Annotated in this window: 81 protein-coding genes, 3 tRNA genes, 4 rRNA genes and 1 pseudogene (2 of these 89 running past the window's edge); 28 read left to right on the top strand and 61 right to left on the bottom strand. The window is 63.5% G+C overall.

Features of this window, described 5'->3' with window-relative positions:
* The 8 genes from gabD to C4K38_RS00970 form a co-directional block, all read right to left on the bottom strand.
* Positions 1-103 carry the 5' end (the start) of an NADP-dependent succinate-semialdehyde dehydrogenase gene (gene gabD, locus C4K38_RS01005; RefSeq protein WP_053276932.1) on the bottom strand. The gene continues 1,340 nt to the left of window position 1, outside the view, so only the first 103 of its 1,443 coding nucleotides appear in the window; it begins with the start codon at positions 101-103; the stop codon falls past the left edge of the window.
* Between the two features lie 463 nt (positions 104-566).
* Positions 567-878 (bottom strand): RebB family R body protein, encoded by a 312-nt coding sequence (locus C4K38_RS01000; RefSeq protein WP_025808521.1) that lies wholly within the window; start codon positions 876-878, stop codon positions 567-569.
* A 50-nt stretch (positions 879-928) separates the two neighbouring features.
* Positions 929-1,243, bottom strand: a complete 315-nt coding sequence (locus C4K38_RS00995) for a RebB family R body protein (RefSeq protein WP_009041621.1) — start codon at positions 1,241-1,243, stop codon at positions 929-931.
* A gap of 85 nt (positions 1,244-1,328) precedes the next feature.
* Positions 1,329-1,793, bottom strand: coding sequence for a hypothetical protein (locus C4K38_RS00990; protein WP_053276950.1), 465 nt, complete (start codon positions 1,791-1,793; stop codon positions 1,329-1,331).
* 93 nt (positions 1,794-1,886) lie between these two features.
* Positions 1,887-2,594, bottom strand: a complete 708-nt coding sequence (locus tag C4K38_RS00985) for a hypothetical protein (RefSeq protein WP_053276931.1) — start codon at positions 2,592-2,594, stop codon at positions 1,887-1,889.
* An 18-nt stretch (positions 2,595-2,612) separates the two neighbouring features.
* A complete protein-coding gene (locus tag C4K38_RS00980) occupies positions 2,613-2,840 on the bottom strand; it encodes a RebB family R body protein (RefSeq protein ID WP_023969933.1) in 228 nt (75 codons plus the stop codon).
* Positions 2,841-2,959: 119 nt separating this feature from the next.
* Positions 2,960-3,490, bottom strand: coding sequence for an RNA polymerase sigma factor (locus C4K38_RS00975; protein ID WP_172833162.1), 531 nt, complete (start codon positions 3,488-3,490; stop codon positions 2,960-2,962).
* A gap of 89 nt (positions 3,491-3,579) precedes the next feature.
* Positions 3,580-4,293, bottom strand: a complete 714-nt coding sequence (locus C4K38_RS00970) for a Crp/Fnr family transcriptional regulator (RefSeq protein ID WP_053276929.1) — start codon at positions 4,291-4,293, stop codon at positions 3,580-3,582.
* Between the two features lie 234 nt (positions 4,294-4,527).
* On the opposite strand from C4K38_RS00970, the gene C4K38_RS00965 reads away from it, so the two are divergent.
* The 3 genes from C4K38_RS00965 to C4K38_RS00955 all read left to right on the top strand — a co-directional run bounded on the left by C4K38_RS00965 (position 4,528) and on the right by C4K38_RS00955 (position 6,035).
* Positions 4,528-4,604, top strand: a tRNA-Arg gene (locus C4K38_RS00965).
* 119 nt (positions 4,605-4,723) lie between these two features.
* Entirely contained in the window at positions 4,724-5,587 is an 864-nt protein-coding gene (locus C4K38_RS00960) for a hypothetical protein (protein ID WP_053276928.1), read from the top strand.
* Positions 5,571-6,035: a hypothetical protein gene (locus C4K38_RS00955; RefSeq protein ID WP_053276927.1), complete on the top strand. Its 465-nt coding sequence runs from the start codon at positions 5,571-5,573 to the stop codon at positions 6,033-6,035. The genes C4K38_RS00960 and C4K38_RS00955 overlap by 17 nt, the downstream gene beginning before the upstream one ends.
* Positions 6,036-6,136: 101 nt before the next feature.
* Here the strand turns inward: C4K38_RS00955 and C4K38_RS00950 are convergent, their stop codons facing one another.
* A complete protein-coding gene (locus C4K38_RS00950) occupies positions 6,137-6,394 on the bottom strand; it encodes a hypothetical protein (RefSeq protein ID WP_053276926.1) in 258 nt (85 codons plus the stop codon).
* A gap of 335 nt (positions 6,395-6,729) precedes the next feature.
* Here C4K38_RS00950 and C4K38_RS00945 point away from each other — a divergent pair, with 335 nt between their 5' ends.
* Positions 6,730-7,281 carry a hypothetical protein gene (locus tag C4K38_RS00945; RefSeq protein ID WP_053276925.1) on the top strand — a complete coding sequence of 184 codons (552 nt, stop codon included), beginning with the start codon at positions 6,730-6,732 and terminating at the stop codon, positions 7,279-7,281.
* A 12-nt stretch (positions 7,282-7,293) separates the two neighbouring features.
* On the opposite strand, the gene C4K38_RS00940 is transcribed toward C4K38_RS00945, so the two are convergent.
* The 16 genes from C4K38_RS00940 to C4K38_RS00865 all read right to left on the bottom strand — a co-directional run bounded on the left by C4K38_RS00940 (position 7,294) and on the right by C4K38_RS00865 (position 25,807).
* On the bottom strand, positions 7,294-7,485 hold the full coding sequence (locus C4K38_RS00940; protein ID WP_053276924.1) for a hypothetical protein: 192 nt from the start codon (positions 7,483-7,485) through the stop codon (positions 7,294-7,296).
* 82 nt (positions 7,486-7,567) lie between these two features.
* Complete coding sequence (locus C4K38_RS00935) at positions 7,568-8,287, bottom strand: hypothetical protein (RefSeq protein ID WP_053276923.1); 720 nt, start codon at positions 8,285-8,287, stop codon at positions 7,568-7,570.
* On the bottom strand, positions 8,284-8,865 hold the full coding sequence (locus tag C4K38_RS00930) for an RNA polymerase sigma factor (RefSeq protein ID WP_053276949.1): 582 nt from the start codon (positions 8,863-8,865) through the stop codon (positions 8,284-8,286). The genes C4K38_RS00935 and C4K38_RS00930 overlap by 4 nt, the downstream gene beginning before the upstream one ends.
* A 37-nt stretch (positions 8,866-8,902) precedes the next feature.
* On the bottom strand, positions 8,903-10,654 hold the full coding sequence (locus C4K38_RS00925; RefSeq protein ID WP_053276922.1) for a vWA domain-containing protein: 1,752 nt from the start codon (positions 10,652-10,654) through the stop codon (positions 8,903-8,905).
* A 90-nt stretch (positions 10,655-10,744) separates the two neighbouring features.
* Positions 10,745-11,305: a YbhB/YbcL family Raf kinase inhibitor-like protein gene (locus C4K38_RS00920; protein WP_053276921.1), complete on the bottom strand. Its 561-nt coding sequence runs from the start codon at positions 11,303-11,305 to the stop codon at positions 10,745-10,747.
* A 231-nt stretch (positions 11,306-11,536) separates the two neighbouring features.
* Positions 11,537-12,013 carry a poly-beta-1,6-N-acetyl-D-glucosamine biosynthesis protein PgaD gene (pgaD, locus tag C4K38_RS00915; RefSeq protein WP_053276920.1) on the bottom strand — a complete coding sequence of 159 codons (477 nt, stop codon included), beginning with the start codon at positions 12,011-12,013 and terminating at the stop codon, positions 11,537-11,539.
* Entirely contained in the window at positions 12,013-13,362 is a 1,350-nt protein-coding gene (gene pgaC, locus C4K38_RS00910; protein ID WP_053276919.1) for a poly-beta-1,6-N-acetyl-D-glucosamine synthase, read from the bottom strand. The genes pgaD and pgaC overlap by 1 nt, the downstream gene beginning before the upstream one ends.
* A gap of 3 nt (positions 13,363-13,365) precedes the next feature.
* A complete protein-coding gene (pgaB, locus tag C4K38_RS00905; protein ID WP_053276918.1) occupies positions 13,366-15,363 on the bottom strand; it encodes a poly-beta-1,6-N-acetyl-D-glucosamine N-deacetylase PgaB in 1,998 nt (665 codons plus the stop codon).
* A 12-nt stretch (positions 15,364-15,375) separates the two neighbouring features.
* Positions 15,376-17,853, bottom strand: a complete 2,478-nt coding sequence (pgaA, locus tag C4K38_RS00900) for a poly-beta-1,6 N-acetyl-D-glucosamine export porin PgaA (protein ID WP_053276917.1) — start codon at positions 17,851-17,853, stop codon at positions 15,376-15,378.
* 312 nt (positions 17,854-18,165) lie between these two features.
* Positions 18,166-19,674, bottom strand: coding sequence for a YdgA family protein (locus C4K38_RS00895; protein ID WP_053276916.1), 1,509 nt, complete (start codon positions 19,672-19,674; stop codon positions 18,166-18,168).
* A 345-nt stretch (positions 19,675-20,019) separates the two neighbouring features.
* The gene (locus C4K38_RS00890) at positions 20,020-20,661 is read right to left on the bottom strand and encodes a hypothetical protein (protein WP_016705008.1); all 642 of its coding nucleotides are present in this window, start codon (positions 20,659-20,661) and stop codon (positions 20,020-20,022) included.
* Between the two features lie 92 nt (positions 20,662-20,753).
* Positions 20,754-22,202: an efflux transporter outer membrane subunit gene (locus C4K38_RS00885; protein ID WP_053276915.1), complete on the bottom strand. Its 1,449-nt coding sequence runs from the start codon at positions 22,200-22,202 to the stop codon at positions 20,754-20,756.
* The gene (locus tag C4K38_RS00880; RefSeq protein WP_053276914.1) at positions 22,199-23,095 is read right to left on the bottom strand and encodes an efflux RND transporter periplasmic adaptor subunit; all 897 of its coding nucleotides are present in this window, start codon (positions 23,093-23,095) and stop codon (positions 22,199-22,201) included. The genes C4K38_RS00885 and C4K38_RS00880 overlap by 4 nt, the downstream gene beginning before the upstream one ends.
* Entirely contained in the window at positions 23,092-23,301 is a 210-nt protein-coding gene (locus C4K38_RS00875; RefSeq protein WP_025808541.1) for a DUF1656 domain-containing protein, read from the bottom strand. The genes C4K38_RS00880 and C4K38_RS00875 overlap by 4 nt, the downstream gene beginning before the upstream one ends.
* Entirely contained in the window at positions 23,298-25,382 is a 2,085-nt protein-coding gene (locus tag C4K38_RS00870) for an FUSC family protein (RefSeq protein WP_053276913.1), read from the bottom strand. The genes C4K38_RS00875 and C4K38_RS00870 overlap by 4 nt, the downstream gene beginning before the upstream one ends.
* Positions 25,379-25,807: a MarR family winged helix-turn-helix transcriptional regulator gene (locus C4K38_RS00865; protein WP_053276912.1), complete on the bottom strand. Its 429-nt coding sequence runs from the start codon at positions 25,805-25,807 to the stop codon at positions 25,379-25,381. The genes C4K38_RS00870 and C4K38_RS00865 overlap by 4 nt, the downstream gene beginning before the upstream one ends.
* 190 nt (positions 25,808-25,997) lie before the next feature.
* On the opposite strand from C4K38_RS00865, the gene C4K38_RS00860 reads away from it, so the two are divergent.
* Together C4K38_RS00860 and C4K38_RS00855 are read left to right on the top strand one after the other, a co-directional pair.
* A complete protein-coding gene (locus tag C4K38_RS00860; RefSeq protein WP_053276911.1) occupies positions 25,998-26,276 on the top strand; it encodes a hypothetical protein in 279 nt (92 codons plus the stop codon).
* Positions 26,273-26,557, top strand: a complete 285-nt coding sequence (locus tag C4K38_RS00855; RefSeq protein ID WP_053276910.1) for a type II toxin-antitoxin system RelE/ParE family toxin — start codon at positions 26,273-26,275, stop codon at positions 26,555-26,557. The genes C4K38_RS00860 and C4K38_RS00855 overlap by 4 nt, the downstream gene beginning before the upstream one ends.
* A gap of 4 nt (positions 26,558-26,561) precedes the next feature.
* On the opposite strand, the gene C4K38_RS00850 is transcribed toward C4K38_RS00855, so the two are convergent.
* Positions 26,562-26,807, bottom strand: coding sequence for a DUF2789 domain-containing protein (locus C4K38_RS00850; protein ID WP_025808545.1), 246 nt, complete (start codon positions 26,805-26,807; stop codon positions 26,562-26,564).
* Positions 26,808-26,936: 129 nt separating this feature from the next.
* Positions 26,937-27,398: an aminoacyl-tRNA deacylase gene (locus C4K38_RS00845; protein ID WP_053276909.1), complete on the bottom strand. Its 462-nt coding sequence runs from the start codon at positions 27,396-27,398 to the stop codon at positions 26,937-26,939.
* Positions 27,399-27,621: 223 nt separating this feature from the next.
* On the opposite strand from C4K38_RS00845, the gene C4K38_RS00840 reads away from it, so the two are divergent.
* Positions 27,622-29,007 carry an NfeD family protein gene (locus C4K38_RS00840; RefSeq protein ID WP_053276908.1) on the top strand — a complete coding sequence of 462 codons (1,386 nt, stop codon included), beginning with the start codon at positions 27,622-27,624 and terminating at the stop codon, positions 29,005-29,007.
* Position 29,008: 1 nt separating this feature from the next.
* Positions 29,009-29,767 carry a slipin family protein gene (locus tag C4K38_RS00835; RefSeq protein WP_053276907.1) on the top strand — a complete coding sequence of 253 codons (759 nt, stop codon included), beginning with the start codon at positions 29,009-29,011 and terminating at the stop codon, positions 29,765-29,767.
* Here C4K38_RS00835 and C4K38_RS00830 read toward each other — a convergent pair.
* The 7 genes from C4K38_RS00830 to C4K38_RS00800 all read right to left on the bottom strand — a co-directional run bounded on the left by C4K38_RS00830 (position 29,733) and on the right by C4K38_RS00800 (position 44,024).
* Positions 29,733-30,728, bottom strand: a complete 996-nt coding sequence (locus C4K38_RS00830; protein ID WP_053276906.1) for an aspartyl beta-hydroxylase — start codon at positions 30,726-30,728, stop codon at positions 29,733-29,735. The two genes, C4K38_RS00835 and C4K38_RS00830, sit on opposite strands and share 35 nt — an antisense overlap.
* Positions 30,716-31,507 (bottom strand): aspartyl/asparaginyl beta-hydroxylase domain-containing protein, encoded by a 792-nt coding sequence (locus C4K38_RS00825; RefSeq protein ID WP_053276905.1) that lies wholly within the window; start codon positions 31,505-31,507, stop codon positions 30,716-30,718. The genes C4K38_RS00830 and C4K38_RS00825 overlap by 13 nt, the downstream gene beginning before the upstream one ends.
* The gene (gene cysC / locus C4K38_RS00820; protein ID WP_053276904.1) at positions 31,504-32,106 is read right to left on the bottom strand and encodes an adenylyl-sulfate kinase; all 603 of its coding nucleotides are present in this window, start codon (positions 32,104-32,106) and stop codon (positions 31,504-31,506) included. The genes C4K38_RS00825 and cysC overlap by 4 nt, the downstream gene beginning before the upstream one ends.
* On the bottom strand, positions 32,090-33,604 hold the full coding sequence (locus C4K38_RS00815; protein WP_053276903.1) for a TolC family protein: 1,515 nt from the start codon (positions 33,602-33,604) through the stop codon (positions 32,090-32,092). Before C4K38_RS00815 ends, cysC begins: the two co-directional genes overlap by 17 nt.
* 43 nt (positions 33,605-33,647) lie before the next feature.
* Complete coding sequence (locus tag C4K38_RS00810; RefSeq protein ID WP_081001407.1) at positions 33,648-41,255, bottom strand: Ig-like domain-containing protein; 7,608 nt, start codon at positions 41,253-41,255, stop codon at positions 33,648-33,650.
* A 50-nt stretch (positions 41,256-41,305) separates the two neighbouring features.
* Positions 41,306-42,151 carry a sulfotransferase family protein gene (locus C4K38_RS00805; protein ID WP_053276902.1) on the bottom strand — a complete coding sequence of 282 codons (846 nt, stop codon included), beginning with the start codon at positions 42,149-42,151 and terminating at the stop codon, positions 41,306-41,308.
* A gap of 229 nt (positions 42,152-42,380) precedes the next feature.
* Positions 42,381-44,024: a glycosyltransferase family 39 protein gene (locus tag C4K38_RS00800; RefSeq protein ID WP_053276901.1), complete on the bottom strand. Its 1,644-nt coding sequence runs from the start codon at positions 44,022-44,024 to the stop codon at positions 42,381-42,383.
* 221 nt (positions 44,025-44,245) lie between these two features.
* Between C4K38_RS00800 and C4K38_RS00795 the strand changes: the two genes are divergently transcribed.
* Positions 44,246-44,833: a phage tail protein gene (locus C4K38_RS00795; RefSeq protein ID WP_025808556.1), complete on the top strand. Its 588-nt coding sequence runs from the start codon at positions 44,246-44,248 to the stop codon at positions 44,831-44,833.
* A gap of 53 nt (positions 44,834-44,886) precedes the next feature.
* Complete coding sequence (locus C4K38_RS00790) at positions 44,887-45,198, top strand: DUF6916 family protein (protein WP_053276900.1); 312 nt, start codon at positions 44,887-44,889, stop codon at positions 45,196-45,198.
* Between the two features lie 60 nt (positions 45,199-45,258).
* On the opposite strand, the gene C4K38_RS00785 is transcribed toward C4K38_RS00790, so the two are convergent.
* Genes C4K38_RS00785 through C4K38_RS00770 form a run of 4 tightly spaced genes read right to left on the bottom strand, consistent with a single transcriptional unit; the run spans position 45,259 to position 49,984 of the window.
* On the bottom strand, positions 45,259-45,762 hold the full coding sequence (locus C4K38_RS00785) for a GNAT family N-acetyltransferase (RefSeq protein ID WP_053276899.1): 504 nt from the start codon (positions 45,760-45,762) through the stop codon (positions 45,259-45,261).
* Positions 45,763-45,789: 27 nt separating this feature from the next.
* Positions 45,790-47,886 carry a site-2 protease family protein gene (locus tag C4K38_RS00780; protein WP_053276898.1) on the bottom strand — a complete coding sequence of 699 codons (2,097 nt, stop codon included), beginning with the start codon at positions 47,884-47,886 and terminating at the stop codon, positions 45,790-45,792.
* Positions 47,886-49,205, bottom strand: coding sequence for an efflux RND transporter periplasmic adaptor subunit (locus tag C4K38_RS00775; RefSeq protein ID WP_053276897.1), 1,320 nt, complete (start codon positions 49,203-49,205; stop codon positions 47,886-47,888). The genes C4K38_RS00780 and C4K38_RS00775 overlap by 1 nt, the downstream gene beginning before the upstream one ends.
* Positions 49,202-49,984 carry an efflux RND transporter periplasmic adaptor subunit gene (locus C4K38_RS00770; RefSeq protein ID WP_053276896.1) on the bottom strand — a complete coding sequence of 261 codons (783 nt, stop codon included), beginning with the start codon at positions 49,982-49,984 and terminating at the stop codon, positions 49,202-49,204. The genes C4K38_RS00775 and C4K38_RS00770 overlap by 4 nt, the downstream gene beginning before the upstream one ends.
* Positions 49,985-50,225: 241 nt before the next feature.
* On the opposite strand from C4K38_RS00770, the gene C4K38_RS00765 reads away from it, so the two are divergent.
* Positions 50,226-52,388 (top strand): PA5441 family protein, encoded by a 2,163-nt coding sequence (locus tag C4K38_RS00765; protein WP_053276895.1) that lies wholly within the window; start codon positions 50,226-50,228, stop codon positions 52,386-52,388.
* Between the two features lie 2 nt (positions 52,389-52,390).
* A complete protein-coding gene (locus tag C4K38_RS00760; protein ID WP_053276894.1) occupies positions 52,391-53,110 on the top strand; it encodes a DUF3142 domain-containing protein in 720 nt (239 codons plus the stop codon).
* Here the strand turns inward: C4K38_RS00760 and C4K38_RS00755 are convergent.
* From C4K38_RS00755 to C4K38_RS00705, 11 genes are all read right to left on the bottom strand, one after another.
* On the bottom strand, positions 53,073-54,542 hold the full coding sequence (locus tag C4K38_RS00755) for an efflux transporter outer membrane subunit (protein WP_053276893.1): 1,470 nt from the start codon (positions 54,540-54,542) through the stop codon (positions 53,073-53,075). The genes C4K38_RS00760 and C4K38_RS00755 overlap by 38 nt on opposite strands.
* Complete coding sequence (locus C4K38_RS00750) at positions 54,539-55,597, bottom strand: HlyD family secretion protein (protein WP_053276892.1); 1,059 nt, start codon at positions 55,595-55,597, stop codon at positions 54,539-54,541. Before C4K38_RS00750 ends, C4K38_RS00755 begins: the two co-directional genes overlap by 4 nt.
* Positions 55,598-55,622: 25 nt before the next feature.
* Positions 55,623-57,167, bottom strand: a complete 1,545-nt coding sequence (locus tag C4K38_RS00745; protein ID WP_053276891.1) for an MFS transporter — start codon at positions 57,165-57,167, stop codon at positions 55,623-55,625.
* Positions 57,168-57,582: 415 nt separating this feature from the next.
* Positions 57,583-58,500, bottom strand: a complete 918-nt coding sequence (locus C4K38_RS00740) for a LysR family transcriptional regulator (RefSeq protein WP_025808567.1) — start codon at positions 58,498-58,500, stop codon at positions 57,583-57,585.
* Positions 58,501-58,735: 235 nt separating this feature from the next.
* On the bottom strand, positions 58,736-59,602 hold the full coding sequence (locus C4K38_RS00735) for an ABC transporter permease (protein ID WP_053276890.1): 867 nt from the start codon (positions 59,600-59,602) through the stop codon (positions 58,736-58,738).
* 20 nt (positions 59,603-59,622) lie between these two features.
* Positions 59,623-60,483 (bottom strand): ABC transporter ATP-binding protein, encoded by an 861-nt coding sequence (locus tag C4K38_RS00730; protein ID WP_053276889.1) that lies wholly within the window; start codon positions 60,481-60,483, stop codon positions 59,623-59,625.
* 5 nt (positions 60,484-60,488) lie between these two features.
* The gene (locus C4K38_RS00725; protein ID WP_053276888.1) at positions 60,489-61,526 is read right to left on the bottom strand and encodes an ABC transporter substrate-binding protein; all 1,038 of its coding nucleotides are present in this window, start codon (positions 61,524-61,526) and stop codon (positions 60,489-60,491) included.
* Between the two features lie 27 nt (positions 61,527-61,553).
* Complete coding sequence (locus C4K38_RS00720) at positions 61,554-62,444, bottom strand: TauD/TfdA dioxygenase family protein (RefSeq protein WP_053276887.1); 891 nt, start codon at positions 62,442-62,444, stop codon at positions 61,554-61,556.
* Positions 62,445-62,792: 348 nt separating this feature from the next.
* Positions 62,793-64,160, bottom strand: a complete 1,368-nt coding sequence (locus C4K38_RS00715; protein WP_053276886.1) for an HlyD family type I secretion periplasmic adaptor subunit — start codon at positions 64,158-64,160, stop codon at positions 62,793-62,795.
* Positions 64,150-66,306, bottom strand: coding sequence for a type I secretion system permease/ATPase (locus tag C4K38_RS00710; RefSeq protein ID WP_025808572.1), 2,157 nt, complete (start codon positions 66,304-66,306; stop codon positions 64,150-64,152). Before C4K38_RS00710 ends, C4K38_RS00715 begins: the two co-directional genes overlap by 11 nt.
* Before the next feature lie 38 nt (positions 66,307-66,344).
* On the bottom strand, positions 66,345-67,694 hold the full coding sequence (locus tag C4K38_RS00705; protein ID WP_053276885.1) for a TolC family outer membrane protein: 1,350 nt from the start codon (positions 67,692-67,694) through the stop codon (positions 66,345-66,347).
* A gap of 357 nt (positions 67,695-68,051) precedes the next feature.
* Here C4K38_RS00705 and C4K38_RS00700 point away from each other — a divergent pair, with 357 nt between their 5' ends.
* Together C4K38_RS00700 and C4K38_RS00695 are read left to right on the top strand one after the other, a co-directional pair.
* Positions 68,052-83,993 (top strand): LapA family giant adhesin, encoded by a 15,942-nt coding sequence (locus C4K38_RS00700; protein ID WP_081364180.1) that lies wholly within the window; start codon positions 68,052-68,054, stop codon positions 83,991-83,993.
* A gap of 147 nt (positions 83,994-84,140) precedes the next feature.
* On the top strand, positions 84,141-84,479 hold the full coding sequence (locus C4K38_RS00695) for a hypothetical protein (protein WP_025808575.1): 339 nt from the start codon (positions 84,141-84,143) through the stop codon (positions 84,477-84,479).
* Positions 84,480-84,547: 68 nt separating this feature from the next.
* Here C4K38_RS00695 and lapD read toward each other — a convergent pair whose 3' ends face one another.
* Both lapD and lapG read right to left on the bottom strand, forming a co-directional pair.
* Entirely contained in the window at positions 84,548-86,494 is a 1,947-nt protein-coding gene (gene lapD, locus C4K38_RS00690; protein ID WP_053276884.1) for a cyclic di-GMP receptor LapD, read from the bottom strand.
* A 14-nt stretch (positions 86,495-86,508) separates the two neighbouring features.
* Positions 86,509-87,198, bottom strand: a complete 690-nt coding sequence (gene lapG, locus C4K38_RS00685) for a cysteine protease LapG (RefSeq protein WP_053276883.1) — start codon at positions 87,196-87,198, stop codon at positions 86,509-86,511.
* A 277-nt stretch (positions 87,199-87,475) separates the two neighbouring features.
* On the opposite strand from lapG, the gene C4K38_RS00680 reads away from it, so the two are divergent.
* The 6 genes from C4K38_RS00680 (at position 87,476) to C4K38_RS00655 (ending at position 95,325) form a co-directional block, all read left to right on the top strand.
* Complete coding sequence (locus C4K38_RS00680) at positions 87,476-88,168, top strand: GntR family transcriptional regulator (RefSeq protein ID WP_053276882.1); 693 nt, start codon at positions 87,476-87,478, stop codon at positions 88,166-88,168.
* A gap of 72 nt (positions 88,169-88,240) precedes the next feature.
* The gene (locus C4K38_RS00675) at positions 88,241-88,996 is read left to right on the top strand and encodes a thioesterase II family protein (protein ID WP_053276881.1); all 756 of its coding nucleotides are present in this window, start codon (positions 88,241-88,243) and stop codon (positions 88,994-88,996) included.
* A gap of 688 nt (positions 88,997-89,684) precedes the next feature.
* A complete protein-coding gene (locus C4K38_RS00670; protein WP_053276880.1) occupies positions 89,685-90,461 on the top strand; it encodes a DUF3050 domain-containing protein in 777 nt (258 codons plus the stop codon).
* On the top strand, positions 90,458-91,387 hold the full coding sequence (locus tag C4K38_RS00665) for a diiron oxygenase (RefSeq protein WP_053276879.1): 930 nt from the start codon (positions 90,458-90,460) through the stop codon (positions 91,385-91,387). The genes C4K38_RS00670 and C4K38_RS00665 overlap by 4 nt, the downstream gene beginning before the upstream one ends.
* A 15-nt stretch (positions 91,388-91,402) precedes the next feature.
* Positions 91,403-94,837, top strand: coding sequence for a non-ribosomal peptide synthetase (locus C4K38_RS00660; RefSeq protein WP_053276878.1), 3,435 nt, complete (start codon positions 91,403-91,405; stop codon positions 94,835-94,837).
* A 23-nt stretch (positions 94,838-94,860) separates the two neighbouring features.
* On the top strand, positions 94,861-95,325 hold the full coding sequence (locus tag C4K38_RS00655) for an SRPBCC family protein (RefSeq protein WP_053276877.1): 465 nt from the start codon (positions 94,861-94,863) through the stop codon (positions 95,323-95,325).
* Between the two features lie 62 nt (positions 95,326-95,387).
* On the opposite strand, the gene C4K38_RS32785 is transcribed toward C4K38_RS00655, so the two are convergent.
* A complete protein-coding gene (locus C4K38_RS32785) occupies positions 95,388-96,173 on the bottom strand; it encodes a methyl-accepting chemotaxis protein (protein ID WP_370686837.1) in 786 nt (261 codons plus the stop codon).
* A gap of 117 nt (positions 96,174-96,290) precedes the next feature.
* Positions 96,291-97,268 (bottom strand): annotated as a pseudogene (locus C4K38_RS32780) (cache domain-containing protein); the annotation flags it as partial.
* 313 nt (positions 97,269-97,581) lie between these two features.
* On the opposite strand from C4K38_RS32780, the gene C4K38_RS00645 reads away from it, so the two are divergent.
* The 4 genes from C4K38_RS00645 (at position 97,582) to C4K38_RS00630 (ending at position 102,936) form a co-directional block, all read left to right on the top strand.
* Positions 97,582-98,082 (top strand): sigma-70 family RNA polymerase sigma factor, encoded by a 501-nt coding sequence (locus tag C4K38_RS00645; RefSeq protein ID WP_016705108.1) that lies wholly within the window; start codon positions 97,582-97,584, stop codon positions 98,080-98,082.
* A 5-nt stretch (positions 98,083-98,087) separates the two neighbouring features.
* Positions 98,088-99,098, top strand: coding sequence for a FecR domain-containing protein (locus C4K38_RS00640; RefSeq protein WP_053276876.1), 1,011 nt, complete (start codon positions 98,088-98,090; stop codon positions 99,096-99,098).
* A 103-nt stretch (positions 99,099-99,201) separates the two neighbouring features.
* The gene (locus C4K38_RS00635; RefSeq protein WP_053276875.1) at positions 99,202-101,697 is read left to right on the top strand and encodes a TonB-dependent siderophore receptor; all 2,496 of its coding nucleotides are present in this window, start codon (positions 99,202-99,204) and stop codon (positions 101,695-101,697) included.
* Between the two features lie 63 nt (positions 101,698-101,760).
* Entirely contained in the window at positions 101,761-102,936 is a 1,176-nt protein-coding gene (locus C4K38_RS00630; RefSeq protein ID WP_053276874.1) for a PepSY-associated TM helix domain-containing protein, read from the top strand.
* A 165-nt stretch (positions 102,937-103,101) separates the two neighbouring features.
* Here C4K38_RS00630 and rrf (C4K38_RS00625) read toward each other — a convergent pair.
* From rrf (C4K38_RS00625) to C4K38_RS00585, 8 genes are all read right to left on the bottom strand, one after another.
* A 5S ribosomal RNA gene (rrf, locus tag C4K38_RS00625) occupies positions 103,102-103,217 on the bottom strand.
* 110 nt (positions 103,218-103,327) lie between these two features.
* Positions 103,328-103,443 (bottom strand): 5S ribosomal RNA (gene rrf, locus C4K38_RS00620).
* A gap of 136 nt (positions 103,444-103,579) precedes the next feature.
* A 23S ribosomal RNA gene (locus tag C4K38_RS00615) occupies positions 103,580-106,471 on the bottom strand.
* Positions 106,472-106,711: 240 nt separating this feature from the next.
* Positions 106,712-106,787, bottom strand: a tRNA-Ala gene (locus C4K38_RS00610).
* Positions 106,788-106,813: 26 nt separating this feature from the next.
* A tRNA-Ile gene (locus C4K38_RS00605) sits at positions 106,814-106,890 on the bottom strand.
* Between the two features lie 65 nt (positions 106,891-106,955).
* A 16S ribosomal RNA gene (locus C4K38_RS00600) occupies positions 106,956-108,492 on the bottom strand.
* Together the 16S, 23S and 5S rRNA genes with 2 tRNA genes alongside form the textbook arrangement of a ribosomal RNA operon.
* A gap of 643 nt (positions 108,493-109,135) precedes the next feature.
* Positions 109,136-110,356 carry a CaiB/BaiF CoA transferase family protein gene (locus C4K38_RS00590; RefSeq protein WP_053276863.1) on the bottom strand — a complete coding sequence of 407 codons (1,221 nt, stop codon included), beginning with the start codon at positions 110,354-110,356 and terminating at the stop codon, positions 109,136-109,138.
* 13 nt (positions 110,357-110,369) lie between these two features.
* Entirely contained in the window at positions 110,370-111,551 is a 1,182-nt protein-coding gene (locus C4K38_RS00585) for an acyl-CoA dehydrogenase (protein ID WP_025806792.1), read from the bottom strand.
* A 157-nt stretch (positions 111,552-111,708) separates the two neighbouring features.
* Here C4K38_RS00585 and C4K38_RS00580 point away from each other — a divergent pair, with 157 nt between their 5' ends.
* From C4K38_RS00580 to C4K38_RS00565, 4 genes are all read left to right on the top strand, one after another.
* Positions 111,709-112,608, top strand: coding sequence for a LysR family transcriptional regulator (locus tag C4K38_RS00580; protein ID WP_009046306.1), 900 nt, complete (start codon positions 111,709-111,711; stop codon positions 112,606-112,608).
* Between the two features lie 451 nt (positions 112,609-113,059).
* Positions 113,060-114,181, top strand: coding sequence for a Re/Si-specific NAD(P)(+) transhydrogenase subunit alpha (locus C4K38_RS00575; protein ID WP_016703895.1), 1,122 nt, complete (start codon positions 113,060-113,062; stop codon positions 114,179-114,181).
* 15 nt (positions 114,182-114,196) lie between these two features.
* Positions 114,197-114,520 carry an NAD(P) transhydrogenase subunit alpha part 2 gene (locus C4K38_RS00570; RefSeq protein ID WP_003187010.1) on the top strand — a complete coding sequence of 108 codons (324 nt, stop codon included), beginning with the start codon at positions 114,197-114,199 and terminating at the stop codon, positions 114,518-114,520.
* Positions 114,520-115,343, top strand: partial view of an NAD(P)(+) transhydrogenase (Re/Si-specific) subunit beta gene (locus tag C4K38_RS00565; RefSeq protein ID WP_053276862.1) — the 5' portion only. 613 nt of this gene lie beyond the right edge of the window; the window shows 824 of its 1,437 coding nt (coding positions 1-824); the start codon lies at positions 114,520-114,522; the stop codon falls past the right edge of the window. Before C4K38_RS00570 ends, C4K38_RS00565 begins: the two co-directional genes overlap by 1 nt.

Below are 115,343 nucleotides of genomic sequence, written 5' to 3'. Positions count from 1 at the left end.
TTGCCGGGTTGTTCACTTTGATGGTCTGGCCGTTATCCGCGTCGACCCAAGCCCCATCGATGAAGGCTTGCTGGCGGAACAACTGGGCGTCTTTAAGCTGCATGTCGGTTTCCTTAACAGCACCGCGCGGGGCGGAGCGAATTGTGATTGTTGAAAGGCGCCTTGACAGGCTGCCGTCAGGAAAAACTGTTACCGGGCTCAAGCACAGAAATAGCGCCTATCAGAATAGACGGGCGGGTCGGCTCTCAGACAAGAGCGTTTGAAATCTCAAACGAATCCTAGGGTCAACCGGGGGACAGGGCAATAGGCTGTTCGAAAAAAAGAACGAAAACGCCGCTTTGGCAGAGTCTTTCGGATCAACGACACCGCCCCGGCGGATGGGGGCAGACGCCCCCTGCAGGAGCGAGCTTAGCTTGCTCGCGATAAAGAACACCCTCCAATACCGATGTTGACCGTCAGGCCACCATCGCGAGTAAGCGCGCTCCTACAAAGGGGTTGGGCTTGTGTTGCCCAAACGCAAAAAACCCCGCAGCCGGAAGGCTGCGGGGTTTTCTCGGGGCCAGGCCTTAAGTGAACGACTTGAGGATCGTCAGCAGGCTGGCGAGGTTGTCGCCGACACCGCCCTGGGCCATTTTCTCGGTGGCCGCCGCGCCCGCGGTGGTGTTGACGCTGTAGATCTGCATCACGCCCTGGTTGGTCGCCGCCTGGGCCAGGGTGTTTTGCTGTTGCTGGGCCGAGACCGAGTTCTGGAACAGGATCGCTACGGATTGCCCCAGGGACTGGTAGATGGTGCCCATCGACATGGCCGGCGCTTCGGCCACCACCTTGACGTTGGTTTGGGTAACGGCGTCGGTGATTTGCGGACTGACTGTACTCATAGATGAAACTCCTTATTAAGAAAGAACAACTTCCGTTAGCGCTCGCCCGATCAAGGGTTGAACGATTTGAGGACCGTCAGCAGGCTGGTCAGGTTGTCGGCCACGCCGCCCTGAGCAACTTTTTCGGTAGCCGCCGCGCCTGCGGTGGTATCGACGCTGTAGATCTGCATCACGCCCTGGTTGGTGGCGGCCTGGGCCAGGGTATTTTGCTGCTGCTGGGCGGACACAGCGTTCTGGAACAGAATCGCCGTCGCCTGGCCCATGGACTGGTAGATGGTGCTCATCGCCATCGCTGGAGATTCGGCCACCACTTTGACGTTGGTCTGGGTGACCGCGTCGGTAATTTGCTCGTTGACTAATGGCATGGTTCAACTTCCTTTGTTTAGTACACGGCGGGTTCCGTGTTAACCAATGAACGTGGCAAAACCCAGGCTGTGAACGAGCAAATGCTCAATGGTCCTCCGGCGCGTCGCCTGCCTGGTCGATACGGGAAAGCACTGCCTCGACCTGCTGCACCAGCCCCAGCATCCGTGCTTGCACGGCTTCCTCGACGGTCTGGCGGATCAGCTGGTTCTGCGCGCTGCTGAGCATCCGCACAGGCTCCTCCTGCGCATCGATAACCGTTGCCTGTTGCTTGGCCGCCAGCCACTGGCGGATCACCGCTTCGCGCTGCTGGGGACTGCCCAGCAGGCTGCTTTCGCTGACCCTGGCCTGCTCCATCAACTCGCGGGTGCGTTGTCTCTCGTTCTCGATCAGGTGCTGGGTCTGGTTGAGCACCCGCTCCATGACACCCGTGCGCGGCTCGCTGCGCATCCAGGCCTCGAGAATCTGCTTTTCACCCGCGGACAGGCTCAGGTTGAGCGCATCGGCCAATTGATAAAGACTCGCTAGCGAGTCGGAATTTTCCTGGGGCATCTCGGCCTCCTCCTTGCTCATTAAAGAACGTGCTGCTGCCCAGTCCCGGAGGGGTTCCGGGACTGGGCGCTCATGACGCCAGGACGGCGTGAATCAGGACGGCGGCGCGCCGCGATTGGCCAGGGTGTTGCTGTACTTGGCGATGCTCTCGTCAATCTTGTCGATGGCTATGCCCGCCGCTGTCGCCTCCAGGGCGCCGGCCGCGGCGGCAACAGCGGCGGCCGCCCCCACCAGCAGGTCAGTGGCCAGGGCGCCCAAGGCGTCCTCGGCGGCTTTTTCGGGATGGTTTTCGACGATGTTTTTCGTCATCTGCTCGAGCAATACCGCCTGGGCCGCCAGCGCCAGCTTGCTGACCCCGTCGAAATAGCCCGCCGCCGATTGCGCGACCAGGCCGGCGGCCTGGCTGATCATCATGTCCGGGGCGATGGCGATCTGTGCCGGGGCATAGCTGAAGGTCTGCGCGTTGGTGAACTCCACCGCCTCGACGATCTGGCTGTTCAGCGCATCGGTGCTGCCGGTCGGCGGCGCCGCGACCTGGACCATCATGTGGTCGTTCATGCGGTCCATCACCGTGCGCGGCGACTTGGCGGGAGTGCTGGGTGGCGGGGAGGTGCCCCTTGTAGTGGGATCAGCAACCTGGGGCCCCGCAGCCGTAGGCTCGGCGGTTTCGGGAGTGCTCGGCTTGGGATTGTTTGGCTCGGTATCGCTTGGCTTGGGATCGGTCGCCTCGGGGTCGGTCGCCGGCGTGGCGTCAGTCTCCGGCTCGGCGGCGACAGCAGGTTTTTTCTTGAACCAGAACATGAGGTATCTCCCCAGGCGTCAGGCCTTCTCGCCGATCTGCATGATCAGCGACACCGCCTTGGAGATCACCGCATTGGAGATCTGATTCAACGCCTGCTGGCTGTTGACCGCATTCTGCAGGGACAGCCCCGCCGAATGACTGGCCACCTGGTACAGCGAGGCAATGGCCTGGGCCGGCGCCTCGGCCACCACCTTGACGTTGGTTTGCGTTACAGCGTCGGTAATCTGGCTGTTGACCTCTGGCATACATCTCTCCTTGATGGAAGACGCCAGCGCAGGCGCGCTGGCGGTGAACTCGTCGACGGTTTCAGGTGCTCATGAAACAAGAACGCCTGACACCCGTCGCTGTGAATGCAAAAGCGCTTTCAGCGCAGCGCCGCCCGCAGCAACTGCACGCGCTTGCGCACCAGGGGCTGGGTAATGCCCAGCTCGGCGGCGATCTGCGGGTATGGCAACTCCTCGACAAAACGCATTTCAAACAACCGCCGCTGGAGCAACGGCAACTGCTCCACGCGATTGCCCAACTGCAGCAGTCGTTCGAGCTGCTCGGTGCACTCGAACACCGATCGGCAAGGCGCGGCAAGCAAGGCCTGGTGATCGTGCTCAAGGTCGATCGAATGATCGAACAGCTGCCCTTCACGCTTGCTGCGGCGCAGGCTGTCGAGAAAGACGTGGTCCAGCACCAGAAACAGAAAGCCCTGCGGCTCTCGGATGCGTTCCGGGGAACGCCTGAAGAACAGCAGGGCTTTGACGGCCGTGTTGGACAGCCACTCCTGGGCCAGGGCCAGGTTGCCCCTGGCTCGCCGGTTGGCCTGGCGCATCAGCTCGGGGTACACCGCTCGCCAGCTTGCCTCGAACAACTGGTCGACCGCCGCCACTTCACGAAAAGATCCCATCGCCAGCACTCCCTGTGCATTCCTTGATGAGCCGACAGTCTCTGATCGCGCACCAGGCGTTCGCTGTTACCTGGGGAACAGTTGGAAAATTAATTCAGCGAGTAGGCCTTGCGCCGCAGATGCTCGACATCGTTGATCACCAGCCGACCGCTCTGGCAGCTGATCACCCCCGAACGCCGCCACAGCTGCAACTGGACATTCAGCTTCGGCCGGCTGGTGTTGAGCATCGAGGCGAGGATGCCCTGGTTGCGCGGAACCGACGCACAGGTCACCGGGACCAGCTCGAAGTCATCGATATTGGCCAGCAGAAACCGCGCCAACCGCGATTCCAGGCGGTGCAGGCAAACCAGTTCAAGCAACTCCAGAATCTTCATCAGGCGCGTCATCAGCAGCATCACGACCCGCTGCCAGAACAGCGGTTCCTCGTACAACGCCCTGAAATGCCGCTGCCCCAACAGCAGCACCCGGGTCGGTCCACAGGCGAAGGCCGAGTTTTCCCGGGCGTGCCCCTCGATCAGCGCCGACTCGCCCACCACCTGGCCGACACCGGCGCTGCCGACAATCTGCTCGCGCCCGTCGGGGCCATGAATCACCGAATACACTTGGCCCTCGACCACCAGCGCGATGAAGTCCAGCGCCTCGCTCTTGAGGTAGAGCACCTCCCGGTCACTCAAGGTGCGCTCCACCGCATGGGTGGCGACATAACGAATCAGATTATCCGGCAACCCCCTGAACAGATCGGAGCGTGCCAGCAGGGTTTGACGCAACGAGAGATCGAGCATTACCACGCCTTTTGAATGCATGCGGTCGCCTTGACTGGCAGGAAATCGCTGCGCGGGCGCGCAGCGGGTTAGAGCGCGTGAAGCCATAGAGCAAAGCAAACAAAGGGACGTCTGGTAGGGGGACTTGTGAATAGGGCGAAGGGGCTTTCGGGTATCGAAAAGGACAAGATAAACAACGAGGCGACGACCAATCATCACGCGAAAAAAAACCGCATGGACGCCCCAAGCCGACATGGGTATGATGTCGCCCGCACTGCACTCGTAGCTCAGCTGGATAGAGTACTGCCCTCCGAAGGCAGGGGTCGTGGGTTCGAATCCCGCCGAGTGCGCCAGCTAGAAACGCAAAAGCCCCAGGTCGCATGGCCTGGGGCTTTTTCGTTTCCATCCGTTGAGTCGATCGAAGAATCACCGAGGCGTGTGCCGACCCACGCCTTGCGGACAGGAGGTCCCGATGCTGCGCCATCCTTTGCTCAACCAGCCCTACCAGCCGGACCTGCGCGCCTGGATCGGTTGTTTCATCGGCTATGACATGCCCCCGGCCCTGGATGCCGAGCTGAGCCGCTACGACCCCAACGACCCCAATGATCGCGAACACCTGATCCGCCATTACTGCCTGGCGCGCTTCAACGCCAGGGAGAACTTCCGTCACCGACAGCGGTTGGTGGAGGTCCTGCAAGCGGCCCTGGACGACCCTGGCTTCGACTTCGAGGAGGTTTGGGAGCCCATTGAGGACGACTACGAATACGATCAATGGCCCGCCGGCTGGCCGGCGCAGATCGACGACAGCCGGGACTTCTTTCAACGCCTGCTCCTGGCGGCCCGGCAGCTGTGGCACGACGACCTGGTCCGCGCCCGGTTGCCGTCCCTGGCCGAATGCCGGGCGATCCCGGCGCGGGATCGCGGCTCCCGCGACTGGCTGTTCAGCGTCGATAATCCCCAAGCCTGGAAAGCCGTATTCGATGTAGCGGCCACGCCCTACGACCTGTACACCCCTGGCCCACAGTTCCAGGGCGAGCAACTGAGTTTGCAGTTGGCGGGCTCATTGCCGCGCCAGTCCCTGCCATCCACCTGGCCGGCCAGCCAGGCACTGACCCACTGCCGCCTGGACCTGAAGATCCAGGGCATCAGCGAACTGCACGTCAGCGGCACCCGTTTCGATGGGCGTATGCACACCCAGCTCACACGCTTGCAGCCTGGTTATTACCTGCGCCTGGACATCGGCTTCGACTGCGTCATCGAATGCGTGGCGCAGTCCGTCGGCATCGCCAATGTCCAAGGCTCACGAGAGGAAGAGCGGCATGATCAGCAACTTTGAACGGGCCCTGGCGCGCCAGGAAATACCGCAGTTCTTTCGTGGCCAGGGCGAGTACCTGACCCGGGACGGCGATTGGGACGAGCACCTGTTCTGCATCAACTGGCCCGGGATATTCGCCTACCTGCGCGATAACGCCGACGGCGAGCAACAGTTGAGCGCCAGCTTCGAGCTGTATGTGTACAGCATCGAGGAAAGCTTCGAGGACTGCTTCGGCCTGCGGGAAAACCTGTTCGGCTACTACTCGACCCGGACCCGCTGGGCGCCCGCCAGCGCCGACCTGCTGGCGCAGCTGCCAGCCCCTTGCCGACGACGGATAGTCCAGCGCCTGAGCTGGTATCGCTGGCAGCTGGAGAACCACGCCCGGCTGCTGCCGGAACGGGCCCGGCGCATGGCCGAAGACGGTGCTGCCGCCGAACTCATCAACCTGCCCGCTTCGCCCTATGCTTGAACGCGCCTGCCGCCGGTTGTCGATCATTCAAAGATATTTTTGCTCCCGTCAGCTGAAATTGATCGAAGGGCTGTGCAAGAAGCCCTTCGTGAAACTCAAGTTCAATTAACACCTCGTCGCGCCACCTCCAATAAATCCACCCCTTCCCTGAGCAGCAAGTATGCCGCGTGGGTCAGCCGATAAAGATCACCATCCTCGATGCCCTTGATCGTCACCGAGGTGAGGCTTTCCAAAAGGTCCGTCCCTGCCTTGATACGGGCATGGGCGCAATCAAGCACGGAGGCTACAGGGGCGTGGCTATCAATCAGCGTTACCTGGCAATCGGGGTGATTGGTATTGAAGGGGAGGTACTGGCTCATAAGTCATTCCTGTTTGGCGAACAGCGCGATCAAGTCCAAAAATCCGCTAGCTGATTCAGCTACAACGGGTCACGAACAAACACCTAACTTAAAAGCCGGATCGCCAAATCCGGTCGCTGATTTTTCAGCAACAGGGAAACTATAGGGATTGAGGCTTGGGAGGAGCAAAGCGGATTGGCTGCATTCGCTGTGAGGCATTTCGCTTCTTGCTGAAGCCTTTTCTCTCCGAAAACCCTTTAGGTGTCTCCAATCTTTTTTGCGATGATGCCTGCGCGCTGCCCGCTACCGAGCGGATACCCGCCTTTTCTCGCCAGACTCATGGAAGACCCCACACGATGAATATCTCGAACCTTTCCGGCAATACCGCGCCATCTCACCAGGCGCGTTATTACTACGGGCCCAACTACAAGAAAATGACCCTGGCGGGCCTGGTCTTCGGCGGACTTTCGTTGTTCGCGGTGTTCGGTACACCCAGCGAGAACAACAGCGTGATCCGGCTGATAGAAGCCCTGGGGCTCAATGGGCATCTGGTCATGCAACTGCTTGGCGTCGTGGGCGTGGCCATGACCATCGCAGTCGCGGGTGCGCTGATCTTCCTGCGCGGTGCCGGCAATCGTTATGTGGTGCTGACGGACAAGAAGCTGGTCGCCCCGGTCAGCAACTTCAGTTCGAAGATCCGCGAAATTCGCCTGATCAATATTTCGGACGTCGAGTTGGTGGAAGTCTTCAACCAGCGTTTCATCCGCGTCCGGCACAGCGACGGCAAGATGGAACTGGTGGAGAACATGTTCAAGAACCAGGAGCTGTTCTACGACTGCTACAAGGCGATCGCCCTGGCCATCGAGGCCAAGGGCCAGAACGTGAAACGCGCGCCCGCCCGCAAGTAAAGGCGCCGGGCGTCAGTCTGGCGTCTGCCGCTGCTGCGTCGATTCATCCTGATCCGCGGCAGGCTGGGCCTGCTGCAGGTCTTCATCTTCTTCGTCGGCCTCGAGCAGAAAGTCCTTGCGACTCTCCTTGATGGCCTGGCGGATATCCGCGCCCTTGGTCGGGCAATTCAGCAGTGCAGCGATACGGTCGATGCGTGGCGCCATGGCCAGCCTCTCACTTTCAGGAAACTGGCTCGATAGTGCGCGTTTTCCGGGTGCCAGGCCATTACTTGCGCGCGTTTTACCCTCAGGGTTGCTGCAAAGCCCGCAGCCGGGCGTCGATGTCCTCATGGGGGAAACGCTGTTTCAGGGCGCTGATGTACTGGTCGGCGACCTTGTCCTGGCCGGTCTGGCGCAGGTGCAGCACATCGCGCAGGGCGTCGTCGAGGATCGACTCCGGCGTGTCGCGCTCGACCTGCTCCTTGCCCGGAAACGACGCCAGGTGCCCCAGGGACTCATAAGGCCCGGCGGCGAAGGCTTCGGTATCCCGTGTCAGCGGCAGGCCCGCCACGGGTGCAGCGGGAGCGGGCGCCGACAAGGCACCTGTGGCATGTGGCGTGGCGGCCAGTTCGAAGCGGTTCGATTCTTCCAGGCTTGATTCGGCGCGGGCCGACTCTGCGGAGGCTGGAGCGGATTCGGCCTGGCGACGCGCCAGCTGGGGAGCAGCGGCCTTGGCCATGGGCGCCGGGGCCAGCACCTGGCGGGGCGCAGGCTCTGGAGTGCGCTGCAACACGCCCAGCAGCAGGGTCACGCCGAACAGGCCGGCGAACGCCACTTGCCAGCGCGGCTGACGGCACAGATCGAACCAGCGTTGCCACAGGGAAGGCTTGGGGGTCGGGGCTTCGCGGCGGGCCGTGGCCATGATCAGGGCGTCGAGGCTGGCCGGCGGTTCGCCGTGGCTGTGCTGGCGAATGTGCTCGAGCATGCGCTCTTCTTCGGTAGGGGGAAGCTGTCGGGCGTCAGTCATGTCAGTACCTCCTCGGCCAGGAGCCGACGCAGTTTTTTCAGCGCATAACGGAAGCGGCTTTTCACCGTTTCCAGCGGCGTATCGGTAAGGCTGGCGATCTGCGGCAACTCCAGTTCGCCGTGGGCGCGCAGCAGGAACACCTCGCGCTGGTCGGCGGGCAGATCCTGCAAGGCGGCGTCGATGCGTTGCCGTTCACGGCTCAGGCTCAGGTGTTGTTCCGGGCCGCTGGCGTCATCGGCCAGGTCGTGCAACTGCTCGTCGTAGCTGTCGTGCAGCGGGTTGCGCAGGCCGTGCTTGCGCCAGTGGTCGATCAGGCGGTTGCGGGCGATCTGGTACAGCCAGGTGCGAAAGCTGGCCCAGCCCTGTGGCGCGCTGGTGGTGCGGATCAGGCTGAGCCAGGTGTCCTGATAGACCTCGTCGGCCAGCTCGGCCTTGTCGCACAGGCTCAGTAGAAACCGGTACAACCCCTGGCGATGCCGCTGGTAGAGGACCTCGAAGGCCGCACTGTCACCCGCGCGATAACGCGCCAGCAGCGTTTCGTCGCTGCTGGCGGGTCCTGACCGGTTCACCGCGGGCATGGTCGTGCTGAACTCCTTCTGGTGGTGGGTCATGACGTTATTCACGGCGGCTCAAGGCCTCCCCGGAACGTCCCGGTTGATCCGCCGGAGCGGCAGTTTGCAGGCTCTGCGCCAGTTCCACCAGTTGCACGAACTCGCCGCGCAGGCCGAAACGGTCTTCGCCCTTGGCGCCGCGGGCCAGGGCGACGGTGTCCTTGAGGCCGAAGTCGCCGGTGTAACGACCGTCCTTGAGCTGCTGGGCGAACGCCGCCACGGCTGCGGCAAATCTTAGATCATCGCTGGCCTGAATGAGTTTGCCGTGCTGCCGCGAAGCCAGGATCGGCCGCTCGATCAGCCGGCTATTGCCGCCCTGCGGTGCCTGGTAGCGTACCCGCAGCATGGCCAGCTCGTCGTCCTTGATGTTCGATTCCGACGACGCCTGGGCCTGGCCATAACGCAGCGGCTCCAGCCAGCCCTGCTCACCCTTGGGCACGATTTCATACAGCGCGGTGACCGTATGCCCGGCCCCGATCTCGCCGGCATCGACCTTGTCGTTGTTGAAGTCCTCGCGTTTCAGCGCGCGGTTCTCATAGCCCAGCAGGCGGTATTCGCTGACCTGGGCCGGGTTGAATTCCACCTGCAGCTTCACGTCCTTGGCCACCACCGCCAGGGTCGAGCCGAGCTGGTCCACCAGGACCTTGCGCGCCTCGCGCAGGTTGTCGATGTAGGCATAGTTGCCATCGCCGGCGTCGGCCAGTTGCTCCATCAGGTGTTCGTTGTAGTTGTCCACGCCAAAGCCGAGGGTGGTCAGGGACACCCCGCTTTTACGCTGCTCGACGGCCATCTGCTTGAGGCGGTCGAAGTCGCTGATGCCGACGTTGAAGTCACCGTCGGTGGCCAGCAGGATGCGGTTGATGCCGTTCTTGATGAAGCCCTGGCGGGCCATCTGATACGCCAGTTGGATGCCCGAGGCGCCGGCGGTGGAACCGCCCGCCGTCAGTTGCTCGATGGCGTTGCGGATCTTCGCCTTGTCCCGCCCGGAAGTGGGCTCCAGCACCACCCGCGATTCACCGGCATAGACCACCAGCGACACCCGGTCCTGCTCGCGCAGTTGATCCACCAGCAGCTTGAGGGTGCTTTGCACCAGTGGCAGGCCCTCGCGGCGATCCATGGAGCCGGACACGTCCACCAGGAACACCAGGTTGGCCGGCGCCAGCTCGGCCACCGCGCGATCCGAAGCCTTGATGCCGATGCGCAGCAGGCGAGTGTGGGGGTTCCAGGGCGACGGCGCGATCTCGGTGGTCACGCCAAACGGCGAACCATCGCCGGGCAGGGCGTAATCGTAGGGGAAGTAGTTGACCAGTTCTTCCAGGCGCACCGCGCCTTGCGGCGGCAGGCTGCCCTGGTTGAGCAGGCGCCGAACGTTGGCGTAGGCACCGGTATCGACGTCGACGCTGAAGGTCGAGACCGGGGCCTGCGCCACGCTCTGGATCGGGTTGTCCGGCAGGTTCTGGTATTGCTCCCGTGGCTCGGCGCGATAGCCGGCGGGCAGCGATTCGCGCGTCATCATCGAAGTGGGCATGGACGCCGGGGCGAGCGTCTTGGCGTTGTTGTATCCGGCCAGGATCACATCGGCGCGCTGGGCCTCGCTCGGCGAGGGCACGGCGGCCTGCGGTGCTACCGTTTCCTGGACGGGCAAGGCACCGCCCCGGGTATCCGGCGCGGACGGGCCGCAACCGGCCATGGCCAACAGCAACCCGGCGGCGCAACCTTGAACGACAGGGCGAAGGTAGTACGGAGGAAGGAACATGGGGGCTGACCTCGGGAGAAATTGATCCATTCCCCCCTTCAGACGAAGCCCCTGGGCGATTCGGGTTAAGCCCCGGAAAAAATTTTTCCCTTAGCGCAGGTAGCGCCGCACCACGCTGCTGTTACGCAGCACGTGGCCGTTGATCTTTTCCAGCAGTTGGGCGCGGGTCAGGCCGGCCGGCAAGGCGTCGGGCGCCAGCTCCAGGGCATAGATCTGGATGATGTAGTGGTGCGCGCTGTCGCCCACCGGCGGGCAGGGCCCGACGTAGGTGGTGGTGCCTTTGCTGTTGGTGCCGCCCAGCCCGTCCAGGGTGCCCTTGGCCCCCACGCCGGCGGCGATCTGCCGGGTCGTGGCCTTGATCCCGTAATGCACCCAGTGATCCACGCCCTGGCCTTTGGCGCCGTCCGGGTCGTGCATCACGATGGCGTAGCTGCGGGTGCCTTCGGGGCCGGCGGTCCAGGCCAGGGCCGGCGACTGGTTATGCCCGCCGCAGCCCTTGGCATCGCTGGCGCTGGCCGGGGTGAACAGGCGGTTGTCCGAGACACCCGGCACGTTCAGGGTGAAACGCTCCTGGGCCTGGGCCGGCAACTGCAGGCACAGCAGGACGGCGCTGGCGGCCAGCCAGGTATTGAGAGAGGCAAAACGGGACATACGCGAGCACCTTCTGCGAATGGGTTCATCGGAGCTTGGAAACAGGAGCCTGGAGACTATAGCTGCGCGGCGAAGCGTCGCGCTTGAGCGATATTGCCGTTGATTGAGCTTGAGCCGCAGCCGCTTGTAAACGAAAAAACCCCGGATTTTTTCAGCTCCGGGGCTTTTTTCGACGACCGCCGGGATTTTTACCCGGCCGCCCTGACCCGCCACCTTCAATCGGCAACTGAATCACCGCTCCACGGAATCCGCCAGCAACTGCGCATGCGGCGGGCGTTCGGCGTTGAGACGGAAGAAGCCGGTAGTGACAAGGCTGATGCCGCCCTCCTCGTCGTTGTGCACCGTCATGGTTCCGGGCTGGCGCATGCGCGCAAAGTTGGCGGCGCTGAGCTTGAAGCTTTCGCTCAGGCGCCGGTCGTCCACCGCCGGCGACGGCAGGCGGCGCCGGGCAAAACCCTTGCTCTTGCGCTGCTGGTAACGCGCCCAGAGGATCAGCACGGCGGCGTTGAGCAGGGCCACCCACAGGTAGATCTGCAAGGTGCCCAGCGCCTCGAGCACGCCGACTTCGATACGCGGGCCGTCGTGGGTGTCGATCAACGGCCACAGGCCACGCGCCAGCAGGTACAGCAGGCCAATCCAGGCCAGCACGGTGAACGCCGCATCGACGAGCACCAGCACTGGGCGTTGACGGGTTCTGATGATTTTCATCAGCGAGCCTCCTCTTCATCATCTATAGGCTTGATGCCACGGTCGGGGCTGACCCAGCGCGCACGCTTCTGGTGTTGGCTGAACAGCACCTTGGGGAAACTGACAAGCGTGGTGAACAGGCTGACGAGCCAGAACACCAGGGGGTACCAGACCACCCAGAACATGGTCTTGCCCAAACCCTTTTCGTACCGGCGATCGATCAGGATGCTGACCGCGAACTGCAGCAGGCAGACCATCGCCAGCACCAGCCCGGTAAAGGCCGGCGGCATCAGGCGGTCGACGGCGATGGCTTCGGGCATGACGATGAACTTGCCGACGCCCCAGAAGATCACCGACAGCAGGAAGGTGAACGCCCAGCCGGTGGACAGGCAGTATTCGAACAGCAGCGGCCACAGGTAGCGGTGGCGCCATTGCCAGATCCCGCGGATGTTCTTGAACAGCACCTCGGCGCCGCCCTGGGCCCAGCGCAGGCGCTGCTTCCACAGGCCGTGCAGGGTTTCCGGCATGAGGATCCAGCACAGCGCCCGTGGCTCGTAGAAGATGCTCCAGTGATCGAGCTGCAGCTTCCAGCTGATGTCGATGTCTTCGGTGATCATGTCCGGGCTCCAGTAGCCGACCCGGTGCAGGGCCGAGCGGCGGAAGGCGACAATCACCCCGGAGACCGTGAAGATCCGCCCGAACACGCGCTGGGTGCGCTTGATCAGGCCGATGATCGAAGAGAACTCGCCCACCTGGACCCGGCCCACCAGGGTCGAGCGGGTGCGGATCCGCGGGTTGCCGGTCACCGCGCCCAGGCGCGAATTCTCCAGCAGCGGCGCCACCAGATAGGCCGCGGTGTTCGGCGCCAGCAGCGCGTCACCGTCGATGCACACCAGGTATTCGCTGCGCGCTGCCACGGCGCCCATGCGCAGGGCCACGGCCTTGCCCTGGTTTTGGGCCAGGTGCACCACCCGCAGCCGCGGATCTTCCAGCGCCAGGGCGTCCAGCACTTGCGCGGTGTTGTCCTTGGAGCCGTCGTTGATCGCGATGACTTCGATGTTCGGGTAGTGCTGGGCCAGCGCCGCGTGGATGGTGTCCGCGGCGTTGTCGCCCTCGTTGTAGCAAGGGATCAGGATGCTGATCAGCGGCTCGCCTGCAAGCGCCGGCGGCAAGGTGTCGTCCTTCCAGGGCCAGTGGCGTTCCCAGTGCAGCCAGAAGTACAGGCCGCCGGCGATCCACAGGCCGGACATGAACAGCGGATAGAAGAACACGAAGTCCATCAGGAACTGGCCGGTCACCAGGAAGATCAGGCCCAGCGGCACACCGAGGACAATCGCCAGAACGAGCAGGGCTAGCAGTCGATCCAACATGATTTAAGGATTCCACTTGGTGGAGAGCGCGGGACGGATGGTCTTCAGGTCCGGCGAGTTCTCGAGAAAGTTATCCGGGTAGTAGCCGAAACTGGTTGCGCCCTGGCGCTTGAGTCGGCCCATCCAGTCGGCCATCTGCACGGCGTCGATATCGCTCGCCGGTTTTTGCGCCCAGTCCCGGGCCTGCAGTTCGAAGACAGTACGGTTGAGCGCGCCGGGGCGTGCCTTGACCGTGGCCACCAATTGCTCCAGCCAGGCGCCGGAAGCCTTGCGCTGCTGGCCCTCCATCAACGGCATGGCCATCGGCGCGGTCCAGTCGTAGTTGGCGAGGAAGTCGTCGAGGTTCTGGGCGAACCAGGCTTCGCTCTGCGGGTTGAGCATCGGCTCGGCGAACAGGTTGCGCGCGGTCAGCACCTGCGGCCCGCGGATCGCCTTGACCTTGGCAGTCAGCTCATGGGTGAAGTCGATCAGGTAGCGGCTCTTGAAGCGGCTCCAGCGCTGCAGGGTCGCCGGATCGGCGCGCAAGGCGGCGATCGAACCGGGCAGGCCGTTGGCGGCGTAGGTGCGCAGCGCTGCGGGGCTGGCGTCTTCAAAATCGGAGAGCACCGCGTCGTCGTGGTAGAGGATGCCGTCCACCGAGGTCAGGCGCGCCACGTCTTCGTAGATCTCACCGATGATGCGCCGCACCTTCGGGTCGAACGGCGACAGGCGCCGGTACTGGTCAGGGTCGGCCGCGACCTGGCCGGTTTCCGGGTCCCAGCGGGTCACGCGGGGCAGGCTCGGGTCGAGGGCGAAACTCAGCACCGGCATCCAGGCGAACACCTTGACGTTGGCCCGGGTGCGCAGTTGCCAGGCGACCCGGTCGAAGATGTCGGCGCGCACCGGCAGGTGGCGGTTGGCGAAATACAGCGAGTGCACCAGGCCATCGCCCTTGGGGTCGGCGAAGGCTTGCAGGAACACGGTATTCACGCCCAGGTCGGCCATGCGCTGGACCAGCTTGCCGAGGTTGATTTCCTGCTGCTGCGGGTCCGGGTCGTAGACGTTATCCAGGTCGACATGGGCCACGCGCATGGCGTTGTTGGCTTCGACGCCGACGATGCTGTTGGAGAAGTGGATGCCGTCCGGGTCCGACGACACCAGGAACCGCGGGCTGCTCATCAGGTTGTCGAGGGTATCGAGGCCGTCGTCGAGGGTCAGGGCCATGTCGTAGCCCTGCTCGCCCACCACCCGCAGCGCGGTGCCGTCGGCGGCGCCGTATGGCCAGACCCAGACACGCGGGCTGTAGCCGGTGGCGGCGCGGATTTTTTTCGAGATCCCCGCCACGTCGCTGCGCAGGCGCGCCTCGAACTCGGCCTCGCTTTCATAGCGCCCGCTGCTGGCGTCATAACGCCGGGTGGCGGCGGCCGGTTGCAGGTTGCCCTGGGGGTTGGCCAGCACGCCTTTGTGGTTGGCGTCGGTGTGGGCGGCGATTTCCACCAGGCCGGAACGGGAGATCTCGCGGACCTGCTGCCAGGTCAGGAAGTCCGAGCGCTGGCGCGGGGTGCCGGCAAAATCCACCGGCTGGTTCAGCGGGGTGTCGACCCACGCCCCCACCGGCGCCAGCAGGGCATGCCAGTTGTAGCTGCGCAGCACCGGCAGCACGCGGGTATAGAAGCTCGCATAACCGTCGTCGAAGCTCAGCAGCACGGCCTTGGCCGGCAGCTCGGGGCCGCCTTTGCGCGCCGCCATGATCTGGTCCACGGTGACCGGCTGGTAGCCGTTCTCGCGCAGCCAGGCCAATTGCTCGATCAAGCGTTCGGTGCGCACGGCCACCACCGCCTGGTCGGGGTCGCGGTCTTCGACGTCGTGGTAGGCAATGCCCAGCACGTGGTTTTTCGGCCACGGGGTTTCGTTGGCGGGCACGGGGCGCTGCGCCGGCGGCAGGAAGTCCGCGGCGGGCTGGGCGCAGGCGCTGAGAATCAGGGCTCCCAGCAGGAGGATGCAACGGGTCATCGGAGGCATCTTCGGACTCTTCTAGAAGCGATAGGTAAGGTCGAGGAGCAGGCGCAGGTCGGTTTCCCGGTCGCCGTCGTAAGGCCGGTTGAGCACGCTCAGGGCGGCGCCGGCTTCGAACACGTCGTTCCAGGTCACGCGCTGGCCATAACTGAGCAGGCCGATCGCCCCGGTGGAGTAATCGCGCTGGCTGTAGGTACCGGCGCCCACCTGGAACTGCTGGCTCCAGGAGGTTTCGTAGCGGTGATAGAGCACGTGGTTGACGTTCACCGTGGGCAGGACCGTGAAGTCCGACTTGGGGTTGAAGTAGGGCGTGTCTTCCTTGCTGTTGCGGCTGGCGCCGAGTTCCAGGCCCAGGTCGACCTGCACGTGCGGCGTGGCGTAGACGCCCTCGCGACCGGTGAGCAGGGCCTCGAGACGGTTGTTGCCATCGCTGAAGTGCGAGGGGCTCAGGGCCAGCCGCCATTCACGGCTCTCGTTGGCCCGCCAGCGCAGGAACGCACTGCCGCCATTGGCGTAGATGTTGCTGTTGAGCGCCCGCAGCGGGGTATTGGCCGAGAGGTATTCCAGGCTGCCGCCGTACTGCCAGTGATCGTCGATGTCGCGGGCCAGGGACAGCCGCGCGCCCTGCTTGTCGTCGAAGCCGTAGGAGTGGTTGGAGACTTCCGCTTCCAGGGTCATGTCGCGGGTCCGGCGTTCCACGCCGATACGCTGCCAGCGGTGGTGCCCGGTGCCTTCCTGGAAGTCGCCGGTGGCATAGCCGAGGCCGCCGAACAGCCGCCAGTCTTCATCGATCGGCGGGCTGTAGAGCACCGTCTCGATGCCGAAATCCTTGCTGCCGGAGACCGCGCCGGCACCGTTGTTGCCGCCGCCGTAGCTCTTGCCGCCATAGGTCTCGACCCGCAGCTCGGCCATGTCGTGCACTTGGCGCTGGCGGGCCAGGCGCTGCACTTGGCGGTTGTCGGGATAACGCTGCACCACGTCGTCGGTCAGGGCATCGAGCTGACGCCATTCCTGCAGGTCCTGGGCGGTGTGGCCCTGGGCAACTTCGAGGCCGACATCGCGCGGCGCCATGCTCTCGGTTTCCTTGAGCAGGCCCTCGGCGCGACGCGGCCAGTCCCGGGCCTGGTACAGGTTGGCCTGGGCCACGCGCAGGCCGATATTGCCCGGCGCCTGGTCCACCAGGCTGGCCAGGCGCTGCTCGCTGCCCGGCAGGTCGGCGCTGTAGGTGCCGGACTGCGCGGCGAGCTGCTGGGCGTCCATCCATTCATCGTTGGGGTTGCCCACCGGCAGGCCCTTGAGCTCGACCCGCGGTTTCTGATTCTTGGCCAGGTCGTCGGCGACCTGTTGCGCTTCCTGCGGGCGATCGCTTTCCAGCAGCGCGTAATACAGCGCGGTGCTGTCTTCGACGCGGTCGCTGACATCGGCATCCGGCGCCGCCAGCACCTGGCGATAGAGGTCGCTGGCGATCTCCGGCTGGCGCTGGTCCAGGTAGGAAGCCGCCACCCAACGCCGGGCGTAGGTGGGGATGGCCACGTCTTCGGCGGTCAGCTTGTGGTATTGGTCAATCACTTGGGCGGTGCGCGCCCGGGCCTTGAGCGCGCCCATGCGGTCGATGCGCCAGCGGGTCACGTCGTCCTTGGCCGCCGGGTCCGGGGTCCAGGTGGCGAGCAACTGGTCGTAATCGGCCAGGGCGCGGTCGGCGATGACATAACGCTCTTTCTCGCTGCGGCTGGCCAGCTCGGCCAGGCGCACGCGCTCGGCGGCCAGGTCGCCTTGCAGACGACGCTCAATCACCGGATCGATCAGCCCCGGACGCTGGCGCGCCAGGCGCAAGGCCGGTTCCGGCAGGCGTGCCCGTTGCAGGGCGAATACGTATTCGCGGGCGACTTCCGGTCGGGTGCCGGCGCGGATGAACGCCTGGTCGAACTCGAACAACGCGTCATACGGCGAACCGGCGCGGGTCAAGGCATAGCCCAAGGCCAGGCGGCGGGTGGCATCGTCAGGCTTGGCCGCCACCAGTTCGCGGGCACGGCGCACGGCCTCCTCAGGCTTGCCGGCATCAGCCTGGGTCAGGGCCAGGCCCAGTTGCAGGTCGGGGCTCTGTGGGTCGCGTTCGAGGGCCAGGCGGTACACCTGGATCGCCGAGTCCCAGCGCTGCAGATTGCGGTAGGCACGGGCGGTGGCGGTCAGCGCCTGGATCGGCAGCACCCGGCCACGGGCCTGGGTTTCATAGACATTCACTACTTCGGTGTCGAGGCCGGCCCAGCTGGCGATCTGCAGGTGGTCGCTGACCAGCCCGGTGCTCAGGCGGTCGGCCGGCACCTGGCGCAAATGGGTCAGGGCTGGCGCATAGCTGCCGGCGCGGGCGTCGAGAATCAGGCGGTCGTACGCCGGGTCGGCGAGGGCCAGGGTCGGCCACAGCAATTGGCTGCATAACGCCAGGCGAAACAGCGGTCGCAAACCATAAAGGCGAACGGGGTGAACAATGGGCGGCATTTCTTCAGCGTCCTTACATGGCTAGCCGGGGTCTTGTGTCCCCCCGCCTGATACGTGCCAGGAAGCCGAATCAGATGACTCGGCCAGATTGGGGCGGAGTCTTCCACGCAAGGCTGATGCAGATGCGCAAATGCAATATTTCTTCAGATTCGTTTTTGCCAGAATCCGCGAACGACGTGGCCTGTAGCCATGTTCAAGGAGGCTCTGGGTGGGGATTCTGCCGTCGGATGCAGGCAAAAAAACGCCCGGCAGATCCGTGCTACGGAGGCCGGGCGTTTCTGGCTGAAAACCCCGCGAAGGGGTTTTCTAGGCTTACTGGATGGTGACTGGCCCCAGTTTGCTCATGACAAAACCGACGAACTGCTCAGGCGTCATTTTCTGGCCGTTGAAGTCCACTTCGTTGTTGGCATAGCGCACCTTGGAAACGATGTCGTTGCCTTCCAGCTTGGCCAACTGGGTACCCAGCGCCATGCCGCTGACCATGTCGGCGGCCATGCTGCCCTGGTCGGCGATCGCCTTGGCGTCGATCACACCATCCAGTTGCGCCTGCAACGCCGCCACGTCGGCGATCATCGGCTTGGACAGCAGCAGGTTCAGGTCCAGCTGGGTGAGCAGTTGCTTGCTCAGTTCGGCCGGCGGCAGATCCATGGATTGCGGCTTGTTCAGGTCCACCACCAGGCTCAGGCGGCTTTCGCCGTTGGCGGTCTTGAACGAGAGGTTTTCCAGGGCGATGTGCGGCTGGGCAGCCAGCAGCTTGTCCAGGTCAGCCTTGACCTGGGCCTGCTCGGCCTCGCTCAGGTTCAGCTCGGGCGCTGGCTCCCCGGCGGCTTCGGCCGCGGCGACGGCGTCTTCGTAAGGTTGCAGCTTGTTCTGGTAGACCTGCATCAGCGACATGCCGGAGGCGATGTCGAGGTTCTTCATGCTCCAGGTCATTTGCGCCGAACCGACGGCTTTGCCGTTGAGGGCGACTTCGCCGATCTTGTAGTCGGCACGGCCGGCCAGGTGGGCGCCCTTCTCGTCGGTGGCGCTCTTGATCTGCGAATTCTTGAAGCTGAGCACCGACTGTTTCTCGCCGAACGTGGCCTTGGTGCTGGTCAGCTCCAGGGTGTTGTCGCCGACGTAGAAGCCATAGTTGCTCTTGGTCAGGTTACTGGCCAGGGTCAGGCCGTTGAGCTCGACCTGCACCGGGGTCTGGTCTTCGGCGACGCTGTTGAGCTTGAGGCTGTCCATGTAGCCTTCGGCCTTGACCTTCTGCGCTTCGGTGCTGGTCGAGAGGTCCAGCTTCAGGCCGGAGAACTTGAGGGTCGATTTGTCATCCAGGGCCGTCTCCAGCGGCAGCAACTCCAGGTTGCCGGTGGCGGAACGGTCGTAACCCAGGTTGACCACGCCCTTGAGCGGGGAAACATCCTTGGTGGCGGCGAACCATTTCTCGGTCAGGGCGTTCTTTTCCAGCTCGTAGTGACTGGTGGCCATGACCGGCAGCCATTTCAGGGTCATCAGGCGCGAGAACGGCAGCGGGCCGTGTTCGATGCGATCGACGAACACCAGTTCGACGCCCTCGGCGCTGTCGCCGAACATCTCGCCCTGGCCCTTGAGGCGGTAGCGCGCGGTGCTGCTGAACAGATTGCGCTCCAGCGAGACCAGCTCCAGGCTGGCGGTACCGTTGGAACCGACCATGGCCGCCTGGAGTTCCTTGTTGGCGTCGGCAATAGAGGTTTGCAGCACCCCTTCCAGCTTGGTCCCGGTATACCAGGCGCCGCCGGCGCTGATAGCGCCCACTGCGACGACGATTCCTAACAGTACGCCTGCTGATTTATTCATTATTTGACCCGATCGATCCGTTGTTGAATGTGTGGTCGTCTTCCCTGAACCCGGCACGGGTTGTGGCTCGACTGTGCGTAAAACTGCCGAAGATTAGCACCGGCCAGGCCGGGCGGCCCAACCTTTCCATGTGAAAAGTCGTGAACAGGCGAAGGCAAAACACACCCTGTAGCCGCTGGCGCAGCCTGCGATCGATTGCGCAGCAGTCGTAGGCCAGACGACGCGTTTTTCCAGGTAGATAGCGGATTCAGGTTTTGCGATTGCTCCGTCGGAATGCCGCCCAAACCGGTCGCAGCCTCGCACGCTCGGCAGCGGCTACAGGGTTTCCGGGCCTACCTTCGGCAGCTAGGCGTGCTCGGAGTATTCGACTTCCAACGCGTCGAGCTGGTGATCGAAGCTTTTCAGGCGGGCGGTCCAGGTGTAGACCAGCACTTCGAAATCCCGGTTGATCACCGCGCCACCCGGCGTTTCCGAACGCGGGTCGCAGAAGTCCAGTTGATAGCGCTCGCGGGCCATGGCGGCGGCGACGTCAGACAGTTCGCGGGCGTTGTTCAGCCAGTGGCGACCGTCCGCGGCCTGTTTATCCAGCAGTACACACTGTTTTTTCAGGGCTTCGAGGCTTTTTTCCAGGGGGGTGCCGGTCAACTCGCCCATGACTTCCTGGAAGGTCCGCCCCGGCTGCCAGTAACTGCCCCAGAAGTAACGGTCGAACACCGTTTCGACCCGGCGCAGGGCGACTTTGGTGTCCCAGATCGCCACCAGGGTCTTGCCCTGCTCCAGCTGTTTTTTCTTGATTTTCTGGGTCTGGAACGACGTCCAGGCCACGAAGACGATGGCGCTCACCGCAATCAGCGCGCTGGCGCTGTCGAGAAAGATCATTGCCTTGTCGATCTGGTGCGCCAGCATGACACCGTAGAAATAAGTCGCAGAAAGCAGCACCAGTGCAACGATGGCGCACCAGAAGCCGAGAGCATAAGGGTTTTTCATTATTCGAATCCCCATGACCATCACGTGCCTGACCGCTGGCCGAGCACTGGACGCAAGGTGCTCACCCAACTGATCAAAGCATAGCAACGGCCTCAGGGTTTGCCGGGGTTCGAGGCTTGCGTTCGTCCGCTTTCCCAGCCACCGCCCAGGGCCAGGAACAGGTCGATCTGACTCATCGCCACCTGGGTGTTGGCCGCCGCCAGTTGGGCCCGTACGTCGGTGTAAGTGCGGGTCGCCTGCAGGTCGGCGAGGAACGACTCGCGGCCAGCCTGGAAGAAGCGGTGGGTCTGGTCGGCGGCCTGCCGCGCCGACTGCTCGGCATCGGCCAGGGCGTCGCGGCGTTGCAGTTGGGCGCTGTATTGGGCCAGGCCGGTCTGGGTTTCGCGGATGGCGTTGAGCACCACTCCGTCGAAATGCGCCAAGGCGCCCTGGCTGGCGGCTTCGGCCTCATGAATGCGTTCGCGGGCGCCGTTGGCCGGTACCGTCCAGCTGATCAACGGGCCAAAGCCCCAGCGGTTGGTGGAGGGTTTGCCGAGGTTGTCGACGATGCCCACGGTGCCGACGGTGGCACCGATGCTGATGTCGGGGTACAGGGCGCCGGTGGCCACGCCGATTTCCGCGGTGGCGGCGGCCAGCCGGCGCTCGGCCTGGCGCACATCCGGACGGCGCTTGAGCAGGGTCGCACCGTCACCCACCGGCAACAATTGCGCAATGTGGGGCAACTCGGCGCAACTGCCGGTGCCAGCGGGCAGTTGCTCCACCGGTTTGGCCAGCAGCATCGACAGGCGGAACAGCGCCGACTGGCGCGCCGCCTCGTAGCGCGGCAGTTCGGCGCGCAGGGACTTGAACTGGGTCTGGGAGCGGGTGACCTGGGTTTCGTCGCCACGCCCGGCGTCGCGCAGGCGCTGGATCAGCGCGGTGCTCTGGGCTTGCAGGCTCAGGGAGTGCTCGGCGATCTCGCGCTCTTCGTTGGCCGCGCAGATCTGCGTGTAGGCCCGCACCACATCCGCCACCAAGGTGATGCGCGCGGTGTCTGCCGCGGCCTGGGTCGCGTCGGCATTGGCCTTGGCCGCCTCGATGCCGCGTTGCAGGGTGCCGAACAGGTCGAACTGATAAGAGGTGCTGACGGACAGGTTACCGACGTTGGCCACCGGCACTTTCTCCGGCAGCAGGAAGGCTTCGCCGGATTCCTGCAAACGCTCGACCCCGGCCTTGGCCCCACCGCTCCAGCCGCCGGCCGCCTGGGCCTCGTCGACCTGGGCGCGGGCCCGCGCCAGGTTGGCCGCCGCGACCCGCAGGTCGGTGTTGGAGGCCATGGCCTGCTGCACCAGCTGGTCCAGCCGCGGGTCCTGGTACAAGCGCCACCAATCCGCCGGGACCGGCGCCGAGACCACGCTGTCGCTCGAACCGGCCAGGTCGCCCTGCAAATCGCTGCGATGCAGCGCCGCGTCTTCCGGCAGTTGGTAGTCCGGGCCGACCATCTGACAGGCCGACAGCAACAAACCAAGCCCGGCCGCGACCACACGCAGGGCGTTGTTCATTGCGCCGGCTCCGACCGGGTTGGCGCCTGATCGTCGATGATCGACACAGTGGCGGTACGCCCGGCGATCATGCGGAAGTCTTCCGGCACCTCGTCGAAGGCAATGCGCACCGGAATCCGCTGGGCCAGGCGCACCCAGCTGAAGGCCGGGTTGACGTTGGGCAGCAGGTTGGAGCCGCTGCTGCGGTCGCGATCCTCGATGCCGGCGACGATGCTTTCGACATGCCCGCGCAGCCGCGCGCGATCGCCGATCACCCGGATATCGACGCTCTGGCCGATATGAATGCCGTCGAGCTTGGTTTCTTCGAAATAACCGTCGATGTGGAAGGAATTGCTGTCCACCACCGACAACACCGGGCGCCCGGCGGTGACGAACTCCTGGGTGCGCGGCGCGCGGTCGTTGACGTAGCCATCCACCGGGCTGCGGATCACCGAACGGTCGAGGTTCAGCTGGGCGCTGTCCACCGCCACCTGGGCTTCGGCCAGGGCCGACTGGGCACGGGCCACGCGGGACTGGCTTTCTTCCAGCTGCTCGCGCGGCACCAGGTTGCCCAGGCCGAGGTTGCGCTTGGCCTCTCGTTGGGCCTGGGCCAGGGTTTCCTGGCGGTCGGCCAGGGACGCCCTGGCCTGGCGCAGGGCCAGGCTGAAACGGTCCTGGTCGATGCTGAACAGCACCTGGCCGCGCTTGACCAGCTGGTTGTCACGCACCTGCACCTGCTGGATCAGCCCGGAAACGTCCGGGGCGATCTGCACGATGTCGGCACGGATATGCCCGTCCCGGGTCCAGGGCGCGAACATGTAGTACATCACCATGCGCCAGACCACCACGACCGCGAAGCTCACCACCAGCAACGTCAGGACCACACGGCCAATGGTCAATAAAGGTTTTTTCATGTCATCAGGTATCGACTGAGTGAGTCCACGGCGCCGAGCAGCAAAGCGTACAGACCAACGTTGAACAAAGCCCGGTGCCAGACCAGACGATAAAAATGCAGGCGCGTCAGCAGCCCGTGGACCACCAGGTACAAGCCATAGGTAATGCCCATCAGCACCAGCAGCGTGGGCAGGAACACCCCGCTGATATCCAGGTCACCGATCATAAAGGCGCTCCATCGATGCCATGGGGCAGCGGTTCCTCAAGTTCGCCGCCGCCGACGAACTCCACGCCAGGCAGCAGGGCCAGGCGCAGGCCGCTGAGGGCATGCAGCAGGTGCAAACGGGTTTCGCGGTCGTCCTGGCTGTGGGCATCCAGGGTGCGGCGGGTGCGGTCCAGGGTCATCAACAGGCCGCTCGGCGCCGGCAGGCGTTCGCCGGCCTTGAGGCAGGCCTTGAAGTAGGCGCCGACCTCGGCCACCACCTGGCGCAACAGTGCCTGCGCGTTACCCTGTGCCCGCGGGGCATAGGCCAGCAGGTCCAGCAGGTTCAGGCCGACCCGCACTTCGCGCAGGGCCGCGCCGGTGTCCTGGCCGGTCATGGCCAGCCGCGGCAGGTGCTGCATCAGGCGGTCGAGCATCTGCACGCCCAGATGACGGTGTTCGGCCAGGTTGGCGGGTTCGGTCATGCCGACGATGTCCTGCCAGCTGAAACGGGTCAGGCGCTTGGCCGCCAGTTCCGAGCCGAACGGCCGCGCGACCAGGGTCCAGACAAAGGCGAACAGCAAGCCCATGGGCCCGGCCAGGTTGGAGTTGGCGAAGCTCATGAAATCGGCGTCGTAGGCACCCTGGATGCTGATGAAGGACGAGGTGTTGACGATGGTCAGCAGCATGCCCAGGTAAAAGCGCGGTTGCACCGTCAGGGTGCCGACGCAGATGAAGGGCACGGCGAAGGCCAGCACCAGCATCGGGAAATCGTGCAGGTTGGGCAGGATCAGGAACAGGTAGAGGCTGGCGAACAGCACCGACATCGCGGTCCAGAAGAAGAACCGGTAGATCTGCGGCGCCGGGTCGTCCATCGAGGCGAAGAAGCTGCAGGCCACCGCTGCGAGGATCACCGCGCTGCCGCCGTCGGTCCAGCCCAGGAGGATCCACAGCACCGAGGCGACGATGATCGCCAGGACAGTGGAAGCCACCGAATACAGCATCAACCCGCGGTCGAGGAAGGGCGTCAGGCGGCCCAAGCGCCAGTGGCGATAGACCGCGCGCCAGATGTCCTGGCTTTCGCACTGGATGGCGTGTTGCAGGCTGCGGCAGTCCTGCCACAAGTCGATCCATTCGCCGAGGCGGTACAGGGCGTTGGAAAACAGCAACTGGCGCCGGTCGTCGAGGGCTTCGGCATCGGGTTGCAGCGCTTCAAGCTGGCCACGCAGGGCCTGCCAGCGCTCGACCGACGCGCCCTGGGCGGTGCTTTCCAGCCATTCGCCCGCCTGGGCCAGCAGCGGCGCGAACCTATCCACCAGCTCTGGGGTGCGCCGCTCCAGGGCGTACAGCGCATCGTCCAGGGCGTCCACCACGGGCAGCAGGTGGATCATGCGCCCGCGCAGTTCCTTGGTATTGCGCACGGTCTGCGGGCGCGCACCTTCGTGGGGCAACTGGCCGATCATCAGCTCCAGGCTGTTGAAGGTGGCGACCATGGACGCACGCAAGGCGCTGACTTCTTCGGGCCGCACGTCGCGGCTGAGAAACCGCTGGCTGTAGGTGGACGCATCGGCGAACCATTTGCCCGCCGAATCGACGAACACCGGCGCCAGCCGCCGTGGCCAGAACATGCTGCCGATCACGGCCGCACAGACGATGCCGAGGAAGATCTCCTCGGTACGGGCCTCCGCCACGTCCCACACCCCCAGCGGGTTATCCACCACCGGCAGGGCGATCAGCGGCAGGCTGTAGCCGGCCAGCATCAGCGCATAGCTGTTGGCGGTGCGCAGGTGCAGGGAGAGGAACAGCAGGATCCCGGTCCACAGGGCGATGATCACCACCAGCAGATAAGGACTCTGCACGAACATCGGCACGAACAGCACCGCCGCCGAGGCGCCGAGCAAAGTGCCGATGGCGCGGTACAGCGCCTTGGAGCTGGTGGGCCCGACGAACGGGCTGGAGACGATGTACACCGTGGCCATCGCCCAGTACGGACGCGGCATCTGCATAAGCATGGCGATGTACAGCGCGATCATCGACGCGGCAAAGGTGCGCACGCCGTAGAACCAGTCGCGCGCGGGGGGTACGCCGGTAAAGAATCCGCTCAAGAAAGCACCGCCGGTGGCTGGGCAGCCGACTCGAAAGCGCGGATCACCTTCAGCGCGGCCTCAAGGTCCGCCGGTGTGATGCCTTCCAGCACCTCGCGGCGCAGACGCACCAGCTCGGCTTCCACCGACTGCACCAATTCGCGGCCGGTGTCGGTCAGGCTCAGGCATTTGGCCCGGCGATCGTGGGGATCTTCAGCGCGTATGGCGTAACCGGCGCTGCACAGCTGATCCAGCAGACGCACCAGGGACGGGCTTTCCATCCCCGCCGCCTGCGCCACCGTCACCTGGCGCACGCCCTCGCCCAGGCGCCCGATCATCAGCAGGGGCACGGCGCAGGCTTCGGAGATTCCATAGTTGACCAGCGTGCTCTGGCAGATCCGCCGCCAATGCCGGGCGGCGACCACCATGCCACTGCTGATATTCATCTGGAGTGATTCGAGAGAGTCGGGCAAAGGAAAGTTCGCACACAGTTAGTTGGCTAACTATTAATGCTGCACGAATTTCAGTCAAGTTTTGAAACAATTGAGCGACCGATCGTCGTCGCGGGATAACCTGGACAGGCTAAGGTACTGAAGATGTATATACTTGGTATATATGTTTTGCAGGAACTGCCCCATGCCCAAACACGCCGTTTTCACGATGAAACTCGAAGCCGACTTGCGCGATCAGTTTATGGCCGAGGCCGAGGCCAGCCATCGACCCGCATCGCAGATCGTCCGGGAAATGATGCGTCAATTCGTGCAGGAACAACGGGAAGCCCGGGAGTACGAGGCCTTTCTGCAACAGAAGGTCGACACCGCACGCACCTCCATGACAGCTGGGAAAGGCATCGCCAACGATGACCTGGAAGCCATCTTCGCGGCTCGCAGGGCACAGGTAGCGCCCCGGCAATGAATGTGATCTGGACGCCGCAAGCCGCACAGGACCGTGCAGACATATGGGACTACCTGCATGACCTGAATCCGCAGGCGGCGCTGGACATGGACATACGCTTCAGCCAATCGGCTACGCAGCTGGCGCAACATCCTCAAGCCGGGCGCCCCGGATTGATCGCCGGCACCCGCGAACTGATCCCTCATCAAAGCTACCGCTTGGTTTACCAACTCCATCAGGACGCGGTGTGGATCCTGGCGCTGGTGCACACCGCACGCCAGTGGCCTCCAACCGAAGCCTGATGCCTCAAACACCCCGCCCCTTCCTCAACAGCACATCCAGCTGATCCACCACTTCCGCCCAGTCGGCGTCGTCGAGAATCTCGTTGCGCAGGAAATCCGCCTGGCTGGGGGTCCAGAAGAAGGCATCCGCCAGGTGCAGTTCCGGCTTGAGCGGCGAATGGGTGGCGATGAAACGGTCGATGTCCACGGGGTCATCGGACAGGCCGAGTTGTTTGAACAGGGCGGGCAGGCTGTGGGATGGGGATTCCATGGGGGGCTCCTGAGTGGGTTGGGAATACCTGACGACCGCCGCGCAGTCGATCGCGTGCAGCCGCGCTCCTGCAGAAACAGTCTGCAGGAGCGCACCAACGAGCAAAGGGTGCTACAGGCACCGACGGCGCTAGTAGCTGACCTCGCACACCTCGGCATGAGGCACCATTTTCAGGTACTCGTCCATGCTCAGATGCACCAGGTTGTTGTGGTTGCCGGCTTCCAGGTAGATGTCTTTCTGCCGGGTCAGCAGCGGATCGATCACCACGTCCATCCCATAGGATTCGCCCAGGGCCGGTACCGCGCCGCGTTCGCAATCGTTGAACAGATGCGCCAGGGTGCTTTCCCGGGTGATCTGCCATTCGTTGCTGCCGCGTACCTTGCTCAGGTCCAGGTGGCGGGTGGCCGGTAGCACAGCCATCAGGTAGTGGCCGTGACTGTCGTCGAGGATCACCGACTTGGCCACGCGTTCGGCGGGAACTCCCGCTACCCGGGCGGTCTCCAGGCTGCTCGACGAATGTGGATGAGCCACCACGTCAAAATCGCAATGCGCCTGTTCCAGGCTGCGTTGCACGGTTCTTGCCATACGCATGATGCACCTCGGTGTCCTGAACGGCTTTGCAGGACTATGGGTTAACGACTGTCACTCCCTCCTCAAAGTCTAGGCCGCGCCGCCCTCGCCCACTGACGAACTTCCGAACGGCACGCAAACGTGAAACGGCTCAGAATTCGCTCAATCCCACGCTCTACTAGACTCAAGGACAAAGCCAGCGAACGGCTGGCAACCGAGGCACATGACTCTCCAGGAGGGTCGGATGAACGGGCGTGGGTGGCGGGCAACATTGAAAGGGCTGCTGCTGGGTGTGCTGATCGGCGTGCCGACCGGGCATGCCCAGGCCGTGAAGCCGGTGGTAGTGCTCACCGTCAACGATGTGATCAGCCCCGCCAGCGCCGACTACGTGGTGCGCGGCCTGGACAAGGCCGCCGACGAACAGGCCCAACTGGTGGTGCTGGGCATCGATACCCCGGGCGGCCTCGACACCTCGATGCGCTCGATCATCAAGGCGATCCTCGCCAGCCCGGTGCCGGTGGCCAGTTACGTCGCCCCCGGCGGTGCCCGCGCCGCCAGCGCCGGCACCTACATCCTGTACGCCAGCCATATCGCCGCCATGGCCCCGGGCACCAACCTCGGGGCCGCCACCCCGGTGCGGGTCGGCATGCCGGGGCAGCCCGACCCGGGCGCCAACCCGCCCGCCGCGCCACGCTCGGACAAGAACCCGGAACCGGAAACCGACACCCTCACCCACAAACAGATCAACGACGCCGCGGCCTACATCCGTGGCTTGGCGCAATTGCGCGGACGCAACGCCGAATGGGCGGAACAGGCTGTGCGCGAGGCCGTCAGCCTGCCGGCCCAGGAAGCCTTGAAGCTGAAGGTGGTCGACTATGTCGCCGATGACCTGAGCGGCCTGCTCAGGCAACTCGACGGCAGGTTCCTCATCGCCGCCGGCCAGGCGGTGCAGCTGCATACCCTGGGGGCGGCGGTGATCCATCACGACCCGGACTGGCGCACGCAGCTGCTGTCGGTCATCACCCACCCCAGCGTCGCGCTGATCCTGATGATGATCGGCATCTATGGGCTGTTCTTCGAGTTCGTCAACCCGGGCACCGCGGTGCCCGGCGTGCTCGGCGGCATCTGCCTGCTGCTCGGGTTGTATGCCTTGCAGCTGCTGCCGGTGAACTACGCCGGCGTGGCCCTGATCCTGCTAGGCATCGCCTTCATGGTCGCCGAAGCCTTTCTACCGACCTTCGGCGTCATCGGCTTCGGCGGCATCGTCTCCTTTGTGGTCGGCGCGGTGATCCTGATGGACACCGATGTCCCGGGCTATGGCATTCCCCTGCCGCTCATCGTCGGCCTGGCGGTGATCAGTGCGCTGCTCCTGGCGACACTGGCGAGCATGGCGGTGCGCGCGCGACAGCGCCAGCAGGTGGCGGGCGACGCGGGGCTGGTGGGCAGTGTCACGGCGATCACCGCGGTACAAGCGGGCAACCCTTACAACGGCTGGGTGCTGTTGCAGGGCGAACACTGGCAGGTCCTGAGCGCAACGCCGCTGCAAACCGGGCAATGGGTACGGGTGGTGGCGCGCAAGGGGCTGCTTCTGGAAGTGACGACGGCCGAGGCCACGTCGCGAGGAGGATGAAATGGGTCTGGAATTGGGTTTTGGCGCGCTGCTGGCGCTGCTGTTGGCGTTGGCGGTTTCGACGTTTCGCATTCTGCGCGAATACGAACGCGCGGTGGTGTTCCAGCTCGGACGCTTCTGGCGGGTCAAGGGGCCGGGGCTGGTCCTGCTGATACCCATCGTCCAGCAGATGGTTCGTGTCGATCTGCGTACCGTGGTGCTCGATGTGCCACCCCAGGACGTGATCACCCGCGACAACGTCTCGGTCAAGGTCAACGCCGTGCTGTACTTCCGCGTGCTGGACTCGCAGAAAGCGATCATCCAGGTCGAGGACTTTCTCATGGCTACCAGCCAACTGGCCCAGACCACCCTGCGCGCGGTGCTGGGCAAGCATGAGCTGGACGAGCTGCTGGCCGAGCGCGAGCGCCTGAACGCCGATATCCAGCAGGTGCTGGACGCCCAGACCGACGCCTGGGGCATCAAGGTGGCGAACGTCGAGATCAAGCACGTCGACCTCAACGAATCGATGATCCGCGCCATCGCCAAACAGGCCGAAGCCGAACGGGAACGCCGGGCCAAGGTGATCCACGCCGAAGGCGAATTGCAGGCCTCGGAAAAGCTTATGCAGGCCGCCGAAATGCTCGGCCGCCAGCCCGGCGCCATGCAGCTGCGTTACATGCAGACCCTGGGCGCGATTGCCGGCGATAAAAGCTCGACCATTGTTTTCCCGCTGCCCATCGAATTCCTCAAGGGCATGGCGGACTTGTCGCCGAAGAGCTGAGACGGGGCTGCGGGACCGCACAGCTGCGCCACTGTTCCAGCGCCGCGTAAGGCGCCTGCGCCCATTGCTCCAGTTGCTCCCGCAGCCGCGCTGAAGCCTGTTGCTGCTTGCCCTGGCGATCATCGACAAAGGCCTGGGCCGGCTGCTTGGCATGCTGGCCGACCCGGGCGAATGCCGCCCTGCGTTGCTCGGCGCTCAGGCCGAAAAAATCCCCCAAATACCCCTCCATCGCGGCGGGCAGTTCGCTGTAGTTCAGCGCCAGGCCATGGTGTTCGCGACAGTGCTCCAGCCCTAGTTGCAACAAGCGCCCCAGGCGCCGGGCGATCCAGCTTTCCCGGTCCAGGAAGGGCTCGCCATCGTCCAGCGCGCTAGGCCCGATCAGGCCCGGCGTCATATGCATGCCGGCACGGCGCAGATGCGACACGGCAATTTCCAGCGGTTCGCGATACAAGAACAGCCACGGGGTATCGGCGAAGCACTGGCGCAGCAACGGCAGTTCGCCAATGTTCCAGGCATCGAGCTTGATCACCAGCCGCTGCTCACTGCCACGACGCACCTGCCCATAGGCCGACAGCAAGCCCATCAGCGCGGCAGCCCGCTCCTGCGGCGCCAGCGAACTGCGTAGCAATGCATCCAACGGCGGCGGTTCGGACACCAGGATATGATCGTCCAGATGAGCCAGCATCTGGCTGACCAGGGTCGAGCCGCAGCGCGAGGCGTGAAAGATAAAGGCGCTGGGAGCCAGGCCCGGGCTAGGTTGGCGCCATTCGGTCAGGGCAGACAAAGGCGTCTGGCGCCGGAACGCCTGATTGAACGGCAGGCGCAGGGCCTCTTCGACCGCCTCGCGGAAAAACGGCTGCGACAGCGGCCTGTCGCCGAACCAGCACCAGTCGACCCGCCACTCGTCACGCGGCTGCCAGATGCGGATCGGCAACCAGCCGTGCAGGTTCAGGCCGTCCATTGTTCATTCCACAGGCGCCGCCCCTGGCGCATGGCCGAACGCAGGTCTTCGCGGGTGAACGCCAGGCCACGCTCGGTCGCCAGGGCCAGGGTGCGCTCGATGAAGGCTTCGCTGTCGGTCAGCTTCTGCAAGGCCTGGCACAACTCGAGGTCCTCTTCGAGCAACCGGCAAAACTGGGCGAAGTCCACGGCAGCGCGGCCCAGGCCAGGCGCCGGAGTGGTCGGCACGCCGTCGGCAATCGCCTGTTCCAGCCAGGAATCGGGGCGGCAATCGATCACCAGGTGAATACGTTCCTGGCTGTCGTGGTTGTCCACTCGGTGCGGGCGCGACAGGTCGAGAAACCAGCACTCCCCCGCCAGCATCGGCATGCGCTGCCCGTCGAGCAGGAAATCCACCCGTGGCGGGCTGAGCAGGGGGATATGCAGGCGCAGGTCGGCGTCCGGGCCGCCCAGGTCGTAGTCGCGGTGTTCATGAATGCGTGCCCCCGGGCCCAGTCGCAGCAGGCGCGCCGAGACAATCTGCAAGGGCAGATGGCGCAATGCCTGTTGCCAGTCCGGGTCCTGCCGCCAGGGCTCGCGCTGTACCGGCAGGCCCTTGCCCGGCGCCAGCTCGGAGGGCGCGTCCACAGCCGAGATCAAGGCCACGCCGCTCCAGTCGCCTTCGTAATAGCCGCCGTTGAAATGGCCCTGCCAGGCGCTCGGGTCGATTCGCGCCAGGGCGCGCAACAGCCGCGGCAGATCCACGCTGACCGGCAGCCGAGCGAACGCCGGACGACTCATGAAGCAGGCAGCACCTTGCGCTCGACCAACCAGCCGAGCAATTGCCGCTGGCAGTCTTCGATCGACTGAACGCCGGTATCCAGTTCCAACGCAGCCCGTGGCGGCTCGTAGGGCGCCGAGATACCGGTGAAACCGGGCAACTCGCCGCTGCGGGCACGGGCGTAATGCCCCTTGGGGTCGCGCTGTTCACAGACCGCCAGCGAGGCGCTGCACCAGACTTCCAGGTAGTCCTCGCCCAGGCGCCGGGCGAACAGCTCGCGCTGCTCGATCAGCGGGGCGATCATCGCCAGGATCACGATCTGCCCGTTGTCCACCAGCAAAGCCGCCAACTCGCTGGCGCGGCGGATGTTTTCCCGACGGTCGGCTTCGGCGAACCCCAGGTCGCGGTTCAGGCCGCCGCGCAAGGCGTCGCCGTCCAGCACCATGCTCTGCCGACCGTGCTGGAACAGCCCGGCCTGCAGCGCCTGGGCCAGGGTCGACTTGCCCGCCGCCGGCAGGCCGGTCAGCAGGATCGCCACCCCGCGATGGCCGTTGCGCGCCTCGCGCTGGGTCCGGCTGACGCTGGCCTGGGGCGCCTGCAGGTTATTGTCTTTGGGCATGGGCCACCGGTGTGCTGATGTTGCCCGCCGCCCAGTCGGCCTCGCGGCTGGCCAGCGCCGTGGCGATGGACTGCACCTGGGTCGATTGCACCTCGTTGGGCAGCGGGTCGAGCCCGGCGCTGGCGAAGATCTGCCCGTAGGCGTTGCGCAGGTCGGCATAGGCCAGGTCGCGTCGCAGGTCTGCCTGCAAGGTGTTCAGCTCGCCCTGGATCAGGTCCAGTTCGCCGATGCCGTTGGCCTGGTAGCGGTTGCGCAACTGGCCGATGATCTGCCCATCGATATCCGCCAGTTCCTGGCTGGTCTTGAACTGGCGCAACGCGTCGCGGTAGTTGGCGTTGGCCACATAGACCTGGGCCAGCACGGCGATGGACATGGCCTGCCGGCGCGCCGCGGCGACGTCTTCACCGGCCTTGGCAGTGTCGATAGCCGCCGGCGCGGATAGCACGTTGAACAGGTTCCAGGTGACCTTCACCCCGTAGTCAGCCCACTTGTCGTTGACCAGAAACGAGTTGCTGTCGTAATGCCCGCCGGCGGAGAACTCCAGGCCCGGCAGCAGGCGCAGCATGGCCTTGCGGGTTTCCGCGGCGCTGATGCGGCTCTGGTAATCCTGCTCGCGCAGTTCCGGGCGGCTGGTCAGCGCCTCGTGTTCGAGGCGGGCCATATCGACCTTGAGTTCCGGCACCGGATAGTCGTCGGTGGTCGCCAGGGTCAGATCGGTACCCATGGGCAGGTTGATCAGGGTCGACAGCTCGGTCTTGGCCAGGGACAACGCCCGGCGCTGCTCCTCCAGCTGGCGTGTGGCCTCGATCAGCGAGCGCTGGTAGGCCAGGGCCTGCACCGGGTCGCCGATGCGTTGCTCGCTCATGCTCTGGCTGTTGCTGCGGGCCTGGTCGACCCGGCCCATGAGGCTGTCGATCTGTTTGAGCAGGCGTTCGGCCGCCACCGCCCGCCAATAGGCCGAGCGCACGTCCTGGACGATGGTGTTGATCACCTTGCGCCGACGCTCCTGGACGATCAGCCGCTGGTCGCCCTGCTGCTTGGCATTGATGTAGCTGACGCCGAAGTCCAGCACGTTCCAGACCATGGTCAGGTCGGCCACTCTGCGGTCCCGGTCCTGGGAGGTCGAGGGTTCCAGGGACTGGCTACCGGTCTCCACGCTCTGGCTGCTGGAGGCGCTGACATTGTTACGCCCCACATAGCCTGCGGAGAGGGCCATGCGCGGCAGCATGTCGAAACTGGCGAGGTCCAGCTGACGCTTGGCCAGGGCCTCCTCCATGATTTTCAGCCGGCCCTCGAGGTTGTACTTCACCGCCCGGGCCATGGCCTGGTGCAGCGTCAGCGGGCCACTCAGCGGTTCCTGGTCCTTGTACATGCTCTGCAGGTCGCTCCTGGCGCGCTGCTCACTGGTACTGCGTTCAATCGGTTTACTGCTGACGGCACAACCGCTGACCATCAGCGCCAACAAGCTGACCCCGAACAACTTCTGACTTTTATTCATCCTTGTCTCGCCCCTGGGTGCCGCATCGTATTTATGTATTGTTTCAGGCCTGCATTGCGCTGATGCCGGCCTGTTCGAACGCCTTGGCCAGATCGCGGATCGGCCGTTGCTCTGTGTCTTGCATCACTTGCAATTGCTGGGTCAGCGACGGTGCCCCAAACACCCCGCGCCCGCCCTGGGAAAGATCGCCGACCTTGGGCTTGTCGCCAAAAGACTTCAGCGAGCCGCCATCCTCGGTGGAGTCCTGGCCGAACAGCAGCGACAGCGTGCTTTGGCTGAACACCCCGCCGTCGCCGCCACCGAAGCCCAGGAAGCCATGGCCATTGCCATCGCCGCCGGGATCGCTGCTGCCGAATACCTGGGCAATGAAGCTCGGCGCCAGGGCCCCGTGATTGATGAAAATATCCCCCAACGGCCGGATGCCATTGCCCAGCACCCGCTGCTCGAACAGTGGCGTGAAGGCCAGTGGCGACCCCAAGTCGCCAACGGGTGGCGTGGTGAGGGTGGGTTGCAGCGGCACATAAGGCGGCAGCGACGGAACCACCGGGTCGCTCGAACGGAACTCCGGATCGCCCACCGGCTGCTGCGTGGGTGGGTTGGCCAACGGCATGGTGTTGATCGCGTAGTTGTTGGAGTCGGTGCTGCCACTGCCGGTATTGCCGAATGAGTCGCTCACCCCGCTGTTGTTCAGGCTGATCAGGTTGCTGGTATCGCTGATATTCGCCGTTGGCGTCAGGGTCGCGGTCCAGGTCCGGCCGCCGTCGCTGCTGCCCAGGGCGCTCAGGGTGCCGTTGGCCACCGTCAGGTCCGAGTTGGTGAAGCCGCTGATCGCCTCGCTGAAGGTGATGGTCACGCTGCTGGTCTGGCCCACGCCGAGGCTGCTGTTGGCGACTACGATGGTCGCGGTCGGCCGCTGGGTATCGATCAGGTAATTGTTCGAATCCGTGCTGCCCAGCCCGGTATTGCCCGAGCCGTCCGTCACGCCACTGCCGTTGAGCGTGATCAGGTTGGTCGTATCGCTGACGTTGGTATTCGGCGTGAAAATCGCGGTCCAGGTGATGCCGCCATCGCTGCTGCTGACCGCGCTCAAGGTGCCATTGGCCACCGTCAGGTCGCTGTTATCGAAGCCACTGACCGCCTTGCTGAAGGTGATGGTCACCAGGGACGTGTCGCCCACCGCCAGCATCGGGTTGGCGACCACTATGGTTGCGGTGGGGCGCACGGTGTCGATGACGTAGTTGGCCGAGTCGGTAGTGCCACTGCCGGTGTTGCCGACGGCGTCTATCACTCCGGCATTGTTCAGCGTGATCTGATTGCTGCTGTCGCTGATGTTGATGGCCGGGGTAAAGGTGGCGGTCCAGGTAACCCCGCCATCGCTGCTGCTCAAGGCCCCCAGGGTACCGTTGGCCACTGTCAGATCCGAGTTAGTGAAGCCGCTGATCGCCTCGCTGAAGGTGATGGTCACAGTGGTGGTTTCGCCCGCCTTCAGGGCAGTGTCGGCCAGCACGATGGTGGCGGTCGGCCGCCCGGTGTCGATGATGAAATTGTTCGAGTCGGTGCTGCCGCTGCCGGCGTTGCCCGCCGCGTCACTGACCCCGCTGTTGTTGAGGGTGATCAGGTTGGTGGCATCGCTGACGTTGACGTTCGGGGTGAAGGTCGCGGTCCAGGTGATGCCGCCGTCACTGCTGCTGACCGCGCTCAGGGTGCCGTTGCTCACCGTCAGGTCGCTGTTATCGAAACCACTGACCGCCTCGCTGAAGGTGATGGTCACCAGGCTGGTTTCGCCGATCGGCAGGATCGGGTTGACCACCACTATGGTCGCCGTCGGGCGGGCCGTGTCGATGCTGTAGTTGTTGGAATCGGTGCTGCCAGTGCCAGTGTTGCCGGAGGCGTTGGTCACGCCGCTGTTGTCCAGGGTGATCAGGTTGCTGGTGTCGGTGATGCCCGTGGTCGGGGTGAAGGTGGCGGTCCAGGTGACGCCACCGTCACTGCTGCTCAGCGCGCTCAGGGTGCCGTTGGCCACCGTCAGGTCGGCGTTGGTGAAGCCGCTCACCGCCTCGCTGAAGGTGATGGTCACGAGGCTGGTTTCACCGGCCTTCAAGGCCGTGTCGGCGATCACCACGGTGGCCGTCGGCCGCACGGTTTCGACGGTGTAGTTGGCGGAGCCGGTGGTGCCCATCCCGGCGTTGCCCGCCAGGTCGCTGACCCCGGTGTTGTTCAGGGTGATCAGGTTGCTCAGGTCGGTGATGCCCGCCGTCGGGGTGAAGGTGGCAGTCCAGGTGATACCGCCGTCGCTGCTGCTCATCGCGCTCAGGGTGCCGTTGGCCACTGTCAGGTCGCTGTTGTCGAAACCGGTCACGGCTTCGCTGAACGTGATGGTCACCACCGAGGTTTCGCCGGCCTTGAGGCTCGAGTCGGAGAGCACGATGGTGGCGGTCGGACGCTGGCTGTCGACCGCGTAGTTGTTGGAGTCGGTGGTGCCGCTGCCGGTGTTGCCAGCCAGGTCGGCGATGCCGGTGTTATCCAGGGTGATGACGTTGCTAGTGTCGGTGATGCCGACGGCCGGGGTAAAAGTCGCGGTCCAGGTGATGCCGCCATCGCTGCTGCTGACCGCGCTCAAGGTGCCATTGGCGATGGTCAGGTCGGCATTGGTGAAGCCGCTCACCGCCTCACTGAAGGTGATGGTCACCAGCGAGGTCTGGCCCACGCCCAGGGCGCTGTCGGCGACCACTATGGTCGCGGTCGGCCGCACCGTATCGATGGCGTAGTTGTTGGAATCGGTGGTGCCGCTGCCGGCGTTGCCGGAAGCGTTGGTCACGCCGCTGTTATCCAGGGTGATCAGGTTGGTGGTGTCGGTAATGCCCGTCGTCGGGGTGAAAGTAGCGATCCAGGTAATGCCGCCGTCGCTGCTGCTCACCGCGCTCAGGGTGCCGTTGGCAATCGTCAGGTCGGCATTGGTGAAACCCGTCACCGCTTCGCTGAAAGTGATGGTCACCAACGAGGTTTCACCGATCTTCAAGGCGTTGTCGGCGATCACTATGGTCGCGGTCGGCAGGACAGTGTCGATGCTGTAGTTGTTGGAGTTGGTGGTGCCGCTGCCGGTGTTGCCGGCCAGGTCGGCGATGCCGGTGTTGTTCAGAGTGATCAAGTTGCTGGCGTCGTTGATACCGACGGTCGGGGTAAAGGTCGCGGTCCAGGTAATGCCGCCATCGCTGCTGCTGACCGCGGTCAGGGTGCCGTTGGCGATGCTCAGGTCGGCGTTGGTGAAACCGCTGACCGCTTCGCTGAAGGTAATGGTCACCAGCGAAGTTTCACCGGCGCTGAGGGCGCTGTCGGCGACCACGATAGTCGCGGTCGGCCGAACCGTGTCGATGGCGTAATTGTTGGAATCGGTGGTGCCAGTGCCGGCGTTGCCGGACAGGTCGGCGATGCCGGTGTTGTTCAGGGTGATCAGGTTGGTCGTATCGCTGATGCTGGCGCTCGGGGTGAAAGTCGCGGTCCAGGTGATGCCACCGTCGCTGCTGCTCACCGCGCTCAAGGTGCCGTTGGCGATGGTCAGGTCAGCGTTGGTGAAACCGCTCACCGCCTCGCTGAAGGTAATGGTCACCAGCGAGGTTTCGCCGATTCTCAGCGCGGTATCGGCGACCACTATGGTCGCGGTCGGCCGCACCGTATCGATGGCGTAGTTGTTGGAATCAGTGGTGCCGCTGCCCGCGTTGCCGGAAGCGTTGGTCACACCGCTGTTATCCAGGGTGATCAGGTTGGTGGTGTCGGTAATGCCCGTCGTCGGGGTGAAAGTAGCGATCCAGGTAATGCCGCCGTCGCTGCTGCTCACCGCGCTCAGAGTACCGTTGGCGATAGTCAGGTCGGCATTGGTGAACCCCGTCACCGCTTCGCTGAAAGTGATGGTCACCAACGAGGTTTCACCGATCTTCAAGGCGTTGTCGGCGATCACTATGGTTGCGGTCGGCAGGACAGTGTCGATGCTGTAGTTGTTGGAGTTGGTGGTGCCGCTGCCGGTGTTGCCGGCCAGGTCGGCGATGCCGGTGTTGTTCAGGGTGATCAGGTTGCTGGCGTCGTTGATACCGACGGTCGGGGTGAGGGTGGCGGTCCAGGTGATACCGCCATCGCTGCTGCTGACCGCGGTCAGGGTGCCGTTGGCGATGCTCAGGTCGGCGTTGGTGAAGCCGCTGACTGCCTCGCTGAAGGTGATGGTCACCAGGGACGTCTCGCCCGCCGTAAGGGTGCTGTCGGCGACCACTATGGTCGCGGTCGGCCGCACCGTGTCGATGGCGTAGTTATTGGAATCGGTGGTGCCGCTGCCGGCGTTGCCAGCTGTATCCGTGATGCCGGTGTTGTCCAGGGTGATCAGGTTGGTCGTATCGCTGATGCTGGCGCTCGGGGTAAAGGTCGCGGTCCAGGTGATGCCGCCGTCGCTGCTGCTCACCGCGGTCACGGTGCCGTTGGCAATGGTCAGATCGGTATTGGTGAAGCCGCTGACCGCCTCGCTGAAGGTAATGGTCACCAGCGAGGTTTCGCCGATTCTCAGCGCGCTGTCGGCGACCACTATGGTCGCGGTCGGCCGCACCGTGTCGATGGCGTAGTTGTTGGAGTTGGTGGTGCCCACGCCCAGGTTGCCCACGGCGTTCTGTACACCGGTGTTGTCCAGGGTGATCAGGTTGGTGGCATCGGTAATGCTCGAAGTCGGGGTGAAAGTCGCGGTCCAGGTGATGCCACCGTCGCTGCTGCTCACCGCGGTCAAGGTGCCGTTGGCGATGGTCAGGTCGGCATTGGTGAAACCGGTCACCGCCTCGGAGAAGGTGATGGTCACCAGCGAGGTTTCACCGATCCTCAAAGCATTGTCGGCGACCACTATGGTGGCCGTCGGGTGCGCGGTATTGATTACGTAGTTGCCCGAATCCGTGGTGCCGCTACCACTATTGCCGGCCAGGTCGCTGATCCCGGTGTTGTTCAGGGTGATCAGGTTGCTGGCGTCGCTGATGCCATCGGTCGGGGTGAAGGTGGCGGTCCAGGTGATGCCGCCATCGCTGCTGCTGACCGCAGTCAGGGTGCCGTTGGCGATGGTCAGGTCGGCGTTGGTGAAACCACTGACTGCCTCGCTGAAGGTGATGGTCACCAGGGACGTCTCGCCCGCCGTAAGGGTGCTGTCGGCGACCACTATGGTTGCGGTCGGGCGGACGGTATCGATGGCGTAGTTGTTGGAATCGGTGGTACCGCTGCCGGCGTTGCCGGCCAGGTCGGCGATGCCGGTATTGTCCAGGGTGATCAGGTTGGTCGTATCGGTGATGCTGGCGCTCGGGGTAAAGGTGCCGGTCCAGGTAATGCCGCCATCGCTGCTGCTCACTGCGGTCAGGGTGCCGTTGGCAATGGTCAGGTCGGCGTTGGTGAAGCCGGTTACCGCCTCGGAGAAGGTGATGGTCACCAGCGAGGTTTCACCGACTCGCAAGGCGTTGTCCGCGACCACTATGGTCGCGGTCGGCCGTACAGTATCGATCGCATAGTTGTTGGAGGTGGTGGTGCCGACCCCGGCGGTGCCAAGGCCATTGATCACCCCGGTGTTATCCAGGGTGATCACGTTGGTGGTATCGGTGATGCTCGAAGTCGGGGTGAAGGTGGCGGTCCAGGTGATGCCGCCGTCGCTGCTGCTCACCGCGGTCAAGGTGCCGTTGGCGATGGTCAGGTCGGCATTGGTGAAACCGGTCACCGCCTCGGAGAAGGTGATGGTCACCAGCGAGGTCTCGCCAATTTTCAGCGCGGTATCCGCCACCACTATGGTCGCGGTGGGTGGTGGCGCATAGGCGGTGTTGAGGACGCCGCCGTCGTTGTAGATGTTCGCCGACGACGTCGGCGAAGTGCCGGTGGTACCACCGCCTAGCGCTGTACCGCCGGCGCCACTGGCGGCCGCATTACCGCTCAGGGCAGCGAAGTTGGCCGCGGTCATCAGCAGCGTGCCTTTATTCCAGATCGCGCCGACACCCCGGCCGCCGATCCCGCCGTTGCTGGCGTTGCTGCCTTGGCCACCACCACCGCCACCGCCGCCGCCCGCGCCGATGTTGTTGCTGATGGTCGAGGTACCGATCACGGTGATGGTGCCGCTGGAGGCGTTGTAGATACCGCCGGCGGCGTTGCCGCCCGCGCCGCCGACCTTGTCCCAACCCGCGCCGCCACCGCCGCCACCGATGGAAATCGTGCCGTTGGTGGCCGTGGCACCGTTACCGCCGTTGCTGTAGTAGGACACCCCCACGCCGCCTGCGCCGCCGGTGCTGGTACCACCGCGACCGCCCATGTGGGTGGCGTCGTAGCCACCGCCATAACCGCCCACGCCAGCACTGCCAGCCTGGCCGCCCAGCGTGCCGGTGCCAGGGCCGGCGGAACCGCCGTGGCCGCCACCCTGGCCACCCAGCCCGCCGCCGCCACCACCGCCACCGCCGTAGAACGCACCAGTGACACCGCCGCCGCCACCGCCGCCCGAGGCCGCGTTGGAGGTCACGGTGACGTTGTTGAGGGTGAGGTTCCCGGCGTTGAAAATCCCCCCGGCCATGGCGCCGGTCGCGCCATACCCGCCATTGCCGCCGTTGCCCGAGACCAGGCCCCGGGTGATCACCAGGCCATCCAGGGTCACGGTACTGCCCGAGGCCACTTCGATGACCCGGGTCTTGTATTGGCCGTCGAGGGTCACATCCGCCACCCCGTCGTTATTCAGGTCACCATCGACGGTCACGCTCTTGTTGATCAGCAGTTCGGAGGTCAGTTGCACCGTCATGCCGCTGCTGAAGGTGACGATGTCGCCGTTCTGCGCCGACGCCAGCGCCGCCCGCAGCGAACCCACGCCGGTGTTGGCGTTGTTGGTGGCGGTCCAGGTCGCCAGCCCCCATTGATAATCCTGCATGGCCTGGGTGGACAGCACGTTGGCGCTTTCGATGGTGCCGGTGGCGATCTCCAGCTCCCAGTCGCCGCCCACGCCGGTGCGATCGTTGGAAGCGGCCACGTCGCGACCGGTCAGTTGCGCCAGCGAGTCGACGAAACTCAGGCCGCGTTCGCCCTCGGCGGTGTAGCAGCCGTAGATCAGGATATCGCCGCCGGCGTTCATGTCCTGGCCGATGTCCGCCAGCACCGCGCTGCGGGTCTGGACGTTGTCAGCCGAGAGGTAGCTGTTGCCCAGCCACAGGTCCCCGGCATTGCCGTGGGCGATGATCTGGACCGAACTGACGCCCTGATGCTGGTCCAGGTAATCGGCGATCTGCTGCAGGCCATCCCGGTTCGCCCCCAGTTGCACCACCTGGGTGCCGGGCGCCATGCCCTGGAGCAGGCTGTCGGCGTCCTTGACCCGCGAATCGACGAACACCACCGTCAGCCCCGGCACCGCGGTCGGGGTCGGGGTCGCTGCAGGCGCTGCATCGGCCTGGCCGTGGGTGTCCTTGCTGACGCTCGGCTGATCGGCGGCGGTCGGCGTCTTGGCCACGTCCGTGGTGGTGTGGCTGTCCGGCTGGACGGTATCGGCCACCGTCGCCGCCACCGCGCCGTCGAACAGCATGCGCGGTTCCAGAGGCATGATCATCGGAGAGGCCAGGGCATTCGCCCGCCCGGTGGCCCGCTGATTGACCCGCGACTTGCCTTTGCTCCACCACATGATGCTCACCCGGACTCGAACGTACTGAAAGGTGCAAATGAAAACCGCGGTCAACGGACCGCGGCGTCGGATTTCATACGAATGACATTGGCGGCGCTGGATGCCCCGTCTTTCCAGAAGGACAGCTCCGCATACTTCTCGAACAGGTCCGGCGGCAGGATGGTGCGCCGCGACTGCAGCGCCACCCGCGCCTTGACCTTGTGCAGGCCCGCGACCCCCAGCGCCTGGTCGAACTCGGGCGCGTCATAGGCCAGGCTGTTGAAATCGTGTTCGAACCAGGGTTCGCCGATAAAGTCATAGATCAGCCGCATCACCCGATCCGGCGCCTGGCTCAGCAGGTCGTAGTCGACGATCAGCATCGAATCGGCGTTTTCGCCGTAGTAGGCCTCTTTCAAGGCCGTCCAGGCATACCCCACCAGGCGGTTGTGCTGGGCCAGGGTTTCGCAGCGGCTGTAGACCGAATTGCGCTCGACCGCATCGCCGAACAGCTTGGTGTTTTCGAAGGGGTTGGCCCGGTACAGCCGTTCCAGGCTGTCCATGACCCAGGCGACATTGCGCACGCAGGCGATGGTCTTGGCCTTGGGAAACAGGTCCTTCAAGGCCGGCAGGCGCGCGCACCACTGGCGGTTGGTGTCGAAGATCACCGGTTTGTCGGCCTTGTCGGCGTAGTAGGAGTCGAACAGCCCGCGCAGCAAGCGACGGCGCATGTCGAGGTCGATGACCGCGCCGAATTCGCTGCCGGCGCTGCATTGCTCGAGGATGCCGCTGAACAGCGCACCCACCGGGCTGGTCATGCCGGCATGGAAGCGCGGGTTCTGCAGCAGAATGGCAGACAGCAGGGTCGACCCTGAGCGCGGTAAACCGGAGATAAAGTGGAACTGCGGCAATCCCTTCACCCTAGCTATAAGTCCATTTATGGAACAAAGCGTAGTGCAAGGTCAGAAAACCAACAGTGGTGTTTTGATATCAATTCGGAGCAAAACCACAAAAAATATGTGCTCAAAAAAACAGCAACCGCTCTGGGACTGAAAGTGAATCGATTAAGCCTCTGATCACCCTGAATTCTGCCTTTCGTCACCGGCCTGTTCACAAACCGATTTTTTTGCGAAAACCCGCCCAAGGCGTCTATCCAGCAGGTTTCCCTGGCTGGCTACACAGCGCTTTCACCGACGCCTGGCCCTGCGCCATACCGCACATCAGCAGCAACCGGGCCGTGACCCCGCCGGCAGTGAATTCGCCGGTTTTTCGCCAGTGCGCCGGCAGCGGGGCGAATTCATCGGGTTGGTCGGCCGTGCCGATCAGCCAGACACGGCCACTGCCCATCGGCAACGCCGACAGCCGGTCGAGGTAAATCCTGTCGGCCTGCTGATCGATCAGGGTGCCGAAGCCATAGGCATTGGGTCGGGTCGAGACCCCGGCGGGTGTAGGCGGGGTGTAGAGCAGCGGCTGGGCATCGGTGCGGTTGTAGTAGACGTAACTCAGGTACCACAGCAGATCGCTGGTGACGATCCGGTCGCCGGCCAGGTAGCGCTGGTTCACGTAGTCCACCAGCACGCTGATCTGATCGTTCACGTCCACCGTGGCGTTGTTGTTCAGGCCGACCACCTCCGCCCCGCCGAACAACAACAGGATCGCCAGCGCCAGCACACGGGTCTGCGCCAGCAGCCGGTCGATGGCAATCGCGAAAATCAGCGGCAGGCCCAGGGCATAGGCCGTCAGGTAGCGCTCGATGAACACCGGCGAAACGAAGGACACCGCAAACACCAGCAACAGCGGCAGCAGGGTGTAGATCACCAGCAACCAGTGCCAGCGCCAGGGCGAGCGGTCGCGCCAGGCGAGCACGGCAACAACGCTCAGCACCAGCAGCGGCAGGCCCGCGAACAGCAGCGGGGAGCGGGTTTCGCCATCGTCCTGGGTCAGCAGTTGCCAGACCATCGAGGGCAACGAAGAAAAATCCACCGACGGCTCCCAGCCCACGTCGCCGCTGGCTTTCAGTTGGTCGATATGCTGCAGCAGGTCCACCAGCCCCGGCAGCCAGGGGGCGAACAGCATGACGATGGCAAGGTTGGCCAGCCACCAGCCGGACTGGTTGATCGCCCGGCTCGGGGGCGTCGCTTGCAGGCGCAGCAACAACAGGTACGACCAGTGGACCAGCACGCAGAGCGCGGTGAAATAGTGGGTGTAGAACGCCGCACTCATCAGCAGCGTGTAATACACCAGGTAGCGCTGACGCCGTGGCTGCCTGACCCAGTACACCAGGGCGATAGTGGCGCCGAGCAGCCATACCCCCAACAACGCATACATGCGCACTTCCTGGCTGTAGCGCACGGCGGTGGGCAGCAGGGCCAGCAGGAACCCGGCGAGGATCGCCGCGCGACGGCTGGCGATCTGCGCCACCAGCCACACCCCCAGGCCGACACAGACGATCCCCGGCCAGGCGCTGAAACTGCGAATGGCAAAGATGCCGTCGCCAAACAGCGCGATCCAGCCGCGCAGCAGCATGAAATACAGCGGAGGATGCACGTCATGGGCGGCATGCACCCAGAGTTCGCTCAAGCCATAGCGGCTGAGCAACAGGCTGGAGCCTTCATCGCCCCAGATGGCGGCGGCGGTCAGGTCGTAGAAGCGGGTGGCCGCCGCCAACAGCAAGATCGGCAGCAGCCAATACGCCCGCAGCACCGCGATCAGGCGCTGGGCGTCGCTCGTTAGCCGATTGGCGATGCCCGGCTCGGCCGTATCCAGCAATTGCGACTCTCTGCGAAACGGCATGAATTTCCCCCGCACCCACGTTTTACCACCACAGCATCGCTGTTTATCCGACCGGACATAAGGCACCCCATCACCCCAGGCGACTGGCGGAACAGCGTCTACGCTAACCATTGCTGTCAACGAGCCCGCTTGGCGTTCTGACCCTATCGGTCAAGCTGTCAGGCCAGACACCAGGGATCGGCTCAGGGAGTTCCACTGATTAACCTGAAGGATAAAAAACTATGGAAGTGTTCATGGGCACCATTCAAGCTTTTTCCTTTAACTTCCCTCCAAACGGCTGGGCCTCGTGTTACGGCCAGACCCTGGGAATCTCACAGTACCAGGCGCTGTTTTCGCTGTTGGGCACCTACTACGGCGGCAATGGCACCACCAACTTCCAACTGCCGAACCTGCAAGGGCGCCTGCCCATCGGCCAGGGCAACGGGCTGGGCCTGACGCCCCGGGTGATCGGCGAGGTTTCCGGCACCGAAAACGTCACCCCCACCCTCAACAACCTGCCTGCCCACACCCATACCCTCGCCGGCCTGAACGCGGCCACCACACTGCAGCTGGCCAACCCCGCCAGCAATCCGGCCAGTACCCCGACGGCCACCAACTCGTTCATCGGCACCTCCGGCGGCGGGCCGGGCACCGCCACCATCTACTCCGACAAGCAAGGCACCACGCCAGTGCCGCTCCAGGGGGTCAACACCACGATCACCGGCACCATCTCGCCCGCCGGCAACGGCCTGCCGCTGCAGGTGATGAACCCGTTCCTGGTGATCAACTTCAGCGTGGCCCTGAACGGCCTGTTCCCATCGCGCAATTGAAGTTCGCGCCGGGGGATATTCCCCCGGCCCTTTTTCCGGCCAGGAGTGGCGCCATGCTGCATCTGCTGCAAAGTGAGCATTTCCAGCCTTTGCTGGGGCAAACCTGCAACCTGTTGCTACCGGACGGCAGCGTCTTGCCGGTCCATATCGAGTCCATCAAGGACACCCCCCAGGCCCGCATGCCGAACAGCGCGCGCATGCCCTTCTGCGTCGAGCTCAACAGCCTGGAGCCGACAGCGTTCGTCGACGGTCTGTGCGACCTGGAGCTGCCCGGCGTCGGTCATCTGCAAGGCATGTTCGTGTCGCGGGTGCCGGCCCTGGGCCGCGATCCGACGCTGGGTTATTTCTATATCGCCTTCAACTGAACCGGGCGTGCCTGGCGGCATCGCCCCAGGCACTGGCTCGAATCCGCGGGGTTGCGCCGCCTATCCGCGCGGGCCGGGGTACCACACCAGCCGCTCGGCCGCCGGGTTGGCTTCCTCGACCTGAAACCCCAGCGCCAGGTAATGCCGGCGCGCATGGGGGTTGCTGGCCCAGACCACAGTAGCCACCGGGCAGCGCACCTGCTCGGCGGCTTTCTGCACGCCCTGCAGCACCGTGCGTCCGTAACCGCGACCGCGGGCGGCCGGAATGAACGCCAGGTACAGCACGCGGATTTCATTGGGGCCGAAATCGGTGGTCAAGGCGCCGATGGCGCTGCCGAGCTTTTCGATCACGTAGTGCATGGCGCCGGGGAAGTTCTCCCCCGCGCCCTGCTCCTGGATCTGGAACTGCTGGGCGATCACCTGCTCGATCTGCTCCTGCTCGCCATCGATCCATTGCAGATCGCTGCGCGCCGAGCGGTAAAGGCTTTGCAGGAACGGTCCGTCGGTGGGCCGCGACGGACGTACCACCAAGCCATCGGACATGGCTGAATCCTTATGCAACATATGCGTTCTCCCTGAACATTCCTTGTTTCAGAACCCGCTTTCCCTCACGCCCAGCGCCGCCAGGCGCCGCCAGGCCGTACCCAGCAGCGACTCGCCACGCCCCTGCAACACCACCACGCCGCGCAGCGGCTGGCTCGGGGTGACGCTGGCATCGAGCACCTTGAGCCTAGCGCCGTACTGCGCCTGGACCGGTTCGGCGCGGTGGTTTTCATCGCGGCGCACGGCAATCGGCCCATGGTGATCGGAGGTCAGTGCCTCCTGGTCGATATAAGCCACGCCGTTGGTGTCGACTTCGGTCAGTTGTACCTCGAGCGCCGGGTGCATCGGGTCGTCGGCGATAAAGCGCCCCGTGGCCCCCGGCGCGACCCGCCACAGGTCGGCCTCGGCGAGAAAACCACGCAAGCGCGCCCCCGGTTCGACCACCCGGGCCAGCGGATCCTTGGGCGATACCCAGCGGCCCACCTGCAGTTGTGGCAGCAGGTCGCGCAACTGGCCGGCCTCGGGCGCCCGCAGCGACAGGCGCTCGCGTTGCGCCGACAGGCCACGGTATTCGGCCACGGCCTCGGCCAGTTGCTGCTCGACAATCCCGGCGTCGGCCGCGGTCTCGCTGCGCCCGGCGCGGCGGCGCATCTGCAATTGCTGGATCTCGATTTCCCGGCGCGCGATGGCTTGGCGTGAGGCCAGGTCCGGGGACTCAAGTTCCACCAGCACCTGGCCCTTGCTCACTGCCTGGCCGTCGCTGACCTTGACCTGCTGAACCCGCGCCGCCACCGGCGCATGCAAGGCACTGGCGCGTCCAGCTTCGAGCATCGCCGGCACCTCCACCGAGCTGCGCCAGGGCACCGCCACCAGCAGCAACACCGCCACCAGCCCCAGGCTGCTGAGCAACACTCGCGGCGCATCGGCCTGTTCGCGGCGCGTCCACCATTCGCGCCACTCGCGCACGATGGGCAGGAAGATGAACCACACCAGCTCCACCAGCATCAGGAAGATGCCCAGCAGCTTGAAAAACAGGTGGTACACCGCCAGCGCAATCCCGAAAAACAGCACCGCGCGCCACAACCACGAGCCATAACCCCACCACAGCAGACGCCGCTGCATGGCCGGCGACCAGGGCTCCGGCGCGGGCTGCCGATAGCCGAACAAAGCCTCGCGCAAGCGCCAGCGACAGAAGGCAAAGGCCCGCCCCTGGAGGTTATCCACTTCCCAGAAATCGCTGAGCAGAAAATAGCCATCGAAGCGCATGAAGGGGTTCAGGTTGATCACCAGGGTGGTGATCCAAGTGGCGCTGGCCAGCATGAAGGCCGCGGTGCGCGCCGGCCCGTCCGGCAGCAGCGACCAGGCCAGCAGGGCAATGCTGGCCAGCAGCAACTCGGCCAGTACGCCGCCGGCGCCGATCAGCAAGCGTGCGCGACGGTCATTGACCCGCCAGGCATCGCTGACGTCGGTGTAGAACATCGGCAACAGCACCATGAACGCCACCCCCATGCTCTGCACCCGGCAGCCGGCGCGCTTGGCCATGAAGGCGTGGCCGAATTCATGGCACAGCTTGGCGAAAAACAGCGCCACGCCGAACGCCAAGGCACCGCCGAGGCTGAACAGGTGGGGGAAGGTCGCCAGGAAGCGCTGCCAGTCCCGCGACACCAGGAACACTCCCAGCCCCAGGGTCAGGGGCAAGCCGTAGCGCAGCAGACCCGGTCCGAACCGCGCCAGCCACGGCCAGGCACGATTGAGAAAGGTGTCCGGGCGCCACAGCGGGATACGAAAGAACAGGTATTGGTGCAGCAGCACCTGCCAGAGGCTCTGGTGCTGCGCGGCGGCCTTGAGCTCATAGCTGGCGCGCTGTTGCGGATCGAGGGCGGTGATCAGGTCGTGACTGCGCAGAAAGCCCAGCAATTCATCCAGTTCCGCGCCGCCCAGGGGCAGCCCCGGCTCACGATTGGCGGCGCGCAGCACCTGCCCGGCGTCCCCCAGGGACCAGTGCCTGAGCAAACGCATCGCCACCGCGCCGAGCTTGAAATAACGGCCGCGCACCGGGTCGGCCAGGGTCCAGCGCGGCGAGCCGTCCAGCGCCGGCGCCGCTGCCGACAGCTGCAAGTCCGCGCGCAGGCTCGGCAGGTCCATTACAGACCCACGCTCTGCCGCAGACCGGCCAGGGGCCGGCGCAGCAGGTACAGCGCCAGTGGCGCGCGCTCACCAAAGAGCTTGGCCGTGCCGCGCAGGCCAATCCGCGGCGGCGCCTCGCGAAAACGCGCATCGAGGCGGTAGGCCAGCTGCCCGCCCGGCGTCGGCTGCGCTTCGTAGGCCGCCCGTTCGAGGCTGGCCAGGTGGCGCTGCAACGGGTCGCTGTCGAGAAACAGCGCCACCTGCGCGCCAGGCTCCAGGGCAATGGCGTCGCCCACCGCCAGTTCGATGCGCAACTCGGCCTGGCTCGGGTCGGCGATTTCCATCAGCCGCTCGCCGGTCTGCACCGGTTTTCCGGTCCAGCGCTCGGCGTCGGCGAACACGGCGATGCCATCCCGTTCAGCCCGTACTTCGCTGCGCTTGAGCAATTCGCGGGCGTAATCGCGTTCAGCGCGTTTCTGCTCGACCCGGGCCGCCAGCAGGTCGATTTTCGAACTGGATTCGGCATCGGCAAAGGCCCGCTGGGAGTTGGCCTTCAATTCCGCCTCGGCCACGCCCAAGGCGCGGGCAGCAACATCGGCCTGGGCGTTGAGGGTGGTGTTTTCGAAACGCAGCAGCAGGTCGCCGGTTTTCACCGTCTGGTTGGGCTTGACCAGGAATTCGGCGATCACCCCGTCCAGCGGCGCCGCCACCACGCGCCCGCCCAACGGCACCACCTCGGCCGGCGCCAGCACCGACTGCCGCACCGGAATCAGCAAGCCCAGCAACACCACCGCCAGCAGCGCCAGGCGGCGTTGGCGATTCCAGCGCAGGCGCCACGGCTTGCGCGGTTGCAGCGCCAGCCAGGCATGGCTGTAGGTGTCGCCCAGCTGCGCCAGCAGCACCTGTTCGGAAGGGTTCCACGGCGTGTCGCGGGCCAGCCACAGGCCACCAAAGACCGCGCCCTGACGATCGATCAGCGGCAACCAGAACACCTGCGCCGCCGACAGGCTCTGCCAGTCGGCCCACACCGGGGCGCTCAGTTGCTCGGCCGCGACCACCCGTGCCTGTTGCACGAGTTCGAGCTTGAACAGCTGGGCCACCGCCTGTTCGACGAAGGCCACGAAGGGCGCATTCGGATCGAGCGCGCTGACGCCGGTCACCGCGCGGACCTTGCCGGCGATCACCAGGGCCGCGTGGCGAAAGCCGAACAGCGCCTGGCTGTCGTTGACCAGGCTGTAGGCCAGTTGTTCGACAGTGCGCGCGGCGCGGGTCTGGCGCTCCAGGTCGAGGAACCGGGCGAAGACCTGTTCGGCGGCGCCCGCTACCGGGGCGTTCACTTGAGCTCCGCGAACCGCGCGGTGCCGCTCATGCCTGCCAACAGGCCCTCGGCATTGGGCACGGCCGCCACCAGCAACAGCGTCTGGCTGCCCTCGTCGATCCGCGCGCCGAGGCGCTTGACCGTGGCGGCCAGCGGCTTGCCGGTTTCATCGGGGACGAAGCTGAAGGTCTGCCCGGCCTTGAGCTTGCCCATCCAGCTCGACGGCACCAGCAGGTGGATTTCCAGGGAACGGTTGTCGACGATTTCCAGCAAGGGCGAGCCGGCCGTCACGCTTTCGTAGCGTTGCACCTTGCGCTCCACCACCTGCCCGTCGAACGGCGCGACCACGCTACAACGCTTGACCTGCACCTGATAGACCTGGGATTGCGCCTGGGTCTCGGAGACCTTGGCCGCGGCCCGCGCCACTTCGAAGCGGCCGACCGAGTTGAGCGAGGCCAGTTGGCGGTTGTGCGCCAGCTCTTCGTTGGCGCCGCGGCTGGCGGCCTGAGCGGCATTGAGCTGGGCCTGGTAGGCCGAGCAATCGAAGCGGGCCAGCACGTCGCCCTTCTTGAAGGACTCGCCTTCGCTGTAGGGCAACTCGACGATGCGCCCGGACAGCTCGCCGGCCAATACCGCCTGATCCTTGGCCCGCAGCACCCCTCGCGCTTCGCTGCCGCTCGCTACAGCGGCGCTGGCAGCATTGTCATTCAGTAGCGGATCGTCTGGTGCAGGTGTTTGCGCCTGGGCCACGCACACCAGGCAGGTCAATCCGAATCCCAATCCATGAAATCGCCGCATAACCGTAACTCCCTGACGGATGGGCGGAGTCTAAGACAGCAAGCGCAAGCGTCAAGCAAATGGCCACCATCTTTATCAATCCCGACAAAGGCATCGAGCGCCCGCCTGACAGCATAGATCCCTTGCCCGGCGCGGCTTGTATCGGGTCGCGTGGGTATTTTAGATGCCCGCGAGCGCCTTCTGTATGATTTGCGCCACACTTGGGCCTTCGGCTCCCATGGTTTCGGATTAAGGACAATTCATGCGTATCGGTCTTTTGTCGTCTTTGACGCTGGCGCTCGGCGCCCTCCTCTGCAATCAGGCCCAGGCCAGCTCCGACGACTCCTGTTATCCGCGCTGGACCCTGCTCAAAAACAACCTCGATAGCTGCAGCAGCCTGCCGTTTCTCAACCCGGGCAACGACAGCCGGGTGAACCTGCGCCTGTTGCTGGCCGACAGCGGTGCCTTGCCCCTGACCCCGAAAGCGCTGGGCGCCGACGACCTGGCCGAAGGTTATGGGCCGGTGCCGTTTCCCGTGTGGCACCTGTCCCCCCCGTCCAGCTCCGAGCCCATAGTTGCCACGGACGACACTGACCTCAACGGCCGCCTGGAAGCCTTGCAGGTGGTGCGCGAAACCCCGCAAGCGGCCGGCGATGCATTCCTGTCCGGCGAAGGCAGCCGCTGCCGCAGCAACTCGGACGCCAGCGCCCAGGCCTTCATCGACCAGTTGATCGCCGCCGACCTGCCGGCCAGCGAACGCCAGGCGCTGGCGCAAAGCCGGGTCAAGCTGCTCGCCGCCTGCAGCTGGGAAAGCCCACAACTGGCCAGCCTGGTGCCGGCCAATCTGCAAACACCCCTGAGCAAAGGCTTCGCCACTTATCTGCAAGCCGCCGGCGACTTCTACAGCGGGCGCTTCAGCGAGGCCGACGCAGCGTTCGCCAGCCTCAAGGACAGCCCGAATGCCTGGCTGAAAGAAACCGCGCTGTACATGAACGCCCGCAGCACCCTCAACAATGCGCAGCAGAACGCCTTCGACGAATACGGCATGCCCGCGCTCGAGCATGTGGATAAGTCGCTGCTGCAACAGGCCGAAAACGGCTTCGACGCCTACCTGCAAACTTATCCACAGGGCGCCTACGCCGCTTCGGCCAAGGGCCTGCTGCGCCGGGTGCACTGGCTGGACGGCAATCCGGACAAGCTGGCCGCCGACTACGCCTGGCAGATGACCCAGGCCAAGGACGAGCAGCGCAACCTGTCGCTGAACGATCTGGTGGAAGAAGTCGACACCAAGCTGCTGATGGTCAACCACAACCCGGTCGGCACCCCGCTGTTGCTGGCGGTCAACGACCTGATGTGGATGCGCGAGCAGCCCGAGCCTCGGCTGACCCGCGAGGCCTTGCAGCAACAGAAGGCGGCATTCGCCGGGCAACCGGCGCTGCACGACTACCTGCTGGCGGCCTTTGCCCTGTATGTGGACAACAACCCGGACGCCGCGCTGAAACTGCTGCCCAGCGAGCTGCCCGCCCACCTCGACTACCTCGCCTTCAGCCAGCAGACCCTGCGCGGCCTGGCCCTGGAAGCGAAGAACGACAGGGCTGGCGCCCAGGCCCTGTGGCTGCAACTGCTGCCCCTGGCCAAGCAACCCTTGCAACGGGAACAGCTGGAGCTGGCCCTGGCGATGAACTACGAACGCAACCAGCAACTGGCCAAGGTATTCGCCGCCGACTCGCCGATCAAAAGTCCACAGGTGCGCTTTATCCTGCTGCGCCATGTGGCTGGCGCCGATCTGCTACGCCAGCAGATCGGCCAGGCCACCGACCCGGTCGAGCGCAACACCGCGCAATTCGTGCTGCTCTACAAGGACCTGATGCGCAGCCAGTACGCGGCCTTCGCCAGCGACCTCAAGCAGCTTCCCGCTAGCGTATCCGAGGACAAACTCGGCTACAGCCTGGGTGCCGTCTACAGCGATGGCCCGTCGCTCACCCTGTTCCAGTGGAGCGGTGATGCGGCCGAGTCCGGCTACGCCTGCCCGAGCATCACGCAAACCGCGGCGGCCCTGGAGAAGGATGGAAAAAACCCGCAAGGCCTGAACTGCCTCGGTGAGTTCATCCTGCGCAACGGCCTGGACGGCATGCCCCTGGATCGCCAGCCCGACAGCCCGTCCCTGGGCGGCACGCCAACGGCCTTCAAGGGTGAACTGTTCTCCCGCCTCGAGGGCTACAAGCAGGTGATCGCCAACACCAAGGCACCACGCAACGACCGCGCCTACGCCCTGTACCGCGCGATCAATTGCTATGCGTCGTCGGGCAACAACCGTTGTGGTGGCAAGGACGTCGAACCGGCGGTGCGCAAAGCCTGGTTCCGCCAGCTCAAAGGCACCTTCGCCGACACCCAGTGGAGCAAGTCGCTGCAGTACTACTGGTAAGCATGGCCAGCTTCTGGCGATGCCTGCTGCCGGTCTGGCTGTTGCTGACCGGCAGTGCCCAGGCGGCGGTCGACGCCCGCGACCACCAGGCCTTCTGGCTGTGGAGCGGCGTCGCTCCACAGCCGGTGCTGAACCAGGCCAAGACCCTGTACATCCTGCAAGGGCAGATCAGCCGCTCGCGTCGCGACCCGAGCGGCAACGTGCACTTCATCGCCCAGGGCATGGCCATTCCGCGCCTGCGCCAGGGCGAGGTCTGGGTGGTCTACCGCGCCCACACCCTGCACTGGCCGGAGCCGGTCTACAGCCAACTGCTGGGCCAGGTGCAGCGCTGGCAGCAGGCGGGCAACCCGGTGGTCGGCATCCAGATCGATTTCGACGCCCGCACCCGCTACCTCGACGAATACAGCAGTTTCCTGCGCGACCTGCGCCAGCGCCTGCCCGCGCAATACCGCCTGAGCATCACCGGCCTGATGGACTGGAGCAGCAACGCCAACCCCGAGGCCATCGCCGGCCTCAAGGGCATCGTCGACGAAGTGGTGGTGCAGACCTACCAGGGCCGCCACAGCATTCCCAACTACGCCGCCTACCTGCCCCGCCTCGACCGCATGGGCCTGCCGTTCAAGGTGGGCTTGATCCAGGGCGGCGAATGGCAGGAACCGGACTATCTGAAAGACAGCCCGTGGTTCAGGGGGTATGTGGTGTTTTTGCAGAATCCGCGCTAGCCAACGGATACACCGACTCCCAGCCGCCACCCAGCGCCTTGTACAGGCCGACCATGGCCAGGGAAACGCCGGTCGAGCTTTCCACCAGTTGTTCCTGGGTGGCGAGCAGGGCGCCCTGGACGGTGAGGACGTTGACGAAGTCCACCACGCCTTCGACGTACTGCTGTTGCGCGGTGCGCAGGGCGATCTGGTTTTGCCGCACGGCCTCGGCGAGGCTGTCGCGGCGCAGCTGGCTGCTGTTGTAGCGGGTCAGCTGGTCGTCGATTTCATGCCAGGCGCGCAGCACGGTCTGCTGGTAGGCAACGGCCGCTTCCTGCTGCTGGGCTTCGCGCAGATGCAGCATGCCGCGCAGGCGGCCGCCGTCGAACAGCGGCAGGCTGAACTGCGGGCCGATGCCGAACTGGCGCGAGCCCCAGGAGCCGAAGTCCGACAGCTGCATGGCCTGGGAGCCGAAGTTGCCCGACAGGGTGATGCGCGGATAAAAGTCGCCCTTGGCCACGCCGATGCTGGCGGTGGCGGCATGCAGGCGGGCTTCGGCCTGGCGGATGTCCGGGCGGCGTTCGGCCAGTTGCGACGGCAGGCCGATGGCGACCTGGCTCGGGGTTTGCGGCACCGGCCCGTCCGCCGCGAGTTCGGCGTGCAGGGCCTGGGGCGGCTCGCCCATCAGCAGGCTCAAAGCGTTGATCAGTTGCGCCTGGCGCTGCTGCAAGGCCGGCAGTTGCGACTCGATGGTCGCCACCTGCGCAGCGGCTTCGGCGACGTCCAGGTCGGTGGCCACACCGTCGGCCAGGCGCAGCTGCGAGAGCTTGAGGCTGTGGCGGGCGACGTCGAGGTTCTGCTCGGTCACCGCCCGGGTGCTCTGCACGCCGCGCAGCTGGATGTAGTCCTGGGCGGTCTCGGCCAGCACCGACAACAACACCCCGCGCCGGTCGTTTTCCGCGACTTCCAGGGTCGCGTCAGCGGCCTCGGTTTCACGCCGCACGCGACCCCAGAAATCCAGCTCCCAGGAAGCCGAGAAGCCGGCGTCCCACAGGTTGAAGGCAGACTTGCCCTCGTGACCCGAAGGATCGTTCAAGCCTTCGCCGCTGTTGCGTTTACGCGCATAGCCGCCGCTGGCGCTGCTGCTCGGATAACGCTCGGCGGTGATCACCTGGCGCGCCGCGCGGCTCTGTTGCAGGCGGCTGGTGGCCAGTTGCAGATCGAGGTTGTCGGTCAGCACGCGCCGGCTCAGGGCCGACAGCTGCGGATCCTTGAATACATCCCACCAGCGCTCGTCCAGGGGGCTGGTCACTACCTGGCTCGGCGCGGCCTTTTGCGCAGTGGCCCAGGCCTCGACCCGCGGCCCTTCGGGGCGCTGGAAATCCGGGCCGACAGTACAGGCGGCCAGGGACAACAGGCTCAAGACAAATACCGGCTGGAGCAGACGACTCATCGCTTCGCCACCTCACGCACGGAGCTGGCCTTGCCCAGGGTATCGACGCTCGCTTCCACCGACATCCCGACCCGCAGGCGCTCGGCCATGGGCTGGCCGGGCTCCAGCAGGATCTTCACCGGAATGCGCTGCACCACCTTGGTGAAGTTGCCGGTGGCGTTGTCCGGCTTGACCGCGGCGAAGGTCACCCCGGTGGCCGGCGCCAGGCTCTCGACCCGGCCGCGCAGGGTTTCGCCGTCCAGGCTGTCGACCCGCACCGCGACCGGCTGCCCGGGGTGCATGCGGGCCAGCTGGGTTTCCTGGAAGTTGGCCACCACATAGGCCTGCTCCAGCGGCACCACGGCGAGGATCTTGCTGCCCGGCGTGACGTAGGCGCCGACCCGCACCGCGCGCTCGCCGACCATGCCGTCCACCGGCGCGACGATGCGCGTGTAGGACAGCTCGTAGCTGGCCATTTCCAGGGCAGCCTGGGCGCGCTTCAGCCCACCCTCGGCGGCGTCGCGCTGGGCGGTGAGAATCTCCACCTGCTTGCGTTCCGCCGCCAGCGCCGCGGTGGCCGTGGCCAGCCGCGCGCTGGCCTGGTCGATGCGGGTCTTGGCCTGCTGGGCATTCTGCACGGTGCCGGCGCCGACCCCGGCCAGGTGGTTGTAGCGGTTCAGTTCATGTTCGGCGAAGGCCATTTCCGCCCGCGCAGCCACCACCGAGGCCTGGGCCTGGGCGATCACCGAGCTTTGCCGGTCGAGGGTGGCGCGGGCGTTCTGCAGCTGCGCCTTGGCCACCAGGGTTTCGGCGTCCGCCGCCTGGGCCGCGGCGCGCAGGTCGCGATCGTCGATCAACGCCAACAGCTGGCCGGCCTTGACCCGCTGGTTGTCTTCCACCAGCACTTCCTTGATGAAACCCGCCACGCGCGGGGCCACCAGGGTGTAGTCGGCGCTCACGAAGGCGTCGTTGGTGGTCTGCTCGGTGGCCTTGCCGGTGACCAGGTACACCAGCACGCCAAGGACCGCGACCGCCGCCACGCTGACGGCGATTTTGTGTTTGATAGGGATCGTCATAAAAACCTTCTGTCTCAGTGAACGTTCAAGTCGGCGCGCGTGGCGGATAGATCCGCGTCGGCAGCCAGAAAATCAGCAGGATCAGGGCCGCCGCCACGCCAGCCATGACGTAGTAGAGGTCGGCGGAGGTCAGCACCACGGCCTGGCGGTGCAAGCGCTGGGCGAGGTTGCTGGCGTCGATGGCGCTCAGCGGCGAGTTGCCGAGGCTGTCCACCAGCATGGTCGAGTGAAAGTGCAGGCGGTGGGTGGTCAGGGCATCCAGCACGCCGGTGGCGATCACCGCCGCCAGGCCTTTCACGGTGTTGAACCAGGCGGAAGCGAACGGCCCCTCGATCGGCTGGATACTGCCGGTGGAGAGCATCAGCAGCGGCAGCACCGCCATCGGCTGGCCGAAGATCTGCAGCAGTTGCAGCACGTAGAAATCGTCGCGGATCCACGCCGAGGTCAGTTGCGTGCCGCCCAGGCACGACAGCACCAGCATCGTCAGGCCGATGCCCAGCACCCAGCGGCAATCGACCCAGCGCAGGTTGCACAGGGCCGCCACCAGCGGCAGCGCGATCAGTTGCGGCAGGGCCATCACCAGCATCACCGGGGCGGTCTGCAACGGCCGGTAGCCCTGGACCTGGGCCAGGAAGCTGGACGGAATGATGATCACCGCGGTCAGTACCACCAGCACCCCGGCCAGGGTCAGCAGGGCGAACGACAGGTTGCGGATGCCAAGCATCTGCAACTTGAAGAACGGGATCGGCTGCGACCATTCGTTGATCAGGAACAGCACCAGCAACAACGCGCCGCCCCCCAGCAGCAGGCAGATCAGCGGCGAGCCGAACCAGTCCAGGCGGTTGCCCTGCAGGATGCCGATCACCAGCATGCAGATCGCCGGAAACCCCAGCAGCAGGCCACGCCAGTTGAAGGCCTTGAGACGCTCCAGGCGCAGCGGGTCCTGGGGCAGGCCGTAGGCCACCGCGAGCATCGCCAGCAAGCAGGGCGCCACCACCTGCCAGAACGCCCACTGCCAGCCGACGTATTCGGTCCACAGGGCGGCCAGCGGCGTGCCCAGGCTCGGGCCGAAGGTGGCGGTCAGGGCATAGCCGGCCAGGCCGTAGAGCTTGACGTTGGCCGGCAGGAACCGCAGGGCCACGGTCATCAGCATCGGCGGCAACGCGCCGCCGGCCAGGCCTTGCACGGTGCGCAGCAGCAACAGGCTTTGGTAATTCGGGGCGAACGGACAGAGCACGCCCAGCAAGGTGAACAGGGCGATGGCGCAGAGGGTGAAACGGCGCAGCGAGAAGGTCACCGAACACCAGGGCGCGAAGGCCATGGCTGCCACCGACGTGGCGGTGTAGCTGGCCACCAGCCAGGTGCCTTCGTCGTAGCCGATGGCCAGGGCGCCACGGATATCGGCCAGGGCGATCTTGGTCACCATCTCGTTGAGGCCCGACACCAGCACAGCCAGCAATACGCCGAGCAGGCCGATGATGATTCGCGGGCCGAAGACCGCGGGGCTGACAGCTGCCGGTTTGCTGGCCACTTCAACGGGTGCCGGCACAGCCACGGCGAGGGAACTCATGAAGGGAAGGACTCCGATAGAAATACCGAAGCAGTTTAAAAAGCCCGACAGCTGACGAAAACTGACTTATCGACAGCTTATAAGTGCATCAGACACAACGATTGGATGGCTTGTAGCCGCTGCCGAGCAACGCGAGGCTGCGATCGGCGGCGCAGCCGTCGCAAAACCAGGCGACCTGATCCAACAGGCCAATCGCGGTCGCTGCCAGGCGAGGGCTAAGTCGGAATGCCACCCACCTCGTTCACAGCCTCGCGTTGCTCGGCAGCGGCTACAGGGGTTGTGGTGCTCTGTAACCCTGTAGGAGCGAGCGGGCGGCGATCCGACTTGCCCGCGATGAACGATAACGCGGTGCAGCAGGTTAACCGTGGCGTGCCTATCGCGGGCAAGCCTCGCTCCTACGGGATATTGGGTGTTTTCAGGGCTGGGCGGCGCGCCAGGTTTCGTTGCAGGAGGCGCGCAGGGTCTCGCGGAACCATTTGTGCGCCGGGTCCTTGTCGTAGCGCGGGTGCCAGGCCTGGGTCAGTACCAGGGTCGGCAAGGGAATCGGCAAGACGAAGGAGCGCAGGTGCAGCCCCAGGCGCGACACGCTGAGCAGGGTTTCCTTGGGCACCGGCAGGATCAGGTCCGAATCCGGCAGCATGAACATCGCGGCATGGAAGCTCGGCGCGATCAGCGGCACCCGGCGTTCCAGGCCCAGGTCGCCAAGCGCCACGTCGATCGGCCCGCGGGCAATGCCGCGCCGGGACATGCTGATGTGCGGAAAGGCGGCAAAACGCTCGGCGGTGATCTCCTCGTCGAGCAACGGATGATGCTCGCGCACCAGACCGACGAAGGTGGTGGAAAACAGGTTCTGCACCTTCACTTCCGGGGTCAGCGGCCGGGTGTTGCTGATGCGCAGGTCGATCCGCCCTTCGCGCAGGGCCTCGTCGTCGCCATCGCCTTCGGGGACGAAACGCAGTTCGCAATGGGGCGCCTGGCGCTCCAGGGTGTCGATCAGGCGGCCGCCATAGACGCCGACGAAGAAGTCGTTGGCGCGCACATTGAAGCGCCGACGCAGGGTGCTGAGGTCAACCTGATCGCCAGAGCGGAACACCAGCGCCGCCTGCTCCACCAGGTCGCGTACCTGGCCGCGCAGTTCCAGGGCCTTGGGCGTGGGCACCAAGCCACGGCCGGCGCGTACCAGGATCGGGTCGCCCAGCGCCTCGCGGATCCGCGTGAGGGTCCGGCTCATGGCCGCCGGGCTGAGGTTCATGCGCCGCGCCGCGCCGACCACGCTGCCCTCGTCGAGCAGGGCGTCGAGGGCGACCAGAAGGTTCATGTCCGGGAGTTGCATGCTGAGCACTCGTGGCTGATCGGGAATGAGTCAGGCGCAATGCTAGCAGGGTCATTTCAGTCAGGGACACCACTCTCTGTAGCCGCTGCCGCAGGCTGCGATCGAGGACGAAGTCCTCGCCAGACCTGCGCATGCGGTGTGCCAGACAAAATGTGCTGTCAGGTTTTGCGGCCCCTGCGATGCCGATCGCAGCCTCGCGGGCTCGGCAGCGGCTACAGGTTGATCGGTAGCAGGCTCAGCGCTGCATGCCCCAGCGTTTCACGGTGACCCGCTCCAGGGTGTCGAACACCAGGTTCTCCACCAGCAGGCCGATCAGGATCACCACCGCCAGGCCGGCGAAGACCTTGTCGGTGTACAGCTCGTTGCGGTTCTGGAAGATGTACCAGCCCAGGCCGCCCTTGCCGCTGGTGGCGCCGAACACCAGTTCGGCGGCGATCAGGGTGCGCCAGGCGAAGGCCCAGCCGATTTTCAGGCCGGCGAGGATCGACGGCAGCGCCGCCGGGATCAGGATGAACAGCACGAAGCGCATGCCCTTGAGCCCGTAGTTGCGCCCGGCCATGCGCAGGGTTTCGGAAACCCCGAGGAACCCGGCGTAGGTGTTCAGGGCCAGGGCCCAGAGCACCGAATGCACCAGCACGAAAATCAGGCTGTTCTCCCCCAGGCCGAACCACAGCAGGGCCAGCGGCAACAGGGCGATGGCCGGCAACGGGTTGAACATCGAGGTCAGGGTGCTCAATAGGTCGCGGCCCACCTGGGTCGACACCGCCAGGGTGGTCAGGGCAAAGGCCAGGACGATGCCGATCAGGTAGCCCTTGAGCAGCACGACCAGGGAGATGCCGACCTTGCCCAGCAGCTCGCCGCTGAGCAGGCCGTGGTACAGCGCGCTGGCGGTCTGCAGGAAGCTGGGCAGCAGCAGGTCGTTGTTCTGGTAGCGGGCCACGGCCTCCCAGAGCAGCGCCAGCAGGATCAGGATCAGGCTCTTGCGCAGCCAGCCTTGCTGCCACAGGCGCTGGCCCAGCGGCAATTCACGCTCCAGCGGCACCGCCAGCAAGGGTTCGAGGGCAACTTCGTATTCCTGGCGAACAGGTGATGAATGGCTCATCGGGCGTTCCTCCTAAAAGCTCAATAAGCGATACGGATATCGGTGAAATCCAGCTCGCGCTCGGTTTCCGGCGACTGGCCTTCGTCGAACAGCAGCCGGTGGATGCGCCGCGCCGTCTGCTGGAACGCCACGCCGCCGAGGCTTTGCAGGTCGTACTGATGGCTGTGGATTTCCGCCCGCACCCGCCCCGGATGGGGCGACAGCAGCAGGATGCGGTTGCCCACCACCAGCGCTTCCTCGATGGAGTGGGTGACGAACAGCAAGGTGAAGCGCACCTCTTCCCAGAGCAGCAGCAACTCTTCCTGCATCTTGCGTCGGGTCAGGGCGTCGAGGGCGGCGAAGGGTTCATCCATCAGCAGGATCTTCGGCTGCATCGCCAGCGCCCGGGCGATGGCCACCCGGGCCTTCATGCCACCGGACAGGGTGTGCGGGTAGGCATCGGCAAACGCCGCCAGGCCGACCTTGTCCAGGTAATGCAGCGCGCGCTCCTCGGCCTCGCGGCGGTTGAGGGTTTTCGACGCCAGCAGCGGGAACATCACGTTCTGCTTGACGGTTTTCCACGGCGGTAGCTGGTCGAACTCCTGGAACACCACGATCCGGTCCGGCCCCGGCTGGCTGACCCGCTGTCCTTGCAGGCAAATCTCACCCTCGCAGGGCTGGATGAAGCCGGCGACCGCCTTGAGCAGGGTCGACTTGCCGCAGCCCGAGGGCCCGAGCAGGACGAAGCGGTCGGCTGGATCGATTTCGAAACTGACCTGGTGGGTGGCCCGCACCACGCGCTGCGGGGTGCGGTATTCCAGGCTGACCTGGTCGACCGCCAGCAGCGCCTGCGCCGCCGCGGTCGGGTTGCTGGCCGTGTGGCCTTGCAAGGGGGCGTTCATGGCGATCAGCTCCCTTGCAGCGGGGTGGTGTCCTGGAAGAAGTAGTCCTTCCACGATTGCGGCTTGTTCTTGATCGCGCCCACGCGGTAGAGGAATTCGGCCAGCGGGTAGGTGTTTTTCGGGGTGACGGTGAATTCGAACTGCGGGTTGTCGATGATTTTCAGCAAGGCCTCGCGGTCGATCTTGGCCTTGGTCACGCGGATGTAGGTATCCGCCGCCGCGCCCTTGTCCTTCTGGGCGAAGTCGGCGGCCTCGGCCAGCGCCTCGACGAAAGCCTTGTAGGTTTTCGGGTTCTCGGTACGGAATTTCTCGGTGGCGAACAGCACGGTCGGCGAGTTCGGGCCCAGCAGGTCGTAGGTGTTGAGCACCACGTGCACATTCGGGTTGGTCAGCGCCTGGTCCTGGAACGGCGGGTTGGAGAAGTGCCCGGTCAGCTCGGTGCCGCCGGCGATCAGCGCCGCCGTGGCATCCGGGTGCGGAACGGCGATGGTGTACTTGTCCAGACGATTGAATTCCTTGTCGCCCCACTGCTTGGCCGCGGCGTACTGCAGGAACCGCGACTGCACGGAAACCCCCACCGCCGGCACCGCGATGCGGTCCTTCTCGGTGAAGTCGGCGATGGTCTTGACCTTGGGATTGTTGCTCACCAGGTAGTAAGGGAAGTTACCCAGCGACGCCACGGCCTTGACGTTCTGCTTGCCGTGGGTGCGGTCCCAGATGGTCAGCAGCGGACCGACGCCGGCCCCGGCGATGTCGATGGAGCCGGAGAGCAAGGCGTCGTTGACCGCCGCGCCGCCGGACAGCTGGGTCCAGTCAACCTTGATGTCGATGCCTTCTTCCTTGCCGTGCTTCTCGATCAGGTTCTGGTCGCGCACCACGTTGAGCAGCAGATAGACGATGCCGAACTGTTCGGCGATGCGGATCTCGCCTTCGGCATGGGCCGCCGTCGGCGCGACCAGGTTAGCGGCCAGCAGGCTGAAGCCCAGGCCGATGGCGGCCGCCAGTTTGCCCAGGCGCGGGAGGCGTTGAGTAGGTTGGGACATGGTGTTTCTCCTGCCGTGGGTGGCCGATCAGTAAGGGGCATCGCCCTGGATGGTGGTGCGGTACAGCTTGCGGCGCAGGTGGCTGGGGCAGCCGGCGGCCAGATGGATCAGCGAGCGGTTGTCCCAGAACACCAGGTCATGGGGCTGCCATTGGTGGCGGTAGATGTTTTCCGGTAGCACGCTGTGGGCGTACAGCTCGGCCAACAGCTGGCGGCTCTCGTCTTCCGGCAGGCCGACGATGCGGGTGGTGAAGCCTTCGCTGACGAACAGCGCCTTGCGACCGTTTTCCGGGTGGGTGCGCACGACCGGGTGCACCACTTCCTGGACCTGGGCCAGTTGCTCCGGGGTCAGGGTCGGGCGCCAGTTGCCCTCGAACTTGGTCTCGCTGTAGCGCGCGGTGTAGGAGTGCGCGGCGCAGCGGCCCTCGACCGCCTTGCGTAGCGCTGCGGGCAGGCTGTCCCAGGCTTTGTGCATGTCGGCGAACAGCGTGTCGCCACCCTCGGACGGCAGCTCCTGGGCGTGCAGCATCGAGCCCAGGCTCGGCAGTTCCTTGTAGGAGAGATCGGAGTGCCAGAACTTGCCGGCGTCCCCCAGGCCGATGGACTGGCCGTTCTCGATGATATTGGAAACGATGAGGATTTCCGGGTGCCCGGCCAGCAGGAACTGCTTGAGCACGTGGATCTGCAGCACGCCGAAACGGCGGCTGAAGGCGATCTGTTGTTCGGGGCTGATGCGCTGGTCGCGGAACACCACGACGTGATGATCCAAGTGCGCGCGGTGAATACGGGCGAAATCCTGGTCGTTGACCGGCTTGGCCAGGTCCAGGCCGACGATCTCGGCACCGACGGCGCCGCTGAAGGGGCGGATAGCAAAAGCTTGTGCGGCGATGGGCGCGGCACTTGGAGACAGTACGGACATAAATCACTCCCACGCAGAGCACGCCCGGTGGCGCGCGCGTCGATCAGAAACTCACGGAGGTCCCGTGTTGGTTCATTTCGTGCGGCGCGCCGATTGGTCGGCAGGTACGCAGGGAGTCGACTTTATAGATATAAGAACTGAACTTTAAATACCGTTAATGAATAACGATATGGCGATTCGGGCAGGAAATTCAATGGTGAATCCAGAGACGCTATCGCGAGCAAGCTTCGCTCCTACAGAAGCTGCGCGGTGGCTTCTGTAGGAGCGAAGCTTGCTCGCGAATGGATTCGAAGATCGCCGCCGCTCATATCCTGCCCATCCGCGGCATGGGCGGCAGCAGCTACAGCCTCAACGCTCGTGCAGCGCCTCGGCGCGGGCGCGGATGATCGGCTTGAGCAGGTAGCTGAGTATGCTTTTCTTGCCGGTGATGATGTCCACCGAGGCGACCATGCCGGGGATGATCAGCAACGGCTTCTCATCGGTGCCCAGGTGGCTGCGGTCGGTGCGCAGCTTGATCACGTAGTAGGTGGTCTTCTTGTCTTCGTCGGTGATGGTGTCGGCGCCGATCTGTTCCAGCTTGGCCTTCAGGCCGCCGTAGATGGTGTAGTCATAGGCGGTGAACTTGACCACGGCTTCCTGCCCCGGGTGCAGGAAGGCGATGTCCTGCGGACGAATCTTCGCTTCCACCAGCAGAGTGTCGTCCAGCGGCACGATCTCCACCATGTCGCTGCCCGGCTGAATCACGCCGCCGATGGTGTTGACCATCAGCTGCTTGACGATACCGCGCACTGGCGAGGTGACCAGGGTCCGGCTGACCCGGTCTTCCAGGGCCTTGCCGGTGGCGCTGGCCTTGTTCAGTTCGGTGCGGGCCTCGTTGAGTTGGGTCAGGGCTTCGCTGCGGAATTTGCCGCGAGTTTCGTCGATCTTGCGCTGGACTTCCTTGATCGCCGATTCGGCACGGGGGATCGCCAGGGTGGTGGCGTCCAGTTGCCCGCGGGTCTCGACTTCGGCGCGCTTGAGCCGCAGCACTTCCACCGGCGACACCGCGCCCTGGGCCACCAATGGCTCGGACATGGCGATTTCCTGGCGTTGCAGGCCCAGTTGCTGACGGTACTGCGCCTGCTTGGAGGTGAACTCGCGCAGCTCCTGCTGCTTCTGGATCAGCTGCTCCTGCAGGCCGCCGACTTCGTCGTGCAACTGCTGGCGACGGCTTTCATACAGGGATTTTTCGCTGGCGGCCTGGCCAGGCACGGCGGCCATGGCATCGGCCGGGAAGTTCAGTTCGCGGTCGTCGATCTCCGCGCTCAGGCGCTCGACCCGCAGCAGCATCGAAAGGCGGTCGGCCTCGGTCTCGCCGACGTTAGACTTGAAGCGCGTGTCGTCCAGGCGGATCAACGGCGCGCCGGCCTCGACTATCTGCCCTTCCTTGACGAACAGTTCGGCAACGATGCCACCTTCCAGGTTCTGGATTTTCTGCACCTTGGACGACGGAATCGCCTTGCCCTCGCCCTTGGTCACTTCGTCGATCACCGCGAAGTTGGCCCACAGCAGCAGGAACAGGAAGAAACCGATGATGCCCCAGATGGTCAGGCGGATAACCCGCGGCGCATCCTCGATCAGCGCCTTGTTGACCTCGGGCAGGGGTTGGTCGTGCAGCGATTCGGTGCCTTTGAAGTAGCGCAGGATCGAGTCTTTGAAACCGGACTTAAGCAACACTGATCTGCCCCTTCTTCAACGCTTCCATCACGACCGCTTTCGGTCCATCGGCGAGGATCTGCCCGCGGTCGATCACCAGCAGGCGATCCACCAGCGACAGCAGCGAGGCACGGTGGGTGACCAGCACCACGGTCTTGGCTTCCACCACGGCTTGCAGGCGTTGTTTCAAGCGTTCTTCACCGGTGTTGTCCATGGCGCTGGTCGGTTCGTCGAGCAGCAGAATGGGTGGGTTGAGCAGCAGGGCCCGGGCCAGGGCGACGTTCTGCCGCTGGCCGCCGGAGAGGTTCTGTCCGCGCTCGCCGACCTGCAGTTCGTAGCCCTGCGGGTGCAGCCGGGCGAATTCGTGAACGCCAGCCAGTTCGGCGGCCTGCAGCACCAGTTCGTCTTCGACATAACGGGCGCCGGAAGTCAGGTTGTCACGCAGGGTGCCGGCCAGCAGCTGGATGTCCTGGGCCACATAACCGATGTTGTGGCGCAATTCGCTGACGTCGATCTGCCGGATGTCCACGCCGTCCACCAGCAAGGCGCCGGAGTCCGGGGTATACAGGCCCACCAGCAGCTTGGCCAGGGAGCTCTTGCCCGAGCCGCTGCGGCCGATGATGCCGATCTTCTCGCCCGGCTTGACCACCAGGTTGATGTTCTTCAGCGCCGGGTTCTGCTGCCCCGGGTAGGTGAAATTCAGTTGCCGGCATTCGATGGCGCCCTGCAGCACGTTGCGGCTCAGGGGGCGCTCGTCGAAGTTGCGCTCCTGGGGCAGCTCCATCATCTGGTCGACCGAGGTCATGGTCACCCGCGCCTGCTGGTAGCGGGTCAGCAGGCCGGACAACGAAGCCAGCGGGCTGAGGGCGCGGCCGCTGAGCATGTAGCAGGCGATCAGCCCGCCCATGCTGAGGTTGCCGTCGATGATCTGGTACACGCCGAAGACGATCATGATCACCCCGGCCAACTGCTGGATCAGCAGGGTGATGTTCATCGCCAGGCTGGAGAGCATCTTCACCCGCAGCTCGAGACGACCCAGGGTGCCGATGGTCTGCTCCCACTGGTACTGGCGTTCGCTTTCGGCGTTGTTGACCTTCACCGCATCCAGCCCAGCCAGGGTCTCGATCAGGCTCGACTGGCGCTCGGCGCCCAGGGCCATGGTTTTTTCCATGGTGGCGATCAGCGGCTTCTGCAGGGCGTAGCCGATGCCCAGGGCAATCGGGAAGGCCAGCACCGGAATCCACACCAGGTGCCCACCGAGGATGGCGATCACCAGGAAGATCAGCAGGGTGAACGGCAGGTCGATCAGGCTGGTGAGGGTCAGCGAGGCGAGGAAGTCGCGCAGGCTCTGGAACTCATGGATGTTCTGGGCAAAGCTGCCGACCCGCGCCGGTCGGTACTTCATGGCCATGCCGACGATGCGCTCGAACAGCGTGGCCGAGATGATCAGGTCGGTTTTCTTGCCGGCCAGGTCCAGGCACAGGCTGCGCAGGCTCTTGAGGATCAGGTCGAACAGGTAGGCGCCGGTGATGCCGATGGCCAGCACCCACAGGGTGGCGGCGGCCTGGTTGGGGACCACGCGGTCGTAGACGTTCATCACGAACAGCGGCGCGGCCATGGCGATGACGTTGATCAGCAGACTGGCGGCGATGGCGTCGGCGTACAGCCAGCGCGAACGCTTCAAGGTGTCGCGGAACCAGGAGCGGGCGCGGGGAATCAGCGAGCCATGGTTCACGTCGAATTTGTGTTGCGGCTGGGCGAAGAACACTTGCCCGCTGTAGTCGTCGGCCAGCATCTGGCGACTGACGCTGACCTCGCCGCCGTCGCTCTCACTGAGCAGCAGGCGGGCCCGGTCTTCGCCCTGCCAGCCGAGCAGGACGGCGCTGCGGCCGTCCTTGAGCAACAGCATGGCCGGCATGGCGATGGCAGGAATCTGCTCCAGCTTGCGCCGCAGCAAACGCCCCTGCAGGCCGGCGCGAGCCGCGGCGCGCGGCAGCAGCTCGGCGCTCAGGCGCTGGGACGGCAACGGCAGGCCAGTGGTCAACATCGCCGCGCTGGCCGGCTTCTGGTGCAAGGAGCACAGGGTTAGCAGGGCATCCAGCAGCGGGTCGTCATGCATGCCGCGTGGATCATGGCTAAGTTGCACTCGACTGACTTCTGATTCCACGCTCGGCACTCTTTAACTGTCTATTGGATGAAATGTACTCAATTCATCCCAGGCAGTTGGACCTTGGGCTTCACATCGTTCTGCACGACGGAAGCCATGGGGGCGACCACTCCCTGGCTCTTGAGCAATTCGCCCATGGTCGCCTTGATTCGATATTGAGTAAATAACTGAATGTTCTTGATTTCCGCCAAACGACGCGAGGCGGTGAACAGTTCATTCTCGCTATCGAGCAAGTCGAGCAAGGTGCGCTCGCCCAGACTGAATTGCTTCTGGTACGCCTCACGCACGCTGGCGCTGCGATCGACATATTGCTGGGCGATCGGCACTTGCGCATTGGCGTTGTTCAAGGCGTTCCACGCCAAGCCTAGCTCCTCATTCAAAACTCGCAGGGCGTTGTTACGAATATCCAGCGCCTGGTTGGACTGATAGGCCTTGGATTCCAGGTCGGCCTTGTTGCTGCCGCCGGCAAACAGGTTGAAGCGCATGCGCAGCATGGCCTGCCATTCGTTGTTGTGGCCGTCGATCCCGTCCAGGTTGTTGTCGGCGGTACGCCCAAGCTCGGCATCGAAGCGCGGGTAGAAGGTCGACTTGGCGGCTTCGTACTGCTTCTCGGCGGCGACGATGTCGGACTCGGCCGAACGCAGGATCGGGCTGTTTTCCAGCATCTGGCGCTGGGCTTCGTCGAGGGTGGCCGGCAGCAGGGCCATGAAACCGACCGGGCGCTCCAGCTGATCCGGCATCTGGCCGACGGCGCTGAGGTAGTTGGTCTGGGCATCGGCCAGGTTGGTCTGTTCGGTGATCAGGTTGTTGCGCGCCTGGGCCATGCGCGCTTCCGCCTGGTCGAGGTCGGCGCGACTGCCGACGCCGCGCTGGGTGCGCAGCTGGATCTGATCGTAGATGCGCTCGTGATTGCGCATGTTGTCTTCGGCCAGGCGCACGAACTCGCGACGGGTCAGCACATCCAGGTACACCTGGGCCACGGTCAGCGCGGTGCGCTCGGAAGTGCCCAGCAACGAGTACGCCCGGGAATTGACGGTGGCTTGTTGACGCCCTACCTCACTGGAGGTGGCAAAACCGTCAAAAACCATTTGTTGGAGACGCAAACTTGACTCGCTGCGGTTCAGCGTCTCCCAGTGATTGCTCGATCCTGCACGGGTGGTCGGGCTGTCGGTGCCCTCACGGCCGTAGCCGCCCAGCAAATCGACCCGCGGCAAATAGCCGCCCTTGGCCGCTTTGAGCTGGTAATCGGCCGCCAGACGGCTGTTCACCGCGGCCTGGATTTCCGGATGGACATCCAGGGCTTTCTGCATGGCTTCAGGCAGGGTTTGTGCTTGGGCAAAACTGGCGGCGAGTACGAAGGGTAAGGCTTTGAACAACTGCGGACGCATAGAGGGGTTCCCAGGACTTCTTGTCCCAAATCACAGCAAAACGAGGTGCTGCATCGGATGATGGCAACCGGAATGACCGTATATCGGAAAGTTCAAACCATGAACTGGGTCACACACTTTTAGACAGGTCGCCGCATGAATATCAATGTGACATTACCTTGACGATTGTTTAGGATGACACTCAGAAGGTCAATAGTTTGGCATATGGTTAATAGCAAAAAAATATAGCCAATTTATTGACAATTATTCGCGTCAAAATCACGTGTTTCTACACTCTGAAGAACGTCCAGACTGCGTCGGCGTATGCCCGTCAGGAACATGGAAGTCTACTGAACGGTACCCCCCGGAGAATCCTCAATGAGCAGTGTTGTTGCTACCGTCAAAAGCATTGTTGGCCAAGTTTTCGTCGTATCCCCTGAAGGGGTTCGCCGCGTACTCGTTGAGGGTGATCGCCTGTACGTAGGCGACCAGGTCGATACCGGCCTGGCGGGCGCCGTCAGCCTGGAACTGGCCGATGGCCGGACCCTGGACCTGGGCCGTGAGACCCAATGGAGCGGCAGCGCTCCGGACTCCAGCACCGACCTGGCCGAGGCCGCCGAGCAGGCCGCACCGTCAGTCGCTGAACTGCAGCAGGCGATCGTCGCCGGCGCGGACCCGACCACCGACCTGGAAGCCACCGCAGCCGGCCCGACCGCCGCGGGTACCGGCGGCGCTGCCGGCGGCGGCCACAGCTTCGTGATGCTCGACGCCACGGCGGGCCAGGTTGCCCCGACCATCGGCTTCCCGACCGCGGGCCTCGGTGCAGCGGGCACCGCAGCGCAAGACACCACCGGGGCGCTGACCACCAATGACAACAGCGCTACCGCCGAGATCCTGCGCGACTCGACCCTGACCCTGAGTGCAACCCCGACCATTACCGAAGCTGGCGGCGTGCTGGTGTACACCGCCACGCTGACCCAGGCGCCGCTGACCGGCCTGACCATCACCCTGTCCAACGGCTCGGTGATCGTGATTCCGGCCGGGCAGCTGACCGGCACCATCAACGTCCCGATGGCACCGAACGACACCGTCTACAACGACCCGAAACAGATCAGCGTGGGCGTCACCGGCACCACCGGCGGCGGTGGCCTGGTGGTGACCGTCGACCCGACGCCAGCCGTCACCCAGGTCACGGACACCGTGGACACCACCACCGTGACCCTGACCGCGGGCTCCAGCGTGACCGAGGGTGGCCAGATCACCTATACCGCGACCCTGACCAACCCGGCGCAGACCCCGGTCACCGTGACCCTGTCCAATGGCTCGACCATCACCATCGACGCCGGCCAGACCGTCGGCACCGTGGTGGTCGACACCCCGCCGAACGATGTCTACAACAACGGCAGCACCGTCAGCACCAGCATTACCGGCGCTACCGGCGGCAACTTCGAGAACCTGGTACCGAACCCGACGCCGGCGGTGACCACCATCACCGACTCGCCGGACACCACCGGCCTGACCCTGACCGCCAACGGCACAATCGTCGAAGGCGGCCAGATCACCTACACCGCGACCCTGACCAACCCGGCGCAGACCCCGGTCACCGTGACCCTGTCCAACGGTTCGACCATCACCATCGACGCCGGTAAAACCACTGGCACCGTGGTGGTCGATACCCCGGCCAATGACGTCTACAACAACGGCAGCACGGTCAGCACCAGCATTACCGGGGCTACCGGCGGCAACTTCGAAAACCTGGTGCCAAGCACCACGCCGGCACAGACCACCGTGACCGATTCGGTGGACAATACCGGCCTGAGCCTGACCGCTACCGGCACCGTTGTGGAAGGCGGCCAGATCACCTACACCGCGACCCTGACCAACCCGGCGCAGACTCCGGTTACCGTGACCCTGTCCAACGGCTCGACCATCGTTATCGAGGCCGGTAAAACCGTTGGCACTGTGGTGGTCGATACCCCGGCCAATGACGTCTACAACAATGGCAGCACGGTCAGCACCAGCATTACCGGCACCACTGGCGGCAACTTCGAACAACTGACGCCCGACACCACCCCGGCGCAAACCGTCATCACCGACTCGGTGGACGACACCGGTCTGAGCCTGTCGGCCAGCGGCTCGGTCGCCGAAGGCGGCTCGATCGTCTACACCGCCACCCTGACCAACCCGGCCGGCACGCCAGTCACCGTGACCCTGAGCAACGGCGCGGTGATTACCATCGCCGCTGGCGCGACCACAGGTTCGGTGAGCGTTGCCGCGCCTGCCGACGACGTCTACAAGGACGCCGGCAAGGTCGAAGCGACCATCCAGGACGCCACTGGCGGCAACTTCGAGAACCTGGTGCCAAGCACCACGCCAGCGGTGACGGACATCACCGACACCATCGATACGTCGACTGTTTCGCTGACCGCCACTCCGTCTGTGGCTGAAGGCGGCACCGTGGTTTACACCGCGTCCGTGACCGCTCCAGTGACCGGTTCGCCGGTAGTGGTAACCCTGTCGAATGGCCAAACCATCACGATTCCGGTGGGCGAGTCTTCCAGCACCGTCAATATCACGGCACCTAACGATGCCCTCGCTGGCGGTAGCTCCCTGAGCGCGACCATTACCGGTGCGACTGGAGGCAACTACGAGAAACTGGACGTCGACGGCAAGCCTGCCGAAACCTCGGTTACCGACACCCCGGACACCACCAATCTGAGCCTGACAGCGACCGATACTGTCGCTGAGGGTGGCTCGATCGTTTACACCGCGACCTTGACCAATGCCGCTGGTACGCCAGTGACCGTGACTCTGTCGAACGGTGCAGTGATCACTATTGCTGCGGGCGCCACCACGGGCTCCGTGACTGTCGCCGCCCCGGCTGATGATGTGTACAAGGACGCAGGCAAAGTCGAAGTCAGCATCAAAGAGACCGCTGGCGGTAATTTCGAGAACCTGGTGCCAAGCACCACACCAGCCGTCACTGACGTGACCGACACCATCGATACCAGCACTGTTTCGCTGACGGCCACTCCGTCTGTGGCTGAAGGTGGCGTTGTCGTTTACACCGCCTCCGTAACGGCTCCGGTCACTGGTTCGCCTGTCGTGGTCACTCTGTCGAATGGCCAGACCATCACTATTCCTGTGGGCGAGTCCTCCGGCACCGTGAACTTCACTGCGCCGAACGACGCCCTGGCAGGCGGTAGCTCCCTGAGCGCGACCATTACCGGTGCTACCGGTGGCAACTACGAGAAGCTGGATGTTGATAGCAAACCAGCTGACACCTCGGTTACCGATACGCCAGACACCACCAATCTGACGCTCAGCGCGACCGACACTGTCGCTGAAGGCGGTTCGATCGTTTATACGGCCACCTTGACCAACGCTGCGGGCACTCCGGTGACCGTAACCCTGAGCAATGGCGCGGTGATCACCATCGCTGCAGGTACTACCACCGGTTCCGTGACTGTCGCGGCGCCTGCTGACGATGTATACAAGGATGCGGGTAAAGTCGAAGTCACCATCAAGGATGCCGCTGGCGGCAACTTCGAGAACCTGGTGCCAAGCACCACGCCAGCCGTTACCGACGTGACTGACACCATCGACACCTCGACCGTCAGCCTGACCGCTACACCTAGCGTGGCAGAGGGTGGAGTGGTCGTTTACACCGCCTCCGTGACCGCGCCAGTGACTGGCTCGCCTGTGGTCGTCACCCTGTCGAATGGCCAGACCATCACTATTCCAGTGGGCGAGTCCTCTGGCACAGTGAACTTCACTGCGCCGAATGACGCTCTGGCAGGCGGCAGCTCTTTGAGCACCACCATCACCGGCGCAACCGGCGGTAACTATGAAAAACTCGATGTTGATAGCAAACCAGCTGACACCTCGGTTACCGATACGCCAGACACCACCAACCTGACCCTCAGCGCGACCGACACCGTCGCTGAAGGTGGTTCGATCGTTTACACCGCGACACTGACCAATGCCGCGGGCACGCCTGTCACCGTGACCCTGAGCAACGGCGCCGTGATTACTATCGCTGCCGGTGCTACCACGGGCTCCGTCACCGTCGCAGCGCCTGCTGACGATGTGTACAAGGATGCGGGTAAAGTCGAAGTCACCATCAAGGATGCCGCTGGCGGCAACTTCGAGAACCTGGTGCCAAGCACCACGCCAGCCGTTACCGACGTGACTGACACCATCGATACTTCGACCGTCAGCCTGACCGCTACACCTAGCGTGGCAGAGGGTGGAGTAGTCGTTTACACCGCCTCCGTGACCGCGCCAGTGACTGGCTCGCCTGTGGTCGTCACCCTGTCGAATGGCCAGACCATCACCATCCCAGTGGGTGAGTCTTCCGGCACTGTGAATTTCACGGCGCCAAACGATGCCCTGGCGGGCGGCAGCTCCCTGAGCACCACCATCACCGGCGCGACTGGCGGCAACTACGAGAAGCTCGATGTCGACAGCAAACCTGCCGACACCTCGGTCACCGATACTCCGGATACCACTACCCTCAGCCTAACTGCGACCGATACCGTCGCTGAGGGTGGGTCCATTGTTTACACCGCGACCCTGACCAACGCAGCGGGCACTCCGGTGACCGTAACCCTGAGCAATGGCGCGGTGATCACCATCGCCGCTGGCGCCACTACCGGTTCTGTCACCGTCGCAGCGCCTGCTGACGATGTATACAAGGATGCGGGTAAAGTCGAAGTCACCATCAAGGATGCCGCTGGCGGCAACTTCGAGAACCTGGTGCCAAGTACCACGCCAGCCGTTACCGACGTGACTGACACCATTGATACATCGACCGTCAGCCTGACCGCCACTCCATCTGTGGCCGAAGGCGGCACCGTGGTTTACACCGCATCCGTGACCGCTCCAGTGACCGGTTCGCCGGTTGTAGTGACCCTGTCCAACGGACAGACCATCACCATCCCGGTGGGCGAGTCTTCCGGTACCGTGAACTTCACGGCGCCAAACGATGCCCTGGCAGGCGGCAGTTCGCTGAGCACCACCATCACCGGTGCAACGGGCGGTAACTACGAAAAACTCGATGTCGACAGCAAGCCTGCTGACACCTCGGTTACCGATACCCCGGACACTACTACTCTGAGCCTGACGGCGACTGATACTGTCGCTGAGGGTGGCTCGATTGTTTACACCGCAACCCTGACCAATGCGGCCGGCACGCCGGTAACCGTGACCCTGTCGAACGGTGCCGTAATCAACATTGCCGCCGGTGCCACCACGGGCTCCGTCACTATCGCCGCCCCGGCGGACGATGTGTACAAGGACGCCGGCAAGATCGAAGCGACCATCAAGGACGCTACCGGCGGCAACTTTGAAAACCTGGTGCCAAGCACCACGCCTGCCGTCACCGATGTGACCGATACCATCGACACCTCGACCGTCAGCCTGACCGCAACCGCGACCGTCGCCGAAGGCGAAACCGTGGTCTACACCGCATCGGTCACTGCTCCAGTGACCGGCTCGCCAGTGGTCGTAACGCTGTCGAACGGCCAGACCATTACCATCCCGGTAGGCGAAAGCAGCGGGTCGGTGAACTTCGTTGCCCCGAACAGCCCGCTGGCGGGCGGCAGCTCCCTGAGCACCACCATCACCGGTGCAACGGGTGGCAACTACGAAAAACTGGATGTTGATAGCAAGCCGGCTGATACCTCGGTCACCGATACTCCGGATACCACTACCCTCAGCCTGACTGCGACTGATACTGTCGCTGAGGGTGGCTCGATTGTTTACACCGCAACCCTGACCAACGCAGCCGGGACTCCGGTAACCGTAACTCTGAGCAACGGCGCGGTGATCACTATCGCTGCAGGTGCTACCACCGGTTCCGTGACTGTCGCGGCGCCAGCTGACGATGTGTACAAGGACGCTGGCAAGGTTGAAGTCACCATCAAGGACGCCACCGGTGGCAACTTTGAAAATCTGGTACCGAGCACCACTCCGGCGGTCACCGATGTCACCGACACCATCGACACTTCGACTGTTTCGCTGACTGCGACTCCATCCGTGGCCGAAGGCGGTGTTGTTGTTTACACCGCGTCCGTGACGGCTCCAGTCACCGGCTCGCCCGTGGTCGTCACCCTGTCGAATGGCCAGACCATCACCATTCCTGTAGGTGAATCGTCCGGCACCGTGAACTTCACCGCGCCAAACGATGCACTGGCTGGCGGCAGCTCCTTGAGCACCACCATTACCGGTGCCACCGGCGGCAATTACGAGAAGCTGGACGTCGACAGCAAGCCTGCCGAGACATCGGTCACCGATACGCCAGACACCACCACACTCAGCCTGGCAGCGACTGAAACTGTCGCCGAGGGCGGTTCGATCGTTTACACCGCGACTCTGACCAATGCCGCGGGCACTCCAGTGACCGTGACCCTGAGCAACGGCGCCGTGATTACTATCGCTGCAGGTGCTACCACTGGCTCCATCACCGTCGCGGCGCCAGCTGACGATGTGTACAAAGATGCCGGCAAGGTTGAGGTGAGCATCAAGGACGCCACCGGCGGCAACTTCGAAAACCTGGTGCCGAGCACCACCCCAGCGGTCACCGATGTCACCGACACCATCGACACCAGCACCGTTTCGCTGACGGCCACGCCGTCCGTGGCTGAGGGTGGCACCGTGGTTTACACCGCGTCGGTCACCGCTCCAGTGACCGGCTCGCCAGTCGTGGTCACCCTGTCCAACGGCCAGACCATCACTATTCCAGTGGGCGAGTCTTCTGGCACTGTGAACTTCACCGCTCCAAACGACGCACTGGCTGGCGGTAGCTCCCTGAGCACGACCATTACCGGTGCGACTGGCGGTAACTACGAGAAGCTGGACGTCGACAGCAAGCCTGCCGAGACATCGGTTACTGATACTCCGGACACCACCACTCTGAGCCTCAGTGCGACAGACACCGTGGCAGAAGGCGGCTCGATCGTTTACACCGCGACTCTGACCAACGCCGCGGGCACACCAGTCACCGTGACCTTGTCGAACGGCGCGGTGATTACCATTGCCGCGGGTGCAACCACAGGCTCCGTGACCGTGGCCGCCCCAGCCGATGACGTCTACAAAGACGCCGGCAAGGTTGAAGTCACCATCAAGGATGCCGCTGGCGGTAACTTTGAAAACCTGGTGCCAAGCACTACTCCGGCTGTGACTGATGTCACCGACACTATCGACACCTCGACCGTCAGCCTGACCGCTACACCTAGCGTCGCCGAAGGCGGCACCGTGGTTTACACCGCGTCGGTGACCGCTCCAGTGACTGGTTCGCCGGTCGTGGTGACCCTGTCCAACGGTCAGACCATCACCATCCCGGTGGGCGAGTCTTCCGGTACTGTGAATTTCACGGCGCCAAACGATGCCCTGGCTGGTGGTAGCTCCTTGAGCACCACCATCACTGGTGCGACCGGCGGCAACTACGAAAAACTCGATGTCGACAGCAAACCTGCTGACACCTCGGTTACCGATACCCCGGACACCACCACTCTGAGCCTGGCGGCGACTGAAACCGTAGCCGAAGGCGGATCGATCGTTTACACCGCGACACTGACCAACGCCGCGGGTACGCCAGTGACCGTGACCTTGTCGAACGGCGCAGTGATCACCATTGCTGCCGGCGCTACTACTGGCTCCGTCACCGTCGCGGCGCCAGCTGACGATGTGTACAAGGACGCTGGCAAAGTTGAAGTCAGCATCAAAGACGCCGTAGGCGGTAACTTCGAGAACCTGGTGCCGAACACCACGCCGGCTGTCACCGACGTGACCGATACCATCGACACCTCGACCGTTTCCCTGACCGCTACGCCTAGCGTCGCTGAAGGTGGCGTTGTGGTTTACACCGCATCGGTCACCGCTCCAGTAACCGGCTCGCCGGTCGTGGTCACCCTGTCGAATGGGCAGACCATCACCATTCCGGTGGGTGAGTCTTCCGGTACTGTGAATTTCACGGCTCCGAACGATGCCCTGGCAGGCGGTAGCTCCTTGAGCACCACCATTACCGGTGCAACGGGCGGCAACTACGAGAAGCTGGATGTCGACAGCAAGCCTGCCGAGACATCAGTTACTGATACCCCGGACACCACCAACCTGACCCTCAGCGCGACCGATACTGTTGCTGAAGGTGGCTCGATTGTTTACACCGCGACCCTGACTAACGCCGCGGGCACTCCGGTTACCGTGACTCTGTCGAACGGTGCCGTGATCACCATCGCTGCCGGCGCCACCACTGGCTCCGTCACTGTCGCGGCGCCAGCTGACGATGTGTACAAGGACGCTGGCAAGGTCGAAGCAACCATCAAGGACGCCACCGGTGGCAACTTCGAGAATCTCGTTCCGAGCACTACTCCAGCCGTTACTGACGTCACTGACACAATCGATACATCGACTGTCAGCCTAACCGCGACGCCTAGTGTTGCTGAAGGTGGTGTTGTCGTTTACACCGCGTCCGTGACTGCGCCAGTGACTGGCTCGCCAGTTGTGGTCACCCTGTCCAACGGCCAGACCATCACCATCCCGGTGGACGAGTCTTCCGGCACCGTAAACTTCACCGCGCCAAACGATGCGCTGGCCGGCGGTAGCTCCTTGAGCACCACTATTACCGGTGCCACCGGCGGCAATTATGAGAAGCTGGACGTCGACGGTAAGCCTGCCGAGACATCGGTTACTGATACCCCGGACACCACCAACCTGACCCTCAGCGCGACCGATACTGTCGCTGAAGGTGGTTCGATTGTTTACACCGCAACCCTGACTAACGCCGCGGGCACACCAGTCACCGTGACCTTGTCGAACGGCGCGGTGATTACCATTGCCGCGGGTGCAACCACGGGCTCCGTGACCGTGGCCGCCCCAGCCGATGACGTCTACAAAGACGCCGGCAAGGTTGAAGTCACCATCAAGGATGCCGCTGGCGGTAACTTTGAAAACCTGGTGCCAAGCACTACTCCGGCTGTGACTGACGTCACCGATACCATCGATACCTCGACTGTTTCGCTGACCGCCACTCCATCTGTGGCCGAAGGCGGCACCGTGGTTTACACCGCGTCCGTGACCGCTCCAGTGACCGGTTCTCCGGTCGTGGTAACCCTGTCCAACGGCCAGACCATCACCATCCCGGTCGGTGAGTCTTCCGGCACCGTGAACTTCACTGCGCCAAACGACGCCCTGGCCGGCGGTAGCTCCTTGAGCACTACCATCACTGGTGCGACTGGCGGTAACTACGAAAAACTCGATGTCGACAGCAAGCCTGCCGACACATCGGTTACTGATACCCCGGATACCACCAACCTGACCCTCAGCGCGACAGACACTGTGGCTGAAGGCGGTTCGATTGTTTACACCGCGACCCTGACCAACGCCGCGGGCACTCCGGTGACCGTAACCCTGAGCAACGGCGCGGTGATCACTATCGCAGCCGGTGCCACTACCGGTTCCGTCACCGTCGCAGCGCCTGCTGACGATGTATACAAGGATGCCGGCAAGGTCGAGGCGACCATCAAGGACGCTTCCGGCGGCAACTTCGAGAACCTGGTGCCGAGCACCACCCCAGCCGTGACTGATGTCACCGACACTATCGACACCTCGACGGTCAGCCTGACCGCGACGCCGTCCGTGGCTGAAGGCGGTACCGTGGTTTACACCGCCTCCGTGACTGCTCCGGTCACTGGCTCGCCGGTCGTCGTCACTCTGTCCAATGGCCAGACCATCACCATCCCGGTCGGCGCCAGCAGTGGCACCGTGAACTTCGTGGCCCCTAACGATGCCTTGGCGGGCGGCAGCTCTCTGAGCACCACCATCAAGGACGCTACGGGTGGCAACTACGAGAAGCTGGCTATCGACAGTAAACCGGCTGATACGTCGGTAACCGATACGCCAGATACCACCACCCTCAGCCTGACAGCGACTGACACTGTCGCTGAAGGCGGCTCGATCGTTTACACCGCCACCCTGACCAACGCTGCTGGCACTCCGGTAACCGTGACCTTGAGCAATGGCGCGGTAATCACCATCGCGGCCGGCGCCACCACCGGTACGGTGACCGTGGCCGCTCCTGCCGACGACGTCTACAAAGACGCCGGCACCGTGCAAGCCACGATCCAAACCGCCACCGGCGGTAACTTCGAGAGTCTGGTGCCGAGCACTACGCCGGCGGTCACCAACGTGACTGATACCATCGACACCAGTACCGTTTCGCTGACCGCTACTCCGTCCGTAGCAGAAGGCGGTACCGTGGTTTACACCGCGTCGGTCACTGCTCCAGTGACCGGTTCGCCGGTCATGGTGACCCTGTCCAATGGCCAGACCATCACCATCCCGGTCGGCGCCAGCAGTGGCACTGTGAACTTCGTAGCCCCTAACGATGCCTTGGCGGGTGGCAGCTCTCTGAGCGCCACCATCAAGGACGCTACCGGCGGCAACTACGAGAAGCTGGCTATCGACAGTAAACCGGCCGACACCTCGGTTACCGATACTCCGGATACCACCACCCTCAGCCTGACTGCGACCGATACCGTGGCAGAAGGCGGATCGATCGTTTATACCGCCACCCTGACCAACGCCGCCGGCACTCCGGTGACCGTGACCTTGAGCAATGGCGCGGTAATCACCATCGCGGCCGGCGCCACCACCGGTACGGTGACCGTGGCCGCTCCTGCCGACGACGTCTACAAAGACGCCGGCACCGTGCAAGCCACGATCCAGACTGCCACCGGTGGCAACTTCGAGAGCCTGGTGCCAAGCACCACGCCTGCGGTCACCAACGTCACCGATACCATCGACACTTCGACCGTCAGCCTCACCGCGACCTCGAATGTGGCCGAAGGCGGCACCGTGGTTTACACCGCCTCCGTCACCGCTCCGGTCACTGGCTCGCCAGTCGTGGTCACCCTGTCCAACGGCCAGACCATCACCATCCCGGTCGGCGCCAGCAGCGGTACCGTGAACTTCGTAGCGCCTAACGATGCCTTGGCGGGCGGCAGCTCCCTGAGTACCACCATCACCAACGCCACCGGCGGCAACTACGAAAAACTGGCGGTCGACAGCAAGCCGGCCAACACCACGGTCACCGATACGCCGGACACCACGTCCCTGACCCTCAGCGCCACCAACACCGTGGCCGAGGGTGGCTCGATCGTCTACACCGCGACCCTGACCAATGCTGCCGGTACTCCAGTCACCGTAACGCTCTCCAACGGTGCGGTGATTACCATCGCAGCCGGCGCCACCACTGGTACCGTAACCGTGGCCGCTCCTGCGGACGACGTCTACAAAGACGCCGGCACCGTGCAAGCCACAATCCAGACCGCCACCGGCGGCAATTTCGAGAACCTGGTGCCAAGCACCACGCCTGCGGTCACCAACGTCACCGACACCATCGACACTTCGACCGTCAGCCTCACCGCGACCTCGAATGTGGCCGAAGGCGGCACTGTGGTTTACACCGCGTCGGTCACCGCTCCGGTTACTGGTTCGCCAGTCGTGGTCACCCTGTCCAATGGCCAGACCATCACCATCCCGGTCGGCGCCAGCAGCGGTACCGTGAACTTCGTTGCGCCTAACGATGCCTTGGCGGGCGGCAGCTCCCTGAGCACCACCATCACCAACGCCACCGGCGGCAACTACGAAAAACTGGCGGTCGACAGCAACCCGGCCAACACCACGGTTACCGATACCCCGGACACCACGTCCCTGACCCTCAGTGCCACCAACACCGTGGCCGAAGGCGGTTCGATCGTTTACACCGCGACCCTGACCAACGCCGCGGGCACTCCGGTGACCGTGACCTTGAGCAACGGTGCGGTGATCACCATCGCCGCTGGCGCCACCACGGGTACCGTGACCGTGGCCGCTCCTGCGGACGACGTCTACAAAGACGCCGGCACCGTGCAAGCCACGATCCAGACCGCCACCGGCGGCAATTTCGAGAACCTGGTACCAAGCACTGCGCCGGCTGTGACCAACGTTACCGATACCATCGACACTTCGACCGTCAGCCTCACCGCGACCTCGAATGTGGCCGAAGGCGGCACCGTGGTTTACACCGCCTCCGTCACCGCTCCGGTCACTGGCTCGCCAGTCGTGGTCACCCTGTCCAACGGCCAGACCATCACCATCCCGGTCGGCGCCAGCAGCGGTACCGTGAATTTCGTCGCGCCTAACGACGCCTTGGCTGGCGGCAGCTCCCTGAGCACCACCATCACCAACGCCACCGGTGGCAACTACGAAAAACTGGCGGTCGACAGCAAGCCTGCCGACACCACCGTGACCGACACCCCGGACACCACCAACCTGTCGCTCAGCGCCACCAGCTCCGTGGCCGAAGGCGGTTCGATCGTCTACACCGCGACCCTGACCAACGCCGCCGGCACGGCCATGACCGTGACCCTGAGCAACGGCGCGGTGATCAACATCGCAGCCGGCGCCACCACCGGCACCGTGACCGTGGCCGCGCCGACCGACGATGTGTACATCGACGCCGGCAACGTCAGCGCCAGTATCGCCAGCACCACCGGCGGCAACTTCGAGCACCTGGTGCCAAGCACCACGCCGGCCGTGACCAGCGTTACCGACACCATCAACACCACCACTGTGAGCATCAACGGCAGCACCTCGGTCACCGAAGGCCAGACCGCGACCTACACCGTCAGCCTGACCAGCCCGGCGCAAACCGAGGTCACCCTGAAGATCAGCTACAGCGGCACCGCCGCCGACGGCTCGGACTTCACCGGCGTGTACACCGTGAAGATCCCGGCCGGCGCCAGCAGCGCCAGCTTCAACGTCGCTACCATCGACGACAAGATCACCGAGAGCACGGAAAACTTCGTGGTCAAGATCGACTCGGCCACCGGCGGCAACTTCGAGAACCTGGTGGTCAGCGGCACCAACGGCAGCGTCACCACCTCGATCATCGACAACGATGCGCCACCGGTCCTCGACCTGGATGCCAACAACTCCAGCGGCGCCACCGGGGCCGACTACAAGGTGACCTTCACCGAAAACACCCCGGGCGCGGGCGTGTCGATCGCCGACACCGACCTGAGCATTACCGACCCGGACAGCACTATGCTGACCGGCGCCACCATCGTGCTGACCAACCGTCAGCCGGGCGATGAGCTGAACCTGGGCAACAGCGTCAACGGCATCACCATCAATGCCAACAGCCAGGCGGGCACCATCACCCTGACCCTGTCCGGCAATGCGACGCTGGCCGACTACATGCAGCAGATCAAGAACATCACCTTCACCAACAGCAGTGAGGACCCGAGCACCACGCCGCGGACCATCACCGTGACCGTGACCGATGGCAGCAACTACTCCAACGTCGCCACCACCACGGTCAACGTGGTGGCGGTGAACGACGCGCCAGTGGCCACCGGCGGCGCCGTGACCGGCACCGAAGACACCGCCCTGACCCTGACCTGGGCCACCTTCGGCGTCAGCGACGTCGACAGCCCCGCGGCCAGCCTCGGGGTGAAAATCACCCAGCTGCCGGGCGACGGCAAGCTGCAATACCTCGACGGTTCGACCTGGAAGGACGTGGCCACCAACCAGACCTTCAGCAAGGCCGATATCGACGCCGGCAAGTTGCGCTTCACCCCGGATGCCAACGAGTCGGGTGTCGACGGCTACAACGGCAGCGGCGTGGGCAACCAGCAGGCCGACTACGCGCAGATCAAGTTCCAGCCAACCGACGGCCAGGCCCTGGGCAACACCGGTACCGTGAAGATCGACATCACCCCGGTGGCCGATGCGCCGACCCTGGGCGTGGCGAGCAACAGCGTGAACTCCATCGGCCTGCTCAAGGAGTCCTGGAGCAGCCTCAGCGGCCTGGGCACCAACGGCAACGGCATCACCGGCGATGCGCTGAAAACCGTCTTCAACAACTCCGGCAACCCGACCAGCAGCTCGACGGTGACCAATGCCCAGTCCGACGCCAGCGTGGCCGGCGGCAGCGGCTCGAAAACCTCCGGCCTGATCTACCTGGAAGCCGGCAAGACCTACAGCTTCAGCGGTGTCGGCGACGACAGCCTGCTGATCACCATCGGCGGCAAGAACGTGGCCACCGCGACCTGGGGGGCCGGCGGCAGCATCAGCGGTTCGTTCACCCCGACCACCAGCGGCTACTACACCCTGGACATCTACCACGCCAACCAGAGCGGTCCGGGCAGCTATGACGTCAACCTGTCGGTCAATGGCAGCACGCCGGTCGACCTGAGCAGCGCCAACATCCCGATGTACCCGAGCGAAACCGCGCTGACCAATGCCGGCGTCACCCTTTCCGAGCTGCACGGCAGCAACGGCGAGGGCTACTACGACGGCTACAAACTCAACGAAGGTGCCGAGGGTGGCAGCGTCAAGCTGTCGAAGATCACCACCGCCCTGACCGATACCGACGGCTCGGAAAGCCTGAGCGTGAAGATCGGCGGCATTCCGGCCGGTTCGGTGCTCAGCGATGGCGCCGGCCATACCTTCACCGCGGGCAGCAGCGTCAGTGAAGTCAATGTCACCGGTTGGAACCTGGGTACGCTGACGATCACCCCGCCGTCGCACTACAACGGCTCGTTCAACCTGACCGTGACCTCGACCTCCACCGAGTCCCTGGGCGGTTCGGCCATCAGCACCGCGCAGATCCCGGTCACTGTGTACCCGGCGACCTACAGCGCCAGCGTCGCCACGGCGGGCGACGACAACTTCGTCGGCACCGAGGGCAACGACATCATGGTCGCCGACGTCGCCGGCCTGAACGTGGTGCAGGGCAAGAACTACAACATCGCGTTCATGGTCGACAGCTCCGGCAGCATGAGCGATGCCTCGCTCAGCGCCGCCAAGAACTCGCTGACCACGGTGTTCAACACCCTGAAGAACAGCCTGGGCAGCAGCACCTCGGGCACCGTGAACATCTTCCTGGCGGACTTCGATACCCAGGTCAACAAGCAGATATCGGTGAACCTCAACGACCCGAACGCCCTGACCCTGCTCAAGTCGGTCCTGGACTCCATGGCGTCCGGCGGCGGCACCAACTACGAAGACGTGTTCAAGACCACGGCCAACTTCTTCCAGAGCAGCGCGGCCACCAGCAATACCAACGCCACCAACCTGACGTACTTCATTACCGACGGCAAACCGACGTACTACCAGACCGGCGAGCAGACCAACCCGATACTGTACGGCAGCGTCAGGCTCGACAGTGTGATCACGACCAGCAACTATCAGCTGGGCGATACCGTTCGACTACAACCGGACAGTACTCACCTGATCGATATCAACAGCAGCGGCAGCGTCACTGTCTGGACGCAGGCCTGGGGTAGCTGGTCCAGTTACAACGCCGGCACCCTGCACGCCCAGGGCGATGGCACCTATGAGCTGTCCAGCCTGGCCGGCGCGGGCAGCTACACCAACAACGCCACCACCACCAACTCCGGCAGCGGCTTCGCCCTGCTGAGCAATCTGTCGCAGGTGGAAGCGATCGGTCTGAACAACGACGTCAGCCTCAATGACCTGAAGCCGTACGACACCGACAACACCCCACAGACCAACATCGACCCGTCGAACCTGGCCGATGCCATCCTTGGCCATACCGAAGCGACCATGCCGGGCGCCGACACGGTCAACGGCGGCAACGGCAACGACATCCTGTTCGGCGACCTGGTGAGCTTCAACGGCATCGCCGGCGAGGGCTACCAGGCCATGCAGGCCTTCGTGGCGCAGAAGACCGGCGTGGCCGCGAGCAGCGTCACCACCAGCAACGTGCACCAGTACATCACCGAGCACTACACCGACTTCGATGTGTCCGGTGCCCATGACGGCAATGACACGCTGCTGGGCGGCGCCGGTAACGACATCATCTTCGGCCAGGGCGGCAACGACCTGCTCGACGGTGGCAAGGGCAACGACATCCTGCTGGGCGGTACCGGCAACGACACGCTGATCGGTGGCGCGGGCAATGACATCTTGATCGGCGGCTCGGGTGCCGACACCTTCGTCTGGAAGGCTGGCGATACCGGTAACGATGTGATCAAGGACTTCAAGGCCAGCGAAGGCGACCGTATCGACCTGCGGGACCTGTTGCAGGGCGAGAGCGCCAGCACCATCGACAACTTCCTGAAGATCACCACGGTGGACGGTACCTCGACCCTGCAGGTCAGTTCCGAAGGCAAGCTCAACGCAGCGGGCGGTATCGCCAACGCGGACGTGACGATCAAGCTGGAAGGCAACAACTGGTCCAACACCAACATCAACTCGCTGATCGCCGGTAGCGACCCGACCATCAAGATCGATCACAACAACAGCTGATCCAGGGTCGACCGGCCACCCATCCCGGGTGGCCGGCTCTTCCCGCCGTGACGATTTTGCCGCCACGTCGCATACTCGCGACCAAAGCGCGCCGTTGGCCTATGCTGCTGACAGCATGATGCCGGACCATATTTCGAGGGATTCCCCATGTTCTACGTGCAACGCGATGCACAGGGCCAGCTGGTTCGCGTGGAGCCCGCGCCTTACGCCGAGGCCACGGAAACACTGCAGGCCGACCACAGCGAGATCCAGCAGTGGTTCGCCAACGAGGTGGTGGAAGTCAGCCTGAAACAACTCAAGCAGAGCGACCTGGAAATGATCCGGGTACTCGACGACTTGATTCAGGTGCTGACCAGCAAGGGCGTGATCCGCGTCACCGACCTGCCACCGGCGGCCCAGGCCAAGCTGATGGACCGGACCCAGGCGCGTGAAGCGCTGGGCGGCCTGAGCCACCTGATCAACGACGACGAAACCGGCCTGATCTGATCCGTCGCTGGCCAGCGGCTCCCGCTTCTACCGCGGGAGCCGCTGGCCGGCGATCTTCGTGCAGCGCCTCAGCGCCAGGGTGCAGGCTCGCCGAACAGGCGGCCCTGGACGCCGTACAGGCCCATCTCGCGAATCACCTGCAACTCCCCTTCGGTTTCCACGCGCTCGGCAATCAACGGCAGGTCGATGCTGTGGGCAGCGCGCTGGATGGCTTCGATAAACAGGCGCTTGTCGCTTTCCTGGTCGATGTCGCGGATGTAGCTGCCGTCGATCTTCAGGTAGGCCAGGCCCAGGCGCGCCAGGTTGCCGATCATGCTGAAGCGCCCGCCGAAGCGCTGCAGGCTCAGGGAGAAGCCCAGCTCGCGCAGGCGTCGGGTCAGTTGTTCCAGCAGCGCCTGTTCAGGCAACTGCTCTTCGCCGATCTCCAGGGTCAGGCGCGGCCCCAGACTTGCGTGCTGGCGCAGGATCTCGAACACCTTGTTCAAGGCCTGCGGATCGGCCAGGGTCGCGGCCGACAGGTTCAACGCCAACGAGTCCTGATGCTCGGTCATTTGCTTGAGCACCTGTTCGAGCATCAGCAGGTCCAGGCGCGAGGTCCAGCCAAAGCGCTCCAGCCACGGCAGGAAGCGCCCGGCGGCGATGGTCTGGCCCTGCTCGTCGAGCAAGCGCGACAGCACCTTGTAGTGCAGCACCAGCTTGGTATCCCGGGTCGCGACCACCGGCTGGAAGTACAGCTCGAAGCGCTGCTGGCTCAAAGCCCCGTCCAACAGGGTGTGCCAGGCGTGATGGTCGTCGCCGATGCTGGCCGCCGCACCGTGTTCCAGGCAGGCCCAGCTCGTATCGCCCTGGGCTTCGGCCTGGGCCAGGGCCTGGTCGCCCAGGCTCAGCACGGCCTGTGGCGAGTCGCCATGAACGAAGGGCGCCAGGCCGATGGAGGCCACGGACGCCACGTCGGTGGCGCCAGTGGCGTGCAGGCTGGCCAAGGCATTCTCCAGGTTCTGCGCCAGCTGCAGGGCCTCTCCGCGCACCAGCCCCGGCGCCAGCACGGCAAATTCGCCACCGCGGATGCGGGTCACCAGGTTGTGGGTTTCCGGGTAGCGCGCGCACTCACGCTGCAATTGTTCGCCCACCGCCTGCAACAGCTGGTCGGTACGCTGCCCGCCCAGGCGCTGGTTCAGGCCGGCCAGGTCCTTGACCCGCAGCAACAGCAGGTAGCCGGAGCTGGCTTGCTCCGGGTTGCTCACCCGGGCATTGAGCTGCATCTCGAAGTAACGACGGTTGGCCAGGCCGGTCAGGTTGTCCTGATAGGACTCGACCCGCAGCTTTTCGCTGCGCTCGGCCTGTTCCTGGAACAGCGCCTTGAGCTTCTCGACCATCTGGTTCATCGCCTGCACCACGCGGCGCAGTTCCGGGGTACGCGGCAGCTCGGGCAGGCTGAGGAATTCGCGGCGGGCAATGGCGTGGGATTGCTGCACCATGTAGTCCAGCGGCTTGAGCTGGCGCCGCAGCAGCAAGGCCCCCAGCACCGCGCTCACGGCACCGCACAGCAGCAGCCAGCTAAGGCTGCCCAGGGCGCTTTGCCAGAGCTTGGCGACGGCGAACATCGGGTGGCTGACCACCTCGACCCGCGCCGCCTGTTGCCAGCCGCGGCTGACCAGGGCGTCGCCGCCGGCCGGCTCCAGGCCGATCAGCTTGACGAACCAGTCCGGCACGTCGCTGACCTCGGGCGTGCCGCTGCGCTCGACCATGACCTCTTCGGTGACCTGGTTGATCACGCGGATGCTCGAGTAGTAGCCGCTGTCGAAAATCGAGCTGACCATCAGCTCGACCATCGCCGGGTCGTCGATATTCGGGGTCAGGGACAAGGCCAGCGCCGTGGCTGCGTCCTGTGCATGGGAACGCAGCTGGTTGACGTACTGGGTCCGCGAACTTTCCAGGCTGACCATGAAGCTGCCGCTGAAGGCGACCACCAGGAACAGACAGATTGCGATCAACAGTTGTTTGAACAAAGACATCTGAGCTCGTGCTCCTAGTGAGTCGTCTCGACCGGAAAACCTTCGGCCTGCATTTTCTTCAACACGTCCTGCCACCGGGACAGGCGCTTGGTGTCACCGACTTTCTTGTTGCCCTTGCCGGGCAGCCACAGGCCCTCGGCATTGAAGGAGTACACCGGCAGCAGGTCGGTACGCTGGCTGGCCGGCTGGATGGCGTCGATCAGGCTGTCGAGGACCAACGGCATGGCCTCCGGGCTTGAATAGTAGGTCAACACCATGTGCGCGCGGTTCTGGCGCAAGGCCTTGACGTAGGTGATGCGCAGCTTGTCACTGGAAACACCGAGGTGACGCAGGCTGAAATACTTGGCGATCGCATAGTCCTCGCAATCGCCGGCGCCCTTCCACAGGGCCTCGACCGGGGTTTCCCAGTAATCCACCTGATGCCACAGGTCGATGTCTTCCACGTAGCGCATGTTCTTGTTGAAGAACAGGTTGACCACCTTGAGCTGTTCCATCTCACTGGCCTGGTTCTGGGTCGCCAGCAACTGCTGCCAGGCGTCGATGCGCTTCTGTCCTTCGCCCAGCGGCCCGTACAGTGCGGTGGCGCGGCGGCTGATCTGCGAAAAGTCCCAATCGGCCTGCAGACCGCCCAGCAGCAGGCCGGCCAGCAGCAGCGCCGAAAACAGCCAGCGCAGGGTCCGAGAAAGAGCTAAACGTGCCGCCAATGCGAAGAGTCCATGGGAGCTGTCGTGGGTCGAAGGATGGTGCAGGTTGGTCCGCCAAAAGACAATGGCACCTTACAATCACAGCCCCTCTGGAGGCGCTAAGCTGAAAGCAGGGACCTGTTCGTTTATCGGCCAGTGCTTGAGCGGCAGGAGGGCTGCCCCGAGAATCAGCGCCGGCAAAGCCATGACAGGGCTCAGGCGGCTGGTTTGACAAGCTGCAGGGCGCTATCTAGCGTCCATTGGATCCAGATCTCATAGAAAACAGGATAGCGTTAACGTGACAGAAAAACCGAGGCCCTTGAGCAAGATCGCAGTCAGCGGGCCAATCCCCGCCCACCTCGCGCGCTCGGTGATCGAGGAAACCCTGCGCGCGGCGATTCTCGACGGCCGCCTGCCCAGCGGCGCGGCATTGCGCCAGCAGGATCTGGCCGACCTCTTCGGCGTCAGCCGCATGCCGGTGCGCGAAGCCTTGCGCCAGCTCGAAGCGCAATCGCTGTTGCACGTGGTGCCGCACAAAGGCGCGGTGGTCGCCGAGCTGATCGGCTATGACGCGGTGGAAACCTACGGCCTGCGCCTGCTGCTGGAACTGGAGGCGCTGCGCCTGTCGATCCCGCTGCTCGACGCCGAGGACATCGCCCAGGCCCGCGGCTATATCGCGCAGCTGGAAAACGAAACCGACCACGCCGAAATCGGCCGTCTCAATCGCCTGTTCCACATGTCGCTGTACCACCGGGCGCCGAACCAGAAGCTGCTGCGTCTGATCGAGCTCGAGTTGAACGAGGAAGAACGCTTCTTGCGGTTCCATCTATCCTCCATGGGCCTGGGCAAGCTGACCCAGGACGATCACAACGCCATGACCGACGCCGCCGAGGCCAAGGACGTCGAGCGGGCGGTGGAGGTGCTGCGGGGCCATCTGGAAAAGGCCGCGCAGACCATTCGCAACTACCTCGAACGGACCGCAGAGGGCTGACAGCGGTAACGGCGGCATAAAGCGGCCACGATGCAACACTCAATGACCGGCACACCGGCTTAAGGAAAAGCAGTGCACGCGCGCAATGACAAATGGCTGATGGTGCTCAACTCCGGCGAGCCGGCGAAAACCCGACTCATCTGCTTTCCGCAGACCGGCGCGGATCCGGAACAGCTGCGCAACTGGTCCACGGGGCTGGCCGGGCACATCGAGCTGGTGCTGGTGCGGCTACCCGGGCACGGCAGCCGCCAGGCCGAAACCCCGCTCGACGACTGGCCGCGGCTGCTGGCCGATACCTTCTCCGCGCTACGCCCACTGTTGGCCAAGCCCCACGCCCTGTTCGGCCACGGCCTGGGCGGGATGCTGGCCTACGAAACCGCCAAGCACGCCCAGGCGCACTACCCCGGCCAGACCCGCCACCTGTTCATTTCCGCCTGCCGCAGCCCCGACTACCCATCGCCCCGGCCAATGCTGCACGTGCTGCCCACGGCACCCTTCCAGGAAGCCATGCTGTCGCTGGGCGCCACGCCGATCGAAATCCCCCGCGACCAGGCCAGCCGGGACCAGTACGAGACGTTGCTGCGCGCCGACCTGAAGCTGTTCGAATCCTGGCGCGATCTGTCGAGCGGCAACCTCGACATTCCCCTCACCGCCCTCTATGGCAGTGAGGACCCGCTGGCCCCCGCCAGCAACATGGCCAACTGGCGAGAGTTCACCCGTCGTGAGTTCGAGCTGATCGAGGTGGCCGGCAATCACTTCTTCATCAAGTCCCAGCGCCAGCGCCTGCTGCAGATCATCAATACCCACCTGGGCCTGCTCGGCGAATAATCCGCCGTCTTCCTTCTCAGCTCCTGCCCTCACAGGCCTGCCGGCGATGGCTCAGTCGCCGATTTGGGCTCACTCTTGCTGTCGCCGACTGAAAAAGGGACGTGAGCGGCACGCAGACTTGCCCGCACACGTCGATCTGCAGACCCACGCAAGGAGCCCAGCGACTGGAGGACATGACCGGGATCGGCTCCCGCATGCCTTCTCCCAGATATTCAACGACTTCAACTCAGCGTTTCGAAGTTTGCTTCGAGTGAGGCATTCACTCAGCGTTAAAAATTCTGACTTATATAAGTCGGAAGGGGCAACTTCATCCCAACAAAACTTGAACAAGAAGTTTTGCAGCAACTTGTCGCGCGACAAAAATACAAGTTCGAAAAGTATTATAAAAACAACTTGATCGACACTTCCCCCTGTATTAGTTTTTTCTCCGTCGACGTTAAACAACGTCGGCCAGCCATTCACGAACACCTGGCAAACCTTGGCTTTATTGGCCCTCAAAACCCATTAAAGCCAAGGCAACGGCTCTTTAACGGATAGACCGGCCAGCACTATAGAACTTTCCAATTTATCAACTCAGGTTTGAGGCCCCTGCTCGCCTGCAACAAATAATCACTGATTAAAACACCTATACGAGCCGCAACTAATCGGCCAATCAAACACACTTGAACATCTCCGAAGGGCAGCCTAAATGAACGCCAGCAAAGAACTTCTAAACGCCAAGAAAGCCACACTCAGCACCCATCCCATTTTTGCCGAAATCAACACACTTGCCGTTCTGCAACGCTTTATGCAGACCCATGTTTTTGCCGTGTGGGACTTCATGTCGCTGACCAAGCGCCTGCAACAGGAACTGACCTGCATGCGCCTGCCCTGGCTACCACCGCAAGACCCTCACGCCGCGCGACTGATCAACGAGATCGTGCTCGGCGAAGAGTCCGACGATCGCCCCGGGCAAGGTCATTACAGCCATTTCGAGCTGTACCTGGACGCCATGCGCGAGGTCGGCGCCGCCACCCGGGTGGTGGAACGCTTCGTCGCGCTGCAGCAGGAAGGCGTGAGTTTCGACACCGCCCTGCAAAGCGTCGACGCCGACCCGGCCGCCAGCGCCTTTGTCCGCCAGACCCTGCACACCGCCGTGCAGGCGCCGGCCCATTGCGTGGCGGCGGCCTTTCTCCACGGCCGGGAAAGCGTCATCCCGCAGATGTTCCAGCGCATCCTCGACGACTGGGGCATAGGTATCGAGCAGGCGCCGACCTTTCGCTACTACCTGCAACGCCATATCGAGGTCGATTCCGACGACCACGGCCCCGCCGCGGAACAGCTGCTGGAGCGGCTGGTGGCTGGCGACCCGCAACGCCAGCAGGAGGTGTACGCCGCGGCCATCGCCGCGGTGGACAGCCGCATCGCCCTGTGGGACGGGCTGCGCCTGAGCATGGCCGAATCGCCAATCGGGGTGAGCGCATGAACGCCCTCGACTACCAATCCTTCGCCGACACCTGGGAAGAGCGCGCGACCATCCGCACCCGCCCGCGCCGCATGCTCGAGGACGACGACAAGCTGATCTATCCCCTGAGCCGCCAGCCGCTGGTGCACAGCCAGAGCTTCCTCGACCACTGCGCCCACCTGCGGGATTTCGTGCTGGTGCAAAGCCTCTACAAGTTCATCAACGACGTGGTGATCTTCGAGACCGAGCTGGTGGACAAGACCGCCCGCAACATCGCCAAGAACCGCTTCGCCATCGCCTTCCCCTTCGCCTGCCGCTACGACGCCATGACCGTGGTGGTGGACGAGGACTACCACGCGCTGGTGGCGATGGACTTCATGCAGCAGACCATCGCCATGAGCGGCATCGAACCCATCGAGCTGCCCCGGGAAATCGAACTCAGCCGGGCCATCCCCGCCGCCCTGCAGCGGGCGCCCGAGCACCTGCGCGACGCGGTGGAACTGATCTGCGTGGCCATCGCCGAGAACACCGTGACCAACGATGTCGCCGCCTTCGCCAAGGACGACACGGTCAAGCCGTCGATCAAGGGCCTGATGGCCGACCACCTGCAGGACGAAGGCCGGCATTCGGGTTTCTGGTCGCGGCTGGTGCGCATCTATTGGCACGGCGCCAGCGACGCCGACCGCGCGGAGATCGCCCGGGTGCTGCCGGTGTTCATCGCCCAGTACCTGACCAACGACATCCAGAAGGGCTTCGACTTGCGGCTGATCGAGCAACTGCCCGTCGCCGCCCCGATCAAGCAGGCGCTGCGCGAGGAGGCAGCCGCCCTGGCCTACCCGATCAACCGCCATCACCCCCTGATCGCCAACATCCTGCGCTTCTTCCGCAGCAGTTCGATGCTGGATTCGGCCTGCGTCCAGGACGCCCTGGCCAACTACCTGCCCTAACGGAGGGACCCGAGCATGAGACGCCTCGACATTGTGTTGACGGGCCGCAGTCAGGCCCTGAACGAACTGGCCATGGAGCTGGAGCGCCACGGCCATCTGCTGCGGCGGCTAGATTCGCCGCAGGCGATCGCCGACGCCGAGGGGCTGCGGCCCCATCTGTTGATCGACGACGGCAGCCTGAGTGATTCACCGCGCCTCGCGGCGGACACCGAGCGCCTGGAATTGCGCATCGCCCTGATCGCCCAAGCGGCTTCCGGGCTGCCACAGGTGCGCCTGTTCCACCGCCACGGCGCCCGGCTGATCGAGCAGGCGACCCTGCCGCCGGAAGCCAGCGGCAATGGCCAGGCCGTGCGCGGCAGCGCCATCGCCAGGTTGGTGGCCAGCACCGCACGGCTGGTCAGCGGCTTTTCTCGCGGCGCGGCGTTTTTCCACCAGCTCGCGGCCCTGGATGAGCCAAGCGAACCGCTGCTGGGCCTGGAGCGCCTGGACTCGCTGGCCTTCGAGCACCGGCACAACCAACAGCTGGCACCGGCATTGCTGCGGGAGATGCAGGTGCCGATCGCCCAGCGCATCGACCAGAGCCTGCTGGCCTTCGCCCAGCGTCCTGCCTTGAATATCCAGGGCATCGACTACAGCTACCAGACCCTGCACCGCCTGAGCCGCAACCTGCAGCGGCAGATGCTGCGACACCTGCCCGCCAGCCCTGGCCAACCGCCGGTGATCGGCCTTTGCCTGCCCAAATCGGCAGTGCTCTATGCCGCGATTCTCGCCACCCTCGGCTGTGGCGCGGTGTACCTGCCGCTGGACCCGGAACATCCGCCACAACGGCGGCGCTACATTCTCGACAACGCCGGCGCCGCCTTGCTGCTGCACGACGGCCGCGAAGACCTGGGCGACCTCGACCTGGCGCAACTCGATGTACGCACCCTGCTGCCTGACGACGCCGAGGACGCCCTCCCTCTGCTGCACCAGGCACCGCCGCCAGAGGCGCCCTGCGTGGCGATCTACACCTCGGGCACCACCGGCCAACCCAAGGGCGTATTGCTCAGCCAGGGCAATCTCAGCCACTTCTGCACCTGGTACATCGACCATGTCGAGCTGGACCCAAACAGCCGGGTGCTGCAGTTCTCCACCATCAACTTCGACGCCTCGCTGCTGGATATCCTGCCCACCTTCCTGAGTGGCGCGCTGCTGGTGGTCCCCGACCAGGACCAGCGACGCGACCCGCAGCAACTGCGGGCCCTGCTCCAGCACCAGCGGGTCAGCCATGCCTTCCTGCCGCCGGCGCTGCTGAGCATCCTGCCCCTGGAACAGCCGCTGGGCCTGCGGCATCTGGTGACCGGCGGCGACGTCTGCGAACCCTTCGTCATCCAGCGCCTGGCCGGCCAGTGCGCGCTGCACAACATCTACGGCCCGACGGAAACCACGGTGCTGGCCACCACCCGCCGCCTGCGGGTCGACGACAACCCGCGCAACCTCGGCCTGCCCATCGCCAACAGTCAGGTGCTGATCCTCGACGAACAGTTGCAACCAGTGCCCGAGCGCACCCCCGGCGAGCTGTACCTGGCCGGGCCAGGGGTCGGCCTTGGCTACCTGAACAACCCGGCGCTGAGCGCCGAACGCTACCTGACCCTGGACCTGTCGGACGGGCGCCGACTGCGGGTCTATCGCACCGGGGACATCGGCCAGTGGACCGACAGCGGCATCGAGATCTGCGGGCGGCGGGACAACCAGGTGAAGATCCGCGGGTTCCGGGTCGAGCCGGAAGAGATCGAACACTGCCTGCGCGACGGCCAGCTGTTCCGTCAGGTGGCGGTGGTGATCGACGATCAACGGCGGGTCCTCGCCTACCTGGCCCAGCCGAGCGCTGCCGGCGATGCGCTACAAGCCCTGCGCGAACAAGTGCGCCAGCGCTTGCCGGACTACATGCGGCCCAGCGCCTACATCGAGCTGCCGAGCATGCCCTACACCGCCAACGGCAAGGTCGACCGCCGCGCCCTGCTGGCCCTGCCGCGTACCCCAGGCAGCAACCGTCAGCGACGCCTGCCGCAGAACGCCAACGAACAGCGCCTGCTGCAGCTGTGGGCCGAGCTGCTGGAGTTGCCGGCCGAGGACATCGGCACCGACGACAGCTTCTTCAACCTCGGCGGCCACTCGATCCTGCTGTCGCGCCTGCTGCTGGCGATTCGCGAACAGTTCGGCCGCGGCCTGTCGATCAACCGCTTTATCGAGGCGCCGACCCTGAGCAACCTGGCGACCCTGATCGACGGCGTCGCCCACGATGGCCCGGACGCCTCCCTCGAGCAGGTGTTCGCCGATGCCAACGCCGAACTCGACCTGCCAGTGCTGCCCATCAGCCAACTGGGCGACGTGCACAAGGTGCTGGTCACCGGCGCTAACAGTTTTCTCGGCGTGCACATAGTCGAGGCGCTGCTGGAATGGGGCGCCAGCGAGGTGGCGTGCCTGGTGCGGGAAACGCCCACGCAATCGGCTGCCGAACGTTTCGCCCAGGCCTTGCGCGACAACCGCCTGGAGCATCTGGACCTGAGCCGGGTGCGGGTGCATGCCGCCGATATCAGCCAGCCACAACTTGGATTGGCGGCGCAGGTATACGAACGCATCGACCGCGAATACGGCGCGCTGGTGCACAACGCCGCCAACGTCAATCACGTGCTCGATTACCCGGCCCTGGCACGCGACAACGTCGAGCCGCTGTTCGAGTGCCTGCGCTTGTGCGAAGGGCGCAGCAAGAAGGTCTTCAACTTCGTCTCGACCCTGTCCGCCTCCAGCAGCGTCGACGCCCAGGGCCGGGTGCTGGAACAACCGCCCGCGGCCACCCCGCCGATCTACATCCGCAACGGCTACAACCTGTCCAAGTGGGTCGGCGAACGGATCCTGCAACGGGCTCGCGAACAGGGGGTGTGGGTCAATCTCTATCGCCCGGGCAACATCAGCTTCAACAGCCAGAGCGGGGTCTGCCAGCCCCACCGGAACCGCCTGATGCTGATGCTCAAGGGCTCGCTGCAACTGGGCCAGGTGCCGCAGTTGGCGATGAACTTCGACCTGATGCCGGTGGACTTCCTTGCCCGCTTCATCGCCTTCCACGCCAGCCGTTATCAGCCGGCCCACGCGGTGTTCAACCTGCACAACCCGCAGCCTTTGAGCTGGGAGGCCTATGTCGCCTCGTTCCGCGAGGCCGGGCGCGAGTTCCGCATGGTCAGCGTCGCCGACTGGCAGCGCCAGCTGGGCCGGGTCGACCGCGACAATGCGCTGTTCGGCGTCCTCGGCTTCTACCTCAACGGCTTCGAGGAAGACATCGGCGACATCTCGCTGATCGGCCACGCCAACGCCGAGGCCGGGGTGCGGCGCATGGGCGCCGACTACCCGGCCAAGGACCCGGCGCTGCTGCGCAAGGGCTGCCAGTACCTGAAAGACATCCGCTTTATCTGAACCCACCCACGCTGGAGAACACCATGAAAAACCTGCAACCCGACACCCTGATCAACAACCCGAACGCCTGCGAGGTCCTGTCCACGGTGGACATCGGCGCCGATGCCCAAAGCGTCTGGGCCATCGTCGGCAACTTCGCCGGTTTCCCGGCCTTCATTCCCGCGCTGTCGCACATCGAGATGACGGGCGAGGGCGTGCGCTCGGTGCGCAAGAAGTTCTTCCACGACGGCAATATCGTCATCGAACAACTCAACTCACGGGACGACCAGGCCCTGTACATGACCTGGAGCCTGATCTACGACACCCTGGGCATCGACAACCTGTGGGCGGCCATGAGCGTCGAGGCCTTGCCCGGCGAACGGGCACGCGCCACCTGGCGCATCGTCGCCGACCCGGCCGAAGGCGGTGCCGAGGTGGCGGCCTTCCAGGGGTTCCTGCAGGGGTTTGCCGATGAGGCGATGGGCAATGTGCGGAGGATGTTCGAGTAGGCCGTAGAAGGCCTGCGGTGAAACACACTGGGGCCGTTGCGGCCCCAGCGTTTTGCAGCGGGTCAGATCTTGAAGCTGTCCACCAGTTGCTTCAGGCGGTTGGCCTGCAGCGACAGGGCGTCGCAATCCTTCAGGGTTTCGTTGAGGTTGGCCACGCCCTGCTGGTTCAGCAGGTTGATCTGGCTGATGTCGACGTTGAGGGTTTCCACCACGGCGGTCTGCTCTTCGGTGGCGGCGGCCACCGACTGGTTCATGCCGTCGATCTCGGTGATGCGCTGGGTCACGCTGACCAGCCGCGCACCGGCCTGGTTGGCCACTTCGACGCTCTCTTCGCTGGACGCCTGGCTGGCGTTCATGGTCGATACCGCTTCGCGGGAACCGATCTGCAGCGAGGTGATCATCTTGTGGATCTCCTCGGCCGATTCCTGAGTGCGATGGGCCAGGTTGCGGACCTCGTCGGCCACCACCGCGAAACCGCGACCGGCTTCACCGGCGCGCGCCGCTTCGATGGCCGCGTTGAGCGCCAGCAGGTTGGTCTGCTGGGAGATGCCTTTGATCACATCGAGGATGTGGCCGATGTTGTCGGTGCTGGCGTTCAGGGTTTCGATCTGGGTGCAGGACAGGCTGATCTTCTGCGACAGCTCGGTCATGGCCAGGATGGTTTGCTCCACCACCTGGCGGCCATCGTCGGCCTGCTCGCTGGCGCCGCTGGCGTGCTGCGACGCATCAGCGGCGTTACGGGCGATTTCCTGGGTGGCGGCGCCCAGCTGGTTGATCGCCGCGGCCACGCTGTTGGTGCGCGCGCTTTGTTCGTCGGAACCGATGATCGACGCGTTGGACGATGCCATCACGCGCTGGGACAGGTCGTGCACCTGGCGGGTGGCCGAGGACACTTCGGAAATCGACGCGTGAATACGTTCCACGAACTGGTTGAACGAACCGCCCAGTACGCCGAATTCGTCCTTGCTCTCCACCACCAGGCGACGGGTCAGGTCGCCCTCGCCCTGGGCGATGTCCTGCATCGCACGGCCCATGGTGGTCAGCGGACGCATCAGCACCTGGATCAGCAGGCTCAGCAGCACGGCAATCGCCGCCACGGCAATGAACATCGCCAGCAGCGCCGAGGTGCGGAACTTGCTCAGCGGGGCGAAAGCCTTGTCACGGTCGATGGACAGGCCGATGTACCACTCGGCATTCGGCAGGCCGGTCACCGGGGTGAACGACAGGATGCGCTCCTGGCCTTTGAGCAGCACCTCCTGGGTGCCCTTCTGGATGTGTACGTTGTCGCCCGGGTAGATGTCCTTGAGGTTCTTCATCACCTGGTCCTTGTCCGGGCTGACGATCACCTGCCCGTCCGCGCTGACCAGGAAGGCATGGCCCAGGCCACCGAAGTCCACCGAGTTGATGATCTTCACCAGGGTTTCCAGGCTCAGGTCGCCCCCCACCACGCCCAGCAGCTGGCCGTTCTTTTTCACCGGCATGGCGATGGTCACCACCAGACCGCCAACGGCCGCCATGTAGGGCGGGGTCAGCATGGTCTTGTCGGCCGCCACGGCCTGCTTGTACCAGGGACGCTGACGCGGGTCGTAGCCGTCGGGCATCTTCGCGTCAGGCCGCTGGGTGAACACACCGTTGGCTTGGCCCACGTAGGTGAACTGGAAGTTCGTGGTGAACGCCGGCTGGTCCACCAGCCCCGGGAAGTCGGCGTTGGCGCCCTGGTGGGCAACGTTCTGCGAGAGGTTCTCGAGCACCAGGATGCGTCCGCTCATCCAGTTCTGGACGCTGCTGGAAGTGAGGTCACCCGCCTGCTGGATCGACGATTCGAGGTTCTGGCGAATGGTGTTTCGCTGCAGATAGTCGTTGTACAAAGTGAACAACGCGAATGCCAGAACCACTACACCGGAGGCGGCCAAAAGGATTTTATGGCTGAACTTGAGATTCATGTCATGGGACTTCTTATGCCGAAAGTGGGGATGCGTACGGGATGCAACTTTCCATGTAACAGCGCAGGCGGCGTTCTACGACCGCTCTACTTTGGTGCACGCATGGGTCTCACTGTCTGTCGGCACGAGGCGGATAAATCTTAGCGATTTGTCAGAAATGTACCTGTTATCTGCAAAAAACCCGCTGAACGGCAGGCTAGAGCGGTCGCGTCGGACTTTTCCGTAGCCGGTCGCCCTGCGGTTGTTGCAAAATCCCAAACCCTTGATGACAATGCGACTAATTATCATTTGTGACACCCGGGCAGTCGCATCCATGTCATCACCTGAGTTCGCGGTACAGGCGCTTTACAGCCATCACCATGGCTGGCTCAACACATGGTTGCGCAGCCGGCTGGGCAACGCCGCCGATGCGGCCGACCTGGCGCAAGACACCTTCGTGCGCCTGTTGCAGCGCACCGAACGCCTCGAACTCAAGGCCCCACGCGCTTTCCTGCGGACCATCGCCCGCGGTCTGGTGATCGACCACTGGCGCCGCGAGGAAATCGAACGCGCCTACCTGGAAACCATCGCCCATCTGCCAGAAGCCGAAGCCCCCAGCGAGGAAGCCCGCGCCCTGGTGCTGGAACTGCTGGAAAGCATCGCGCGCATGCTTGAAGGCCTGAAGCCGAAAGTGCGCAAGGCGTTCCTGCTGGCCCAGTGCGAAGGCCTGACCCACAAGCAGATCGCCGAACAGATGGGGCTATCCCTGCGTTCGGTGGAGCGTTACGTGGCCGATGCGCTGTTCCACTGCTACCTGCTGCGCTACGAGGCGTGAGCGCTGTGGATAACCCCTCGACCAACCTGCGCCGTCCTGCGGACCCCAGGCACCTGGTGGTCAAGCAGGCCATCAACTGGATGCTGCGCCTGCGCAACAACGCCGGTAATCCCCGGCTGTTGCAGCAATGCGATACCTGGCGCGCGGCCCATCACGAGCACGAACTGGCCTGGCAACGGGTGCAATCGCTGCAGCAGGAACTGCACAGCAATCTGCGGGCGGTGCCCAGTGCCCAGGTGGCCTTCGATACCCTGGAAAACAGCGCCCAGCGCCTCGGCCGCCGCCAGGCCCTGAAGCTGCTTGGCGGCGTCGTTCTGGTGGGCTCCGCCGCGTGGCTGGGCAAGGAGCAACTGGCCTGGCAGCAATGGAACGCCGACTTCGCCACCGCCACCGGCGAACGCCGCGGCTTCCAGTTGCCGGACGGCTCGCGCCTGGAACTCAACACCGACAGCGCCGCCGACATGGACTTCAATGCCCAGCAGCGGCTGATCCGGCTCAGCCGTGGGGAAATCATGCTGACCTGCGGGCCGGATCAGCAGGCGAGCCCCTTCAGGCCGCTACTGGTACGGACCCGCCATGGCCTGTTCGAAGGGTTCGACGCCAGTTTCGTGGTGCGCATGGAAGGCGGCTGCACGCGCCTGAGCGTCACCACCGGCAGCGTCGCCATCCACTCGCCACATACCGCCGATGGCGCCTCGGCCCGGGTACAGGCCGGGCAAAGCTATCTGGTCAGTGCATCCCAGGCGCTGCCGGTGCCGCCGCTGGACATGGACGTGGGCGCCTGGGCCGATGGCCTGATCGTCACCCGCAATATGCGGCTGGCGGATTTCATCCACGAGGTTGGGCGTTATCGCCACGGTTACCTGGGCTGTGCCGACGAGATCGGCGATCTGCGCCTGTCCGGCGTGTTCCGCCTGGAGGACACCGACAAACTGCTGGCGATCCTCCCGCAAACCCTGCCCGTGCGCCTGCGTTATCGCACCCGCTGGTGGGTCACCCTGGAGCGCCTGGCCTGAGGCGCTGCAATTCGTTGGAATTTTTTTGGCGGCTTTTTCCCGTGAGTCCGGCTTAGACAGTAAGCACTTCCATCTGCCTTCAGTGACTCAACGGAACCCTTCCATGATTGTGCACTTCCACCACTTCTCTTCTGCACGGCCCGCCCCCGGCCTGCGCCATGCCGTGCGCGTGGCCCTGCTCTCCTCGGCGCTGGGCGTCGTCGCCTTGCCTTGCCTGGCACAGGCGGCCGAGACGGGCGCGGCCAGCCTCAGCCACAGCTACAACATCCCCGGCGGCGCCCTGAGCGACGTACTCAACCGCTTCGCCCGCGAGGCCGGCATCACCTTGTCGATGACCCCAGCGCAGCTCCAGGGGCGCCAGTCCGCCGGCCTGAAGGGCGAGTACTCCACCGACCAGGCCCTGGGCCAGTTGCTCAACGGCTCCGGCCTGGAAGCGCTGAGCCAGGACGGCAGCAGCTATGTACTGCGGGCATTGCCCGAGACCGGCGCCCTGTCGTTGCCAACCACCGATATCAAGGGTTTCGCCCTGGGCAATGCCTTGGGCAGCATGGAAGGCTACAACGCCACCCACAGCCAGATCGCCACCAAGACCAGCACCGCGCTGCTGGAAACCTCGCAAAGCGTGTCGGTGGTAACCCGCGAACAGATGGACGACCAGGGTTCGCAAACCGTCTCCCAGACCATGCGCTACACCCCCGGCGTGCTGACCAACCCCTACGGCGCGACCCACAGGTACGACTACGTGGCCATGCGCGGCTTCAACGATGGCTCGGTGGATAACATCTACCTCGACGGCCTCAAGTCCATGGGCGACAGCGGCACCTACAGCACCATGCAGATCGATCCGTACTTCCTGGAGCGGGTGGACATCCTCAAGGGCCCTTCGTCGGTGCTTTATGGCCGCAGCTCCCCGGGCGGCCTGGTGGCGCTGACCAGCAAGAAGCCGCTGTTCGAGCCCTACCACCAGATCCAGGCCACGGTCGGCACCCAGGGCCAGCGCGGCATGGGCTTCGACTTCAGCGGCCCGGTGGATGACGACAAGCGCATCGCCTATCGCCTAACCGGGCTGGCGGACCGCTCCGACACCCAGTTCGACCACAACAAGGAAAAACGCTACGCCCTGGCACCGACCCTGAGCATCGACTTCACCGATGACACCTCGCTGACCCTGCAGGCGTACTTGCAACACGATCCGGATGGCGGCTACCACAGCGGCATGCCGGCCGACGGCGCGCTGCACCAGCGCAACGGCCAGCGGATCTCCGAGAACTTTTTCGAAGGCGAACCGGGCATCGATCGCTACAAGCGCGATCAGCAGTCGTTCGGCTATCAGTTCGAACATCGCTTCAACGATGTCTTCACCGCGCGGCAGAACTTCCGCTACCTCGACTCCAAGGTGAAGCTGGACCAGGTCTACGGCTACGGCTGGACCACGCCGACCAGCAACGAGCTGAACCGCTACTACACCGGCGGCGACGAGAAGCTGCATGCGTTCATCGTCGACAACATGCTGCAGGCCGAATTTCTCACCGGCGCGACCAAGCACACGGTGCTGATGGGTGCCGATTACCAACGGCGCAAGACGGTGGTGGACTGGACCAGCGGCTCGGTGGCGCCGATCAACGCGTTCGATCCGGTCTATGGCAACTCGGCCATCACTTACTACGACCCGGTCAGCTATCTGCGTCGCCTTGAGCAGACCGGCGTTTACCTGCAAGACCTGATCGAGATGGACCAGTGGCGCTTCTCCCTGGGCCTGCGCCAGGACTGGGTGGAGACTTCGGACGAGAACCGCCTGGCCGAAGCCTCGCGCCCGGTGGGCACCGAGATCAACGACAAGCGCACCACGCTGACGGGCCGCGCCGGGGCGCTGTACCTGTTCGATAACGGGCTGGCGCCTTACATCAGCTACTCCGAGTCCTTCAACCCCAACTCCTACGCGGACAGCGCCGGCAACCCGTTGGCGCCTACCGATGGCACTCAGTGGGAACTGGGCCTGAAGTACCAGCCACCGGGCACGGATGACCTGTACACCGCCTCCCTGTTCCGCATCGACCAGGAGAACCTGGCCACCAAGCTGCCCCAGGAAAACTTCTATCGCGCGGTCGGCGCCGTACGTTCCCAGGGCCTGGAACTGGAAGCGCACCTGCAGCTGAATAACAACCTCAAGGTACTCGGCAGCTACACCTTCACCGATATCGAGTACTCGAAGTCGATGATCAGTACCTTGAGCACCGCCACCGACATCATCGAGAACAAGGGCAACTCGCCAACCCAGGCGCCGCGGCACATGGCTTCGCTCTGGGCCGACTACAGGTTCGACAGCGGTTCGCTCGACGGCCTGCGCCTGGGTGGCGGTGTGCGGTACGTGGGCTACAGCTGGGCGGATGCGGAGAACACCATGAAGGTGCCGTCCTACACCCTGTTCGATGCCTCCATCGGCTATGACCTGGGCAAGGTCGGCCTGAAGGGTGTGGATGTCCGGCTCAATGCCAACAACCTGACCAACGAATCCTACATCGCCTCCTGTGCCAGCCTGAGCTTCTGCTACATGGGCGAGGAGCGGAACGTCGCGGCCACGGTCAGCTACCAGTTCTAATCATTTGTCGTTCCCCCGAAGCCAGCGCACGCGCTGGCTTTGTCGTCTCTACGGGAAAATTCCATGCGCGCAATTCTGGTTCTACTGCATCGTTATATCGGCCTGGCCACCGCGGTGTTTCTGCTGCTGGCGGGGCTGACCGGCAGCCTGCTGGCCTTCAATCACGAGCTGGACGAGTGGCTCAACCCGGGGTTCTACGAGGCCCCTGCCGAGGGTCAGGCACTGCCGCCTGGAACCCTGGTCGACCAGGTGCAGGCGCAGCATCCGCGCCTGCAGGTCTGGTACATGGAGTACCCCAACGAGCCCGGACATACTGCGCTGCTCGCCGCGGTGCCGCGTAACGACCCGGCCACGGGCAAGCCGTTCGACGATCCCAACCAGGTGTTTTACCTGGACCCGGTCAGTGGCGAGCAGATCGGCAAGCGGTTCTGGGGTGCCTGCTGTTTTCAGCGGGAGAATCTCATCCCCTTCATTCTCGAATTCCACTACAACCTGACGCTGCCGGGTAACTGGGGGCTGGTATTGATGGGGCTGGTGGCGATCTTCTGGGTCGTCGATTGCTTCATTGCCTTGTTCCTCACCCTGCCCCGTGGCCGGCCGTTCTGGAAGAAGTGGTCGACTGCCTGGAAGATCAAGGGCGGGCACGCCTATCGTCTCAATATGGATCTGCATCGGGCCGGTGGGTTATGGCTGTGGTTACTGCTGCTGCCGATTGCCATCAGCAGCGTGGCGATGAACCTGCCGAGCCAGGTGTTCAAGCCGGTGGTGTCCCTGCTCTCGCCGATCGAACCGAGCGTCTATGAGGCCCGTGGGCGCATGCCCAGCGATCAGTTGGGGGTTACCCGACTCACCTATCAACAGGCTTATGAACGGGCCCAGGAAGAAGGCAAACGGCTGGGCCTGACAGCGGCGATCGGTGAGCTGTATTACAGCTTCGAATACAACTTCTATGGTGCCGGTTTCGGTCAGCACGATACCGAGGCCCATGGTAAGTCGTGGCTGTTCTTTCATGGCACGGATGGGCGTCTGCTGGGGCAGGAGATTGCCGGGCAAGGCACCTTGGGCGAGCGGTTTTATCGGCTGCAACTGCCGATCCATGGCGGTCGGATCATTGGCTTTACCGGGCAGGTGCTTATTGCGGTATTGGGGGTGGTGATTGCGATGCTGTCCGTCACCGGGATCTATATCTGGTGGCGTAAATGGCTGGCCCGCAGAAGCAGCAAGATGCGTCAGCGGTGAGGTGAGAGGTGCTTCACTCTGTTCTGATGTTCTGGAGTGGCGGTTGGGATTCAGGTCTCCCGCTGGGTGACCTGGAGGCCTGGTTCAGGTGTAAGCCCAGAGGCTTTCAGGCGTACAAAAACAAAACCCCTGTCTGCGTCAGCAGACAGGGGTTTCGGAATTCAATCTTGACGATGACCTACTCTCACATGGGGAAACCCCACACTACCATCGGCGATGCATCGTTTCACTGCTGAGTTCGGGATGGGATCAGGTGGTTCCAATGCTCTATGGTCGTCAAGAAATTCTGTGGCCGGACCGTTGGCTCAAGGGCCGAACGTGCCAGCAAAATCGGGAACTTCTACAAAAACAAAACCCCAACTGCCTTCGCAATTGGGGTTTCGGAATTTAATCTTGACGATGACCTACTCTCACATGGGGAAACCCCACACTACCATCGGCGATGCATCGTTTCACTGCTGAGTTCGGGATGGGATCAGGTGGTTCCAATGCTCTATGGTCGTCAAGAAATTCGGTGTGCCGATTCGTCTTTCGACGCTTCAGCAAATTGGGTATGCGATAGTTTGTGTGTTTTCTCGAACTTTCGGTTCGTTTCGTCTTCACACACCGCAACTTGCTTCTAAGCAAATTGCTTGGGTGTTATATGATCAAGCCTCACGGGCAATTAGTATTGGTTAGCTCAACGCCTCACAGCGCTTACACACCCAACCTATCAACGTCGTAGTCTTCGACGGCCCTTCAGGGAACTCAAGGTTCCAGTGAGATCTCATCTTGAGGCAAGTTTCCCGCTTAGATGCTTTCAGCGGTTATCTTTTCCGAACATAGCTACCCGGCAATGCCACTGGCGTGACAACCGGAACACCAGAGGTTCGTCCACTCCGGTCCTCTCGTACTAGGAGCAGCCCCTCTCAAATCTCAAACGTCCACGGCAGATAGGGACCGAACTGTCTCACGACGTTCTAAACCCAGCTCGCGTACCACTTTAAATGGCGAACAGCCATACCCTTGGGACCGGCTTCAGCCCCAGGATGTGATGAGCCGACATCGAGGTGCCAAACACCGCCGTCGATATGAACTCTTGGGCGGTATCAGCCTGTTATCCCCGGAGTACCTTTTATCCGTTGAGCGATGGCCCTTCCATACAGAACCACCGGATCACTAAGACCTACTTTCGTACCTGCTCGACGTGTCTGTCTCGCAGTCAAGCGCGCTTTTGCCTTTATACTCTACGACCGATTTCCGACCGGTCTGAGCGCACCTTCGTACTCCTCCGTTACTCTTTAGGAGGAGACCGCCCCAGTCAAACTACCCACCATACACTGTCCTCGATCCGGATAACGGACCTGAGTTAGAACCTCAAAGTTGCCAGGGTGGTATTTCAAGGATGGCTCCACGCGAACTGGCGTCCACGCTTCAAAGCCTCCCACCTATCCTACACAAGCAAATTCAAAGTCCAGTGCAAAGCTATAGTAAAGGTTCACGGGGTCTTTCCGTCTAGCCGCGGATACACTGCATCTTCACAGCGATTTCAATTTCACTGAGTCTCGGGTGGAGACAGCGCCGCCATCGTTACGCCATTCGTGCAGGTCGGAACTTACCCGACAAGGAATTTCGCTACCTTAGGACCGTTATAGTTACGGCCGCCGTTTACCGGGGCTTCGATCAAGAGCTTCGCGTTAGCTAACCCCATCAATTAACCTTCCGGCACCGGGCAGGCGTCACACCCTATACGTCCACTTTCGTGTTTGCAGAGTGCTGTGTTTTTAATAAACAGTCGCAGCGGCCTGGTATCTTCGACCGGCATGGGCTTACGGAGCAAGTCCTTCACCCTCACCGGCGCACCTTCTCCCGAAGTTACGGTGCCATTTTGCCTAGTTCCTTCACCCGAGTTCTCTCAAGCGCCTTGGTATTCTCTACCCAACCACCTGTGTCGGTTTGGGGTACGGTTCCTAGTTATCTGAAGCTTAGAAGCTTTTCTTGGAAGCATGGCATCAACCACTTCGTCACCTAAAAGGTAACTCGTCATCAGCTCTCGGCCTTAGAATCCCGGATTTACCTAAGATTCCAGCCTACCACCTTAAACTTGGACAACCAACGCCAAGCTGGCCTAGCCTTCTCCGTCCCTCCATCGCAATAACTAGAAGTACAGGAATATTAACCTGTTTTCCATCGACTACGCTTTTCAGCCTCGCCTTAGGGACCGACTAACCCTGCGTCGATTAACGTTGCGCAGGAAACCTTGGTCTTTCGGCGTGGGTGTTTTTCACACCCATTGTCGTTACTCATGTCAGCATTCGCACTTCTGATACCTCCAGCAAGCTTCTCAACTCACCTTCACAGGCTTACAGAACGCTCCTCTACCGCATCACTTACGTGATACCCGTAGCTTCGGTGTATGGTTTGAGCCCCGTTACATCTTCCGCGCAGGCCGACTCGACTAGTGAGCTATTACGCTTTCTTTAAAGGGTGGCTGCTTCTAAGCCAACCTCCTAGCTGTCTAAGCCTTCCCACATCGTTTCCCACTTAACCATAACTTTGGGACCTTAGCTGACGGTCTGGGTTGTTTCCCTTTTCACGACGGACGTTAGCACCCGCCGTGTGTCTCCCATGCTCGGCACTTGTAGGTATTCGGAGTTTGCATCGGTTTGGTAAGTCGGGATGACCCCCTAGCCGAAACAGTGCTCTACCCCCTACAGTGATACATGAGGCGCTACCTAAATAGCTTTCGAGGAGAACCAGCTATCTCCGAGCTTGATTAGCCTTTCACTCCGATCCACAGGTCATCCGCTAACTTTTCAACGGTAGTCGGTTCGGTCCTCCAGTCAGTGTTACCTAACCTTCAACCTGCCCATGGATAGATCGCCCGGTTTCGGGTCTATACCCAGCGACTAAACGCCCTATTAAGACTCGCTTTCGCTACGCCTCCCCTATTCGGTTAAGCTCGCCACTGAATATAAGTCGCTGACCCATTATACAAAAGGTACGCAGTCACAGAACAAAGTCTGCTCCCACTGCTTGTACGCATACGGTTTCAGGATCTATTTCACTCCCCTCTCCGGGGTTCTTTTCGCCTTTCCCTCACGGTACTAGTTCACTATCGGTCAGTCAGTAGTATTTAGCCTTGGAGGATGGTCCCCCCATATTCAGACAAAGTTTCTCGTGCTCCGTCCTACTCGATTTCATGACTAAGAGATTTTCGCGTACAGGGCTATCACCCACTATGGCCGCACTTTCCAGAGCGTTCCGCTAATCTCAAAGCCACTTAAGGGCTAGTCCCCGTTCGCTCGCCACTACTAAGGGAATCTCGGTTGATTTCTTTTCCTCAGGGTACTTAGATGTTTCAGTTCCCCTGGTTCGCCTCTTGCACCTATGTATTCAGTACAAGATAACCATCTTATGATGGCTGGGTTCCCCCATTCAGACATCTCCGGATCAAAGTCTGTTTGCCGACTCCCCGAAGCTTTTCGCAGGCTACCACGTCTTTCATCGCCTCTGACTGCCAAGGCATCCACCGTATGCGCTTCTTCACTTGACCATATAACCCCAAGCAATCTGGTTATACTATGAAGACGACATTCGCCGAAAATTCGCGATTAAACTCACAAATTTTACCTTAGCCTGAATAAACACCAGTGAAAGTGCTATCCAGTCTATCTTTCTATCACATACCCAAATTTTTAAAGAACGATTCTGATAAAGATCAGAAATCAACATTCATCGCCGTTTTGGCGGAATGCTCATTTCTAAGCTTTAAACGATGGAGACCAATCTGTAATGGTGGAGCCAAGCGGGATCGAACCGCTGACCTCCTGCGTGCAAGGCAGGCGCTCTCCCAGCTGAGCTATGGCCCCGTATCGCTACAGGGTGCACCAGTAATTGGTGGGTCTGGGCAGATTCGAACTGCCGACCTCACCCTTATCAGGGGTGCGCTCTAACCAACTGAGCTACAGACCCAATCGTCTTCTTCAATGAATCAAGCAATTCGTGTGGGAGCTTATGAAGCAGCTGATGTCGTCGATTAAGGAGGTGATCCAGCCGCAGGTTCCCCTACGGCTACCTTGTTACGACTTCACCCCAGTCATGAATCACACCGTGGTAACCGTCCTCCCGAAGGTTAGACTAGCTACTTCTGGTGCAACCCACTCCCATGGTGTGACGGGCGGTGTGTACAAGGCCCGGGAACGTATTCACCGCGACATTCTGATTCGCGATTACTAGCGATTCCGACTTCACGCAGTCGAGTTGCAGACTGCGATCCGGACTACGATCGGTTTTATGGGATTAGCTCCACCTCGCGGCTTGGCAACCCTCTGTACCGACCATTGTAGCACGTGTGTAGCCCAGGCCGTAAGGGCCATGATGACTTGACGTCATCCCCACCTTCCTCCGGTTTGTCACCGGCAGTCTCCTTAGAGTGCCCACCATTACGTGCTGGTAACTAAGGACAAGGGTTGCGCTCGTTACGGGACTTAACCCAACATCTCACGACACGAGCTGACGACAGCCATGCAGCACCTGTCTCAATGTTCCCGAAGGCACCAATCCATCTCTGGAAAGTTCATTGGATGTCAAGGCCTGGTAAGGTTCTTCGCGTTGCTTCGAATTAAACCACATGCTCCACCGCTTGTGCGGGCCCCCGTCAATTCATTTGAGTTTTAACCTTGCGGCCGTACTCCCCAGGCGGTCAACTTAATGCGTTAGCTGCGCCACTAAGAGCTCAAGGCTCCCAACGGCTAGTTGACATCGTTTACGGCGTGGACTACCAGGGTATCTAATCCTGTTTGCTCCCCACGCTTTCGCACCTCAGTGTCAGTATCAGTCCAGGTGGTCGCCTTCGCCACTGGTGTTCCTTCCTATATCTACGCATTTCACCGCTACACAGGAAATTCCACCACCCTCTACCATACTCTAGCTCGCCAGTTTTGGATGCAGTTCCCAGGTTGAGCCCGGGGATTTCACATTCAACTTAACGAACCACCTACGCGCGCTTTACGCCCAGTAATTCCGATTAACGCTTGCACCCTCTGTATTACCGCGGCTGCTGGCACAGAGTTAGCCGGTGCTTATTCTGTCGGTAACGTCAAAATACTCACGTATTAGGTAAGTACCCTTCCTCCCAACTTAAAGTGCTTTACAATCCGAAGACCTTCTTCACACACGCGGCATGGCTGGATCAGGCTTTCGCCCATTGTCCAATATTCCCCACTGCTGCCTCCCGTAGGAGTCTGGACCGTGTCTCAGTTCCAGTGTGACTGATCATCCTCTCAGACCAGTTACGGATCGTCGCCTTGGTGAGCCATTACCTCACCAACTAGCTAATCCGACCTAGGCTCATCTGATAGCGCAAGGCCCGAAGGTCCCCTGCTTTCTCCCGTAGGACGTATGCGGTATTAGCGTCCGTTTCCGAACGTTATCCCCCACTACCAGGCAGATTCCTAGGCATTACTCACCCGTCCGCCGCTCTCAAGAGAAGCAAGCTCCTCTCTACCGCTCGACTTGCATGTGTTAGGCCTGCCGCCAGCGTTCAATCTGAGCCATGATCAAACTCTTCAGTTCAAACATCTTTGGGTTTTGAGAAAACCCTAAACTTGGCTCAGCAATCGTTGGTTACATCTTTGATTTCTCGCGGAGTAACTTGTGATGCTGATAATCTTTCTGACTATCAGTCTGACTCCACAAGCACCCACACGAATTGCTTGATTCAGTTGTTAAAGAGCGGTTGGTTAAGTCTTTCGTCTCAACCGAGGCGCGCATTCTACAGCAGCCTCTGCATCTGTCAAGCGGTTATTTTAAGAAGTTTTCAAAGTTTCCTTTGCAACTTCAACCACTTGCGCTTCCGATCTCTCGTCAGCGGGAGGCGAATTCTACAGCGTTACACGCTGCTGTCAACACCTCTTTTTCTCCGCTTTCGACCGAGAAGATCGAATCGTTAATAAGGCGAAAACAAGACACCTTACCAACTCCTTCGGGCTTCGATGAACTGAAGCGTAACCGCTGTCGAAAACTGCGTAACTCATTGAATCTCAAGGAGTTTTCCGTTTCGACTGCGCCGGAAGTGGGGCGAATTATAGACCTGTAGAATCTGCCGTCAACCCCTAATTTGCTTTTACTATGAATAAACCTGAAAACACCCCAAAAGGGGTGTTTTCAGCCCCCGTATATAGAAGGGGTCGGTTGCTCTCTATATAGAAGAGCGCATTCACAGCACGCCCGAGGCTCGCAACGCATCCACGGACTCAAGCTCAAGCCCCAGCACCCGCTGCAGAACCTGGGCTGTATGCTCTCCTAATAGAGGAGGAGCATGACGGTACTCGACCGGCGTTTCGGAGAGACGGATCGGACTCGCCACCTGAGGCACCAGCCCGGCCAACGCATGAGGCAGCTCGATCGCCAGCCCGCGCGCCTTGACCTGCGGATCCTCGAACATCTGCGCCAGGTCGTTGATAGGGCCGCAAGGCACTCCCGCCTGCTCCAACTGGGCGACCCACTCAGCAGTGGTCTTGAACACAGTGGCCTGACGAATCAATGGGATCAGCACCGCCCGATTGGCAACCCGCAGCTTATTAGTCGCAAAGCGCGGATCGTCCGCCCACTGCGGCTGGCCCGCCACCTCGGCAAACTTGCGGAACTGCCCGTCATTCCCCACGGTAAGGATGAAATCGCCATCCGCCGTAGGAAAGTCCTGATAAGGCACGATATTCGGATGAGCATTACCCAGGCGCTTGGGAGCGACTCCGGTGGTCAGGTAGTTCATCGCCTGGTTGGCCAGACACGCAACCTGCACATCCAGCAGCGCCATATCGATGCGCTGCCCGCCACCGTTGTGCTGCCGATGCGCCAGCGCGGCAAGAATCGCGACAGTCGAGTACAGCCCCGTCAGGATGTCCGTCAACGCTACGCCGACCTTCACCGGCCCAGCGCCTTCTTCACCCTCGGGACGCCCGGTCAGGCTCATCAGCCCGCCCAGCCCCTGGATCATGAAATCGTAGCCGGCACGCTTGGCATAAGGCCCCGTCTGGCCAAAGCCGGTAATGGAGCAATAGATCAGGTCAGGGTTGAGCGCCTTCAGTGACTGGTAATCCAACCCATAGGCCGCCAATCCGCCGACCTTGAAGTTCTCGATCAGAATGTCGGACTTGGCCGCCAGCTCGCGCACCAGGCGCTGACCTTCCGGCCGAGTGAAGTCGATGGTCACCGATTGCTTGTTACGGTTGGCCGACAGGTAATAGGCAGCCTCCGTGGTGTTCTCGCCATAAGCGTCCTTGAGGAAAGGCGGCCCCCAGGCGCGTGTATCGTCACCATTGCCCGGACGCTCGACCTTGATCACCTCGGCCCCCAGGTCCGCCAGGATCTGACCGGCCCAAGGCCCGGCCAGCACTCGCGACAAGTCCAGCACCCGCAAATGAGATAACGCGCCCATGGTCGTTCTCCTATCAGTAGAACGCCTGGATGCCGGTCTGCGCGCGCCCCAGGATCAGCGCATGGACGTCATGGGTCCCTTCGTAGGTGTTCACCACTTCCAGGTTGACCAGGTGGCGGGCGATACCGAACTCGTCGGAGATGCCGTTACCACCCAGCATGTCGCGGGCCATGCGAGCGATGTCCAGCGACTTGCCGCAGGAGTTGCGCTTCATGATCGAAGTGATTTCAACCGCCGCCGTGCCTTCATCCTTCATCCGGCCCAGACGCAGACAGCCTTGGAGAGCGAGGGTGATCTCGGTCTGCATGTCTGCCAGTTTTTTCTGGATCAGCTGGGTGGCCGCCAGCGGGCGACCGAATTGCTGACGGTCCAGGGTGTATTGGCGAGCTGTGTGCCAGCAGAATTCGGCCGCACCCAGAGCGCCCCAGGAAATGCCGTAGCGGGCAGAGTTCAGGCAGGTGAATGGACCTTTCAGGCCACGCACGTCCGGGAAGATGTTCTCTTCCGGCACAAAAACGTTGTCCATGACGATTTCGCCGGTGATGGAGGCGCGCAGGCCGACCTTGCCGTGAATCGCCGGAGCACTCAGACCTTTCCAGCCTTTCTCCAGCACGAAGCCACGGATATCGCCGGCATCGTCCTTGGCCCACACCACGAATACGTCAGCGATCGGACTGTTGGTAATCCACATCTTGCTGCCAGTCAGGCTGTAACCGCCGTCGACCTTACGGGCACGGGTAATCATCGCGCCCGGATCGGAGCCATGGTTAGGCTCGGTCAGACCGAAGCAGCCGATCCACTCGCCAGAGGCCAGCTTCGGCAGATACTTCTGCTTCTGGGCTTCGGTACCAAATTCGTTGATTGGCACCATCACCAGGGAGGACTGCACGCTCATCATCGAGCGGTAGCCGGAGTCCACACGCTCCACTTCACGGGCAATCAGGCCGTAGCAGACATAGTTCAGACCGCTGCCGCCATACTGCTCGGGGATGGTGGCACCCAGCAGGCCAACTTCGCCCATTTCACGGAAGATCGCCGGGTCGGTCTTTTCATGACGGAAAGCTTCGAGCACACGTGGCGCCAGCTTGCCTTGAGCGAATTGCTCGGCACTGTCGCGCACCATGCGCTCTTCTTCAGTGAGCTGTTGATCCAGCAGAAGGGGATCGATCCAGTTGAAGCTTGCTTTACCGCCCATGAGTGAGTCCTCGTGAAGTAGGTCAACGTTCGTGGGTTGATCCTAGGCCGGCTTTGCGGGCGCGGCAAACGAGGATTTCGCATACTGTTGTGCTAATTTCTCACTCCGTAACAGCCGAAATCGGCTTTTAGCGATTCCATTAGTGAGATTGCCGTACATGCGCAGAAAGATCCCCAGCACTGCCGCCCTCATCAGCTTCGAAGCCGCCGCACGTCACGAGAGCTTTACCAAGGCGGCGCAGGAGCTTTCGCTGACGCAAGGTGCTATTTGCCGACAAATCGCCAGCCTGGAAGAGTTTCTCGGGGTCGAACTGTTCCGCCGCTCCCGACGCGGCGTCAAGCTGACCGAAGCCGGGCTCTCCTACAGCCGCCGCGTGGCCACCCAACTGGACGCGGTGGAACGCGACACGCTTTCTGTCATGGGCCAGCAGGGCGCCAACGTCATCGAGCTGGCGGTGGTCCCGACCTTTGGCACCCAATGGCTGTTGCCCCGGCTCAAGGATTTTCAGCAGCGACACCCGGAAGTCACGGTCAACCTGACCAACCGCACGCGGCCTTTCCTGTTCGCCGATACCGACTTCGACGCCGCGATTTACTTTGGTGACGCCGACTGGTCGGGTACCCAATCCCATCGCCTGATGGGAGAAAACCCGATGCCGGTGTGCAGCCCCGCAACCCTGGGCAACCGCACCCGGCTAAGCGCCGAAGAAATCGCCGAGCTGCCGCTGCTGCAGCAGACCACGCGCCCCTATGCCTGGCGGCAATGGTTCAACTCACAGCACCTGAATATCCCGCGAGACATGACAGGCCCGCGTTACGAACTATTCTCCATGCTGGCGCAGGCCGCCATGCACGACATGGGCATCGCTCTGATCCCGCCATTCCTTATTCAACGGGAGCTGAGGGAAAAGCGCCTGGTGATCGCCAACCCCGAAGCCCTGGCGAGCATCAAGGCGTATTACCTGATGATTCCCGAGCGCAAGGTGGAATCAGCGTCTTTACGGGCTTTTCGCGATTGGCTGGTGGAGCAGGCACAAAGCTACAGCCTTGAGAAATAGCAGGGCAGGGCGACAAGTTGACTTAGTAGTCAGAAAAAACAAAACACTACAGATATAACTAAATGTCGCATTCAGACAGACTGTATCGATAAGCGGAAAAACCGTCCTATAAGCGCCTAACCACGCGGCTTGTAGGGCTTTTTGAGGGCCATAAACGCTCATTCACATGAGCAATGTGAAAAATGTTTTATTTTCCGTCTAAATCCTTACAAGGCACGGCTTACAAGGAATTGAGCCCTACCCTTGCGACATTCGGTCACGGGGTGACTTGTAGTTAATTTTCCGTCACCCCTCATAATCCCTTGAAGGGCGTAATGTTCGCCTGCAAAATGCCGCGCCCCGCCTTGATTCTGGCGGGATCGTGCTGATCGGCCGCCCCAGCTGCACCATCCGTAGTGCGCTGGCCTTCTAAAAAAGATCGAAAGCAATAAGATCACGCAGGAGATTTGACGTGCACATTGGTGTTCCTCTCGAGACCCAAACGGGTGAAACACGGGTTGCTGCAACCCCGGAAACCATCAAGAAACTGATCGGCCAGGGTCATAAAGTCACTGTGCAGAGCGGCGCCGGCATCAACGCCAGTGTTGTCGACAGTGCCTATGAAGCGGCAGGTGCAACCATTGGCAGCGCCAACGATGCATTCGGCGCGGAGCTGATTCTCAAGGTCGTGGCTCCCAGCGACAGTGAGCTGGCCCTGATCAAAAGCGGCACCGTCCTGGTGGGCATGCTCAATCCGTTCAGCAATGAAACCATTGCCAAGATGGCCGAATGCGGCATCACCGCCTTTGCCCTGGAAGCAGCGCCACGTACCTCGCGGGCCCAGAGCCTGGATGTGCTGTCCTCGCAAGCCAACATCGCCGGTTACAAGGCGGTGCTGCTGGCTGCCCACTATTACCCGCGCTTCATGCCGATGCTGATGACTGCCGCGGGCACCGTGAAAGCCGCTCGCGTGCTGATTCTCGGTGCCGGGGTTGCCGGTCTGCAGGCCATCGCTACCGCCAAGCGCCTGGGCGCCGTGATCGAGGCCTCGGACGTGCGTCCGGCGGTCAAGGAACAGATCGAATCCCTGGGGGCCAAGTTCGTCGACGTGCCTTACGAGACCGATGAAGAGCGCGAATGCGCCGTCGGTGTCGGTGGTTACGCGCGCCCGATGCCTGCCAGCTGGATGCAGCGCCAGGCCCAGGCCGTGCACGAACGCGCCAAACAGGCGGACATCGTGATCACCACCGCCCTGATTCCAGGCCGCAAGGCGCCAGTACTGCTGAGCGCCGAAACCGTGGCCCAGATGAAGCCAGGCTCAGTGGTCGTCGACCTCGCCGCGGCCCAGGGCGGCAACTGCCCGCTGACCGTGGCGGATCAGGTGGTCGTCGAAAATGGCGTGACCATTGTCGGCCCGACCAACCTGGCCGGCGCTGTCGCTGCCGATGCCTCGGCGCTGTACGCCCGCAACCTGCTGGACTTCCTGAAGCTCGTCTTCACCAAAGAAGGTCAGTTCGAGGTCAACCTAGAAGACGACATCGTCGCCGCGTGCCTGATGTGCCGCGACGGCCAAGTCATCCGTAAAAACGCCTAAGCAGGGATTCAGACGATGGAAGAGCTTATCTCCCCCGGTATCTACAACCTGATCATCTTCGTGCTGGCGATTTATGTCGGTTATCACGTGGTCTGGAACGTTACACCCGCACTGCACACCCCGCTGATGGCGGTAACCAACGCCATTTCGGCGATCGTGATCGTCGGCGCCATGCTGGCCGCCGCCCTGACCGTGACGCCGCTGGGCAAGACCATGGGCACGCTGGCCGTGGCCCTGGCCGCGGTCAACGTGTTCGGCGGCTTCCTGGTAACCCGCCGCATGCTTGAGATGTTCAAGAAAAAAGCCCCGAAAGCCGTAAAAGAAGAGGCGCCCAAGTAATGAGCATGAATCTGGTAACGACGCTCTACCTGATCGCGTCGATCTGCTTTATCCAGGCCCTCAAAGGCCTGTCGCACCCGACTTCCTCGCGTCGCGGCAACCTGTTCGGCATGCTCGGCATGGCCCTGGCGATCGTCACCACCGTCGGCCTGGTATTCAAGCTGGGCGCGGAACTGGCGACCGTTGGCATCGGCTACGTGATCGTCGGCCTGCTGATCGGCGGTACCGCCGGCTCGATCATGGCCAAGCGCGTGGAAATGACCAAGATGCCGGAGTTGGTGGCCTTCATGCACAGCATGATCGGTCTGGCAGCGGTGTTCATCGCCATCGCCGCCGTGGTCGAGCCGCAGTCCCTGGGCATCGTCAAGCAGCTGGGCGATTCGATTCCGGCCGGTAACCGCCTGGAGCTGTTCCTCGGCGCGGCCATCGGTGCCATCACCTTCTCCGGTTCGGTGATCGCCTTCGGCAAGCTTTCGGGCAAGTACAAGTTCCGCCTGTTCCAGGGCGCACCGGTACAGTTCGGCGGCCAACACAAGCTGAACCTGATTCTCGGCCTGGCGACCCTGGGCCTGGGCGTGACCTTCATGCTCACCGGCAACCTCGGCGCCTTCGCCCTGATGCTGGTCCTGGCCTTCGTGCTGGGCGTGCTGATCATCATCCCGATCGGCGGTGCCGACATGCCGGTGGTGGTGTCGATGCTCAACAGCTACTCGGGCTGGGCGGCGGCGGGGATCGGCTTCTCGCTGAACAACTCGATGCTGATCATCGCCGGCTCCCTGGTGGGTTCGTCCGGTGCGATCCTGTCGTACATCATGTGCAAGGC

This window comes from Pseudomonas chlororaphis subsp. piscium, from assembly GCF_003850345.1.
GTDB classification, from domain to species: Bacteria; Pseudomonadota; Gammaproteobacteria; order Pseudomonadales; family Pseudomonadaceae; genus Aquipseudomonas; species Aquipseudomonas piscium.
This window is presented reverse-complemented; position numbering and strand designations above follow the sequence as displayed.

What these genes read in the sequence shown, in the direction of transcription:
- C4K38_RS00730 (WP_053276889.1), bottom strand. Translation starts at nt 60,483, where the DNA reads ATGAACGCCCCCTTGCAAGGCCACACGGCCAGCAACCCGACCGCGGCG.
- C4K38_RS00760 (WP_053276894.1), top strand. Translation starts at nt 52,391, where the DNA reads ATGGCCAGCTTCTGGCGATGCCTGCTGCCGGTCTGGCTGTTGCTGACC.
- C4K38_RS00580 (WP_009046306.1), top strand. Translation starts at nt 111,709, where the DNA reads ATGCGCAGAAAGATCCCCAGCACTGCCGCCCTCATCAGCTTCGAAGCC.
- C4K38_RS00755 (WP_053276893.1), bottom strand. Translation starts at nt 54,542, where the DNA reads ATGAGTCGTCTGCTCCAGCCGGTATTTGTCTTGAGCCTGTTGTCCCTG.
- C4K38_RS00930 (WP_053276949.1), bottom strand. Translation starts at nt 8,865, where the DNA reads ATGCCCGCGGTGAACCGGTCAGGACCCGCCAGCAGCGACGAAACGCTG.
- C4K38_RS00635 (WP_053276875.1), top strand. Translation starts at nt 99,202, where the DNA reads ATGATTGTGCACTTCCACCACTTCTCTTCTGCACGGCCCGCCCCCGGC.
- C4K38_RS00725 (WP_053276888.1), bottom strand. Translation starts at nt 61,526, where the DNA reads ATGTCCCAACCTACTCAACGCCTCCCGCGCCTGGGCAAACTGGCGGCC.
- C4K38_RS00990 (WP_053276950.1), bottom strand. Translation starts at nt 1,793, where the DNA reads ATGCCCCAGGAAAATTCCGACTCGCTAGCGAGTCTTTATCAATTGGCC.
- C4K38_RS00920 (WP_053276921.1), bottom strand. Translation starts at nt 11,305, where the DNA reads ATGTCCCGTTTTGCCTCTCTCAATACCTGGCTGGCCGCCAGCGCCGTC.
- C4K38_RS00590 (WP_053276863.1), bottom strand. Translation starts at nt 110,356, where the DNA reads ATGGGCGCGTTATCTCATTTGCGGGTGCTGGACTTGTCGCGAGTGCTG.
- C4K38_RS00935 (WP_053276923.1), bottom strand. Translation starts at nt 8,287, where the DNA reads ATGACTGACGCCCGACAGCTTCCCCCTACCGAAGAAGAGCGCATGCTC.
- C4K38_RS00815 (WP_053276903.1), bottom strand. Translation starts at nt 33,604, where the DNA reads ATGAATAAAAGTCAGAAGTTGTTCGGGGTCAGCTTGTTGGCGCTGATG.
- lapD (WP_053276884.1), bottom strand. Translation starts at nt 86,494, where the DNA reads ATGTCTTTGTTCAAACAACTGTTGATCGCAATCTGTCTGTTCCTGGTG.
- C4K38_RS00850 (WP_025808545.1), bottom strand. Translation starts at nt 26,807, where the DNA reads ATGGAATCCCCATCCCACAGCCTGCCCGCCCTGTTCAAACAACTCGGC.
- C4K38_RS00660 (WP_053276878.1), top strand. Translation starts at nt 91,403, where the DNA reads ATGAGACGCCTCGACATTGTGTTGACGGGCCGCAGTCAGGCCCTGAAC.
- C4K38_RS00670 (WP_053276880.1), top strand. Translation starts at nt 89,685, where the DNA reads ATGAACGCCAGCAAAGAACTTCTAAACGCCAAGAAAGCCACACTCAGC.
- C4K38_RS00630 (WP_053276874.1), top strand. Translation starts at nt 101,761, where the DNA reads ATGCGCGCAATTCTGGTTCTACTGCATCGTTATATCGGCCTGGCCACC.
- C4K38_RS00970 (WP_053276929.1), bottom strand. Translation starts at nt 4,293, where the DNA reads ATGCATTCAAAAGGCGTGGTAATGCTCGATCTCTCGTTGCGTCAAACC.
- C4K38_RS00785 (WP_053276899.1), bottom strand. Translation starts at nt 45,762, where the DNA reads ATGTTGCATAAGGATTCAGCCATGTCCGATGGCTTGGTGGTACGTCCG.
- C4K38_RS00985 (WP_053276931.1), bottom strand. Translation starts at nt 2,594, where the DNA reads ATGTTCTGGTTCAAGAAAAAACCTGCTGTCGCCGCCGAGCCGGAGACT.
- C4K38_RS00735 (WP_053276890.1), bottom strand. Translation starts at nt 59,602, where the DNA reads ATGAGCCATTCATCACCTGTTCGCCAGGAATACGAAGTTGCCCTCGAA.
- C4K38_RS00975 (WP_172833162.1), bottom strand. Translation starts at nt 3,490, where the DNA reads ATGGGATCTTTTCGTGAAGTGGCGGCGGTCGACCAGTTGTTCGAGGCA.
- C4K38_RS00585 (WP_025806792.1), bottom strand. Translation starts at nt 111,551, where the DNA reads ATGGGCGGTAAAGCAAGCTTCAACTGGATCGATCCCCTTCTGCTGGAT.
- C4K38_RS00960 (WP_053276928.1), top strand. Translation starts at nt 4,724, where the DNA reads ATGCTGCGCCATCCTTTGCTCAACCAGCCCTACCAGCCGGACCTGCGC.
- C4K38_RS00940 (WP_053276924.1), bottom strand. Translation starts at nt 7,485, where the DNA reads ATGGCGCCACGCATCGACCGTATCGCTGCACTGCTGAATTGCCCGACC.
- C4K38_RS32785 (WP_370686837.1), bottom strand. Translation starts at nt 96,173, where the DNA reads ATGGCATCGTCCAACGCGTCGATCATCGGTTCCGACGAACAAAGCGCG.
- C4K38_RS00860 (WP_053276911.1), top strand. Translation starts at nt 25,998, where the DNA reads ATGCCCAAACACGCCGTTTTCACGATGAAACTCGAAGCCGACTTGCGC.
- C4K38_RS00780 (WP_053276898.1), bottom strand. Translation starts at nt 47,886, where the DNA reads ATGGACCTGCCGAGCCTGCGCGCGGACTTGCAGCTGTCGGCAGCGGCG.
- pgaC (WP_053276919.1), bottom strand. Translation starts at nt 13,362, where the DNA reads ATGTTGGATCGACTGCTAGCCCTGCTCGTTCTGGCGATTGTCCTCGGT.
- C4K38_RS00950 (WP_053276926.1), bottom strand. Translation starts at nt 6,394, where the DNA reads ATGAGCCAGTACCTCCCCTTCAATACCAATCACCCCGATTGCCAGGTA.
- C4K38_RS00840 (WP_053276908.1), top strand. Translation starts at nt 27,622, where the DNA reads ATGAACGGGCGTGGGTGGCGGGCAACATTGAAAGGGCTGCTGCTGGGT.
- C4K38_RS00655 (WP_053276877.1), top strand. Translation starts at nt 94,861, where the DNA reads ATGAAAAACCTGCAACCCGACACCCTGATCAACAACCCGAACGCCTGC.
- pgaD (WP_053276920.1), bottom strand. Translation starts at nt 12,013, where the DNA reads ATGAAAATCATCAGAACCCGTCAACGCCCAGTGCTGGTGCTCGTCGAT.
- C4K38_RS00890 (WP_016705008.1), bottom strand. Translation starts at nt 20,661, where the DNA reads ATGAAAAACCCTTATGCTCTCGGCTTCTGGTGCGCCATCGTTGCACTG.
- pgaB (WP_053276918.1), bottom strand. Translation starts at nt 15,363, where the DNA reads ATGCCTCCGATGACCCGTTGCATCCTCCTGCTGGGAGCCCTGATTCTC.
- C4K38_RS00995 (WP_009041621.1), bottom strand. Translation starts at nt 1,243, where the DNA reads ATGCCATTAGTCAACGAGCAAATTACCGACGCGGTCACCCAGACCAAC.
- C4K38_RS00925 (WP_053276922.1), bottom strand. Translation starts at nt 10,654, where the DNA reads ATGTTCCTTCCTCCGTACTACCTTCGCCCTGTCGTTCAAGGTTGCGCC.
- pgaA (WP_053276917.1), bottom strand. Translation starts at nt 17,853, where the DNA reads ATGCCGCCCATTGTTCACCCCGTTCGCCTTTATGGTTTGCGACCGCTG.
- C4K38_RS00865 (WP_053276912.1), bottom strand. Translation starts at nt 25,807, where the DNA reads ATGAATATCAGCAGTGGCATGGTGGTCGCCGCCCGGCATTGGCGGCGG.
- cysC (WP_053276904.1), bottom strand. Translation starts at nt 32,106, where the DNA reads ATGCCCAAAGACAATAACCTGCAGGCGCCCCAGGCCAGCGTCAGCCGG.
- C4K38_RS00945 (WP_053276925.1), top strand. Translation starts at nt 6,730, where the DNA reads ATGAATATCTCGAACCTTTCCGGCAATACCGCGCCATCTCACCAGGCG.
- C4K38_RS00745 (WP_053276891.1), bottom strand. Translation starts at nt 57,167, where the DNA reads ATGAGTTCCCTCGCCGTGGCTGTGCCGGCACCCGTTGAAGTGGCCAGC.
- C4K38_RS00810 (WP_081001407.1), bottom strand. Translation starts at nt 41,255, where the DNA reads ATGTGGTGGAGCAAAGGCAAGTCGCGGGTCAATCAGCGGGCCACCGGG.
- C4K38_RS00885 (WP_053276915.1), bottom strand. Translation starts at nt 22,202, where the DNA reads ATGAACAACGCCCTGCGTGTGGTCGCGGCCGGGCTTGGTTTGTTGCTG.
- C4K38_RS00765 (WP_053276895.1), top strand. Translation starts at nt 50,226, where the DNA reads ATGCGTATCGGTCTTTTGTCGTCTTTGACGCTGGCGCTCGGCGCCCTC.
- C4K38_RS00895 (WP_053276916.1), bottom strand. Translation starts at nt 19,674, where the DNA reads ATGAATAAATCAGCAGGCGTACTGTTAGGAATCGTCGTCGCAGTGGGC.
- C4K38_RS00645 (WP_016705108.1), top strand. Translation starts at nt 97,582, where the DNA reads ATGTCATCACCTGAGTTCGCGGTACAGGCGCTTTACAGCCATCACCAT.
- C4K38_RS00750 (WP_053276892.1), bottom strand. Translation starts at nt 55,597, where the DNA reads ATGACGATCCCTATCAAACACAAAATCGCCGTCAGCGTGGCGGCGGTC.
- C4K38_RS00720 (WP_053276887.1), bottom strand. Translation starts at nt 62,444, where the DNA reads ATGTCCGTACTGTCTCCAAGTGCCGCGCCCATCGCCGCACAAGCTTTT.
- C4K38_RS00705 (WP_053276885.1), bottom strand. Translation starts at nt 67,694, where the DNA reads ATGCGTCCGCAGTTGTTCAAAGCCTTACCCTTCGTACTCGCCGCCAGT.
- C4K38_RS00695 (WP_025808575.1), top strand. Translation starts at nt 84,141, where the DNA reads ATGTTCTACGTGCAACGCGATGCACAGGGCCAGCTGGTTCGCGTGGAG.
- C4K38_RS00830 (WP_053276906.1), bottom strand. Translation starts at nt 30,728, where the DNA reads ATGGACGGCCTGAACCTGCACGGCTGGTTGCCGATCCGCATCTGGCAG.
- C4K38_RS00740 (WP_025808567.1), bottom strand. Translation starts at nt 58,500, where the DNA reads ATGCAACTCCCGGACATGAACCTTCTGGTCGCCCTCGACGCCCTGCTC.
- C4K38_RS00700 (WP_081364180.1), top strand. Translation starts at nt 68,052, where the DNA reads ATGAGCAGTGTTGTTGCTACCGTCAAAAGCATTGTTGGCCAAGTTTTC.
- C4K38_RS00955 (WP_053276927.1), top strand. Translation starts at nt 5,571, where the DNA reads ATGATCAGCAACTTTGAACGGGCCCTGGCGCGCCAGGAAATACCGCAG.
- C4K38_RS00855 (WP_053276910.1), top strand. Translation starts at nt 26,273, where the DNA reads ATGAATGTGATCTGGACGCCGCAAGCCGCACAGGACCGTGCAGACATA.
- C4K38_RS00980 (WP_023969933.1), bottom strand. Translation starts at nt 2,840, where the DNA reads ATGCCAGAGGTCAACAGCCAGATTACCGACGCTGTAACGCAAACCAAC.
- C4K38_RS00570 (WP_003187010.1), top strand. Translation starts at nt 114,197, where the DNA reads ATGGAAGAGCTTATCTCCCCCGGTATCTACAACCTGATCATCTTCGTG.
- C4K38_RS00770 (WP_053276896.1), bottom strand. Translation starts at nt 49,984, where the DNA reads ATGCGGCGATTTCATGGATTGGGATTCGGATTGACCTGCCTGGTGTGC.
- C4K38_RS00835 (WP_053276907.1), top strand. Translation starts at nt 29,009, where the DNA reads ATGGGTCTGGAATTGGGTTTTGGCGCGCTGCTGGCGCTGCTGTTGGCG.
- C4K38_RS00880 (WP_053276914.1), bottom strand. Translation starts at nt 23,095, where the DNA reads ATGAAAAAACCTTTATTGACCATTGGCCGTGTGGTCCTGACGTTGCTG.
- C4K38_RS00825 (WP_053276905.1), bottom strand. Translation starts at nt 31,507, where the DNA reads ATGAGTCGTCCGGCGTTCGCTCGGCTGCCGGTCAGCGTGGATCTGCCG.
- C4K38_RS01000 (WP_025808521.1), bottom strand. Translation starts at nt 878, where the DNA reads ATGAGTACAGTCAGTCCGCAAATCACCGACGCCGTTACCCAAACCAAC.
- C4K38_RS00800 (WP_053276901.1), bottom strand. Translation starts at nt 44,024, where the DNA reads ATGCCGTTTCGCAGAGAGTCGCAATTGCTGGATACGGCCGAGCCGGGC.
- C4K38_RS00795 (WP_025808556.1), top strand. Translation starts at nt 44,246, where the DNA reads ATGGAAGTGTTCATGGGCACCATTCAAGCTTTTTCCTTTAACTTCCCT.
- C4K38_RS00665 (WP_053276879.1), top strand. Translation starts at nt 90,458, where the DNA reads ATGAACGCCCTCGACTACCAATCCTTCGCCGACACCTGGGAAGAGCGC.
- C4K38_RS00845 (WP_053276909.1), bottom strand. Translation starts at nt 27,398, where the DNA reads ATGCGTATGGCAAGAACCGTGCAACGCAGCCTGGAACAGGCGCATTGC.
- C4K38_RS00875 (WP_025808541.1), bottom strand. Translation starts at nt 23,301, where the DNA reads ATGATCGGTGACCTGGATATCAGCGGGGTGTTCCTGCCCACGCTGCTG.
- C4K38_RS00790 (WP_053276900.1), top strand. Translation starts at nt 44,887, where the DNA reads ATGCTGCATCTGCTGCAAAGTGAGCATTTCCAGCCTTTGCTGGGGCAA.